This window comes from Pseudomonas sp. LBUM1674, assembly GCF_059695635.1.
In genome coordinates, this window is record NZ_CP166779.1 from 232,844 (window position 1) to 345,815 (window position 112,972).

Here is a 112,972-nt window from a genome sequence, read left to right on the forward strand (position 1 = left end):
TTGGCGAATGCGGTGACGATTTCCGGGTGCTTCTGAGCGAAGTCCTTGCGCACGATCCAGGCATCAAACGTTGGCGCGCCGAACTTGGCCAGTTCGCCCGAGGTGATCAGCACTTTGCCGTTTTCCTTGGCCACACCGAGCGCGGGGTCCCACACGTAGGTGGCGTCGATGTCACCGCGTTTCCAGGCAGCGATGATCGCTGGCGGTGCGAGATTAAGCACGGTGACTTTCGACGGGTCGATGTTCCAGTGCTTCAGCGCGGCGAGCAGGCTGTAGTGGCCGGTGGAAACGAAGGGCACGGCGATTTTCTTGCCGATCAGGTCCTGCGGGGTCTTGATTCCGGAACCGTCGCGGGCGACCAGGGCTTCGGCGGCGCCGATCTGGGTGGCGATGAGGAAGGTTTCCACCGGAACTTTGCGGGTTATTGCCGCCGTCAGGGGGCTGGAGCCGAGGTAGCCGATCTGTACGTCGCCGGAAGCGATAGCGGCGATGATGTCGGCCCCGTTGTCGAATTTGCGCCAATCGATTTTGGCGTTGGTGGCTTTTTCGTAGGCGCCGTCGGCCTGGGCGACTTTGGCCGGGTCAACGGTGGTCTGATAAGCGACAGTGACGTCGGCGGCCTGGGCAAAGAAACTCACCGCAGCCAGCGATGCGGCCGCCAGCAGGCGAAAGGGGAAATTCAGTTTCATTGAGAAGCTCCTTGTCAGGCGACCGAGTGTCGGCGTGAAAGGAGACTAAATGATCTAAGAACTCGAAAATAAATAACTTTTTCGAATGAGCTTATGAGCGGAAAATTCTAAGGAGGTCACCTGATCATTCCCACGCTCCCGCGTGGGAATGCAGCCCGTGACGCTCCGCGTCACTGGACGCGGAGCGTCCCTTGAGGCATTCCCACGCAGAGCGTGGGAACGATCAGTGCCAAGGAGATTAGTTGCTAATGGCCAGAATGCTCGCCTGATACGACCCGACAAACACATCGAAATCGCCGACTTCGTTTTGCTCCAGCTCAATCTGCTCGGCCAGCGACGAACGCGCCCGGTCTTCAAATTTCGCCTGGTCTTCGCTTGAAAGCGGCTCGCTGCGGAAAAACTCCGCATGCGCGCGGCTCTGACGCAGGGAGAACTGGCTGAAGCTCTCTTTGTGCTCAGCCATTGCCGCCAGCACTTGGGCCGATGGCGTCAGAGACGGATCCCTGACCTTGGCCAGTTGCGCATCCAAGGCCTTGCTGTGGGTGTCGCCGCCGTGACTCTGATCCAGAATCGCCGCCAATGGTGCAATTTTCTCCAGCAACTCGCTGGCCCACTCTTTCAGGTCCACCGGTTGACCGTCGCGTTGCAGTTGCAGGCCCGGACGGCGACCTTCCTTGACCACGCTGAGGAAGTTCGAGGTCGCGTTGCCGCACGAGGTATTGGTCAGCAGGGGACTTTCATTCAGCGCGCAATACAGCAGGAACGCGTCGAGGAACCGCGACTCCGGCAGGTCGATGCCCATCGGCAGGAACGGGTTGATGTCCAGGCAGCGCACCTCGACGTACTGAATGCCACGGGCCACCAGCGCCTGGATCGGCCGTTCGCCGGTATAGGTCACGCGTTTGGGGCGGATGTTGGAGTAGTACTCGTTTTCGATCTGCAGGATATTGGTGTTGAGCTGGACCCACTCACCATCCTTGTGCGTGCCGATCTCGACATAGGGTGCATAGGGCGTGGCCACCGCTTTGCGCAGGCTGTCGGTGTAGCTGGCCAGATCGTTGTAGCAGGGGGTCAGACCGGCCTGGGCGTTGCTCTGGTAGCCCAGGTCGCTCATGCGCAAGCTGGTGGCATACGGCAGGTACAGGGTATCCGGGTCCAGTTGTTCCAGCTGGTGCGAACGGCCGCGCAGGAAGCCGGCGTCCAGCGCTGGCGAAGCGCCGAACAGGTACATCAGCAGCCAGCTATAGCGACGGAAGTTTCGAATCAGCGCGATATAGGCCGACGACTGATAGTCGCGGTCGGTGCCGACAAAGCCTTCAGACGCCTTGAGCAGCGGCCAGAGCTTTTCCGGCAGGGAAAAGTTGTAATGGATCCCGGCGATGCACTGCATGGTCTTGCCGTAGCGCAGGGCCAGGCCCTTGCGGTAGACGTACTTGAGCTGACCGATGTTGGAGGTGCCGTAATAGGCAATCGGGATATCTTCCTCGGCCGGCAACGGGCACGGCATCGATGGACTCCACAGGTACTCGTTGCCGAGCTTGCTGTAGGCAAAACGGTGAATGCTGTCCAGGCTCGCCAAGGTGTCTGCCGGATCGGGAAGGGCCGGGGTGATGAACTCCAGCAGCGACTCGGAATAGTCGGTGGTGATTTGTTCGTTGGTCAGCGCGGAACCCAATTCTTCCGGGTGCGGCGTTTGCGCCAGGCGACCTTCGCCGGTCACGCGCAGGCATTCACGTTCGATGCCGTGAAGACACTGCTCGAGCAGAGAGAGGTTAGCGCGCTCGCCGAGCAGAGCCAGGCGGCGGTTGAGAAGTTCGCTCAAGTTGGATTCCTTCACGCGTCAGTCGCCCCAATATGGGGGTGGGCAAGACGGTCTACAAGGGTGAAGTTGAAACTGGCGTTGTCGCCTGGTTTTTGAGCCGCTCGGACCAATGTCAGTCAGCCAAGTCGCCACAATCCCTGTGGGAGCGAGCTTGCTCGCGATGGCGGTGTATCAGACGACATGGAAGTTGACTGACACGCCCTCATCGCGAGCAAGCTCGCTCCCACAGGTTTTCTTAGCGCCGAAATTAACTCAAATGGATGGCTTCTAGCTATAGGACAGCGAAGGTGCCTTGTGCTTTTGCGACGAGTTTGTCGCCTTGCATCACGTCAGCCTCGACCACCAACGTGCGCCGGCCCGGGTGAATCACCCGCGCCGTGCACATCACTTCACCGTCTGCGACGGCGCGAATGTAATTGATCTTGCATTCGATGGTCACGCTCTGCTGGTCAAAGCCGTGGCTGCTGGAACAGGCCAGCCCCATGGCAATGTCCACCAGACTGAACAAGGCCCCGCCATGCAGCTTGCCGCCGCGATTGCGCAGCGCTGGCTCAAGCGCCAGGGCGACTTGCGCCACCCCGGTTTCCAGGCTGTGCAAGCGACACCCCAGCAACTTGAAAAAAGCGCTTTCGGTCAGCCCGGCCGGGATCTCCATCAGCGTTTCTTCAACTGCTTGGCGTTGGCGAACAGCGACGCCATGGCGTTGTTGGCCGGAGCCGCCGCCGTGGTTTCTTTGCGCGGTGCGGTGTTCTGGGACTGGCGTGGAGCCGACCCCGGACGCGCACCACGGGCGCCGTCGATTTTCTCGCCCGGGGTGTCGCTCATGCGCATCGACAGGCCAACGCGTTTACGCGGGATATCGACTTCCATGACCTTCACTTTCACCACGTCGCCAGCCTTCACCGCTTCACGCGGATCCTTGATGAACTTCTCCGAAAGCGCAGAGATGTGTACCAAACCGTCCTGATGCACGCCGATGTCGACGAAAGCACCGAAGTTGGTCACGTTGGTCACCACGCCTTCGAGGATCATCCCCAGCTGCAGGTCCTTGAGGTCTTCGACGCCTTCCTGGAACTCGGCAGTCTTGAATTCGGGACGTGGATCGCGGCCAGGTTTTTCCAGCTCTTGCAGGATGTCCGTGACCGTTGGCAGACCGAAGGTTTCGTCGGTGTACTTTTTCGGATCGAGACGCTTGAGGAAGCTGGCGTCGCCGATCAGCGAGCGGATGTCACGGTCGGTTTCAGCGGCGATGCGTTGCACCAGCGGATAGGCTTCCGGGTGAACCGCAGACGAATCCAGCGGGTTGTCGCCATTCATGACGCGCAGGAAGCCAGCGGCCTGTTCGAAGGTTTTCTCGCCCAGACGAGCGACTTTCTTCAATGCAGCGCGAGTCTTGAACGCGCCGTGCTCGTCGCGGTGGCTGACGATGTTTTGCGCCAGGGTCGCGTTGAGGCCGGAGATGCGGGCCAGCAGCGCCACGGAAGCGGTGTTGACGTCGACGCCCACGGCGTTCACACAGTCTTCGACCACGGCATCCAGGCCGCGCGCCAGTTTCAGCTGCGACACGTCGTGCTGGTACTGGCCGACGCCGATGGATTTCGGGTCGATCTTCACCAGCTCAGCCAGTGGATCCTGCAGGCGGCGAGCGATCGACACCGCACCACGGATCGACACGTCGAGGTCCGGGAATTCCTTCGAAGCCAGTTCCGACGCCGAGTAAACCGATGCGCCGGCCTCGGAGACCATGACTTTGGTCATCTTCATGGCTGGGTATTTTTTGATCAGCTCAGCAGCCAGCTTGTCGGTTTCACGGCTGGCGGTGCCGTTGCCGATGGCGATCAGATCCACTGCATGCTTGGCGCACAGGGCCGCCAGAATCGCGATGGTCTGATCCCACTTGTTGTGCGGCACGTGCGGGTAAACCGTGGCGTGATCCAGCAGTTTGCCAGTGGAATCGACCACGGCCACCTTGCAACCGGTGCGCAGGCCTGGATCGAGGCCCAGCGTGGCACGCGGGCCAGCCGGCGCCGACAGCAGCAAGTCGTGCAGGTTGTGAGCGAACACGTTGATCGCTTCGGTTTCCGCGCCATCGCGCAGTTCGCCCAGCAGGTCGGTTTCGAGGTGGGTGTAGAGCTTGACCTTCCAGGTCCAGCGCACCACTTCGCCCAGCCATTTGTCGGCGGCGCGGTTCTGGTTCTGAATGCCGAATTGCTGACCGATCATGCCTTCGCACGGGTGCATGGCGCCCGGCAGTTCGTCGCCGACTTTCAGCGCCGAGCTCAGAATGCCTTCGTTGCGGCCACGGAAAATCGCCAGCGCGCGGTGCGACGGCATGCTTTTCAGCGGTTCATCGTGTTCGAAGTAGTCGCGGAACTTGGCGCCTTCCTCTTCCTTGCCGGCGATCACGCGGGCGCTGAGGGTGGCTTCCTGCTTGAGGTAGCTGCGCAATTTGTCCAGCAGGCCGGCGTCTTCGGCGAAGCGTTCCATCAGGATGTATTTGGCGCCTTCGAGGGCAGCCTTCACATCGGCGACGCCTTTTTCGGCATCGACGAAGCGCGCGGCTTCAACGTCTGGCGTCAGGGTCGGGTCGTTGAACAGGCCGTCGGCCAGCTCGCCGAGGCCGGCTTCCAGGGCGATCTGGCCCTTGGTGCGGCGCTTCTGCTTGTACGGCAGGTACAAGTCTTCGAGGCGGGTTTTGGTGTCGGCGAGTTTGATGTCGCGTTCAAGTTGCGGGGTCAGCTTGCCTTGTTCCTGGATGCTGGCAAGGATGCTGATACGCCGTTCGTCGAGTTCTCGCAGGTAGCGCAGACGCTCTTCCAGATGACGCAGCTGGATGTCATCGAGGCTGCCGGTCACTTCTTTCCGGTAACGGGCGATGAAGGGCACCGTGGAGCCTTCATCGAGTAGCGCGACGGCCGCTTCGACCTGTTGTGGGCGGACACCGAGTTCCTCGGCGATGCGGCTGTTGATGCTGTCCATAAAACCACCTGACAAATTGTGAAAGCAGGCTCGCAGGCACAGGGTAAAAGGCTCGGCGAGTCTGGTTGAGCGGCCTGGCCTGCGCCGCTACCTGGATCAACAGGCTTCCCGTTGACCCGTGAAATCGAACAATTACTGCCGATGCCATGAAAATAAAAAACGGCCACCTACAGTAATGATCAGACGTTGCCTGACACAAAAGGCCGCGCATTATAACCAGCGTTCGGTCATTCGGGGGCATCAGAGGCTGTCGGCACAATGCCCGGATTCCTGGCGGTGAAGGAAAAATCTGCTAACAATGCACACGGTGCGTATAACGGCAGCTACGCCATAATGCGCGCCGAGATCAAAGGAGCATCTAATGAGCAGCACTGCAAACATTGCTGAAGGCGAAAAAATTCTTATTGTTGACGACGATCCAGGGCTGAGCAGCCTGCTGGAACGTTTTTTCGTCAGCAAGGGCTACCGCGCCCGCGCCGTGCCGAACACTGAACAAATGGATCGCCTGCTAGCGCGTGAAGTGTTCAACCTGGTCGTCCTCGACCTGATGCTGCCCGGCGAAGACGGCTTGACCGCCTGCCGCCGGCTGCGCGGCGCGAACAACCAGATTCCGATCATCATGCTCACCGCCAAGGGCGATGAGCTGAGCCGCATCAAGGGCCTCGAGCTGGGTGCCGACGATTACCTGGCCAAGCCGTTCAACCCGGACGAGCTGATGGCTCGGGTCAAAGCCGTCCTGCGCCGTCAGGCAGCACCGGTGCCGGGCGCGCCGGGCAGCGAAGACGAAAGCGTGACTTTTGGTGACTACGAGCTGTCCCTGGCTACCCGCGAACTCAAACGCGGTGATGAAGTGCACATGCTCACCACCGGTGAGTTCGCAGTGCTCAAGGCGCTGGTGATGAACGCTCGTCAGCCTCTGACCCGCGATAAACTGATGAACCTGGCCCGTGGTCGCGAGTGGGACGCGCTGGAGCGTTCCATCGACGTGCAGATTTCCCGTCTGCGCCGGATGATCGAACCTGATCCATCCAAGCCACGCTACATCCAGACGGTATGGGGCGTGGGTTACGTGTTCGTTCCGGATGGCGCTGCCACCAAGTGATCGGCAATTTGTAGGAGCGGGTCGAGCGGGCAGCGGGTCAGATGACCTTGTCCGCAGACTCGCGAGCTGCAATATGCGAGCATGGCTCGCTTCTGCAAGTATGTAGCGGTTATTCATGAAAACCCCCGTTTGGTTCCCCCAGAGCTTTTTTTCACGCACCCTTTGGCTGGTGCTGATCGTCGTCCTGTTCTCCAAGGCACTGACCCTGGTTTACTTGTTGATGAACGAAGATGTACTGGTGGATCGCCAATACAGCCACGGCGTCGCCCTGACGCTACGCGCCTATTGGGCGGCGGATGAAGAAAACCGTGAAAAGATCGCCGATGCCGCCACCCTGATCAGGGTGGTGGGCGCAGGTGTGCCCGAAGGTGAACAGCACTGGCCTTACAGCGAGATTTATCAGCGGCAGATGCAAGCCGAGCTGGGGGCCGACACCGAAGTGCGATTGCGCATGCACTCGCCACCGGCGCTGTGGGTCCGGGCTCCCAGCCTGGGCGATGGCTGGCTGAAAGTGCCGCTATACCCGCATCCGTTGCGCGGTCAGAAAATCTGGAATGTGCTCGGCTGGTTCCTCGCCATCGGTTTGCTGTCCACCGCTTCCGCATGGATCTTCGTCAGCCAGCTCAATCAACCGTTGAAACGTCTGGTCTATGCTGCGAGGCAGCTCGGTCAGGGCCGCAGTGTGCGTCTGCCGATCAGTGACACGCCCAGTGAAATGACCGAGGTGTACCGTGCCTTCAACCAGATGGCCGAAGACGTCGAACAGGCCGGCCGCGAGCGCGAGCTGATGCTGGCCGGGGTGTCCCACGACCTGCGCACGCCGCTGACCCGGTTACGGTTGTCCCTGGAATTGATGGGCGACCATAGCGACCTGACGGACGACATGGTCCGCGACATCGAAGACATGGACGCGATTCTCGATCAGTTCCTGGCCTTCATCCGCGATGGCCGTGACGAGTCGGTGGAAGAGGTGGACTTGACTGACCTGGTGCGCGAAGTTGCCGCGCCGTACAACCAGAATGAAGAAAAAGTCCAGCTACGCCTGGAGCCGATCCAACCCTTTCCCTTGCGTCGGGTGTCGATGAAGCGGCTGCTGAACAACCTGATCGGCAACGCGCTGCATCACGCTGGCAGCGGGGTCGAAGTGGCGGCTTATGTGTCCGGGGATGTCAGTGCACCGTATGTGGTACTGAGTGTCATGGACCGTGGCGTGGGGATTGATCCGTCGGAGCTGGAAGCGATCTTCAACCCGTTCACTCGCGGTGATCGTGCCAGGGGTGGGAAGGGGACCGGGTTGGGACTGGCTATCGTGAAGCGGATTGCTTCGATGCATGGCGGCAATGTTGAGCTGCGCAATCGGTCCGGTGGCGGGCTGGAAGCGCGGGTGCGGTTGCCGCTTGGGTTGATGTTGCCGCGGGACGCGGTCTAACCCGATCATTCCCACGCTCTGCGTGGGAATGCCTCAACGGACGCTCCGCGTTCGGCTCTAGAGGGGGGCGGAGCGTCCCGGGCTGCATTCCCACGCAGAGCGTGGGAACGATCAGTGTGTTAACCCTTGCCTTTGGTGCGCGTCATATTCGGCCCACCATTCTTCTCAAGGTGCTCGATGATGATCCCCGCCACGTTTTTGCTGGTGGTGGTTTCAATCCCTTCAAGCCCAGGCGACGAGTTTACTTCCATCACCAACGGCCCGTGATTGGAGCGCAGGATATCCACCCCCGCCACCGCCAACCCCATGACCTTCGCCGCGCGCAACGCCGTCATGCGTTCTTCCGGTGTGATCTTGATCAGGCTGGCGCTGCCGCCGCGATGCAGGTTGGAGCGAAACTCTCCAGGCTTCGCCTGGCGTTTCATCGCCGCAATCACCTTGTCGCCGACCACGAAGCAGCGAATATCCGCGCCGCCGGCTTCCTTGATGTACTCCTGAACCATGATGTTCTGCTTGAGGCCCATGAACGCCTCGATCACCGACTCCGCCGCGGTCGCGGTTTCGCACAGCACCACGCCGATGCCCTGGGTGCCTTCCAGCACCTTGATCACCAGCGGCGCGCCGTTGACCATCGCGATCAAATCGGGAATGTCGTCCGGGGAGTGGGCAAAACCGGTGACCGGCAAACCGATCCCGCGGCGCGACAGCAATTGCAGTGAACGCAGTTTGTCCCGCGAGCGGGCGATGGCCACCGATTCATTGAGCGGAAACACGCCCATCATTTCGAACTGGCGCAACACCGCGCAGCCATAAAACGTTACCGACGCACCAATCCGCGGAATCACCGCGTCGAAACCTTCCAGCGGCTTGCCGCGGTAGTGAATCTGCGGCTTGTGGCTGGCAATGTTCATGTAGGCGCGCAGGGTGTCGATCACCACCATTTCATGGCCACGCTCGGTCCCGGCTTCAACCAGACGACGAGTGGAATACAGACGCGGGTTTCGCGACAGCACAGCGATCTTCATGCAACACCTGTGGAGGAGGTAGATACCGGGAACACCGGCTTGTCTTGTATGTATTTAATGCCCGGATTGACCACCAGCTGGCCGTCGATCAGGGCTTTGGAACCGAGTAACAGGCGATACCGCATGGACTTGCGGCAGGCGAGCGTGAACTCGACCCGCCAGACCCGATCACCGAGGGCCAGAGTGGTGCTGACCACGTATCGCATTTGCGCGTGGCCGTTGGAGCTTTTGATGGTTTTCCTCGTCACCAGCGGGGCTTCGCAGCGCCGGTGACGCAGTTGCACCACCGTGCCCAAGTGGGCAGTAAAGCGCACCCACTGTTCCCCGTCGCGCTCGAATGGCTCGATGTCGGTGGCGTGCAGGCTGGAGGTGCTGGCGCCGGTGTCGATTTTTGCCCGCAGGCCTGCGACTCCCAAATCCGGGAGCGCCACCCACTCGCGCAGACCGACAACGGTCAAATGGTCAAATGTCTTCAATAGGAAAAAACCGGCGATTGACGCGTCCAGGCGCCAGGTGAGACCTGGGCCAACGCTTTGAATGCGGGCCTGGCGAACCAGTAACCCTGCATCAGAAATATTCCACAGTCCGCCAGGAAATCCCGTTCTCCAGCGCTTTCAATGCCTTCGGCAATGACTGTAACGTCCAACTCCGCACAGATTGTGACAATCCCTCTCACGATAGCCTGACGAACACGATCGCGGTCGACATCGCGGATCAGTGCCATGTCGAGTTTGATCAGGTCCGGTTGGAAATCAGCAAGCAGATTGAGCCCCGAGTAGCCCGCGCCGAAATCGTCGATGGCGGTCTTGAAGCCGAATTCGCGGTATTCACGCAGAATATTAGTCAAATGGCGATAGTTATCTACGTGCTGGCTTTCCAGGGTTTCGAAAATCAGCCGCTCTATGGGGAAATTGTGGTTTTTTGCCGCCTCCAGGGTGCTGCGAATACACAGCTCTGGACGGTAGACGGCGTTGGGCATGAAGTTGATCGACAAGTGTGTCTGCATATTTAGATTTGCCGCGCCTTCAATGGCTCGGGTCCGGCAAAGCTGGTCGAAGCGGTAGCGGTTGTCGTCTGTGATCTGGTCGAGCACCGACAGCGCACCCTCTCCGGCAACGCCTCGTACCAATGCTTCATGGGCGAAAATGGACTGGTCGCGCAAATCGACGATCGGTTGATAGGCGAAGGCAAAGTCGAAGCCCAGTGGCTCGCTCTGTTGGCAACCCTGGCAACCGACCTTGGGCGAGGTCAATGAAGACGCAAATATAGTCACTCGATCACTCCATGCCGTTGAACCGGCCTTGATCACATTCTATCTGGAGGGCCGAGTTCTTGCGCCCGACAGAAACGGTAGTACAGTTCCGACTATGGGCTGAAAGAGGAATTCAAGTGACACAAAAACAGGAAGAGGACGACAAGGTCCGTCTCGATAAATGGTTGTGGGCCGCGCGTTTTTATAAAACACGTGCCTTGGCCAAGTCGGCGATTGAAAGCGGCAAGGTGCATTGCCGGGGCGAACGCTGCAAACCGGGCAAGGAACCGCGGATCGGTGACGAGTTTCAGATTCGCCAAGGCTTCGAGGAACGCACGGTGGTCGTCCAGGCGTTATCGATTGTGCGCCGTGGCGCGCCGCAGGCTCAGGCGCTCTATGCTGAAACCGAAGCCAGCATCGCCAAGCGCGAAGCGGCGGCGGCCATGCGCAAGGCCGGTTCGCTGGGCGTGAGTACCGATGGCAAGCCCAGCAAGAAACAGCGACGGGATTTGTTCAAGTTTCGCGGCAGTAGTAACGACGAGTAGTCCTGTTGATTCTGTGTCGGCCGGGCGAAATTGCACGAAGCCTGACCGGCGCAGGTTTCACCTTGCTTGGAACAAACCGCGGATTGTTCATAAAATGCCTGTCTTGGCTGAATGTTGCGCACCACATGGGTGCAACAGACGCAATTTCACTGCTTGTAACCCTATCGCCATTACTTCAGATACCCAGACCTATGACCGACCTGACGGATACCGACTACACCCAACGCTTCATCTTCGATGACAGCGACACCCGCGGCGAGCTGGTTACGTTGGAGCGAAGCTATGCCGAAGTCCTTGCCAAACATCCCTATCCGGAGCCGGTCGCACAACTGCTCGGCGAACTGATGGCGGCAGCGTCGCTGCTGGTCGGCACTTTGAAGTTCGACGGTTTGCTGATTCTTCAGGCCCGTTCCGATGGCCCGGTGCCGCTGCTGATGATCGAATGTTCCAGCGAACGTGAGATCCGCGGACTGGCCCGTTATGAGGCCGACAGGATCGCCCCAGACGCGACCCTCGCCGACCTGATGCCCAACGGCGTATTGGCGCTGACCGTCGATCCGGCCCAGGGCCAGCGTTACCAGGGCATCGTCGATCTCGATGGTGAAACCCTGTCGGACTGTTTCACTAATTACTTTGTCATGTCGCAGCAGGTGAATACGCGTTTCTGGCTGTACGCCGATGGCCGTCGTGCCCGCGGCCTGTTGCTGCAGCAATTACCCGCCGACCGTCTGAAAGATGAAGAAGAACGCGCCGCCAGCTGGCAGCACATCACCGCGCTGGCCAGCACCCTGACCGCCGATGAATTGCTTGGTCTAGACAACGAAACCGTACTTCATCGCCTCTACCACGAAGAGCAAGTCCGTCTGTTCGATGTGCAAAAACTGCGCTTCCGTTGCAGCTGCTCGCGCGAACGATCTGCCAATGCCCTGGTCAGTTTGGGACTTGAAGATGCGCAGGCACTGGTTATCGAACACGGTGGCAACATCGAGATCGACTGCCAGTTCTGCAACGAGCGCTACCTGTTTGACGCCGCCGATATCGTTCAATTATTCGCCGGTGCAGGCGTCGAGACGCCGTCAGATACCCGTCACTAAAACGGTTCAGCGCAGGTAAATTCACTGGTTAGTGCCGGATTAACGCCGTAACGACGGGAGGGCCCTACTATTTTTGGGCTTTTCTGGCATAATCCGGCCCACTTTTTTCGCGGTAGTAGTGCACGACTTTCTACTACAAAACGTTTGGAGCACACTCGGCCAATGGCCGACGGGGAACCTCATGACGCAAGCCAATAACGCCGTGTACACCGATCTGAGTGTTGACGATCTGGTTAAAGAAGCCCTCAATCGCGGTGAAGGCGAGCTTGCCGATACCGGCGCGCTGGTTGTTCGCACCGGTCACCGTACCGGCCGCTCGCCAGTCGATCGTTTCATCGTTGAAGAACCGACCACTCAGGACGCTATCGCCTGGGGCCCGATCAACCGCAAGTTCCCGGCCGACAAGTTCGATGCCCTGTGGGCTCGCGTCGAGGCGTTCAACAACGCGCAAGAGCATTTCGTTTCCCATGTGCATGTAGGTGCGTCGGAAGATCACTACCTCGCCGTGAAGATGACCACCCAGACTGCCTGGCAGAACCTGTTCGGTCGTTGCCTGTTCATCAATCCGGCCCAGTACAACCCGGCTGGCCGTGACGAGTGGCAGGTGCTCAACGTTGCCAACTTCGAATGCGTTCCAGAACGTGACGGCACCAACTCCGACGGTTGCGTGATCCTCAACTTCGCACAGAAGAAAGTGCTGATCGCCGGCATGCGTTACGCCGGTGAAATGAAGAAAGCCATGTTCTCGGTGCAGAACTTCCTGCTGCCGGCCGCCGACGTGCTACCGATGCACTGCGCCGCCAACATCGGCGAAGCGGGCGACGTGACTCTGTTCTTCGGTCTGTCCGGCACCGGCAAGACCACCCTGTCCGCCGATGAAAGCCGTTACCTGATCGGTGACGACGAGCACGGCTGGGGTGAAGGCGTTGTCTTCAACATCGAAGGCGGCTGCTACGCCAAGTGCATCGACCTGTCCGAGAAGAACGAGCCGGTCATCTGGAAAGCCATCAAGCACGGCGCAGTCCTGGAAAACGTCGTTATCGATGACGCCAAGCACGCCGATTACGCTGATGTCAGCCTGACTCAGAACAGCCGCGCCGCCTACCCGCTGGAGCATGTTGCCAAGCGTTCCGAGAAAAACCTCGGTGGCGAGCCAAACGCCGTGATCTTCCTGACCTGCGACCTGACCGGCGTCCTGCCGCCAGTGTCGATCCTCAGCGAAGAACAAGCGGCCTACCACTTCCTGTCCGGCTACACCGCGCTGGTGGGCTCGACCGAAATGGGTTCCGGCAGCGGCATCAAATCGACCTTCTCCACCTGCTTTGGCGCACCGTTCTTCCCGCGTCCGGCCGGCGAATACGCAGAGCTGCTGATCAAGCGCATCCGCGGCTTCGGCTCCAAGGTCTACCTGGTCAATACCGGCTGGACCGGCGGCGGCTACGGCGTGGGCAAACGCTTCAACATCCCGACCACTCGCGGCGTGATCGCAGCGATCCAGAGCGGCGCGTTGATCGGTGCTGAAACCGAACACCTCGACACCATCAACCTCGACGTGCCACTGGCTGTACCGGGCGTTGAGACCGGCCTGTTGAACCCACGTAACACCTGGGCCGACAAGGCTGCTTACGATGAATCCGCCAAGGCATTGGCTGGGTTGTTTATTGAGAACTTCAAGAAGTTTGATGTGAGCGACGCGATCAAGGCTGCTGGGCCGAAGTTGTAAGGGTTGGATTGATGTAATGAGAAAGCCGCCTTCAGGGGCGGCTTTTTTGTGGGCGATGGAAGGGCATACACGAGATCAGGGTCATTGATTACCCGTACTAGGCTTAGTGTTTTTCTTGGTTAACAAATTGGATAAAGAGTGAGTGTTCCAAGGGAAATCAGCAGCAATGTCCGATTTGGAGGTGGGACTTTCAAATGCTCCCGTTTCCCTGTCGCGAACAGGTGACGACACCTTCACTGGAGTAACGCTGCGTGCTCGTTGGCGTTTACTGGCTCCGAGGTTTGCTCTTGAGGTTAATTGTGCGTCTTGCAGTTGGCGCCCCAGCTCATCCACCGCGGCGAGCTTGCTCAAGTCTTTTTCCAAGCCCAGCACCTGCATCACTGACACATAAGCTCCCACTGTCACACCTGACCCGCCTGACTCTAGAGAGCGCAGTGTTGTCAGTGCCATGCCAGCTCTTTCGGCAACCTGCTTGGCTGTCAGCTTACGGCGTAGCCGTGCGAGTTTGAGTCGCTCGCCAAACTCAGAGAGCAGCTTGGCTGCTGCTGGCAGAAGCGGCGCTGTTTTCTTAGCCATGTGCCATTATTCCTTCATTTTTAAGCCAGAACAGCCAGAATAATGGCACTTATGTGTTCGATTAGGCGCTTTCCAAGGCCTGCGTATCCCACCATCGCTGACACTCAGCCCTTACGAATTCGCCCATCTGTTGCACGCTTTCCATCAGCTCATCAAAAAACCTGCTCATGGTTGTCTCCGGTGTTCAATGACGGTTTCACCACTTTTGATCGTTCCCACGCAGAGCGTGGGAGCGATCTCCAGCCGAATTAGACTGGGGCTTTCCAGTTCAGCATGCGTTGTTGGGCGACTTTAAGCAGGTCGCAGCCGTCCTGGGTCAGGAGGTAGAGCGCGTGGGTGATGTGAGGGATGTCTTCGACGTCGCCTTGCTCGAAGCATTGGCAGTGAAGGGTTCGGAGCAGTTCGCTGGAGGCTCTGATCCGCTGGAGGGCAGCTTCCAGGATGTCTTGGGGGTTGGCTTGTGTGTCGATGATCAGGGGCGGGGAATCGGTGAGGTTGGTTTGGAGTGGGCGGTAGCGATCTACGAACGGATTTAATGTGGTCACTGAGGGACACCTCTATCTAAGTGGAAAATTGTGCGTCTCTTTTTCGAGTGACCAAGCTCGAGTCGCTGATTTGGCAACGACTGTCCGACTATAGAAGCGAGCTCCCCGGCTGCGATAGAAGACAAGGCATTTTCAGTTGTAGGACCGGGATGAAGCTTTCATAGGGCGTTGCCTACAGGTTTATTCAGCGCGGAATTTCTTGCGATTGATTGGCATCAGGCGCACCGCGTTATCGTTTATCGCGAGCAGGCTCGCTCCCACAGGGACATCGACCGGCGGTGGTTTTGGGCAAGCGTTGGCGGGCAACTTCAAGCAGGTCGTGCCCGTCCTGGGTCAGCAGGTACAGCGCGCTGACGATGTTGGGAATATCACTCGCGTCCGCCTGTTTGAAGCACAGGCAATACAGTGTTTCGAGCAGGTCGCTGGCGGCGCGGATGCGTTGGCGGGCGGCGTCGAGGATTTCGTGAGGGTCGGCTTCGGTGTCGATGACCAGCACGGGGGTGTCGCTGTAGCTTGTTCTGAGTGGGCGGTAACGGTCTGTGAGCGGATCGGGGTTGTTCATCGAGGTCAGTCCTGTGGGAAGTCGGGCAGTCTCGCCGGCAGGCCGACACACTGTTTCCGGCCTCGCCGGAAACTATAGAAGGGGGAAGCTCTATGGGACAAGATGGCTGCGATGGACAGGTTTTGTAGGGGGTTTACCAGCCCTTTGGGATTCGGCCTACAGGTTTGCGCGGTTTTTTACAGCAGCTTCCCTGGAGGTAAAAAATCCTACGGGTTTGTCAGGCCGAGCGCGACACCCCTCGGTACGGCGCGCGCCAGAATGTGTACGACTTTTCTAAAGTGTCTGGTCGTGATGGCTGGCCGGAGGCTGGCGCGAGGCCGCTTCAAGGTCCATCAATCCTCTACCGTACGCTTCACTGTTGGCATAGATGCCAGTCCGGTTCGCCGTTGCCAGCAGGCGTTCGCGGACTTGCTGAGCAGTAAGCTCGGGATAGCGGCTGTGCAATGCCGCCAAGGCACCGCTGACCAGCGCAGCAGCAGGTGAGGTGCCTGCGGTCTGTACGTATGTCCCGTCCTTGCTGGTGGTCAGCAGGCCTTGCCCTGCGCCGGAATCGCCACCCGGTACGGCGATGCACCAGGCTGCCGCCACGCCGCAGTAGTTGGACTTGGCGTTGATGCCGCTGCCATCGCTTTTCAATGCCACCACGGCGATCCAGCCCTTTTCCAACTCGGGCAGGGCGAGTGGCAAGCCGGGTTCGGCCAGGGGTTCACGTTTCAGTTCGTTGCCGGTTGGGAACACAAATACCGCGCCGTTCTGGACCAGTTTTCGCGCGGTCACCAACGACTCTGGCATGACCTGGTTGTAGCGTGCCTCGTTGATCTCGGTCGCCGGGATGGCATTGGCCCACGAGTTGTTGAGAATGCGCGCGCCCTTGTCGAAACCGGCTTGCCAGGATTGTGCAATCTCACTGTCAAAGAAAAATGGCTCGTTGTCGTCGCCGAAACGAAAGGGAATCAGTTGTGCATTGAACGCAACACCGTGCATGCCATGGCCATCCTTGTTGGCCGCAAGAATGCCGGCCATCTGGGTGCCGTGACCGATTCGGTCGAGGGTGCCGACCTTGTTCTCGACATAATCGAAGCCCGGATCACGGATTCTTCCCTGAAACGCCGGCAGGCCGCTGTTCAGGCCTGAGTCGACCAGGGCTACGGCCACCCCTTGGCCGGTGCCGCCACGGGCATAAAGGGTTGAAGCGTGAATGACTGCCAGGCCCTTCTGGGCTCGATACTCCGGTGTTTCGAACCGGGTCGGATCGGTGGCGGGTTGAGCAGGGTTTGCGAGGCAGCCACTTAACAGCAATGGCAGTGCCAGCGCAGGGGCGAGTGAAAAGCCGGATAGTTGAAGCATGGTCGTTCCTTGATGGATATCCGCGCGCATCGGATGTCCTGCCGTGATGAAGTGTCGCGCAGAGTGGTTTATTCGAAGGTGAACCTTACCGGTGGAATTGGGCGCACGGGATGGGGGCAAAGTGCCCCGATTGTTTCGACCTATGGCGAAGGTTGACCCGATGGACGCTGTATCATCCCGTATCGTTTTTGCCCCAGACCTTTTCTCGACTCGCTGCGATCGCCGGCTAGGCTTTTGGCATCGCAGCAGTCAACGGAGTGACAGCTTATGCACAACACCCTGGAACAGGTTTTTGGTTATCCACAGTTTCGGCCCGGCCAGGAAGCGGCGGTCAGCGCGGTGTTGGCCGGGCGCTCGGCGGCGGCGATTTTTCCGACGGGCTCCGGCAAGTCTCTTTGCTACCAATTGCCAGCCTTGTTGCTGCCGCACCTGACGTTGGTGGTCTCGCCGTTGCTGGCGCTGATGCAGGATCAATTGGCCTTCCTGCAACGCCACGGCATCGCGGCGGGCAGTATCGATTCGGCCCAGAGCCGCGAGGATGCCAACGATGTGATGGCCCGGGCGAAGTCCGGCGAGCTGAAGATTTTAATGATTTCCGTGGAACGCCTGAAAAACGAACGTTTCCGTAATTTCCTGCAGCAGGTGCCGATCTCGCTGCTGGTGGTGGACGAGGCCCACTGTATTTCCGAGTGGGGCCACAACTTTCGCCCCGACTATCTCAAGCTTCCCGACTATCAGCGCCAGTTCAACATCCCTCAGGCGCTGCTGCTGACCGCCACTGCAACGCCCAAGGTGATCGCCGATATGGAAGCGAAATTCGCCATCGCCCCGGACGATGTGGTGACCACCGGCTTCTATCGATCCAATCTCAATCTGTTGGTGGAGCCGGTGCGCGGGCAGGACAAGCGCCGGCGTCTTGTCGAGTGGATGAGCCAACGTCCCGGCCAGCCGAGCATTGTCTACGTCACCCTGCAGAAAACGGCCGAGCACATCGCCGAACACCTGGGCCGCAACGGCATTCAGGCCGAGGCCTACCACGCCGGTCTGCCACACGAGCAACGGGAAGCGATACAAAAACGATTCATGGGCGGACAGTCCAATTGCATCGTCGCCACCATCGCCTTCGGCATGGGCATCGACAAGAGCGACATCCGCAACGTGGTGCATTTCGACCTGCCCAAATCCATCGAAAACTACAGCCAGGAAATCGGCCGCGCCGGGCGCGACGGACAGCCGTCCGACTGCCTGGTATTGGCCAACCGCGACAGCCTCAACGTGCTGGAAAATTTCGTCTACGGCGATACGCCGGAACTGGACGGCATCCGCTGCGTGCTGGATGAGTTGCAAGCCGCCACGCCCGAGGGTCAGTGGGAGTTTCTGCTGGGGCCGTTGGCGGATCAGAGCAACATTCGCCAGTTGCCGCTCAAGACCTTGCTGGTGCAGTTGGAGCTGCGCGCAATCATCGCACCGCGTTACGCCTATTACGCCGAATACCGCTTCAAGTATCTGCAGGAGCCCGAGTTCTTGCTGGCTCGTTTCGAGGGCGAGCGCAGGGATTTCGTCGCGGCGATCATCCAGACCTCCACTCGTGCGCGAAGCTGGGCTACGGTGAATTTCGATGCGCTGTACCAGCAGTATCAAGCCGAGCGCAATCGAGTGGTCAAGGCGCTGGATTATTTCCAGGAGAAGGGTTGGGTAGAGCTTGAAAGCAAGCAGATGACCGATGTCTACAGCCTGCTGCAAACGGATTTCGACAGCGAGGCCCTGAGCGCCGAGCTGCACGCTTGTTTCACCCAGCATGAACGCACGGAAATCGCGCGGATTCACGCCATGCTCGAGCTGTTCGCCACCGACCATTGCCTGGGTTATCGCCTGGCGGCGTACTTCGGTGACGAAAATGCGCCGCGGCAATGCGGGCATTGTTCGGTGTGTCACGGGCAGGTGGCTCGACTGCCGGCACCACCAGAGCTACCGGCGCTTGTGGATAAAAACTTCGAGGCGTTGTGCGGCAACTTTATCCACAGGCATGAGCAGTACACCGGCAGCGTGCCATCGGCCGAGCGTGTGACGCGGTTTTTGTGCGGGATCAGCGTACCGCTGTTTACCAAGCTCAAGGCGCGGTCTATTTCGGGTTTTGCGGTGCTGGAGGATTATCCATACGCCGATGTGCGGGAATGGGCCGAGATGCACCTCTGACCTGTTTTCGCCTTAAACTCGCAATCCAACTCCAGGAACCGACACCGATGTCCACCCCGATGCCCCAACGCACCGACTATCTCCACTTCCAACCCATCACCACCCGCTGGCATGACAACGATGCCTATGGCCACATCAACAACGTCACCTACTACAGCTTCTTCGACACGGCGGTGAATACCTATCTGATCGAAGTCGGCGGCCTGGATATCCATGACGGCGAAGTCGTGGGTTTTGTCGTGAGTTCGGCTTGCGATTACTTTGCCTCCATCGCCTTCCCTGACCGGATCGAGATCGGTTTGCGGGTGGGCAAGCTGGGCAACAGTTCGGTTCAGTATGAGCTGGCTGTGTTCAAGGCCGGGGAGGCGGAGGCGTGTGCGGCGGGGCGTTTTGTTCATGTGTTCGTGGATCGGACATCGAATCTTCCGGTGGCGATTCCTGCCGCGTTGCGCGGGTCGCTGGAGCAGTTGGTGGTTTGACGGGCAAAAAAAATCGCAGCCATCGGGCTGCGATTTTTTATCTGCCTGTCTGAAGCCATGCAGGCCTCAGTGACGGCGATACTTCTTGTGATGATGCTTGCGATGGCCGTAGTGATTACCACGATCATGGTGGTCGCCACGGTAGCGACGATCACCACGGCTGCGACGATCATCATCGTCGTCATCGCTCTTGTTGCCCATGTAGTTACCCAGCGCGCCACCGGCGCCGCCACCTGCTGCGGAGCCGATCAGGCTGCCGGTGGTGCCGCCCATGCTACGGCCGACCACGTTACCGCCTGCTGCGCCCAACGCACCGCCGATGGCGGCTTCGCCACGGCTGCGTTTGTCTGCGCCAACTGCGCTACCACCCGCGCCGCCCAGGGCCGCGCCAATGGTGGAACCTGTACTGCCGCCTAACGACTGACCGACGACCGAGCCCAAAACCCCGCCCAATGCGCCGCCCACACCTGCTTCGGTGGTGCCGCCGGCAGAAGCGAAGCCACTGACCAGGCCAAGGGACAACAAGAGAATCGAGGAGAACTTCATAGAGAAACCTCAAGGGGATGACGACGCGATCCTGAGGCTGTGTCATGGTTGTTACAATAGAAATCCGACGAGTAACACGACTTCAACACATTTCTATAAGTTACTGTTTTTTAGGCGGAACTTAACTGTTTTTCGCCGGTCTTTAGTTACTTCGGAATGGCCGTTTTTGTGAAAAAAGGCCTTTTTTGTGGGCGATGAATAAGTATTGGCTGCGAAAGGTTAGTTGAATGATCTACCGCTTTCGCGAGCAAGCTCGCTCCCACAATTAACCTATGTCGTACACGGAATTTGTGTTCGCCAAAATCAAATGTGGGAGCGAGCTTGCTCGCGAATAGGCCGGCTCAGGCGCCGCGTTAAGCTGACCTGGCCATGATGAGCCCAGTCTCACTCGCTGCTTCCAACCGGATCGCCACAAACTTCGACGTCGGCGTATGGCTGCCATCCCCGATGCTTTCCAGCGGTACCAGCGGATTGACCTCCGGATAGTAAGCCGCCGCTTGCCCGGCAGGGATATCAAACGCCAGCAGTGTGAAGCCTTTCACCCGGCGCTCGCGGCCATCATCCCAGATCGAAACAATGTCCGCCTTCTGCCCTGGCTTGAACCCCAGGCGGATGATGTCGGCCTCGTTCACGAACAAGACGTCCCGCTGACCTTTGACCCCGCGATAACGGTCATTGAGGCCATAAATGGTGGTGTTGTACTGATCGTGGGAACGCATTGACTGCATGATCAGGTCCGGCAACACCCCAGTGGCACGCGTGCGTTCGTGCACCAGATCCTTGGGCAGGACATTCGGGCGGAAATTCGCCCGCCCGGATGGCGTATTCCAGCGACGGGCAGCGGCGCTGTTGCCCAGGTAGAAACCGCCTGGAGTGCGGATCTTCTCGTTAAAATCGCGAAAGCCTGGAATGGTGTCGGCGATCAGGTCGCGGATACGGCTGTAATCGGCCACCAGCCAGTGCCAGTCCACCGGTTTGCTGCCCAGGGTCGCGGCAGCGATACCCGCGATGATCGCCGGCTCCGAGCGCATCTGGTTCGACAGCGGCTGCAACTGACCGTTTGAGGAGTGGACCATGCTGAACGAGTCTTCCACGGTCACCGCTTGCGGGCCTTCGGTCTGGATGTCGATGTCGGTGCGGCCCAGGCACGGCAGGATCAGCGCGTCTTTACCGTGAGCCAGATGGCTGCGATTGAGCTTGGTGCTGATCTGTACGGTCAGGTCGCAATTGGCCAGGGCTTGGAAGGTGCGGGTGCTGTCCGGTGTGGCTTGGGCGAAGTTGCCGCCCAGGCCGATAAACACTTTCGCACGGCCATCGGCCATGGCGTGGATCGCCTCGACCACGTTGTGGCCGTTTTCCCGCGGCACCTTGAACTGGAAGCGACGCTCCAGCGAGTCGAGGAACGCCACCGGCGGACATTCGTTGATGCCCATGGTCCGGTCGCCCTGCACGTTACTGTGGCCACGCACCGGGCACAGGCCAGCGCCCGGCCGGCCGATGTTGCCGCGCAGCAGCATCAGGTTGGCAATTTCCTGGATGGTCGCCACCGAATGGCGATGCTGGGTGATGCCCATGGCCCAGCACATGATCACGTTCTTGCCCTTGGCGTACATGCGAGCGGCTTGCTCGATCTCCACCAGCGTCAGGCCGGACTGCTCGACGATTTGCGCCCAGGAGGTGTCGTCGATGACACCGAGGTATTCCAGCACGTTGACGCTGTGCTCATTGAGAAAATCGTGGTCAAACACCGCAGGCTCGCCTGCCTTCTGTGCATCGCGCTCCCATTGCAGCAGGAATTTCGCCATGCCGCGCAGGATCGCCATGTCGCCGCCCAGCGCCGGGCGGAAGTAGGCGGTGTTGGTTGGCTTGTCGCCGTTGGTGAGCATTTCGATCGGGTGCTGCGGGTGCTGAAAACGCTCCAGTCCCCGCTCTTTCAATGGGTTGATGCAGACCACTTGAGCGCCGCGTTTCACTGCTTCGCGCAAAGGTTCGAGCATCCGCGGATGGTTGGTGCCCGGGTTCTGGCCCCATACAAAAATCGCATCGGCGTGTTCGAAGTCGTTGAAGGTCACGGTGCCTTTGCCGACGCCGACACTTTGCGCCAACGCCACACCGCTGGCCTCGTGGCACATGTTCGAGCAGTCGGGGAAATTGTTGGTGCCGTAGGCGCGCACGAACAGCTGATACAAGTACGCCGCTTCGTTGCTGGCTCGGCCCGAGGTGTAGAACTCGGCCTGATCCGGGCTCGACAGCCCTTGCAAGTGTTTACCGATCAGCGCGAACGCCGCTTCCCAGCTGATCGGCTTGTAGCGATCGGTCTCGGCGTCGTAGCTCATCGGCTCGGTCAGACGGCCCTGATATTCCAGCCAATAGTCGCTCTGTTCCAGCAACGAACTGACGCTGTGTTTCGCGAAGAACGCTCCATCGACACGCCGTTTGGTCGCTTCCCAGTTCACCGCTTTGGCGCCGTTCTCGCAGAACATCACCAGGCCCTTTTCCGGAGAATCCCCCCACGCGCAACCGGGGCAATCGAAGCCGCCGTTCTGGTTGGTCTTGAGCATTATGCGAAGGTTTTTCAGCGCGTTGTCGCTGGTCAACCAGGCCTGGGCCACGCTGATCAGTGCGCCCCAGCCACCGGCCGGGCCTTTGTAGGGCTTATAGCGGGGGACGGGTTTCTGGTCGGCTTGACGATGTTGACTCACGCGTGATTCTCCAATGCCGGGCTGTAGACCCGCGGCGCACTTTTTTGCGGCAGGTGGATGAGGTTGAGGTTATGGCGGCGGGCCCATTGCACGGCAAGGCCCGTGGGCGACGACAGGCTGACCAGGGTCTGGATACCTGCGCGCAATACTTTCTGGATCAATTCAAGGCTGCAACGGCTGGTGACAATCGCCAGGCCGCCGGCAGTCGGGATTTTCTGCCGAATCAGCCCGCCGATCAGCTTGTCGAGGGCGTTGTGCCGGCCGATGTCTTCACGGCCCAGCAGCAATTCGCCCTTGGCGTCCATGAACACCGCCGCATGCACCGCGCCGCTGTACTGGCCGAGGGGCTGGAACGCGCCGATGCGCTGGCGCAGACCGTCGAGCCATTCCACAGGCGGCAGTGGTGCGCCGGGCAAGACTCTGAGGTCGGGTAACGCCTGCTCGACCGCTTCCACACCGCAGAGCCCGCAACCGCTGGTGCCCGCCAGTTGCCGACGCTGCTGCTTGAGGTTCCAGAAGGCTCGATTGGCGATAGTTACTTGCGCGTACTGCGCCGAACCCGAGCCGCTGAGTTGCAAGTCGTAGATGTCGCAGACGTCTTCAATGATGCCGCTGCCGAGGCTGAAGCCGACGATGAAGTCCTCGAGATCCGACGGCGTCACCAGCATCACTGCCTGGCTGATGCCGTTATAGGCAATCGCCAGCGCGACTTCCTCGGCCAGCGCGGTGCTGTCCGATTCGACGCTTTGCGTTTCGGATTGGCGAAGGTTGCTGTAACTGTAAGTCTGGCTGGCAGCGGGCGCGGGCGTTTCGAGGGCAGGCGCCGCGCATACAGGGCGCTTGGCGTTCATGGCATCACCGACGGTTTGATCAGCTTTAAGCCTATGCGCGTCAACTTGTCGCGTCTAATCGCTATTACTGATCTACCGATAGATGCCGTCGATCAAGAGCCTATCGGCGATTTTTGAAAGATTGCGAAACAGGCCTCTGCCAATGCCGAGCGAGGCGCGCTGCGACGCATGATCAGCCCCAATTTGCCGAGGGTCTGCGCGTTTTCGATAGGTTGCAGGCGCAGATGATCAGTGAGATTTTCCAGGCCGCCATCCAGCGGCATCACGGCGCAGCACAGGCCCCCGTGCACCGCTTGTATCAGTTGATGCACGGCGTCGGTCTGCAACAAGGGCTGCGGGGTCAGGCCGCGGCTGTGGAAGTTATGGTCGATGGACTGGCGAAAATGCATGCCGCTGGTGAGCATGCCCAGTGGCAATTCGATCAACGATTCCCAGCTCAGCGCGGCCTCGCCGAAATTGTAGAAGCGTTGATCGTAGAGCAGGCCCATGCGGGTTTCGCTGAACGCCAGTGAATCGAAGCGCTCACCGTCCAGGCGTTCCAGGTATGAGACGCCGATGTCCAGGCGATTGTTCGCCAGTTGCTCGAGGATCTGTTCGGAACTCAGGGACGAAAGTTCGAAGCGCAGGTTCGGGTGATCGGCGTGTAGCCGTTGCATCAGCGGCAGCGGATCGAAGCTTGACAGCGGCACGACGCCCAGGCGCAGGGTACCGACCAGGTTGCCGCGACAGGCGGCGGCTTCGGCCTGCAAACCATCGCAGGCGGCCAGTACGGTGCGTGCCCAGGCCAGCACTCGCTCGCCCGGTGCGGTGAAGCCTTCGAAGCGCTGGCCACGATTGACCAAGGGCAACTCGAGTTCTTCTTCGAGGCTGCGCAGGCGCATGGACAGGGTCGGCTGGGTGATGTGGCAGCGGGCGGCGGCCTGGCCGAAATGTCGGGTTTCGTCGAGGGCGATGAGGAATTTCAGCTGCTTGATGTCCATCTTCGCTCCAGGGCGCGGTGAAGCCCCCGATTCTAGCAAGCGGCGTCATTGGTCGGGTGGCAATCGCGGTCTGCCGGCGTGGTCTAATCTTTTGCCTCTGGACCCCACTCCCAAGGAGAGAACACGATGAGCCTTTTCAGCTTTTTGAAAGATGCCGGTGAAAAAATCCTCGATGCGCTGACGCCGGACAAGGCCGAGGCCAACAGCGAGAAACTGACCCAGCATGTGAAGGATGCACTGACGGGAATCGACACGTCTAAAATTCAGGTGAAAGTCGACGGCGATAAAATCATTGCCACCGGCGAAGCCGCCAGTCAGGAAGAGAAGGAAAAAATCCTTCTGGCACTGGGTAATGTGGCCGGTATCAGCGGTGTGGATGACCAGATCACGGTGACTGGACCTGTGGCCACGCCGGCGAAGTTTGTCACGGTCGAGAAAGGCGACACGCTCAGTGCCATTTCCAAGCGTGTGTATGGCGATCCGAACAAATATCAAAAGATCTTCGAGGCCAACAAGCCGATGCTCAAGGATCCGAACAAAATTTATCCAGGGCAGTCGTTGCGGATTCCCGATTAACCTTCAGACCGAGTCGCCTGCATCGCGGGCAAGCCACGCTCCCACAGGATCTGTGTCGTTCGCATCCTTCGTGAACGACACAATACCTGTGGGAGCGTGGCTTGCCCGCGATGCAGGCGACCCGGTCTAAAGCCCTGCAATGAGCTCCCGATAATCCCCAACCGCCGCAAACTCCCCCGTGTCCTTCGGCCCCTTGCGGCTGTCCGGCTCACTCACCGCCAACAGATGCGCCACACCAAAATTGCGCGCACTGCGCAGGATCGGCAAGGTGTCGTCGATAAACAGGCTGCGCGCCGGATCAAAACCGATGTCCGCCTGCAAGGCATCCCAGAACTGCGGGTTTTCCTTGGCGAAGCCGTAATCGTGAGAGCTGATCAACCGCTCGAAATACGGCGCCAGTTCGATTCTTTCCAGCTTCAGTGACAGTGAATCGCGGTGGGCATTAGTGATCAGCACCACGCGTTTGCCGGCCTGTTTGATCGCCGCCAGGAACGTGTCCGCATCCGGGCGCAGGGCGATCAGGTGAGCGGTTTCCAGTTTCAGCTCGCGCACCGACAGCTTCAGCTCGGCGCTCCAGAAGTCCAGGCAGTACCACTGCAACTGGCCGGCATGGCGTTCGAACAGTGGCTGCAATTCCATCTCGGCCATGGCCCTGCTTACCCCGTGCAACTCGGCGTAACGCTGGGGCAGGTGCTCCAGCCAGAAATGGTTGTCGAAGTGCAGGTCCAGCAGCGTACCGTCCATGTCCAGCAGAACGGTGTCGATGTCGTGCCAGGGCAGCAGGGACATAAAAAACTTCTCCAGCGGTAAAAAAGATATCCGGGGTAAACAATCAGGATAGGCCGGGTATAGTAACCCGCTATCACCCAGGAGCCGCTCATGCGCCAGAAACCCACCATCCTCGCCCGCGAGATTGTCGCCACTAGCCGTTTATTCTGCGTCGAAGAGTTGCAGTTGCGCTTTTCCAACGGCGTGGAGCGCACTTATGAACGACTGGTCGGCAAGGGCGCCGGGTATGGCGCGGTGATGATCGTGGCGATGCTGGATGCGGACCACGCGGTACTGGTCGAAGAGTATTGCGGTGGCACCGATGAATACGAATTGTCCCTGCCCAAGGGTTTGATCGAGCCGGGCGAGGACGTGCTGGCGGCGGCCGAGCGTGAGCTCAAGGAAGAGGCCGGGTATGGCGCGCGGCAACTGGAGCATTTGACCGAGTTGTCGTTGTCACCCGGTTACATGAGCCAGAAGATTCAGGTGGTTTTGGCCACCGATCTGTATGAAGAACGTCTTGAAGGCGACGAGCCTGAGCCAATGGGCGTGGACAAGATCAACCTGCGTGAATTGTCGGCGTTGGCGCAGAATCCGCGGTTCACCGAGGGTCGTGCCCTGGCGTCGCTGTATCTGGCCCGTGATCTGCTGACTCAGCGCGGGGTATTCCTGCCATGAACTTCCCTCATCCGTTGATGGCGCCGGTGGTCGAGCTGGCATTGAAGGCGGGTGAATCGATCCTGCCGTTTTGGCGCATAGGTACAGCCGTGACCGCCAAGGCCGACGACTCTCCGGTCACTGCCGCAGACTTGGCCGCCCACCATGTGATTCTGGCCGGGCTGACCGCGCTGGACCCGACGATTCCGGTGTTGTCTGAAGAAGACGCCAACATCCCGCAGAGCGAACGCGCCGGTTGGCAGCGCTGGTGGCTGGTGGACCCGCTGGACGGGACCAAGGAATTCATCGCCGGCAGCGAGGAATTTACCGTCAACATCGCGTTGATCGAGCAGGGGCGAGTGGTATTTGGCGTGGTGTCGATGCCGACCAACGGCCGCTTTTATGTCGGTGGCACGGGGCTGGGTGCCTGGCGTGGCGACAAGGGTAGCGAACCGTCGCCGATTCAGGTGCGTGACGTTCCAGCTATGGGCGAAGCATTCACGGTCGTGGCCAGTCGTCGGCATTCGAGTCCGGAGCAGGAGCGTTTGCTGGCCGGGTTGAGCGATAGTCTGGGTGAGCTGCAATTGGCCAATATCGGCAGTTCGCTGAAGTTTTGTTTGTTGGCGGAAGGCGCCGCGGATTGTTATCCGCGCCTGGCGCCGACTTCGCAGTGGGATACGGCAGCGGCACAAGGGGTACTGGAAGGGGCGGGTGGCGAAGTGCTGGATTTGAGCGGCCGGCCGTTCTGCTATCCGGCGCGGGAGTCTTTGCTGAATGAGTTTTTCCTGGCGCTGCCGGCGAAGGCTGCGTGGCGGGAAAAACTGCTGGCGCTGGCTCGTAGCTAAGATCGTTCCCACGCAGAGCGTGGGAACAATCAATATTTACCGGTGCAGCACGTACTGCCCGGTAAACGTCACCGCTTCCTCCTCACTCCCCGCATTCACAATCCTTGAATGCAACGTCAACCTCGCCCGGCCATAGCGTTCATACATCGCCAGAAACTTCTTCCAGACCGCCGCACTCGGCGCCTGGCAAATCGCCGTGGCATCGCTGGTCACCGGCAGCGGATAACTGATGTGCCCTTCCTGGATCACGATATGCCCGTCTTCGATGCCGGCTTCACGCAGGCGTAAATGCAGCCAGCCCCAACCAGCCAGCACCGCGCCGCAATACAGGCTGCCGCCAAACATGGTGCTCTTGTGGTTGACGTTGGCTTCCAGCGGCAGGTGCAGGCGCAGTTGCTGGTCGTGCCAGTCGAGTACTTTGAGACCCATGTCCCGCGTCAGGGGAATGTCGTGGTGAAGGATCGATTCCAGGTGACGGCTGTCGCGGTTCATTAACGGGCCTCAGGCATGAAGATGATGATTTGACGGTAGCTCAATCGAGTTCGTCGGTAGTGGTATGGGCACCGCTGTCGGCGAAGTTCAACCCGTGCTTGCGCAGTTTGTCGTGCAGGGTTTTGCGTGGAATGCCGAGGGCTTCGGCGAGGCTGCGCACGGAACTGTGAGAGCGCGTCAGTTCGGCGGCAATCAGGCTCTTTTCGAAGTTTTCCACTTGTTCGCTGAGACCGCCACCGACCACGTCTACTGTCCTGCCGGTAGCGCCGTCCGGCACGCTGTTGTCCAGGGCCAGTTCCAGGCCCAAGGCGAAGCGTTCGGCGGCGTTCTGCAGTTCACGCACGTTGCCAGGCCAGGTGTGGCGCAGCAGCAGGGCGCGTTGCCCCGGTTGCAGTTCATGGGGTGGCAAACCATGGCGGGCGCTGGCTTCATCGGCGAAATGCTGGAACAGCATCAGCGCATCTTCACCGCGCTCACGCAGAGGCGGAATTCGCAACGGCGCGACGTTCAGGCGGTAATACAAGTCGGCACGGAAGCGCCCCTGATCGGCGGACTGGCGCAGGTCTTCCTTGGTCGCGGCGATGATGCGGATGTCTAGCGGGATCAGCTGATTGCCACCCAGGCGCTCGACCACGCGCTCCTGCAGCAAGCGCAGCAATTTCACCTGCACGTCCAGGCTCATGCTTTCGATTTCATCGAGGAACAGCGTGCCGCCGTTGGCGAATTCGAACTTGCCGATGCGGCGCTTCTGCGCGCCGGTAAAGGCGCCAGGCTCGTGGCCGAACAGCTCGCTTTCAACCACCGACTCGGCCAGGGCTCCGGCGTTGATTGCCACGAACGGACCGTTACGCCGACTCGACAGGTCATGCAGCGCCCTGGCCACCACTTCTTTACCGGCACCGGTTTCGCCGAGGATGAGCACGTCGGCCTTGGTCGCCGCCAAAGCCCCGATCTGTTCGCGCAGGCGCAGCATCGGCGCCGATTGCCCGACCAGTCGGGTGCTCAGCTCATTACGATCGCTCAGGGCCAGACGCAGGCTACGGTTGTCCAGCACCAATCGGCGCAAGGCCAGCGCGCGACGTACGCTGTCGAGCAGCGCGTCACTGGCGAAGGGTTTTTCCAGAAAATCATAGGCCCCGGCGCGCATGGCTTGCACCGCCAGCGGCACATCGCCATGACCGGTGATCAGCAGCACCGGCAGCTCCGGGTCCTGGACGTGAAGTTCGGTCAGCAGTTCGATACCGTCCATGCCGGGCATACGGATGTCACTGACTACCACGCCAGGCCAGTCGCGCTCCAGTTGCCCGGCCAGCCCCTTGGCTTCGGCGAGCGGCAGGATTTTCAGCCCGGCCAGATCCAGGGTCTGGCTCAGGGCCTGACGCAGGTGGGGATCGTCGTCGATCAACACGACCTGAATGCGGTTATCGATGGTCATGCACTTCGGTCCTCGGACGGTTGCAGGCTCACGCCCGGTGCGCCTGGGCGCAACTTCAGGGTAATCAGGGCGCCGCCTTCCTTGTGGTTGGAGAACGACAGTTCACCACCAAAGGCGCGCATCAGGGTTTCGCAGATCGCCAGTCCCAAGCCAAGCCCCTGGGTGCGAGTCTTGGTGGTATAGAAGGGCTCACTGGCGCGACCCAGTGCCTCCAGGCAGAAGCCGGGGCCATTGTCGCGAATGTACAGCGTGACGCCGTCATCGGTGGATTGGGCACTCAACCAGAGTTTACGCGGCGGGCCTTTTTCCGTCAGGGCATCGAGGGCATTCGCCAATAGATTGCCCAGCACCTGGCGCAGACGGGTTTCCCCGGCCTCGACCCATAGGGTGGCGGCCGGCAGATCGCGGATCAGTTCGACTTCCATGCTGCGTCGACGCTTGGCCAGCAGTGCCAGGGCATCGTCCAGCGCCGGTTGCAGGGCGACACTTTCCGGGGCGTGGCGATCACGGCGGGCGAAGGCGCGCAGGTGAGCAATGATCGAGGCCATGCGCCCGGTCAGTTCGCTGATCAACTTGAGGTTGCCGCGGGCATCGTCGGTGCGCTGGTGGTCCAACAGTACTTCGGCGTTCTCCGCATAACTGCGGATCGCGGCGAGCGGTTGATTGAGTTCGTGGCTGATGCTCGCCGACATCGTGCCCAGCGCCGACAACTTACCGGCCTGCACCAGATCGTCCTGGGCGCGAACCAGTTCCTGTTGGGCCTGTTCGCGCTCGAGCACTTCCTCTTTCAATCGTCGGTTGAGGCCTTCCAGGTCGCTGGTCCGCTCGGCGACCCGACCTTCCAGTTCGCGCCGGGCCTTGGCTTCGAAAGCGATCCGCTCCAGGTAATGGCGCCGGCGCTGCATCATCAGGCCGAGCAACAGCATCAACACCAACAGTGTCGCGCCACCGATGGCGACCACGGTGCGCACCGGGCGATCGATCAGGGTTCGGGGGGCGAGGATGCTGACGTTCCAACCGGTTTCTTCGATCTGTTGGGTCTGGGTCAGCCAGGCGTCGGGGTTGAGATTCAACGGTTTTGGATCGCGGGTCGGGTAGGGTTGAATCGCAATGATGGCCTTGCGCTCTTCTTCACTCAATGGACGGGTCGAGCGGAATCGCCACTCAGGCCGTGAAGTGAGAATGACCACACCGTTATGGTCCGTCAGCAGCAGTTGTTCCGGGGTTTTGCCCCAGAGGCTTTCGGTATGGTCCAGGTCAACCTTGATCACCAGCACGCCGCGAATGTTCTCGCGATCGCGCACTGCCGCGGCGAAGAAATAACCGCGTTTGGCCGACGTGGTGCCCAACCCGAAAAAGCGTCCGAGCCGTCCAGCCATCGCTTCGCTGAAATAGGGCCGGAAGGAAAAATTACGTCCAACAAAACTGTCGTGTTTATCCCAATTGGACGCGGCCAGGGTCTTGCCCGTGGTGTCCATCAGGTACATGACTTCGGCACCGGTCTGGGCGCTGATGTTTTTCAATAAACGGTTGGCGTTGCCCTGGGTGACGCTATCGTCCGGTGCGCCGAGGACGGCTCGCAGGGCCGGCAGCTCACCGAGGATCTGCGGCAGTACTTCATAGCGGTGCAGGGTGCCCAGCAGGTTGGCGACGTAGAGATCGAGGGTCTGACGGTTCTGTCCGGCCAGTTCGCTGCGGTAATAGCGCTCGGCCAGATGCTCCAGCGGCCAAAGCAATGGCGCCAGGCATAACGCGAGCAGCGCCAGGCTGCGCCAGCGGGGTCTGCGAGGAAGGGTCGGAGTCATGAGCATCAAGCGCCTGTGGGTACATGGCGCATTATGCCTAGGCTTGCGGACGCAGTCTGCGTGCCGTGGGGGGGTTGCGTATCGTCCCCGGCAGTGGCGATATAAGCGCCTAATAAAATTTCAGGGGTCGTTGTATGCCGCTCGCCACGTTGATTCATCGCGCCAGTCTGCCCGGTCCGCAAGTGTCTATGGCGCAAGCGCTGCAGCTGCTCGAAGGGCATTATGGGCTGAGCGGCAGGTTGCAGGCCCTCGGCAGCCAGCAGGACCTCAACTATCGCGTTAACAGTGACCAAGGGCAATTCGTCCTGAAAATTTGCCATGGCGATTATTCAGCGCTGGAGCTGCAAGCCCAGCATGCAGGACTCAGGCATTTGGCGGAACATCCCGAGGTGCAGGTGCCACGGGTGATCCCTGCGAAAAATGGTGCAGACCTGCTTACCCTGGAAGTCGGCGGCCAATCGGTGCATGTGCGCCTGCTCGAATACATCGAAGGCCGGTCACTCACGCACCTCGATCACCTGCCCGGTTCAGTGGTGGCCGGGTTCGGTCGACTGTGTGGTGAAATGGATCTGGCACTGGCCGGTTTCGATCATCCGGGTCTCGAACGCACGTTGCAGTGGGATGCCCGCCATGCCAATGCGTTAATCGCCCATTTGCTGCCAATCATCAAGGACGATCAGCAACGCGCGCTGATCGCCGGTGTTGCCGAACGTGCCGAACGCCATTTACAGCCGCTTGTGGATAAGTTGCCGCTGCAGGCCATCCACATGGACATCACCGACGACAACGTGGTCTGGCAGCGCGATCCGCAACGCCAATGGCAATTGCAGGGTGTAATCGATTTCGGCGACCTGGTTCGCACCTGGCGCATCACCGATCTGTCGGTGACGTGCGCGGCGTTGTTGCATCACGCCGGGGGTGATCCTTTCTACATCTTGCCAGCGGTCCAGGCATATCACGTGGTCAATCCGTTGCAGCCTGCAGAACTGCTGGCGCTCTGGCCGCTGATTGTCGCGCGGGCGGCGGTGCTGGTGCTCAGCGGCGAGCAGCAGGTCAGTATCGATCCGGGTAACGAATACAGTCGCGACAACCTGACCCATGAGTGGGAAATTTTCCGCGTTGCCACGTCGGTGCCGTTGGAATTGATGGAGGCGGCGATTCTTGCCGCGGTCGGTCAGAGCCTGCCGGGTATCGACAGCGAAGGTTTTGCCCCGCTGTTGCCGGGGCTGGTGGGACGTGAGTTTGCCTTGATCGATTTGGGCGTGCTCAGCCCGCATTTCGAAGCGGGTAACTGGGAGCAGGCAGGAATCGACCAGCGCCTGTTGGCCGAAGCGGCTGCGACTCACGGTCTGGCGGCCAGCCGTTATGGGCAATACCGGCTGTCTCGTACCCGGCCGGACAGTGCCATTGAACCGGACACTTTCCCGCTGCACGTCGAGTTGCAAGTGCCCCATGGCACGGCTGTGGAATCGCCGTTTGCCGGTGTGGTTCATCAACCGGCGCCCAACGTATTGCAACTGGACGGCCCGCAATCGAGCGTGCGGTTGTGGGGCGTGACGCCGTCGCTGCACATCGGTGCGGCGCTGGTCAAAGGCCAGGTGCTGGGTTCGGTCAGCGGGCCATTGGTGGTGCAGTTGTGCCGAGGCACATCGTTCGATGCTCCGCTGTTTTGCACGCCCTCTCGCGCCGCTGCCTGGCAAGCATTGTGCCCGTCGCCGGCGGCGTTGCTGGGGCTGGCCTGCGATGCACAAGAGGAGCTCGATTCGGCGACATTGCTGGCGCGCCGCGACGCCAGTTTCGCCCGCACGCAAAAACACTATTACGTCGACCCGCCGCGCATCGAACGCGGCTGGCGCAATCACCTGATCGACATGCAGGGCCGGTCTTACCTCGACATGCTCAACAACGTCGCGGTGCTGGGTCATGGTCACCCGCGCATGGCCGCGGTCGCCAGCCGTCAGTGGTCGCTGCTCAACACCAACTCGCGGTTCAACTACGCGGCGATTGCCGAGTTCTCCGAGCGCTTGCTGAAGTTGTCCCCGGACTCCATGGACCGCGTATTCCTGGTCAACAGCGGCAGCGAGGCCAATGACCTGGCGATTCGCCTGGCGTGGGCCTACAGCGGCGGTCGCGATATGCTCAGCGTGCTGGAGGCCTATCACGGCTGGACAGTGGGAGCGGACGCGGTCTCGACCTCGATCGCCGACAACCCCAAGGCGTTGAGCAGCCGCCCGGACTGGGTACATCCGGTGACCGCGCCGAACACCTATCGCGGCGAATTCCGCGGCGCCGGCAGCGCACCGGACTACGTGCGCAGCGTCGAACACAACCTGGCAAAAATTGCCGGGCAGCAACGTCAGCTCGCCGGTTTCATCTGCGAACCGGTGTACGGCAACGCCGGCGGTATCTCGCTGCCGCCGGGCTACTTGAAACAGGTCTACGCGCTGGTTCGCGCCCAGGGCGGCGTGTGCATCGCCGATGAAGTGCAGGTCGGTTACGGGCGCATGGGCAAATTCTTCTGGGGCTTTGAAGAGCAGGGCGTGGTGCCGGACATCATCACCATGGCCAAGGGTATGGGTAACGGCCAGCCGCTGGGCGCAGTCATCACCCGCAGAGAAATCGCCGAAGCACTGGAGGCCGAGGGGTATTTCTTCTCATCGGCCGGGGGCAGTCCGGTCAGTTGCCAGATCGGCATGGCGGTGCTGGATGTGATGGAAGAAGAAAAACTCTGGGAAAACGCGCAGGTCGTGGGCGGGTATTTCAAGGAGCGACTCGAGGCGCTGATCGATATTCATCCGCTGGTGGGTGCCGTACATGGTTCCGGTTTCTATCTGGGCGTCGAGTTGATTCGTAACCGCGAAACCCTGGAACCAGCGACCGAAGAAACCACGGCACTGTGTGATCGTCTCCGGGAGTTGGGTATTTTCATGCAGCCGACGGGTGATTACCTGAACATCCTCAAGATCAAACCGCCGATGGTCACCTCGCGCCGGAGTGTGGATTTCTTTGTCGATATGTTGGCGAAGGTGCTGGCTGAAGGCCTCTAAGCCGCACCACTGATCCCGTGTAGGAGCTGCCGAAGACTGCGATCTTTTGATCTTGCTGTTAAAAGCGAAGATCAAAAAATCGCAGCCTCCGGCAGCTCCTACATTGGTAGGTGTAATTTCGATTATTATCGGTTTATTGTGCGAAAAATAAGACGGATGGAAGGATGGCTGCTTTTAAAGTCGATATTTATCGGCTATAAAGTCATCGCTGCCCACGGCGTGCCTCACCACACCCGGTGCTTCCCATTTCTGTCATCGGTCGATGCCACACTCGACCCTCAAGCACTTGCTCAGGAGCCGATTCATGAGCCGTATCGTTACCGTCGCCGCTACCCAGATGGCTTGTTCCTGGGACCTTGAAGCCAACATCGAGACCGCTGAGAAGCTGGTCCGTGAGGCCGCTGCCAAAGGCGCGCAGATCATTTTGATCCAGGAGCTGTTCGAGGCTCCCTACTTCTGCCAGAAGCCGAACCCGGATTACCTGCAGCTGGCGACGACCGTTGAAGACAACGTCGCGATCAAGCATTTCCAGAAAGTCGCCAAGGAACTGCAGGTGGTGCTGCCGATCAGCTTCTACGAACTGGCCGGCCGCGCGCGGTTCAACAGCATCGCGATCATCGATGCCGACGGCAGCAACCTCGGGATTTATCGTAAAAGCCACATCCCGGACGGCCCTGGCTATCACGAAAAGTATTACTTCAACCCGGGTGATACCGGCTTCAAAGTCTGGAACACCCGTTACGCGAAAATCGGTGTTGGCATCTGCTGGGACCAGTGGTTCCCTGAGTGCGCGCGCAGCATGGCGCTGCAAGGCGCAGAAATCCTGTTCTATCCGACCGCCATCGGCAGCGAGCCACATGACAAGACCATTTCGTCCCGTGACCACTGGCAGCGTGTGCAACAAGGTCATGCCGGCGCCAATTTGATGCCGCTGATCGCCAGCAACCGCATCGGCAACGAAGAGCAGGACGGCTACGACATCACTTTTTACGGCTCGTCGTTCATCGCCAATCAGTTCGGCGAGAAGGTTCAGGAACTCGACAAGACCGAAGAAGGCGTGCTGGTCCAGAGTTTCGACCTTGATGAGCTGGAGCACATCCGCAGCGCGTGGGGTTCGTTCCGTGATCGTCGCCCGAACCTGTATGGCACACTGAAGACCCTCGACGGTTCCCTGGAGTCCTGATCGCTATGACCACTTTGAACAGCACCCCTCGCGCTGACGGTTTTTACATGCCGGCCGAATGGGCGCCACAAACCCAGACCTGGATGATCTGGCCCGAGCGCCCGGACAACTGGCGCCTGGGTGGCAAACCGGCGCAAGCCGCGCACGTGGCGGTTGCAAGAGCCATCGCCCGTTTCGAACCGGTGACCGTGGCGGTATCCGCCGGTCAATACGAAAACGCTCGCACCCGTCTCGACGTGCCGAATATTCGTGTAGTCGAAATGTCCAGTGATGACGCCTGGGTCCGCGACACGGGCCCGACGTTCGTGATCAATAACAGTGGCGAAGTCCGTGGTGTGAATTGGGACTTCAATGCGTGGGGCGGTTTTGACGGTGGTCTGTATTCGCCATGGAATCGTGATTCGCAGGTCGGCGGCAAGATCCTCGAGATCGAACGTAGCCAGCGCTACCGCACCGAAGGCTTCGTGCTCGAAGGCGGCTCGATACACGTCGATGGCGAAGGCACGCTGATCACCACTGAAGAATGCCTGCTTAACCGCAATCGCAATCCGCACCTGAACCGGGCAGAAATAGAAGCGGTGCTCAGCGCGAATCTGGCTGTGGATAAAATCATCTGGCTACCGGACGGATTGTTCAACGACGAAACCGATGGTCATGTGGATAACTTCTGTTGCTACGTGCGTCCGGGTGAAGTGCTGTTGGCCTGGACCGACGACCCGCAAGACCCGAACTACCCGCGCTGCCAGGCCGCAATGAAAGTGCTGCAAGGCAGCACCGACGCCAAGGGTCGCCCCTTCACGGTGCACAAGATGCCGATTCCGGGGCCGCTGTATGCGACCGAAGAAGAGTGCGCAGGTGTCGACCCGGTGGACGGCACTCAGGAACGTAATCCGACGGTTCGTCTGGCCGGTTCCTACGTGAACTTCCTGATCGTCAACGGCGGCATCATCGCGCCAAGCTTCGACGACCCACTGGACGGTCCGGCAAAAGAGATTTTGCAGGCGCTGTTCCCGCAGCACGAAGTGGTGATGGTACCGGGTCGTGAACTGTTACTGGGTGGCGGTAATATCCACTGCCTTACCCAACAACAGCCTGCGCCACACCAGGAGTGAGTGCGGTTGTAACAGGTTGAGTTGCATGCAAAATTGATCAGGCAAAGCCATCTCCCCAGCGCCTTGCAAACAGCCCGCAGCCCATCAGGACTGCGGGCTTTTTTGTCTCCGTCCGTCGACGATTCCGACACCTTGGCACAGCTCTTGTATCTGTCTTGGGTGTGAAAACAGGGAGGGGGGAACTTCGATGTTCTGTCATAAACCTTGGATAAGTTAGCCGCTCACGAACCAGGAGAGAGCGCGGGAATGAACGCCGAAATAAACGTAGTGAGCGAGCAGGCGTCGCATCCCCTGGCAGTAGACAGCGAATCGCTCCAGATCCTGGCGCACTGGTTGAAGTCCAATGGAACGCGTCCGATCAGCGACACTGATCCGCGCCGGACGATGATCGAGCGCTACCCCGCTGGTTTGTTCAGCGAAGCGGAGCTGGAAGCGTTGTGGGATGTAATGGAAGGATAAAAAGAAAAACAACGGATGGATAAAAGCGCTGCCGGGATGGCGGCGCTTTTTTTATGGACGAGAAATTATTCGGGTGTGCCCTTTATCTGTAACCGACGCTGGCCAAATGTGGGAGCGGGCTTACTCGCGAAAGCGGTATGACAGTCATCGAAGATATTGCATGTGCCGCCCCCTTCGCGAGCAAGCCCGCTCCCACACGGGGTCGGCGCGAACACAATATTTGTGGTCCGCACCGGATAGGCGATGTTTTAGAAGCTGTAAGTACCAGTCACGACCAGGCTACGCGGTGCACCCGGTTGAATCTGCGCCGCACTGGTGGCCGACGAGTAATACGTCTTGTCGCTGATGTTGTTCAGCGCCGCGCGCAAATCCCAGTCCTTCTGCCGGAACCCGGCCAGTGCGTCCCAGCGGCCATACCCCGGCAGGACAGTGGTGTTGAGGTTGTCGGCATAACGCTCACCCACCAGAGTCAAACCAGTCTCGGCGTACCAGCCCATTTCCGGTTTCCAGGTCAGGAACAGGCTGCCATTGCGCTTGGCCACGTTGCTGATGCGTTTACCTTCAAAGCCGTTGTTGTCCTTCTCGACCGTCGCATCCTGCAGGCCCACGCCACCGCGCACATACCAGTTGCCGGCAATCCTGCCGGTGCCGGTCAGCTCGATCCCGCGGGAACGTTGCAGGCCGGAGAGCAAGGTAATGGTCGGGTCGTTTGGATCGCTGGTGCGGCGGTTGTAGAGTTCCAGTTCGTAAATCGCCAGCGTAGTGCTCAGGCGATCGTCGAGCCAGTCGCTCTTCACCCCGATTTCTTTCTGCTTGGTCAGCTCGGGACTCAGGTCGTTGCTGTTGCCGGCCGCGCCCGGGGTGATGCCGATCAAACCGCCGCCGACCGGGGAAAAGGTCTTGGTCCAGGAGGCGTAGAAGGAATGATTCTGCAGTGGCGTCCAGACAAGTCCTACACGCGGGCTGGTGCTGTGGCTGTCACGGTCTTCGGAAATACCTCGCAGCTTGTTGGTCGACTCGATGTCGAAGGTGTCATACCGCAGGCCGGCCAAGAGTTGCCATTGATCGTTCAGGCGCAGTTGATCCTGCACGTACACCGCACGGCTTTCGACTTCCGTGTGGTTGTCGCTGGATACCTGCATGCGCCCGGTGTGGCGCAGGTCGCGATTCGGGTTGTTCAGATCCAGCGACGGCACCGGCTGGCTGCCAGGCCCGGTAGTGGCGGCGGTGTACAGCGTCGGGTCACGGCGCTGACTGCCGATCTCGATGCCAGTCAACAGGCGATGTTCCAGGGCGAAGGTATCGAAACCGCCTTCAAGTTCAACGTTGTTGTAGACGTTGCGGGTAGTCAGATCCTGTTGCCAATGCTGTCGCGTGACGCGGTTGGTCGCCGGGGTGTAGCCGGTCAGGTAGGTGTTGTCGAAATCGCTGTCGAGCTTGAACACGCCCAGGGTGTGGCGCAGCTGCCAGTTGTCGCTGAGTTCATAGCTGAGTTTCGAACGCAGGGATTGCGACTTGTCGTCGATGAAATCGTGCTCGTTGCCGTAGGTCGTATCCCGATCTACGTCCGCCGGGCGTCCGTTGACACCGGGGATACCGCGATCCGGCGTCCGGTTGTAGCGGCTGTATTCGTACTGCACCAACCAGTTGAGATCGGGTGTCAGTTGCCAGCTCATCGATGGCGCGAACAGCTGGCGGTTGCCACTGACGCCATCGCGGAAGCTGTTCTGGTCCATGTTGCCCATGTTCAAACGCAGGCTGATGTTCTCGCCGGGATCGGTGCTGAGGTCCGCATATAGACTGCGCAGATCGTCGCTGCCGCCTTGGGCTTCGAGGGTCGAACGGCGGCCGAATTCCGGCAGTTTGCTCACTCGGTTGACGATCCCACCCTGGCTGCCACGGCCATACAGTACGGCGGCCGGGCCTTTGAGGACTTCAATGCGTTCGATGTTATGCAAGTCGCGCACGTACTGGCTGTCGTCACGAATGCCATCGAGGTAGAAGTCGTTGCTGGCGTCGAAGCCGCGGATGCGCAGGCTGTCGAAACGAGTGTCAGCGCCGCTGCTGACGTTGGGAATGCCACTCAATGCGGTGCCGAGATCGTTGGTGCCGTAGTCCACGACGTTCGCGGTTTTAATCGAGTCGATGGCTTGTGGCACGTAACGTACCGGCGTAGTGGTGCGGGTGGCGGTACTGGTTTCTTTCACCCGTGGATCATCGGCTTCCGCTTCGGCGCTGATGGAGGTTGCAGGCAGTGTTGTTGGAGCAGCGTAGGAAAAACCGGCAGACAGCAAAGCAGAGAGCCCAAGACTGAAGGGCGCAAGACGAAAGGGGGCAGGCATTAAGGACGCATCCGTAGGATTTTTTTGGGTTGTAGCGTGCAGAGGTGCGAATGATAATGCTTGCTATTTACTTTCGTTAATTATTCTTGAAAAGTTCCGCTCCTTGATTGTTTCAGTTTGTGTCAGGGTCCCTGCAACGCTTGGTTTCGGTAAATCTCCGGCGTCCTTGAGCGACTGGCAGTTACCGAACCAATATTTCTTAGACGATTTCCGCCTATTCACAGACGATTCATGAAATTGACACACAGTTAGCGGCGCGGCTACGATTCCGCCCAACGCCTGTGGCTAACCGCCATGACTCATAAAAAAATAAAAAGGCCCGCCACGATTTCCTCGTGGGCGGGCCTTTTTGTTTTGGGGTGAAAAAAGAGCGCGATAGCGCCGTTTCAGCCGTTCGACACAGCGCGTATCAACCCGTAATAAGGAAAAGAACAAAATGTTGAACAAGCGAATCAGCCTGATCGCTCTGGGGATGTTGAGCGCTACACAGGCCATGGCTAACGACCAGGCCGAATCCAAGGGTTTTGTTGAAGACAGCAGCCTCAAAGTGCTGCTGCGCAATGCCTACATCAATCGCGACTACAAAGACGGCAACCCGGACAAGGCCGAGTGGGGCCAAGCGGCCATCGGAACCTTCTCGTCCGGTTTCACCCAAGGCACCGTCGGTGTGGGTGTGGATGCTTTTGGTCTGTACGCATTGCGTCTGGATGGCGGCAAAGGTCGCACCGGCGCACAAGGGATCGACTTCTTTAAAAAAGGCGATAGCGGCAGCGCGGCTGACGACCTGTCCAAGGGCGGCGCCGCGGTCAAATTTCGTCTCTCCAGCACGACGCTGACCTACGGCGACCAGATGCCGGTCTTGCCGGTGTTGAGCTACGACAACGGCCGCCTGCTGCCTGAAAGCTTCACCGGCACCCTGATCACCTCCAAGGAGATCAAAGGCCTGGAGCTGAATGCCGGTCGCTTCACCGCCGAATCGCGCAAAAGCGCGGAAGGCCGTGACAGCGGTGGCTTGAAATCGATCAACGTACTGGGCGGTAGCTACCAGTTCACCGAACAGTTCAAGGCTGCGCTGTACGCCTCCGACGTCGAAGACGTGCTGAAGAAGCAATACGTGAACGCCAACTACGTGTTCCCGATCGACAAGGATCAGTCCCTGACCCTGGACTTCAACGGCTACCGCACCAAGCTGGACGATTCCTACGTCCGCGAAAGCGGTGCCACCGGTGATGACAACAAGATCTGGAGCCTGGCAGCTACCTTCGCCACCGGCGCGCACTCCTTCACCCTCGCTCACCAGCGCAGCACCGGTGACAGCAACCTGGGCTACGCCTACGGCGGCTACCAGAAAGATCAAAACCGCGTCGGTGACGGCGGCAACACCATCTACCTGGCGAACTCCTACTGGTCCGACTTCAACGCCGAAGACGAACGCAGCTGGCAGCTGGGCTACGGTCTCGACTTCACCACCTTCGGTGTTCCAGGCCTGACCTACAACTTTGCCTATGTGCGTGGCGACAACATCACCACTTCCACCAGCGAAGGCGGCACCGAGCGCGAAATCTTCAACCAGTTCAAGTATGTCGTGCAGAGCGGCCCGGCCAAAGACTTGAGCGTGAGACTGCGCAGCTCAGTCTTGCGCGTGTCGCAGAAATCCAGCGAATACAACGTCAGCGGCAACGAAGTGCGGGTGTTTGTGGATTACCCGATCAACGTTTTCTGATGATCGGTTGCGGTATCGAGGCCTGATTCAAGGCTGCGAAAAGAAAAGCCCCGACTGGTTCGGGGCTTTTTTGTGGGTGCGATTCAGAGCTCAGCGCTATCAGATATTTCCTGCATTGAATCGGGACGATTCTAGAGCGCGAAAAGGGATCAGGCTGATATTCATCTCGTGCTTGAACGATTGAAATATCGGTCCAGCCGATGGCATCCGTCCCTGGGCATTGAAGCCGACCATCAAACGGAAGTTGACCAGAAAGACTCTGCTAACCCACAATGAAACGAGGTAGCGCCAATGTAGCTACAAATTAACGGTGAGGTTATTACCATGGGTGCATTGCTGAAAACCACAGACGTGCGTTGCCGCATTGATGAGGATTTAAAGGCGCGTGCCACTGAAGTCTTGAGTGCGTGCGGTCTGAGCATCAGTGATGCCATGCGTCTTTTTTTGCGTCAGGTCGTAGCGACTCAGGGCCTTCCTTTTGAGGTGCGCGTCCCTTCGGAGAAAACGGCCCGCGCCATGACGCAAGCACGAGATATTCGCCAGCGGTTCGACTCGATAGACGACATGCTGAGGGACGCTGATGGCGAAACCGGAGAAAAAGCAAAAGCGCGCTGAGCTGCCCGCGCAATGTGCACAAACGTCTGAATTCAAGAAGTCGTGGGAGCGATACAAGCGTGCCGGTCGCCGTGATATGAATGAAGTTCGTCGGGTGATGGTCATGCTGTTTCTGGGAGAGCCGTTGCCGGCCGAGTACCTGGATCATGCGCTGACGGGGGATTGGGCCGGGTTTCGAGAGTGTCATATAGGCGGTGATTTCTTGATGATTTATGAGCACACGCGTTCCGATCTGATCACATTTGTTGATCTCGGAAGCCATTCCGAACTGTTCAAGTAACACCACTGATCATAAGCCCCGACTGGTTCGGGGCTTTTTTGTGGGCGCTGCAAGGCTCTAGCCGGCTGACGGCGACACCGTACTGCTCGACGGCGGCACCACCTGCGCCGCACTGGCCCATCACCTGTGCTCGCACCAGGACGTGCATGTAGTGACCAATAATCTGCTGGCCGTGATGACCCTGGCCAATGCGCCGGGTATTCGCCTGACCTTGATCGGTGGTGATTTGCGCGGTTCGAGCATGAGTACGTTGGGACCGTTGGCGGAGCTGACATTGAGTCGGTTGAGCGTCGACAAAGCCTTTCTCGGGGCGGACGGCGTGGTTGCGGAATTCGGCTTATGCGAAGCGAGTGCGCAGCAGGCGTATCTCAAGGAATGCATCATCAAACGGGCGGCGCAAATCGTCGTCCTTGCCGACACCGATAAACTCGGCCGCGCGCGGCAACAGCATTGGACGCCGATTGAGCGGGAGTGGCGGTTGATTACCGGTGCCACTGCCGATGAGGCCGCTCTCGCGCCGTTCCATGCCCTGCAACAAGTCACCGTAGAAACCGTGATCGTGTAGGAGCCAGGCTTGCCGGCGATGGCGTCATCAATAACGCCATCGCCAGCAAGCCGGACTCCTACGAAAAGCGATCCGCGCTCATGTCGTCTAAATTCCATTTCGATAACACGTGTCGCCAACATGTCGTCCGCGGCGACATGTTCCCAAGACGTGTCGAAAAAAGTGAAAAATTGCGACACGTTATGGCTTCATCCACCACACAGGGTTCGAGTCGTAACGCTAAAAGCCCCGATTGATTCGGGGCATTTTCACGCGTGCGATTTACATCACGATACGACGTTACTGGCTCGGTTGTTACACGGTGCGTCCAACACCTTCACCACATCATCAATGATCGCCTTACTCATGTCCTGCAAGTAATGCGACGCCCAGGCATGCCGATCGGTGTCGCGAACCATGGCTGCATCGGATGCAAGAAGCTTGGCGACGTGGAGCAAATCGGATGCGTGGGAGAGGGCCTGGATGACCGGGACACCAGCGTTGATGCGGAAGAGCGGTTCGTTGGCGTGGTAGGAGAAAGGGGTGAGGCCGATGGTTTTCAGGTCTTGGGGGTTGATCATTTCGCACCTCCATTTTTTGGGTAGTGGAGGGTGGTGACCGGTGTAGCAGAGGTGGGAATTTCGGACGGAACTATGGCGGGCATTAGCAAAAACTCCTGAATCAAAGTTAGAGCTACCACGTTCGTTCTCAGGCGAATGGGTGGCAGCTATGCGCGGGCTGAGAAACCGGAGATACAGGAACCCGGCAGACCCGAAGGTCTCCCACGCACAGCCGCCATTACACGGAAATGCAGGCACAAAAAAACGCCGACAATCGTGACTTGGGGCGCTTGTGCGCCTGTATCTTACTTGGGTTCTCAGGCCCGGTCGCTGAATTGGCAGCGACAGTTTTAAGGTAGCTTGAGGGCGGCGGATGCGCAATCGTGGCCAGGTGCTGGCGTGGGTTGAAGGTTTTTGTAATTTTTATGGCTCGGCAATAATTATTGGCCGGCCATGATTTTCATAATTTGAAAGCCTGCCGGTGGCCTATTTGACTTGCTGAAGGAGGCATTTAGAAATGGACATTGAATTGGATCAGTTTCAAAAGGACTTGCTGGAATCTGTACGCGAAATGAATGAGAGCCAAGCCCATCCTATCGCTGAGGTTAGGCCATTAATGCAGGAGCGATTTGACCCAAACATGTCGTCTTCAGCGACACGTTCTCATAACGTGTCGCAGAAATTGAAAAAATGCGACACGTAACAAAACGGACTACATCAGAAGGGGCTAAGCCCTACCGCAAATTCGCACAAAATTTAGCAGGCAGAAGCATGTGAAATAACGATCTGAGGCATAGTTCCGGCATCGCTGGACGCTAAGGTAAAAGTGGTGCGAAAGCCGAGTTTATCGAGCATGGCCATCATTGCATCAATCGTAAATTTCTCGATCTTGCCAGTGCTGAGCTCTGAAACGCGTGATTGAGTCACGTTCAACCTTGCTGCGGCCTCACTTTGTTTGAGACCCAGAGTCCTGATGCAGTCAGTGATGAATATCGATAGCTCCATCTTCAGCGCGATTTTGCTAGCGACCTCTTTTTCATGGGTGACATGGAATGGGCTGTCGAAAAATTGAGCTGCCATAAATATCTAATCCCACTTTTAAGTTATCTAAAATTTAAGATAATCGCAGGCTAACCGATTGATCGTTTTTCAAGCAACCGGATTGTTCTGCGAGACTGAACTCATTACACCAAGTAACTAATGATGTTCCCGCCCCCACCTTTATCCGCCGCAGCCAACCTCATACATTGAGCTCCAACACCTACCCATCATCCCGATGAGCAGGTCACTGGAGATCTTCCTCATGCCTTTCGTAAGCGTACGCATTACCCGCGATGGCGTTACCTCTGAGCAGAAAGCTCAGGTGATCGCCGAAATCACTGAAACACTGGAACGTGTCCTCAAGAAGGACCCGCACCTGACCCACATCGTGATCGAAGAAGTCGACACCGATAACTGGGGCTACGCCGGCATCACCACCACCCAGTACCGCAAGCAACTGGCTGAAGAGGAGGAGAAGTCGTGACGCCGTCCGTCTCCATCGATTTCATCTCCGACGTGGTGTGCCCGTGGTGCGCCCTGGGTGCAACCGCACTGGAACAAGCGATCGGGAATGTGGCAGGTGAAGTCTCGGTCGAGCTGACCTACAAGCCCTTCGAGCTGAACCCGAACATGCCGGCGGAAGGCGAGAAGGCAGTAGAACACTTGATGCGCAAGTACGGACGCACCGCCGAAGACGTCGCCGCCGGCAAAGCGATGCAAATCGCTCGCGGTGACGCCATTGGCTTCAAGTTCGACCTGGAGAAGCGCAGCCACTTCTACAACACCTTCGATGCTCACCGTCTGCTGTTGTGGGCATTGCAGGAAGGGCGGCAGATCGAACTGAAGAAGATCCTGCTGCGCGCCTACTTCGCTGACGGCCAGAACCCGAGCGATCACGAGACGCTGGTGAATCTGGCGGTGGAGGCAGGACTGGATGCAGAGGGCGCGCGTGAAGTGCTGGCATCCGGAGCGTTTAGCAACGAAGTGCGTGAGCTTGAAGCGTTTTACCGGCAACACGGCATTAATTCTGTACCGGCCATGGTCCTCAACGGTCGTCACCTGGTGTCCGGTTCGCAGTCGGTCGAGTACTACGAACAGATGTTGAGACAAATGGCGAAGGCCCCCGCCGAAGCCTGATTACTTACTTTTTAAAACCATCATTTATTAGTAGAGGTTCATCATGAGCAGTTCGAAAAAAGTCATCGTTATTACTGGCGCCTCTCAAGGTCTCGGCGCGGGCATGGTCAAGGCGTTCCGTGATCTGGATTACAAGGTTGTCGCCACTTCGCGTTCGATCAAACCGTCCACTGACCCGGACATCCTCACCGTGGCGGGCGACATCGGCGACCCGGAGGTCGCTCAGAAAGTCATCAGTGAAACGATCGAACGTTTCGGCCGAATCGACACCCTGGTCAACAACGCCGGGATCTTCGTCGCCAAACCGTTCACCGAATACACCGCTGAAGACTATGCCAATGTGCTGTCGGTGAACCTCAATGGCTTCTTCTACATTACTCAACTCGCCATCACCGAAATGGAAAAACAGGGCAAAGGTCACGTCGTCAACATCACCACCAGCCTGGTGGACCATGCCATCGATGGTGTGCCGTCGGTACTGGCTTCGCTGACCAAAGGTGGCCTGAACGCGGCGACCAAATCTTTGGCCATCGAGTACGCCAAGCGCGGGATACGGGTGAATGCGGTTTCCCCTGGCATCATCAAGACCCCGATGCATGGCGAGGAAACGCACGAAGCGCTGGGGAATTTGCACCCGGTTGGGCATATGGGGGAGATCAGCGACATTTCTCAGGCGGTTGTGTATCTGGACAGCGCCAATTTTGTCACTGGTGAAATCTTACATGTCGATGGTGGGCAGAGCGCGGGTCACTAATCTGACTTTTTCCAAACGGCATAAACAACAAAGCCCTCGTATTTTTATGAGGGCTTCGTTTTGTATGGTACCGAATTACTACGCCCCTTGTATCGTCTCTGAGCCCACCCGCCAAGTTTGATAACTCCAGGTACTTAGTGGTACGCCAAAAAAATCTAAATCCATCTTGTTGTTTCTACGATGTTTAAGAATTCATTGCTGAAGTCGTCCTGCTGCTTGCTCTGGTATGGCCACCAGCGAACTAAACTGGTTGTATCTCTGGAGCAGATGTCTCTATAGAGGCAGGAGGTGTCAAATGGCCATTCAAGATACCTATAGGGAAATTGAACAGACCCTGGGTCAGGTACCAGAGTGGATTAAGCAAATGCCGGAAGGCGGAGCGAGCGGATTCTGGGGCGTGGCCCGGGACTTCTGGCTGGCGGATACCAAGATTCCTAATAAGTACAAGGAGTTGATAGGTCTGGCGGTGTCCGGGGCGACCCGTTGTAAGTATTGCGCCCTGTTCCATACCGAAGCCGCGCGCTTGTTTGGCGCGAGCGACGAGGAAATTTCCGAAGCCGGCTTTATGGGGGCGTTGACCATGATGGGCAGCACCTTTATTAACGCCCAGCAGATCGACTACGAGCAGTTCCGGCAGGAAACGCTGAGTATCATCCGGTATGTCAAAGATCACTCGCAATCCAAAGCCGCTTAAGCCGTTGCGGGAACCAGCCCTTCGCCAGCTGACGAAGGATAAGTTGATTGCAATCACCAGCGATGGTCCGAGGACCACCGCTCGGTGGCAAGCGGCTGTGCTGCGAGCCATCGGCGAACTAATGCAATACAGCGATACCGCCCGCGAAGAAAACCAAGACCTGCGTATTCCGTTCGCCAAAGCACTCCATGACCTCTATGCGGGACAGAAGTCCGACGCCGAGTTGACGGAAATGGTGTTGTTGATGCTGGAAGTGGAAACCGCTCCCTTTCTCGGCGAAGGGCCACAGGCAGGAGCGGTATCTGAGAGCGGGAGTAGAAAAGGGGACTGATTTATTTTTTTAATACAGAGGCAAGCTTTGATCTTCATAAAAGCAAAGGCGCCTGTAGGCAGCTTCAATCGACATGGAGTTGACTTTGCATCACCTCATCTGCGCCGCAGGATCATGGGGCGAAGATCTGAAAATCAAAAGATCGCAGCCTTCGGCAGCTCCTACAGGGGTATGTGCAACCGTAGGGTTTCTGGATTCCAGAAACAACAAAGGCCCGCATTTCTGCGAGCCTTCGTTTTGTATGGTGCCGGCACCAGGAGTCGAACCCGGGACCTACTGATTACAAGTCAGTTGCTCTACCAACTGAGCTATACCGGCGTGTTGGGCGACGATTATAGCGATTGGGTTGGTTCTGTAAACCCCTGAATTCAGACTATTTTTGCGCAGGCGTCAGGCCAGGCCCGCAAGTGCTTCCGCGGGACTGGCCAATGGAGTTGCTTTAACGCCTCAGACGCCGTTTTTGACGGCGTTGATCAGGTCCTGGCTCAGCACCTGCGCGGGCGCCACTTGCACGCTTTGGGTATAGAACGGCGGCAGGTTCTGGGCCAGTGTCGACAATGCCTGTGGGGTGGTGGCAGCCGGTAGCAGCACGTATTGCAGGTTGGACGGATAGCTCTGTGGCACGGGGCCTTCCATGGTCGAGCCGTAGGCGCCGAAGGTCATCACGGCTTGTGGCGTGGTAGGGTCGGGGGCGTAGAGGAAGACGAAGGTGCCGTACTTGGGATGCGTCAGGTATTGCTCGGCCTGGGCGCGAACGGCCGGGTCAGGGTCGTTCATCAGGGTCCAGCGCATGACCGCATAGCTGCGGGTGGTTTCCATGAAGGCTGTACGAATCGGGGATTGGTTCTCGACGCCTGCCAGGCACACCAGCAGGTTGCCGAACGGGTCGATGAGGGCTACCGAGTTGAATACCGTGCCTTGCTGCGCGGTTTTCAGTAGCGGTGGCGCGAGTTCTGCGCCGGGGTCGCGGGGGTTGGCCGATTGGACGGTCAGGGCGAACGGGCTGAGTGCGGTCAGTGCCTTGCGCACTTTGCTGCTGGCCGGAAGGTTTGCCGGGTTTTGCAGTTGGTCCGGCGGCAGGCCACTGTTGTTGCTGGCCTCGCGCACGGTGTTGACGCTGGCGGAAAAGATCGAACTGGTAAGGAAGTAGGCCGCTGAATCGATAGTCTCGCCACCGAACACCGGACGGTTCGAGCCCTGATAGGCGCGGCTGACCGGCGCCGCAATCGCGTAATAGCCCCAGGTGTCTTGCGCCTGTTGGCGGATCTGCGGCGGTAGAGACGGGAAGTTGAATTGGCTGTTGTAGTTGATGCCGGCGTAGTCATCGATCGCGCTGACGGCGACGTTGAAGCCTGCGGTCAGCAGCGAACCGGCGCACATCGCGCACGGGTCCAGCGTAGTGACGACGGTCAATTGGCTGGGTGGCGGCAGGTTCAGTGGCGCGACGTTTTCGTAGTACCAGTCCACCAACTGTCGTTCACCGTGGGCGGTCGGGTCATGGGGCAGGAAGTAGGGGGTGCCACTGCCGGGAAAGGGCATAAGCACATTGTTATGCAGCGCGGCGATGACTTCGCCGGTGGCATTGTTGATGATGGCGCCGCCTACGGCGAAGGTTTGCTGCAGCGCCGCCTCGATGGCTTGGTTGGCAACGGTGTCGACCGCTTCCTGTGCACTGTTCAATGTGCTCATGTTGTTCCCAGCTCCTTGCTGATTGAGCGTCAGACAATTCTGGCGCTTGGCAAAGATAGTTGAGGATTTGTGGGGTGGTTATGTTCATTTGACGTAGCGCTTATGCACAACGGGATCTTTCTCACACCTGCTTAGAGGCAAAATTTCGGATCCGTTCTCATTTGCTCGCAAATACCTGTTTTTCCGGTTTTTTTACAGGTGTACGGAATTTGAACAGTTGTGTTTCAGGCCCGAAACACCTGTATAGATTGGATCCGGAATAATTTCATCAACAGAGTTATCCACAGGCTGAGGCGTTTTAGCGACGCTCGGCGAGGAGCAGGAAATTACGCGGCGTGAGCGGGGTTTCACAGAAGGTACCCAGGTGAACGGTGTATTCCTGCTCCGAGAGGAAAAGCGCCCGATCGAGTACCAGCCACAGCTCCAATGGGCGTCGGAAAAGTCCGCGCAGCAGCTCCAGGTTGCGCACTTCGGCCAGCCGCTGCCATCCGGCCGCTTCCAGGGCTGACCAGTCCTGCGGTCCGATTGTGGATAAGTCTTTAAGCGCGGCCAAATGATGGCAGTAATCGGCGAAGGATTTATCCAGCCAGGCACTGGGCAGGGAAGGGGTGGGCAGGTATTCGTCAATGCCGCGCAGTTGCCGTTGCAGCAGGTCGAAGGCCAGGCGCCGGGCCATTGAAGTGTCGCGCTGGCGTCGGACGCGAGCGCCGGCGGTCACGGTTTCGCTCATCGGCAGGGAAAGATCATCGAGTGACAGCTGCAGGTCGGAGCCCTTGGCCGCGAGTGAAAGCGCCTGATATTCGCTGACACTGATCCGGTTGTAGCAGCAGGGCGCGATGGCCATCTGTTTGCAGCCTGCCGTGCTGGCGAGTTGCATCAGCCGTACATGCAGATCACCGCAGGCGTGCAGCGCTACGGGCGTGTGGTCAGCATTCAATAAGGCGGCGACACCCGGCGCAAGTACGTCTTGCTCGGCATGCAGCGCATGCAATTGATGACGCTGGCTGAGAGCCTGGCCGCTAGCGACCAGGCATGGATCATATTCCAGGCAAGTAAGCTGCTGACCGGTTCGCAGCAAGCGTCGCCCCAAATGACCTTTGCCCGAACACCAATCCAGCCAATGGTTCGGCACAGAGGTAAACGCCAGCCGACTGGCGAACGCCTCAATCTGCTGCCACTTGCGCCCTGGCACATCGACATTCAAGCGATGCCCGGGCGCTTCAAGCGCGTGCGCCGGCAATTCACCCACCGCGCTTAACTCAAGGGACAACGCCGCCAGTGAAGCATAGGGCTGCGGCGCATCCAGCAAGCAAGGTTGGTTATGGCTTTTTTCCGCCTCTTCCAGCGACCGTGCCCGTAGCCAAAGCGCCAATTCCGGATAGGACGTTTCCCAGGGAAGTTGCAGATGAGTGAACGGTCGCGGCTTCCACAGCGCCTGATGCTCGAACAGAAAAGCATCCAGCGCGGCGAAACGGGCGAACAAGTCTTCGCCCGTCAGCACGCAGGCATCAGCGCCCCTGGCAGGCATCGACGCGCAGCCAGCGCTCCAGCAGCTTGAAGCCGCGGACCAGCACGTACGCCATCAGCAGGTAGAACATGCCAGCAGCGAAGAAGATCTCCACCGGCAAATAAGTCCGGGCAATGATGGTGCGGGCCATGCCGGTGAGTTCCAGCAGGGTCACGGTGCTCGCCAGGGCGCTGGCCTTGAGCATCAGGATCACTTCGTTGCTGTAGGCCGGCAGGCCGATGCGCGCGGCACGGGGCAGGATGATATAGAACAGCGCCTTGGCCCGGGACATGCCCAGCGCCCGCGCCGCTTCGATCTCGCCCGGTGGAATCGCCTGGATTGCACCGCGCAGGATCTCGGCGATGTAGGCCGCGGTGTGCAGGGTCATGGTCGCGGTGGCGCACCAGAACGGATCGCGCAGGTAGGGCCACATCGAGCTGTTACGAATCGCGTCGAATTGAGCCAGGCCGTAGTAGACCAGGAACAGCTGAACCAGCAACGGGGTGCCACGGAAAAAGAAGATGTAGCCGTAGGGAAATGCCCGCACGTACCAGCGTCGCGAGGAACGGGCGATGCCCAGCGGAATCGCCAGCAACAGCCCGGCGATCACGGCGATGGCTACCAACTCCAGGGTCAGGGTCGCACCCTGGGCCAGTTTCGGCAGCCATTTGATGATGACTTCCCAGTTCATTGGGTGCTCCTCGCGAAGCCGCGAGCGGCGCGTTTTTCCATGAAGTGCATACCGGTCATGGCCAGAATGGTCAGGCCCAGGTACATGAAGGCGGCCACCATATAGAAGGTGAACGGTTGCTTGGACACGGTCACGCCGATTTGTGCGTGACGCATGATTTCTTCCAGGCCGATCACCGACACCAGCGCGGTGTCCTTCATCAGGATCATGAACAGGTTGCCCAGGCCCGGCAGGGCGATGCGCCACATCTGCGGCATGATCAACCGGGTGAAGATGCGAAACTTCGACAGGCCCAACGCCACACCGGCTTCACGGTGTCCTTTGGGGATCGCCAGGATCGCGCCACGAAACACTTCCGTGGCGTAGGCGCCGAAGCACAGCCCCAGCGCAATCACGCCAGCGGCGAAGGCATTGAGTTCGAGGTCGGGGTTGCCGAAGAACTCACCCAGGGCACGCATGAGGTTGACGGTGCCGAAGTAGATCAACAGCACCCAGAGCAATTCCGGGATGCCGCGCACCAGGGTCGAATAAGTGCCGCCAAGCCATTGGAGCGGCTTGTAGGGGGAAGTCTTGGCCAAAGCGCCGAGCAGACCGAGTACCAGCCCCACGCACAAGGCCGAGAGTGCCAGTTTCACTGTCATCAGCGCGCCAGCGGCGAGCGCCGGGCCGAATCCGTAGAGATCGATAGTCATGGATGTCTTTTCAGTTTGCAGCAGGCAATGCCAAGGACTGGCGCCGTTAGAGAACGGCGCCGGCCAGGCAAGTCAGAATCAATAGATGCTGAACGGGAAGTACTTGTCGTTGATCTTCTTGTAAGTGCCGTCCTCGACGATTTCTTTCAAGGCAAGGTTCAGCTTCGCGCGCAGGGTGTCGCCTTTACGTACAGCGATACCGATCTTGTCGCTTTCTTCCACCGGGTCGCCCTTGAATTCATACGAACGACCGGCGTCGCTTTTCAGCCACTCGTAGTTGACGTACTTGTCCGCCAGGATGCCGTCCAGACGACCGGAAGTCAGGTCGAGGTAAGCGTTTTCCTGGGTGTCGTAGAGTTTGACTTCAACACCGGGCATGTTGTCTTCCATCCAGGTGCCGGCGAGGGTCGCACGTTGTGCGCCGATCACTTTGCCCTGCAGGGAATCCTTGTCGGTTTTGAACTCTTTGTCTTTCGGCGCGATGAACTGCAGTTTGTTCGAGTAGTACGGGTCGGTGAAGTCCACCGCTTGCTTGCGCTCGTCGGTGATCGACATCGAGGAGATCAGGAAGTCGAACTTCTTGGCATTCAGGGCCGGGATGATGCCGTCCCAGTCGGACGTGACCACGGTGCACTCGACTTTCATCTTGGCGCACAGGGCGTCGCCGATTTCCTTGTCGAAGCCGACGACATTGCCACTGGCATCTTTGTTGTTGAACGGCGGGTAGGCCGCTTCGATGCCCATCTTCAAGGTCTCGGCGGCGGCACCGGCGCTGAACGCCAGGGTGACGGCAGCAGCCAGGAAGATCTTTTTGTAGTTCTGCATGCGGGTAGCTCCGTTAGCGGTTGCTGGACATGAATTGTTTGCAGCGCGCCGAAAGCGGGCTTTCGAACACCTGCTGTGGCGATCCTTGCTCTTCTACCAGGCCTTGGTGGAGGAACACCACTTCGCTGGAAACCTGACGGGCGAACCCCATTTCATGGGTGACCAGCAACATGGTGCGGCCTTCTTCGGCCAATGCACGGATGACATTAAGTACTTCCTGGACCATTTCCGGGTCAAGGGCAGAGGTGGGTTCGTCGAACAAAATTACCTTGGGTTGCATCGCCAGGGTGCGGGCGATAGCCGCGCGTTGCTGTTGGCCGCCGGAGAGTTGCGCCGGGTAGGCGTGACGCTTGTCGGCGATGCCGACCTTGGCCAGCAGGGCTTCGGCAACTTCGATGGCCTCGGCCTTGCTCTGGCCGAGCACGCGGCGCGGGGCTTCGATGATGTTGTCGAGCACGCTCATGTGCGGCCACAGATTAAAGTTTTGAAACACAAAACCGATCTCGCTGCGCAGGCGGTTGATCTGCTTGCCGTCGGCAGCGACCAGTTCACCGTTCTTCGCGGCTTTGAGCTTGAGTTCTTCCCCGGCCACCAGGATCTGCCCTTGGTTCGGGTTTTCCAGCAGGTTGATGCAACGCAGGAACGTGGACTTGCCGGAACCGGAGGAACCCAGGATCGAGATCACATCGCCGTCGCGGGCGGTCAGCGAGATGCCTTTGAGCACCTCAAGCGAACCGTAGCGTTTGTGCAAGTTACGGATTTCAAGCGCGGGCGTGGCCTCAGCCATGTGCGTACCTCATAGTGTTTCGCTCCTGCTGTTGGTTGGCCTTCCTGGCGAGGCGGCCAAGCTAGCATAGCGTCTGAATGGCAGCCAACAGCGCTACGGGCGGTAAACGGGTGGCGTGTGGCAGGTTGTCGCATCGGTACAGCAGACTGTCGCGCTGCTATCAACCGAACAACCGTTTGAACCCTGCTTTTACTTGAAAAGCGTAGTGGGTCTCACAAAAAGGGGCGCGATGTTGCCAGCTTTGGCGGGGAGGTGGAAGCGCTAACCGCCCAAACGTTGTGGATCTGCACTTTTATTGTGCGTCGCGTATTTTTCGGGTGTGTTTCCGGTGCGCTGTTTCGTTCTTGAAATGGGTCGCAGGGTAACGATCTGGCAAAGTGCCATGCATTTCAATGACTTGCGATGACTATCCACTCTCGCTACAGGCCCCGGCTTTGGTGGCTTTGTAACATTTTGGCGCAATTATTGCGTGCAGAATAAGGAACGCTCCGTTGGTTTCTTTTTACAAGAAAGAACGCCCGGCGGGATGTACGCATTCGCTTTTCCTTACAAAGGTAGTTTCAATGAGCAGTACCCCAAGCTCCAATGGCCTCGACCAGGGGCTCAAACCGCGTCATGTGACCATGCTGTCGATCGCCGGGGTTATCGGTGCCGGCCTGTTCGTCGGCTCCGGCCACGCTATCGCAGCAGCGGGCCCGGCTGTGCTATTGGCCTATGCCGCCGCCGGTACCCTGGTGGTGCTGGTGATGCGCATGCTCGGCGAAATGGCTGTCGCCTCGCCGGACACCGGCTCCTTCTCGACCTACGCCGATCGCGCGATCGGTCACTGGGCCGGTTTCACCATCGGTTGGCTCTACTGGTGGTTCTGGGTGCTGGTCATCCCGCTGGAGGCCAACGCCGCCGCAACCATCCTGCATGCCTGGTTCCCCGACGTGGCGATCTGGGCGTTCACCCTGGTCATTACCTTGCTGCTGACGGTGACCAACCTGTTCAGCGTGAAGAACTATGGTGAATTCGAATTCTGGTTCGCCCTGGTCAAGGTTCTGGCAATCATCGGTTTCATTGTCCTCGGCGTTCTGGCGATTTTCGGCTTCCTGCCGACCAGTCAGGTCAGCGGCGTCTCGCACCTGTTCGATACCCAGGGCTTCCTGCCAAATGGTATGGGTGCCGTGTTGGCAGCGATGCTGACGACCATGTTCTCCTTCATGGGTACCGAAATCGTGACCATCGCGGCCGCGGAATCGAAGAACCCGGGCCAGCAAATCTCCAAAGCCACCAATTCGGTGATCTGGCGGATTGGCTTGTTCTACCTTGTATCGATCTTCATCGTCGTGGCGCTGGTGCCCTGGAATGATCCGGTGCTGGCAGCGGTCGGTTCCTACCAGACCGTGCTTGAGCGCATGGGCATCCCGAATGCCAAGCTGATCGTCGACATCGTTGTATTGGTTGCCGTGACCAGCTGCCTGAACTCGGCGCTCTACACCGCGTCGCGGATGCTGTTCTCCCTGGGCAAGCGCGGCGATGCACCGGCCGTGTCCACGCGCACCAATGGCAGCGGCACGCCATATTGGGCCGTGATCCTGTCCACCGCCGCTGCCTTCCTCGCGGTATTCGCCAACTACGTGGCGCCGGCCGCCGTGTTCGAGTTCCTGCTGGCCAGCTCCGGCGCCATCGCGTTGCTGGTGTACCTGGTGATTGCAGTTTCCCAGCTGCGCATGCGTCAGAAGCGCGTGATTGCCGGTGAGAAGATTGCCTTCCGGATGTGGCTGTTCCCTGGCCTGACCTATGCGGTGATCGTGTTCATCGTCGGCATCCTGACAATCATGCTGTTCCAGGAAGCCCACCGCGTGGAGATCCTCGCGACCGGCCTGCTGAGCGTGTTGGTGGTGGCTACCGGATTGCTTGTGGCTCGCCGTCGCAAGCTGCAGAAGCTGGGCGCGGCGGTGCTGAACTGATTCGTACCCTGTGACACAAAAACGGCCGCTGTCTGTGATGACAAGCGGCCGTTTTTGTTTCTGAAGGGGAGAGTGGTTACTCGCCTTTTTCTTCCTGCGCATCCAGCGACTGGCGATAGGTGTCCAGTGCCTTGCCGAAGTCGGCGATGAACTGCGGATCGGTCAGCCAGGCCTGAGCTGCATCGCGATCCATGCCGTCGGCCCACATGCGGTAGTCGATCAGCATGTCGGCAGCCAGGTGGGTGGCGGCCATGGCTTCGTTGTCGGCGTTTTCCATGTCCAGCAGGTCTGGATGGTCGCTGATGATGTCGGCGAGGTTCGACAGCAAGGTCTGCAGCATGTCGTCGCGGCTGGTGGCTTCCGCGTCTCGCATTTTGCTGAACATCGCCAGGGTGTATTCCGGGATCGGCTCGCCGATGTCGCCCAGGTCATCGTCCAGCGCGGCGGGTTTTCTGCCATGGATGTTGATTTGCCTGGCTTTGATCTTGGCGCGTTTGGCGCGTTTCTGTTGCTTGTTCAGGGAGGCCATGGGAACTCAGTTTGGTTTCTGTTGGTTTTGGGCTGCGATGATTTCGGACGCGGCCACGTAATCTGCCTGGAAGGCCGGGGATTCGATCCACGCCAAGGCGCCGGCTTCATCGACTTCGGTGGACCATTGGCGGTACTCGATCAGCGCGCCAATGATGAAGTCTGTTGCGGTTTCTTCGCCTTCCTGCTCGAGTACCAGCGCGAGCAGCGGGTGTTCAAGAAAGGCCGCGCACATGGCTTGCTGGCTGATCTTTTGCGCTTCGATCATTTCTTTGAACAGGTCGGTCAGGTCCACCGATTCGAAGTCGATGCGATCGTCGTTCGGGTCCAGCTCGACCGGCGCGGCAGCCCGTTGGGTGCGGTTCTGCTTGGCCTTGGCCTTAGCGCGGGTGGCACGTTTTTGCTGCTTGTTGGCGGAAGCCATGGGCGTCGTTCCGTATTTCGTTGAGTGGGCAGGTCGATCAGCTGCGCGGCACTCGCCGCCCGGGGGTATCGGGGGCCAGTTCGCCGCTTTGCAGCCAGGACAATGCAATGGGCCATAGTGTGGCTTGGTATGGGCTGCGAAAAAAGGCGAAATGTCCGACTTCTTCTTCGTCGATGTCTTCGGGAGTGATTCGCAGGTGGGTGTTCGTGCTGTTGCTGAAGTAGCCGAGCAGGCGTTCTATGGCCGGGATTGTGCCGTAAGGATCGTCGCTGATGCTGATGGCCAGGGTTTTGGCGGTCACTGAGGCGAAGGGCAGCCCGCCGGTGTCAGCGATGATCACGCGACCGCTGGGGCGCGTTTCGTATTGCGCAGTGGGCATGCACCAGTCGCGAACCACGCCGGCGGGCGTGTCTTCCAGCCAGCCGAGGCGTTTTCCGGGGAAGTAGCCATAGAGCATTGTTAGCAGCGGCATCACCACATGCCACTTGCCGAACATCCGCCAGCGATGAGCGGGCGCGTAGTCGCGCCAGTAAGCGAATTGCGCACCCACGGTCACCAGATGCCGGATCAGATGCCCAGAGGCTCCCAGGCCCGCTGCACAGCCTCCAAAGCTGTGGCCGACGACATCGATGGGCTGGCCGGGGAACTCGCGCTGAGCGCGCTTGAGCATCGCCTCGAAATCCAGTGCGCCCCAGTCTGACCATGAAGCTTCCAGGCCTTTCAGTGACGCGGGTCGAGACTCACCGATGCCGCGATAGTCATAGGTGATGACGTCGAAGCCGTTGGCGAACATGTAATCGGCAAACCGTGAGTAATGCCGGCAGCGAACCGAGGTGGCGGCGTTGATGATGACGATCGGGCGCGCGAAGTCTTGAGTGGCGTGCCGCCAAGTGAAACCGCCGAGGATGAACCCGTCTGCGGCGGGCTCCCTGAACGCTTCGCCAGCAGTGGCGGTGTACGGCGGCAACTCGATTTGAGAGGGCGCCAGCGGTGGCATGTCCTGCAAATTCATCGGCTTCGGACCTTTGCGGGTAGCTGCCAACGATAGTCCTCGCGCAGCCTATGGACAATCCATCGGTATGGATCCGGGTATCTGAACGAGCAGTCGCTCTTCAATTGCTGCCCGTTCCCTATCCAGTTCCGCACGCAGTTCTTCTTCGGTCTCTGATGAAATCGCGCGGGTGTGCGTTCATTTTCTGGATGTTGGTGGCGGCTTCGTGCTCGACGACAGGACGGTCGCGGCTTGTCAGCAGACGCTCGTAGTAGAGGGTGTTGATCTGGCGTTCCAGGGCGCGACTTGACCAGTTTTGGATAGCTGATTCATTCATGTACCAATGGCGAGCGTGTTCGCTATCGACGCGCAGCAATCGGCGATAGTGGGTCCAGCTCAATTCGAGACGCAGTGCGTCTCGAATTGGAAACGCTTGATAAAACAGTCGCATTTTTCGCAAATTGGTTTCGTCGAAGCCCTTCCCGAACTCTGCCGTAAGCCCTTTCGCCAGCGTTGCCAGCAACTGCTTCCCATACTCCGCCCTCCGAGCCCCCTCCTGCTCGAACTCCACGATGTGCCTGCCGATCTGCCAGCAGGTTTGCACCTGAACCGTATCGACCGCTCGTAGCACCTTCTGGCGTGCATCGCGAATCAGTTCGCCAAGATTGCCAAGCAGCGAGGCGAGTTGGGAGTCTTGAGTGTTATCGGATCTGAGTGCGCTCATGAAGTCTTCCGCAAATGGATGAACAGGCAGAAGAGGATTGCAGGGGCGGTGGGTGGGCGATGCCGGGCGCGGCTGGAAAAGGGGAAGGAAAACCCGATAGGTTTTGCGGGATCGCTCCGACGGCAGTCCCTGCTTGAGCAGTACAGCCTGTAGTCCATTTCGCAGTGTGTTCAAGGCCGAATCATTCTAAAACCGGCCGGGCGCAGGGAAATCAAAGATAGGGTAGCGATTGGGTTCTGCGGAATCCTGGAGTGCCCATCATGAAACATGTCCATGCGTTCATTTTGTCGCTCGCTGCCGTGGGGTTGTTGATGTTTCCCGTCATGTTGCAGGCGGCCAGCCTGGAGCCGATCGACAGTTCAGGCGTGCAAGTTCAACGGCAGGAGCAAAACGGGATTACCTACCTCTCCGGCGGAATTGGCGAGGATGAGGCGAAGGCCATCCAGCAGACCACTGGCTACAACCTGCACATGACGTTCGCTATCGGACCAGAAAACAAATACACCCCCGATGTGGATGTGGTCATTCACAAAGCCCAGGGGCAAACCATGCTGACCCTGAGTCAGGCCGGCCCGCTGGTTTACGTTCAGCTGCCGCCCGGTCAATACACCGTCGTTGCGACTCGCAATGGTGAGGAGCGGCGTGACATAGCGGATGTTGGCAGTGGTGGCGCGCGCAATCTGGTTTTTCACTGGAGTGGTGGTGAATAGTCGCGTCGTTGAATCAAAGGGATTTGGTTAGCTATCAAATCCGCAAACAGCTGGCTGTTTGCGGAGTGCCACGCGCTAGGGTTAGCGGTTTGCCAAAGCGCGATGGATGGTTTGCTGAAGAATCACCTTGGGGAGGATGAGTCAGCGGATGCTGCGAATGTTGCCTTTGTTGCCTTTTACGGTGACGGAAACCTTTTTGAAGATGAAGTAGTTTTCTTCGTTCACTTCATAGCGAGGGGCGACGATCAGGTCAGCGCCGGAAGATTTGACCGCTTTGTAGGCCGCTGCTGATTTGACTGCGCTGACGGGATCCAGGCCAAGGCTGCCCAAACCACCGCTCTGGCCACCGTAGCTGACGCCATCGGCGAACTGGGAGTCGCCGCCAAACTTGAGGAAGCCGAACAGGACGTTGACCGAAGACTGACCGGAGATGGCGTCACCGACAGCGATATCCGCTTTCAGATCTGCCTTGACGGTACTGTCGATCGGCGAAGATGGCTGGCTGTTGTTGTAACTGACGCAGCCGCTAGCTGTGGCAATGATGGTCGACAGAGCGAGGAACTTCAAAAGCGTATTCAAGAACTGTTTCCTTACTTTGAAACGTTGAATGCAGGCCAATTTGCTGCTGCATTAGTTTCACTTTGTAAGGGCGCACACTCCATGAGACACATCCTAAAGCGATGTATGAAGGCTTGGTACAGCTGGAAGGAAAAGGGCGTGGCGGATGTAGGAATTTTCAGCGGCGCTAAGGCTTGCTAAATCCCGGGCATAAAAAAACCCTGAATCTTGCGATTCAGGGTTTTCGGTATTTGGTGCCCAGAGACGGAATCGAACCGCCGACACGGGGATTTTCAATCCCCTGCTCTACCGACTGAGCTATCTGGGCAACGGGGCGCATTAAACGGGTTTTTCAGGGGGTCGTCAAGCAAGTTTTCAAAAAATATTTAATTATTACCGTCGCTTACGATCCGACCCCCGAGAAAGCGGGGTTATTCAGCCGGCGGAACGTAGCCGTCAGCCTTGGCGTAATCCTCGCCGGAAAAGAACTTGTCCATCTCGCCCTGAAGATATTTGCGGTCTTCGGCGTTCATCATGTTCAGGCGTTTTTCGTTGATCAGCAGGGTCTGGTGTTTTTGCCAGTCGGCCCAGGCCTTGGCCGAGACGTGGTCAAAAATGTCCTGGCCTTTGGTGCCCGGGAATGGAGCGCGCTCCAGGGCGGGCAATTGTTCTTTGTACTTGCGGCACATGATGGTGCGGGTCATGACGACTCTCCTGCGTTCAATACGGCGGCCGCGCGTTCGAGCAAGGTTTTGACCGGGGCGGCAAGGCCCAGGCGCGGCGGGGTGGCGAGGTTATACCAGAGCCAGTCGGCCTCGGCCACGTGATGGCCGGCCTCCTGGACCTGAACCAGCCAGGGTTCGATAGCCAGCTGGAAATGGCTGAAGGTGTGGATCAGGCTCGGCAATGCCTGTTGGCTGCCCAGTTCCAGCGAGTGCTGCGATGCCAGATGTTGCAGGTCGTCGAGGTCATCGAGTTCCGGCAGGCTCCATAGACCGCCCCACAGGCCCGTGGAAGGGCGCCGGTAAAGCAGGATCGCGCCTTCGCCATTGGCGAGCATCGGCATCAGCGTGCGCTTCTGTGGAATGGCCTTGCGCGGCTTGGGGATCGGGTAGCGGGTCTCGAGGCCGAGCATATGCGCTTCGCAACCCTTTTCCAGCGGGCAGAGCAGGCAGCTCGGCTTGCTGCGGGTGCAGAGCGTGGCGCCCAGATCCATCATCGCCTGGGTGTAGGCATTGACCCGATCATGCGGCGTAAAGCGCTCGGCATTGGCCCACAGCTGTTTGGCGACCTTGGGCTCGCCCGGATAACCCTCTTGTGCGGTAAAGCGCGCCAGGACCCGTTTGACGTTGCCGTCGAGGATCGGCGCCCGCAAGCCCATGCTCAGGCTGGCGATGGCGCCCGCCGTGGACAGGCCGATACCCGGCAGGTCCGTCAGCTTTTCCACATCCCGCGGAAACTCCCCGCCATAGTCGGCAACGACGATCTTCGCGGTCTTCTGCAGGTTGCGCGCGCGGGTGTAATAACCGAGGCCGGTCCACAGGTGCAGTACTTCGTCTTCCGGCGCGGCGGCCAGGGCTTCGACCGTCGGCAATGACGCCATGAAGCGGTCGAAGTAATTCAGCACAGTGCTGACCTGGGTTTGCTGCAACATGATTTCCGAGACCCACACACGGTACGGGGTAATGCCCTGTTGCCAGGGCAAATCGTGGCGGCCGTGGCGGTCATACCAGTCCAGTACCGCCGAAGAGAACTGTTCGGCTCTCATCGCTTGAACAGCCCCTTCAGCGCGTCTTTCAGTTCAGGACTGACCTTGTCGCCAAGCTTCTCATCGATTTTTTCGCTGATTTTGTCGCCGGCCATTTTGCCCGCGACCTGGCCCATGCGTTCGTTATCGAGGCGGCAAGCCTTGGCACCCAATTCCAGCGGGCCACGGCAACGCAGGGGCCATTCGATGCCGACAAACTTCTCGCCGACCTGGCAGGCCGGGTCCGGCATGTCGCTCTTGTCGCCTTCGACGATGATGCCCACGCGGTAATCCATGCCCAGCACTCGCAGGTCGACATCGCCGTCACCGTTGACGGTCATGCCCGGGATACGCACTTTCAGGTCCGGGTTACTGGCCACGCCATTACGGAAGGTCAGGTTGCCCTTCAGCTCCTGGAACGGCGTGTCCTTGCCCCTCGGCTCGCCGCTGAGGGTTTTGCGGTTCAGGGTGGCGATGCCTTTGCACAGTTGCTGTTCGAGATTGGCATTGAGCAACACGCCATCGTTGATGACGAAGCTGGCGTTGCCGTTGAGGCTGTCGACCAGCGCGCTCTGGCTGTTGCCGCTGCCGGTCAGGTTGCTGTTGAGCGTGACCAGACCCTTGACCGGCGGATTTTTACCCTGGCTTTCGAGGATTTTTTCCACCGGTACCTGGCTGATACGCGTCTGCATGTTCACCGCGGGCACCGGCTGGCGCACGTCCAGGGTGCCATTGGCTTCGAAGTTGCCGTCGTACAGGTTGCCGCGCAGGTTCTCCAGCGTCAGCAGGCCGCCCAGGCCGGTGGCCTTGAGTGCAGCGTTCTGGATCGGCAGCTTGTCGAGGGTCAGTTGGCCGAAGGTCAGGTCGGCGTCCACATCGAGTTTGCTCAGGCGTTCCACCGGCAGTAGCCGCGCAGTGCTCCACGGGCCTTTGGTCGGTGATTGCGGCAATGGGGTGCTGCCCGCACTGGCCATGGCATTGGCCTCGGTGCTGGCGACTTCGGCCTCACGCACCTGTTTCGCGCTGTTGGCTTCGGCGGATTTTGGCGGCAAGTAACGATCAACGTTGAAGGTGTCTGCCTTGAGGCTCGCCCGCAGCGATTGTTTGGCGAAGTCCTCGACGGCGATACGACCGCTGAAGGTGCTGTCATCGACCTTCAGGTTGATGTCGTCGAACGACACGCTGGTCGGTGTACCTGAAAGACGGCTGGCCAGTTCGACTTTGCTCAGGCTGCCTTCAGCCATGGCCGGGAGTTTCTGGCCGATGCTGTCGACGAATTTCGCCAGGTCGAACTGGGCAATCGACAGGCCGCCGCTGATTTGCGGGGTCTTGTCGAGGTCGTTGGCTTTCAGCTCACCCAAGGCGCGCAGTTGGTTGACGGATAGCTTGATGCCGGTCCATTCGGCGACGTTAGCCGCTTTATCCAGCAACAACTGGCCCTGGGCGGCGAAGGTGATGGTTTTGCCTTGCAATGGATCGCCGGCGACTTCACCGGAAAGCTTCATGTCTTCGAATTTGTAGCGTTGCAGCGCACGCTCGAAGCGCAGTTCGCCATTGAGCTCGGTACGTACTCGCAGAACCGGTTGGTTGGTGCCGAGAAACGCGGTGAGTTTGATCGGAATATTGGTCGAGTCGTGGACCGGCCCGGTGCTGAGCTGGATGCTTTCGGCGCTGAACAGCTTGCCGGTTTTTTCGTCGCTGTATTCAACGCGGGCGTTGTTGACGGTCAGGCTGTCGATGTCCAGGCGGATCGGCTGGGCCGGTTTTTCCGCTTGGGCGGTGGTCTCCGGTGCTGCAGCTTCGGTGGTGGCGGGCGGTGTGGCCGACGCCGGGACCTTGCCGATGTCTTCCCAGTTGCCGTGGCCGTCCTTGTCGCGATTCAGGCGCAGGTTCAGCCCTTCGACACGCACGTCACTCATCTGCACTTCACGGCGCAGCAGCGGCAGCACGCGAACCGAGAGGCCCAGCATCTGCAAGTCAGCGAACGGCTCGGTGGGCTTGGCCAGGGTCGCGACACTGGCTTCGTGCAATTCCAGGCCCAGCCAGGGAAACAGGCTCCAGCCGATATCGCCATTGAGCGTCAGCTCGATGTGGGCCTTGTCGCGGGCAATCTGGCGAATCTCGTCTTTATAGTCGTTGGGATCGAAGAGGTGGGTCAGGGCAAAGCCCAGCGCCACAATGATCAGCAACAGCCCGAGAAGTACCAGGCCCAGGATTTTGCCGAACGCTTTCATGGGCGAGTCCTTGTAGTTAGTCGAATTAGAAATTTAGCCGGGGAGTATAGCGCTCCGAAGCGGATGATCGGTCAGCGATCATGTCGGCAGTACATCCAGCGGCTGGTTCCTTGGGTGGTCCAAGAACAGACGACATACGAAAAGTGCGCAATCCATCGTAGGCGCTGGCTTGTCGGATCGCCGCACCGCAGCGAAGGTGGCATGCCTGACCCACCGCGCCGCCTGGTTCGCCAGCAAGCCGGCTCCTACATGTCATTACAGGTATAGCTCCGGGGCTGATGAATTCACTCCGTCAGTCATATCACCTCCCGTGTTTCTGTTTCCGGCCCGCGCCCCTATAATGGTTGCCTTTTTCGCCCAATGATTTTTGCGGAGCTGGTGATGGCCGAACGTAAGGCGTCAGTCGAGCGCGACACTCTGGAAACCCAGATCAAAGCCTCGATCAACCTGGATGGCACCGGAAAGGCCCGATTTGATATCGGTGTTCCTTTTCTTGAGCACATGCTGGACCAGATCGCCCGTCACGGGCTGATCGACCTGGATATTGTCAGCAAGGGCGACCTGCATATCGACGACCACCACACGGTGGAAGACGTCGGTATCACCTTGGGTCAGGCCTTCACCAAAGCCATCGGCGACAAGAAAGGCATCCGTCGCTACGGTCACGCCTACGTGCCGCTCGATGAAGCGCTGTCGCGCGTGGTGATCGACTTCTCCGGCCGTCCTGGTCTGCAGATGCACGTTCCCTACACCCGCGCCACCGTCGGCGGCTTCGATGTTGACCTGTTCCAGGAATTCTTCCAGGGCTTCGTCAACCACGCCAACGTCAGCCTGCACATCGACAATCTGCGTGGGCACAACACCCACCACCAGATCGAAACCGTGTTCAAGGCTTTCGGTCGCGCACTGCGCATGGCGGTAGAGCTCGATGACCGCATGGCCGGTCAGATGCCGTCGACCAAAGGCGTTCTGTAATGCAGACGGTCGCGGTTATCGATTACGGCATGGGCAACCTGCACTCGGTGGCCAAGGCCCTCGAGCACGTCGGTGCCGGCAAGGTCTTGATCACCAGCGATGCCGATGTGATTCGCGAAGCCGACCGGGTGGTATTCCCCGGCGTCGGCGCGATTCGCGATTGCATGGCGGAGATCCGTCGTCTGGGTTTCGATTCGCTGGTACGTGAAGTCAGCCAGGACCGTCCGTTCCTCGGCATCTGCGTCGGCATGCAAGCCTTGCTCGACCGCAGCGAAGAGAACGACGGCGTCGACTGCATCGGCCTGTTCCCGGGCCAGGTGAAGTTCTTCGGCAAGGATTTGCACGAAGACGGCGAACACTTGAAAGTGCCGCACATGGGCTGGAATGAAGTGAAGCAGACGGTCACGCACCCGCTGTGGCACAACATTCCTGACCTGGCGCGATTCTACTTCGTACACAGCTACTACATCGCCGCCGGTAACCCTCGGCAAGTGGTGGGTGGCGGTCACTACGGCGTCGATTTTGCCGCCGCGCTGGCCGACGGCTCGCGTTTCGCCGTGCAGTTCCACCCGGAAAAGAGCCATACCCATGGCCTGCAATTGCTGCAGAACTTCGCCGCGTGGGATGGTCGCTGGTAAATGGCCGTCAAGAAAGTGAAGCCGCCGATCCTGACCCTCACTCCTGAGCAGGAGAACGAGGCCAATCACAAGATCAAACGCTTCATGGAGGATCGCTTCGAGCTGGACCTGGGTTCGTTCGAAGCGGCCGAAATCCTTGAGCTGTTTACCCGTGAAATTGCGCCGCACTATTACAACAGGGCGATTTTCGATGTGCAGACGCACCTCAAAGAGAGGTTCGAAAGCATCGAAAGCGACCTGTGGGCGCTCGAGAAAAACTGATTTTCGAGCGAAGCTGAACAATCGAATTTGAAGGTTTGCCAGATGCTGATTATTCCCGCTATCGATCTCAAAGACGGTGCCTGTGTTCGTCTGCGCCAGGGCCGCATGGAAGATTCCACAGTGTTCTCCGATGACCCGGTGAGCATGGCTGCAAAGTGGGTGGAGGGCGGTTGCCGCCGTCTGCATCTGGTCGACCTGAACGGTGCCTTCGAAGGCCAGCCGGTCAATGGCGAAGTGGTCACCGCCATCGCCAGGCGCTACCCGAACCTGCCGATCCAGATCGGCGGCGGTATCCGCTCCCTGGAAACCATCGAGCACTACGTGAAAGCGGGCGTGAGCTACGTGATCATCGGCACCAAGGCCGTGAAAGACCCGGCCTTCGTTGCCGAAGCCTGCCGCGCGTTCCCGGGCAAGGTGATTGTCGGTCTGGATGCCAAAGACGGTTTCGTCGCCACTGACGGCTGGGCTGAAATCAGCACTATTCAGGTGATCGACCTGGCCAAGCAATTCGAAGCCGACGGTGTGTCTGCGATCGTTTATACCGACATCGCCAAGGACGGCATGATGCAAGGCTGCAACGTACCGTTCACCGCTGCGCTGGCTGCCGCGACGAAAATCCCGGTGATTGCTTCCGGCGGTATCCACAATCTGGGTGACATCAAGTCGCTGCTCGACGCCAGGGCGCCAGGCATCATCGGCGCCATCACCGGCCGCGCAATCTACGAAGGCACCCTCGACGTTGCTGAAGCGCAAGCTTTCTGCGATTCGTATAAAGGCTGAGGACTGACCATGGCGCTGGCCAAACGCATCATCCCTTGCCTGGACGTGGATAACGGCCGGGTGGTCAAGGGCGTCAAGTTCGAGAACATCCGCGATGCCGGTGACCCGGTGGAAATCGCCCGTCGCTATGACGAGCAGGGCGCCGACGAGATTACTTTTCTCGACATCACCGCCAGCGTCGATGGTCGCGACACCACGCTGCATACCGTCGAGCGCATGGCCAGCCAGGTATTCATCCCGCTGACCGTGGGTGGCGGCGTGCGCACCGTCCAGGACATTCGTAATCTGCTGAATGCCGGTGCGGACAAGGTCTCGATCAATACCGCTGCTGTATTCAATCCGGAATTCGTTGGCGAAGCGGCGCAGCATTTCGGTTCGCAGTGCATTGTCGTCGCCATCGACGCCAAGAAGGTCTCCGGCCCGGGCGAAACCCCGCGCTGGGAAATTTTCACCCACGGCGGCCGTAAACCTACCGGTCTCGACGCGGTGGAGTGGGCGAAAAAAATGGAAACCCTGGGCGCCGGTGAAATCCTGCTGACCAGCATGGACCAGGACGGTATGAAAAACGGCTTCGACCTGGGCGTCACCCGTGCCATCAGCGATGCGCTGGGCATTCCGGTCATCGCCTCCGGCGGTGTCGGCAACCTGCAGCACCTGGCCGACGGCATTCTCGAAGGCCACGCCAGTGCGGTGTTGGCGGCGAGTATTTTCCACTTTGGCGAATACACGGTGCAGGAAGCCAAGGCCTACATGGCTCATCGCGGAATCGTAATGCGCTAAAACAAATCGATGCAGGCCAGTGGACAGCATGGCGGGCTCAAGGCACTCTTGAGCACGCCATGGATTTCGGTAGCCAGACATGCTTAGACGCCTTCTTCTTGCTCTCGCCAGCGCTTCTCTGTTGCTCGTCAACGGGGCTCATGCGGTAGAAAGTCTCGACACCGACCTGGTGCTGCTGACGGAAAATTTCCCGCCATACAACATGGCAAAGAACGGCAAGAATTTCGCTCAGGACGAGAACATCAATGGCATCGCCGTGGACATCGTCCGCGAGATGTTCAAGCGCGCCGACATCACCTACAGCCTGACGCTGCGTTTTCCTTGGGAGCGGATCTACAAACTCACTCTGGAAAAGCCCGGTTATGGTGTGTTTGTGATGGCGCGATTGCCGGATCGCGAGAAGCTGTTCAAATGGGTCGGCCCGATTGGCCCGGACGACTGGATCATGCTGGCCAAGGCGGACAGCAAGATCACCCTCGAAACACTGAATGACGCGCGCAAGTACAAAATCGGCGCGTACAAGGGCGATGCGATTGCCGAGACGCTGGCTAAACAAGGCTTGAAACCGGTAGTGGTGCTGCGCGATCAGGATAATGCCAGGAAACTGGTCAATGGCCAGATCGACCTCTGGGCCACCGGTGACCCGGCCGGGCGCTATCTGGCGCGCCAGGACGGGGTGACCGGTCTCAAGACCGTTCTGCGTTTCAACAGCGCAGAGCTGTACCTGGCACTGAACAAGAACGTTCCGGACGATGCCGTCGCCAAGTTGCAGGCTGCGCTGGATCAGATGCGCAAGGACGGTGTGGTCGACGAGATCATGGCGCGGTATTTGTAGCTGTTGACACGTCTGCAACTGGCAGAGTGGCGGTGGTTTCACTGTCTACCTCAGGCGGATATTCGGCCAGGTAGAAACTGTCGCTATCGGCGTAAGCGATGTTGACCGCAACCTGTGTGCCGTCTGTGCGCAGAAGTTCGTAGTGGCTATGCAGCTGATAAACCGCCAGGATCTTGTTTTTCGGAGTGATGGCGACGACTTGTACGGATTTTGAAGTCATCCATCCGCCGGATGATATTTCGGTGCGAGTGAAACTCTTGCTCAATCTTGCCGAGAATTTTATTGGCAAGACCGCGTCCGGCATCCCGATTGGCCACTCGGTTTCGAACTTTATAGATGTGCTGTCGGTGAATATCCGCAGTAGGACGCGGTTCAAAACCCGGGGCGCTGTCCATTTGAAAAACCTGCCCTTGGCTCCTGTGTTATGGCCGTACCCGACCAGCACGTATTGGTCTTTTCTTTCCAACTGGTAGAGCGGTGATTTGCTTAATCTTTCGATAGGTTCCAAGGCATTGTCTTCCACTGCGAACCAAGGAATGGTGGCAATTTGAGTGGCCTCGGATGTTTCAAGTGGTGAAGAAGCACTGAATCCCATGAGTACGGGAACCTCGGGTGCGGGATTTATCTGGAGGGGGATTTGCATCCGCAATGAATAAGCAGCGACGTGTGTCGCAGGTTTGGAATAGCTGTCGGCACCGACGAAGGTGCCCGATGCAAAGTAGATTTCTCCCGCCGCTGCGGCCGGAGGATCGGTGCTCCAGGCGCTGAAGTTCTGTTTGGCGCCACTGCCTCTGTCGTTCCAGATCACGTCGCCGACGCTTGACGCGATCACCAGGTCTACCCGGACACAACGTACTGCGTTGAGCGAAGGCTTTTCATGGTCACTGGAGCACACCAGACCCAACGCCACATAGCCGTCAGGAGGGATCGGACGCCATATCGAACCGTCCGTCCTGGATCCTGAACCCGAATCTTTCCAGACTTGTTCATAGTCATCGGGCCGGCTGAGTGCTTTTCCGTTGGTGGCATCCCCGCTCTGCGGATCACCCTCACAGACAACCGCCATCACTCTTTTTCCGTTGATGTTGTCGTGTTCGGAGACGGCAAGGTCACCCAGCGGGAAAAAACCTGGTAGTACATCAGGGGCCGGGGTTGGGCGCCAAAAGGCTCCGGGTTTTGCCTTCGAGCCCCTGGTATCCCAGATCCGGTGAAACTCCGTCGTGAAGTTGATCAGCAGGTTTTCTACTTTTAATGATTCCATTTGCCTCGCGGGCAATGCGACATCGTCCTTGGTGTTCATGATCAATCCTGATAATTGAAAGGCGACTCGGGGGGAGTCGCGACCTGTTGCAGGTCTCACTATTCAGAGATTGACGAGGCATTTGGCGGTAACTATGTATAGGTCGTGACCGGGTATTACCGATAAATGCCATCTTTGCCGTGAGCGACCATGGCGCGATTGCCGCACAGAGATTCGCAGGAACGGCGTAGTTGATGAGATCATGGCCCGGTATATTTAGCTGCTGGCGAATTTGCCGCTGGCAGGCGGTGACTTCAAGGTCTTGCCAAAAACACAGCCCTCGTAAACACGTTATTCAATGTTGCCCTTGTCAGGCTCTGTTGTGCGGAGCCGACGCCGATGATGCAAAGTGCATGCGCACCGATTGCCGGTCCGATTTCGTTATTGATGTAGGCGTCAGCAGTGTTGATGGCGGCGCTGTAATGGTAGGGAGCCTTGCAGTCCCTGGCATCACGGACCGTTTTGTAGCGATAGAAGGGCGCCTCGAGCGAGAACCGGAAATTCCAGGCAGGCAGCACAACCTGTCCATCCGCATTTTCTGTTCGATGAACGTATGACTTTAGATTCCATGGCTGTGTAACGGTCAGCTCGACCGGCTCCAAAGAACAGTCCGGTCCATTACTCGTGAATATACCGTTAATAAAACAGGCACTCAGGAAGTTGGCAGGGTAGCTGTAGTTGTAACGGGCAGCCATGCAGGATGTCGAATCCTCGCAACCTGGCGTATTACCCGAGATCGCGATTTTGCTGACAATGCCGGTGATCTCATTGGTGCGGCGGTTCAGCATCGGGCTGCCGGAGCTGCCAGCATGCAGGTCGCAACGGTTTCTCATGGCTAAAGGGAATACCCCGGGATGATCGATGAACGTTCCGGCGGTTTGCTCAGCGCAAGCGCTCAATCGAAGCCCGTTTTCGCTGAAGCCTCCAGGCGCGCCAACGTTAAGGACGTCTTGACTCTCATCGGTTTGATGAGACGCCAGATTAAGCGGATTGATGCCGGCCTGGATCAACGACGCTAAAGTGGCGTCTACCTCCAGTACTGCGAGATCAGTCCCGACCAGACTGTTCCATCGTGCGATCCGGACTGCGTATGGACGTTGACGCTCGGGAGTGTCATGAAAGTATTTGAAGGTGACGACTGCCTCCATCGGCAGATTTGTTCGCGCCGAGCCGTATTCAAAAAGTACGCAATGGCCACTGGTGAGTAGATAGCCAGGGCCTGTGGCCTGACCTTGCCTGTTTCGCGTGTTCAGGAGAACGGCGCTACAGGTTTCTCCGGATTGCAGGGTTAGTCGCCCGATGCCGCTCCATATTTCGTAAAGGCGTTCGCTATTTTGCAGCGCTCTCGACATCGAGCCGTTGACTGCGCCCTCCCCGAGGTCGCGCGCCAACACCGCTGAAGCCGGCAAGAGGCTGATCAGGGCAGTGAGGTAAAAGCAGTTGAGATATTTCATGGCAATCCTTGGTGATGAAACTCAGGTGTGCACGATCGTGGCACGGCGCTGAACACCAAGAGACATACATAGTTATTGCGAGATAAAGGTGTGACTGAATCAGCTATGGAGCGGGAAGGGGGCGGTACACGCCATCCTTGCCATGTGCAGCTGTAGCGCGATTTCCGCGCACGCTGATCATCTGCTTGATATCAATCCACTCGATACCCTGGGCCTTGAGCTTGGGCAATTCACGCTCCAGCACCGCCAACGTCTGTGGATACGGATGCCCGATCATCACTGCCGAACCCTGCTTGCGCGCCAGGCTGATGGCTGTCTGCAGCTGCGTGAAGATCGCCGCTTCCGTGGGCTCGTCATCCAGAAACACATCCCGCGAAACGCTCGCCAATGCAATCTTCTGCGCTTGGGCCGCCGCGACGGTCTGGGCGCTGGTGCGGCTGTCGACGAAAAACTTGTGCCGACGCTGCAAGTCAGCCATCAACCAGGCCATGGCAGCCGGTTGAGCGGTCATGCGGCTGCCCATGTGGTTGTTGATGCCAGCGGTATAGGGCACGACCTTGAACGCCGCAGTCAGGCGCTTCTCGAGTTCTTCGATCGGTAGCTCGGGATGCCAGGCGAACGGTCCGGTGGCCGGGGCCATGGGCATGTGCAGAATGACGATCTTGCCGGCGCGATGGGCTTCGCGAGCGAACTCGGTGGCGTGGGGTGTATCGGGCATGATCGCTGCGGTGACCGGGCCGGGCAGGGCCAGCACGCGGCGATCCTGGGGCAGGTTTTGCCCCAGGTCATCGATGATCAGGCTTAAATAGGCTTTTTGAGGCGTCGTCGCGACGGGCGTTGCGTGAGCAACACCCGCCAGACAGCACAACAGCCCGAGGAAGAACCGCAGGCGCACCTCAGCGGCCAGAGGTGATGCTCAGCCCTTTGAGCAGGCTCAAGGCCTGGGCCAGCTGATAGTCGTCATCCTGCGGCATCGCCTTGGCTTTGCCGCCGGAGCCGGTAGGCTTGTCGGCGCCGCCGTTGCCATTGCCCAGGTGGCCTTGCAGGTCGGCTTCCTTGAAGTACTCGCCGTCCTGCTCGCTGGTGATCTTGGCTTTGCGCACTTCAATGTCCGGCACGATGCCCTGCGCCTGGATCGAGCGGCCATTCGGCGTGTAGTACAGCGCCGTGGTGATTTTCAGTGCGCGCTCGTTATTGAGCGGCAGCACGGTCTGGACCGAGCCTTTGCCGAAACTGGTGGTGCCCATCACCACCGCACGCTTCTGATCCTGCAAGGCGCCGGCGACGATTTCCGAAGCCGAGGCACTGCCGCCGTTGATCAGCGTGACCATCGGCACGGCTTCGCTTTCGTCCTTGCCGGTGGCGGAGAAGCGCAGTTCGGAATTGGCGATACGGCCTTTGGTGTAAACGATCAAGCCCTTGGTGATGAAGTGGTCGACCACTTCCACCGCCGCTTGCAGCACGCCGCCCGGGTTGTTACGCAGGTCGAGGATGATGCCGTTGAGCTTCTTGCCGTTGTCCTTGCGCAGCTTGGCCAAGGCCTTGGAAACCTCTTCGCCGGTCTTGACCTGGAACTGGGTGATGCGGATGTAGCCGTAGCCGGACTCCAGCAGCTGGCTCTTCACGCTCTTCACTTGAATGATGGCGCGGGCCAGGGTCACGTCGAATGGCGTGCCACCGTCGCGCACCAGGGTCAGGGTAATCTTCTGGCCGATCTTGCCACGCATTTTGTCCACGGCTTCGGTCATGCTCTGGCCGCGGGTCGGTTGGCCGTTGATCTTGACGATGAAGTCGCCGGCCTGAATACCAGCCTTGGACGCCGGGGTGTCATCGATCGGCGAGACCACTTTGATGAAACCGTCTTCGGCGCCGACTTCGATGCCCAGGCCGCCAAATTCGCCGCTGGTGCTTTCCTGCAATTCAGCGAAGTCTTCCGGGCCCAGGTAGGCGGAGTGCGGGTCGAGGTTGCTGAGCATGCCTTTGATGGCGTTTTCCAGCAGGGTCTTGTCGTCTACCGGTTCGACATAGGCGGCCTTGATCCGGTCCATGACCTCGGCAAAGGTGCGCAACTCTTCCAGCGGCAATGGCGCCTTGGTGGTCGCAGCAGTGCCCGCCGGTGCGACCGCCGGAGCAGGTTGAGCGGCGAACGCCAGAGGCGCGCCGATCACCAGGGCGATCGTCAGGGCCAGCGAGGTAAGGCGGGACAAATGCAGCATGTCGAACAAACTCCTAATGTAGGTGACTCAGCGCCTATCCTTGCGCGCGGCACCATTGCGCCGGATCACTCGGGTGACCCTGCTGACGAATAGCGAAATACAGCGCTGGTGTGTCCTGTCCGCCACTGTTGCCGACAGTGGAGATGGACTCACCGGCTTTTACCACGTCACCTGCAGACTTGAGCAGCGTCTGGTTGTGACCGTAAAGACTCAAGAAACCGTTGCCGTGGTCGAGGATCACCAGCAGCCCGGCGCCACGCAACCAGTCGGCGAACACCACGCGACCACCATGCACCGCGTGTACCTGACTGCCGGCGGAGGCGCTGATCATCACGCCGTCCCACTTGGTGCGGGCGTCGTCGCCACGGCTTTCGCCAAAGCGTGCCAGCAGTCGACCATCAACGGGCCAGGGAAGTTTTCCCCGGCTTGAAGCAAAAGGGCCACCAAAGATTTCGCCTGAACTGGAAACCAGTGCGCCGGGGGTCGGTCTGACAGGTTTGCGTGGGGCGTCAGTGGCATCTGCTTGCGCCTGAGCCTCACGTAAACGCTTTTTTTCGGCTTCCTGCTGGGCGATCAGCGCTTTTTGCCGCGCTTCCTCTGCCTCACGAGCCTGGCGGGCCAGGGTTTCCTCGATGGTTTTAAGGACTTTAGACAGGTCCGCCTGCTCTTGTTCGCGGACGGCCAGTTTCTGATCGCGCGCCTTTACGTCGGTGTTGAGCTTGGCCAGTACTTGCTGGCGCTCCTGGCGGACTTTGTCGAGTTCGTCACGCTGGCTGTCGAGGCTGCTTTTCTGCACGAGCAGTTGCGCCTGCTGCATGGCGATGTCTTTTTCGACATTGGCCAGTTGGCGCAAGGTTTCGTTGAAGTTCTTCAGCTGCTCCAGGCGAGCCTGGCTCAGGTAGTCGTAATAGGTGAGGGTGCGGGCGAATTTTTCCGGGTTCTGCTGGTTCAGCAGCAGCTTCAGGTACTCCTGGCGGCCGTTCTGATAGGCCGCACGGGCCTGAATGGCGATCAGTCGTTGCTGTTCAATGCGCGCGCTCTGGAGTTTTTTTTTCTCTGCATCGAGTCGCTGCAGCTCGGATTCGCTTTTCTGCAGCTCTTTTTGCAGGGCATCGACCTGCTTCTCGAGCTTGCCCATCTCGGTCTCGGTGCCCTTGAGATCTTTCTGTACCCCGGACTTTTCTTCCTGCAACTTGCCCAGCAGTTTCTTCAGCTCGGCAATGTCCTGACGCGTGGCGTCCAACTGTTGTTGGGTTTGCGCGCGCTCGTCAGCGAAGGCCGGTTGGAGCAGGCAAGTCAGGGCGAGGGCTATCAGGACGCGAAGCATAGAGGCGGGTGATACCAGGGAAAGGGACGTCCTAGTATGCCCGCCAAGCGCTGCAAAAAAAACGCCCAATTGGGGCTGTGTGATGACTGGAGCGGGGTGCGGGGGTAATTAGCCTTCGAAACCACCACAAACCACTGTGGGAGCGAGCTTGCTCGCGATGGCGTCCTGACATTCAACATGGATGTTGGCTGTCAGATTGCTATCGCGAGCAATCGAGCGTCGACCGGCTGCTCCCACAGGGTTTGGCTGTGTTTGTGCGACCGGGTTACACCAGAATCGAAGTCCCGGTCATTTCGGCTGGCTTTTCGAGGCCCAGCAACATCAGCATGGTCGGCGCGACATCCGCCAGCACGCCGCCTTCGCGAACCTTCAGGTCCCGCTTGCCGACATAGATGAACGGCACCGGCTCGGTAGTGTGGGCGGTGTGCGCCTGGCCAGTGGACTCGTCGGACATTTGCTCGACGTTACCGTGGTCGGCGGTGATCAGCGCTTCGCCGCCGACCTTTTCCAGTGCATCGACGATGCGACCCACACACAGGTCCAGGCATTCGACAGCTTTGACGGCTGCGTCGAACACGCCGCTGTGGCCCACCATGTCGCCGTTGGCGTAGTTGACCACGATCACGTCATAACGTTGGTTGTCGATAGCGTCGACGATGCGGTCGGTGACTTCCGGTGCGCTCATCTCAGGCTGCAAGTCATAAGTGGCGACTTTTGGCGACGGGATCAGGATGCGTTCTTCGCCCGGGAATGGTTCTTCACGGCCGCCGGAGAAGAAGAAGGTCACGTGGGCGTATTTCTCTGTTTCGGCGATACGCAGCTGGGTCTTGCCGTTTTTCGCCAGGTAGTCGCCCAGCACGTTGTCCAGGCTGCCGGCGGCGAAGGCCGATGGCGCAGGGATGCTGGCGGCGTATTGGGTCAGCATGACGAAACCGGCCAGTTTTGGCTGGCGCGCACGCTCGAACTCATTGAAATCGTCTTCGACGAACACGCGGGTCAGTTCGCGGGCGCGATCGGCACGGAAGTTCATGAACACCACGGCGTCGCCGTCTTCGACCTTGACCGGCTCACCGATGGACGTGGCTTTGACGAATTCGTCGCTCTCGCCACGTTCGTAGGCGGCTTGCAGGCCTTCCTGGGCAGTGGCGGCGTTGAACTCGCCGTTGCCATCGACGATCAGGTTATAGGCCTGGGACACGCGGTCCCAACGGTTGTCGCGGTCCATGGCGAAGTAACGACCGATAATGCTGGCGATCCGACCTTTGCCGAGGGCCTGGAAGCTTGCATCAAGCAGTTCGATGGACGACTGAGCGCTTTTCGGCGGAGTGTCGCGGCCGTCGAGGAAGGCGTGCAGGTAGATTTTTTCAGCACCGCGCTTGTACGCCAGTTCAGCCATGGCAACCAGATGATCCTGGTGGCTGTGAACGCCGCCATCGGACAGCAGCCCCATGAAGTGCACGGCTTTGCCGGCCGCAACGGCTTTATCCACCGCGGCGCAGATGGTCGGGTTCTCGAAGAACTCGCCGTCGCGGATCGATTTGGTCACGCGGGTGAAGTCCTGATACACCACGCGGCCGGCGCCGAGGTTCATATGGCCGACTTCGGAGTTGCCCATCTGGCCGTCCGGCAGACCGACGTCCATGCCGCTGCCCGAAATCAGGCCGTTCGGCACGGTGGCCCACAGGCGGTCCAGCACGGGCTTCTTCGCCGCAAAAATGGCGTTGGATTCAGGGCTCTCACTGTGACCGAAGCCGTCGAGAATAATCAGGACCAAAGGTTTAGGCGTGGTAGTCATGGATTCCACTCGTGGCTGAGTTAAAAAGAGGGCGATAAAAAAGGGAGTGGCAGTTTAAAGCGAAGTTCCGGCCACGTCACCGCCGGACGGGGTTTGGCCCACCATAGTGGCTGTGTATACTGGCCGACATTTTAACGCCCTGGAACCTCCTTCGATGGTTGCTCACCTGATTGAATTTGCCACTAACCACTATCTGCTCGTCGGTATCTTCGTCGTACTGCTGGCGTTGCTGATTGCCTATCAGATGCAAGGCGGCGGCCGCAGCCTGAGCACCGGTGAACTGACCGGGCTGGTCAACAAGGACGCAGGCGTCGTCATCGACATCCGCTCGAACAAAGATTTTGCCGCCGGTCACATTGTGGGTGCGTTGAACATTCCTCACGACAAACTGGCCGCTCGTGTCGGTGAACTGGAAAAGCACAAGGCCAAGACCATCATCCTGGTTGACGCTTTGGGCCAGACGGCCGGCACGCATGCCCGCGAACTGGTGAAATCCGGCTTCACCGCCGCCAAGCTGTCCGGCGGTATTTCCAGCTGGAAAGGCGACAACTTGCCACTGGTGAAGTGATATGAGCAACGTCGTCGTCTACTCCAGCGATTACTGCGGTTATTGCTCGCGAGCCAAGTACCTGCTCGAGAACAAAGGCGTGGCCTTCGAAGAGATCAAGGTCGATGGCAAGCCGCAGGTGCGCGCCGCCATGGCCCAGAAAGCGGGGCGTACGTCCGTGCCGCAGATCTGGATCGGTGAGCGCCACATTGGCGGCTGTGATGATTTGTTTGCCCTTGAGCGCACCGGTAAGCTCGACGAACTGCTCAAGGCCTGAACGCCTTCCCTATAAGACCCCAAGATCAGAAAGGATCTGAGATGACTGACCAACAGAACACTGCAGCTAGCGAAGAAGAAACCGCACCGCAATTCTCCTTGCAGCGCATCTACGTACGTGACTTGTCCTTTGAAGCCCCGAAAAGCCCGGCGATTTTCCGCCAGCAGTGGGAACCGAGCGTCGGTCTGGATCTGAATACCCGTCAAAAGGCACTGGAAGGTGACTTCCATGAAGTCGTGCTGACCCTGTCCGTGACCGTGAAAAACGGTGAAGAAGTGGCGTTCATCGCGGAAGTGCAACAGGCCGGGATCTTCCTGATCAAGAACCTGGACGATGCTTCGATGAGTCACACCCTGGGCGCGTTCTGCCCGAACATCCTGTTCCCGTACGCGCGTGAAACCCTGGACAGCCTGGTAACCCGCGGTTCGTTCCCGGCGTTGATGCTGGCTCCGGTGAACTTCGATGCGCTGTACGCACAAGAGCTGCAACGCATGCAGGCTGCGGGCGAAACCCCGACTGTTCAGTAAGCGTTCGATGCCGTAACGAAAAAAGCGCCGTAACAGGCGCTTTTTTCATGGGTGATCGTTCCCACGCTCTGCGTGGGAATGCCTCAAGGGACGCTCCGCGTCCAGTGACGCGGAGCGCCACGGGCTGCATTCCCACGCGGAGCGTAGGAACGATCAGTCGCGGGGTTATTTAAAACCAAGTTGGCGCCAGCCTTCATACACGGCAACCGCCACGGTGTTCGACAGGTTCAGGCTGCGACAGCCTTCACGCATCGGCAGGCGCAGGCGCTGTTCGCCGGGCAGGGCATCGAGTACTTCCGCCGGCAAGCCACGGCTTTCCGGGCCGAACAGGAACGCATCGCCCTCGGCGAAGCTGGCATCGTGGAACGGCCGCGAGCCCTTGGTGGTAAAGGCGAAGAGTCGGGGATGGCCGAGGCTCTCCAGGCAGCTGGCGAGGTCTGCGTGGCGTTGCAGGGTGGCATACTCGTGGTAATCGAGGCCGGCCCGGCGCAGGCGCTTGTCGTCCATCTCGAAGCCTAGCGGCTCGATCAAATGCAGGTGGCAGCCGCTGTTGGCGCACAGCCTGATAACGTTGCCGGTATTCGGCGGAATTTCTGGTTGGAAAAGGATGACGTGAAACATGCACGGCTCCGAAGGTAAAGATGACCGGCATTCTACGCCGCCAGTGGACAAGCGATCGAAACTATTCCCGCGGGTGATGGCTTCGCTGGCAATTGTCGGGGTGATGGTGGGGCTGATGATCGGCCGACTGACCACCCCTGACCCCAGTGAACTGCAGCAGGTCGAGGTGACGGGCGACGGGCTGGTGGTGTGGTTCAACAATGAGCCCAAAAGCCACGGCGAGTTCGTCGACGGCAGCCTCGCGCTGTTGTTCGAGGCTGAAGGCAAGGCGCAGAAAGGTCAGCTCAAGCTCAACGACAAAAGCGTGAACTGGCGAGTGCGTTTGAGTGATGGGGGATTGTTGCTGACGGTGGTGGCGGCCCGGCCGCTCCAGGGCGAGTGGGCCGGTAGTCAGGTTGATGACCGCTGGCGGCTGGAGATCCATCTCCGAGAGCAATAAAAGAGGGAATCCCCGGCCTGCCTGTACCAAGGTTCCCAAAACGGGAGGGCTCATCGCTAGTGCGGAGTGAGCCCGGTGTAAAGAAGGAACCCCTGACCTGCCTGTATCAAGGGCCCCAAAACTGCTGGGCTCGTCGCATGTGCGGTGTGAGCCCGATGTAAAGAGGGGAATCCCCGGCCTGCCTGTACCAAGGTCCCCGAAACCGGGTAGTGAACTGAATCACTGAATGGACTATTGCAGGGGGCGTGCCAGGTTTTAACAAGTTGAAACAGAACGTCGCTGGGAGGCGTTGAAAGCCCCGTATTTCGGGGCTTTCGTGTTTTTTCGATCAAGGTTCGATTGCGAAGGCAGGCGGGGTTGCGGATCAGTTGTCGTGCGCGATTGCGGTTCACGGTGCGTTGCGGCGGTGCACGGAGGGTGATGATCGTTCCCACGCTCCCGCGTGGGAATGCCTCAATGGACGCTCTGCGTCCGCTTCGGCAGGGACGCGGAGCGTCCCGGGCTGCATTCCCACGCAGAGCGTGGGAATGATCGGGTTAAAAGTTAACCCTCTTCCCCTTCATCATCATCCCCACCATCAACCTTCATCCCCAATTCCTTGATCTTGCGTGTCAGGGTGTTACGCCCCCAGCCCAGCAACACCGCGGCATCGCGGCGGCGGCCGGCGGTGTGTTTGAGGGCGGTCTCGATCATGATCCGCTCGAAAGCCGGCACGGCACTGTCCAGCAAACTCGATTGACCGCGAGCCAATGCCTGGTCAGCCCACTGACGCAGCGCTTGCTCCCAGTTGGTCACCGGCGCCGAATCCTGCGGCAGGTTCAGCAGCTCCGGCGGCAAGTCACTGATGTGCACTTCGCGACCCGAAGCCATCACCGTGATCCAGCGGCAGGTGTTCTCCAGCTGACGCACGTTGCCGCCCCACGGCAGGTTCTTCAGGTATTCCTCGGTTTCGCTTTTCAACAGCTTGGGCTCGACCGCCAGTTCCTGTGCGGCGCGGCTGAGGAAGTGCTTGGCCAGGGTCGGGATGTCTTCGCGACGGTCCGACAGCCGTGGGATATGAATGCGGATCACGTTGAGGCGATGAAACAAGTCCTCACGGAATTTCCCTGCGTGCACCAGGGTTTCCAGATTCTGGTGAGTCGCGGCGATGATTCGCACATCGACCTTCACTGGAACATGACCGCCGACGCGATAAAACTCACCGTCCGCCAGTACCCGCAGCAAGCGAGTCTGAGTGTCCGCCGGCATGTCGCCGATTTCATCGAGGAACAGCGTGCCACCGTCCGCTTGTTCAAAACGTCCGCGACGCAGGTTGGCCGCACCGGTGAACGCACCTTTCTCATGGCCGAACAGCTCGGACTCCATCAGGTCCTTCGGGATCGCTGCCATGTTCAGCGCGATGAACGGCGAAGACGCCCGAGGGCTGTGACGGTGCAGGGCATGGGCTACCAGTTCTTTACCGGTGCCGGATTCGCCGTTGATCAACACGGTGATGTTGGAATGGCTCAAGCGCCCGATGGCGCGAAACACTTCCTGCATCGCCGGCGCTTCACCGATGATTTCCGGGGTGCGGGTCAGGGCGACCGGGACTTCCAGGCCTTGCTGTTCCTGGGCGTGCTGGTTGGCGCGCTTGACCAGGGAAACCGCTTCGTCGACATCAAACGGCTTTGGCAGGTATTCAAACGCGCCGCCCTGATAGGACGCGACAGCGCTGTCCAGGTCGGAGTGCGCAGTCATGATGATCACTGGCAGCCGTGGGTGTTGTTCGCGAATCCGCGCCAGAAGGTCCAGGCCGCTGGCGCCGGGCATGCGGATGTCGGAGATGATCACATCCGGCTGCTGGCGCGCCAGGCGGCTCATCACGCCATCGGCGCTGTCGAAGCTTTGCGTGGTCATGCCTTCCTGCTGCAAGGCTTTTTCCAGGACCCAACGGATAGAACGGTCGTCATCGACGATCCACACGGTTTCACTACGGCTCATGTCGATGTGGCTCCTTGTTCCAGTGGCAGAAAGATCGAGAACGTGGTGTGGCCTGGATGGCTGTCACATTCGATCAGGCCCTGGTGCTGGCTGATGATGTTCTGGGTAATGGCCAGGCCCAGCCCGGTACCGTCCGGGCGCCCGCTGACCATGGGGAAGAAGATTGTTTCCTGCAGCTCGGCGGGAATGCCCGGACCGTTGTCGATGATTTCGATCTTGGTCACCAGGCGATGGCGCACGTGGCCAATGGTGAACTGGCGCATGGCGCGGGTGCGCAAACTGATGCGGCCCAGGCGCAGCTCGTTCTGGCTGCTAATGGCCTGCATCGCGTTGCGCACGATGTTCAGCACCGCCTGGATCATTTGTTCGCGGTCGATCAACACGTCGGGAATGCTTGGATCGTAGTCGCGCACCAAAGTGATGCAGCCCTGGCTTTCGGCCTCGACCAGTTGGCCGACGCGCTCGAGCACTTCATGAATATTGCACATGGCCAGGGACGGCAGTTTGTTGGAGCCGAGCATGCGATCGACCAGGTTACGCAGGCGGTCGGCTTCTTCAATGATGACGTTGGTGTAGTCACGCAAGCTTTCTTCCGGCAATTCCCGGGCGAGCAATTGCGCCGCGCCGCGAATCCCGCCCAGCGGATTCTTGATTTCGTGAGCGAGGCCGCGCACCAGCATCTTGCTGGTTTCCTGCTTCGACAGCTGGGCCTCTTCCTTGGTGATCCGCAACAGACGGTCACGGGGATGGACTTCCAATAGCAGCAGGGTGACGCCGCTGGCCAGGATCGGCGTTACCGCGTAGTCGACGGTCAGCGTCTGGCCGGTGAGGGCAGTGAGCATCGCTTCGCGCTTGGTGAACGGGTGCGCCTGCTCGACCGCCTGGCGCAGGGAGTTCAGCGCTTCGGTGGATTCGGTGAACAACTCGCTGATGAACTGCCCATGGCTGCGTTGGCCGCTGATGGCCAGGAGCATCTCCGCCGCCGGGTTCATGTACTCGAGACGCAGTTCGGCGTCGAGCAGGATGGTAGCGGTGGTCAGGTTGTCGAGTAACAAACGGTGCAGTGCGTCGCTTATGGTCATCAGGACCTCTTTTGGAGCGGAGCGTGCGCAAGAAACAAGCGTTGGTACAAGCAAAATGCAAAAACCAAACCAAGGCTCCGAAAAGAAGCGTTTGGGGCTTGAAACATGCGTTTGACGCTCGTTTGCGTGGCGTTCTGCCAGCTTTGACGGGTACTTTCGAACCAAAATGGGCTGGTATGTGGGTACGGTGCAACCTATCGCACCAATATAGTGCGCAAACATGAATGAGCTTAGAAGAAGCGCAGTAGGGGATTTTTTTCTTCTGGGGGTTTGTCTTTGATCGGGCATTCCGGTCGTTGGCCAAAATCAGCGAGGGTGCAGGGTTTGACCTGACGTTTTTGCGCGAGGGAGATGCGCAACATGTGGAAAGGTTGATTGGCCGTGCGTTCTACGGTTCGTCCCTGTTCGTCGAGGATTTCCACGGAGAGGTTATGGCTGCCACGGTCGATGTTGCTCAAGGCAAATACCGGACTCGGGCCGGGTTCGGCAGTAGGTTTGCCGTCGAGCAACAGACGGTAACGATGCCCGCGTTGCAGCCCGGGTTCGCTGGTGACGCTGACGATCAGTTCTCCCGCACTGCTGCGTATGGTTGCATCAGGTTCTGGTATGAGCACTCTCAGCATGGCGTAGTGGAAGAGTGGTTTGGCTTCGGTTTTTTTTGTCGCCGTCATCGGGGCTGCGCCGGTCGGGTTGGCGGTCATGCGATTGCTCGTCGCCATCGGCACGCGCTTGGCGTTGCCGGCGCCTGGCTGATCGGTGAAGACCCGGTTGCCTTGGGCGTCGACGTAGGTAAAGACCTCGGCCGACACCGGCAGGGCGATCAGGCACGCGATCAGCAGCCATAACCTCACGGTTTGTGCACCCGTTGCACGGTGAAAGTTACGGTCGGACTTTGCTGCACGACGTCTTCTCCGTCGATCACCTGCACCGCGAGGCTGTGTGTGCCGCGATCAATGTTGACCAGTTGCAGAATCGGCACGTTGCTCGGCTGGCCGTAAGGCTGATCGTCCAGCAGCAGCCTGAACAGATGAGGCCCTTGCAGACGCGGTTTGATCAGCACGTTGACGGTGAAGGTGCCGTTGTTGGCACGCAGCGCTTCGGTAGTGGGTAAGTTGGTCAGCTCCAGCACCTCGTAAGCGCTGCGCGGCTGTTCGCGGCTGGTGGCTTCGACAGGTGGCACAGAAGGGACTTGGGGCTCAACCCTGTTAAGCGGTGGCAACTCGACAGGTTGAGCCTTCACGCCATCGGGCGGTTGATTGCTGTAGGCGGTGTTGCCGTCGGCGTCGGTGTATTTATAGATCTGCGCGGCGGCGGGCAGGGCGATCAACAGCAACATCAGTAAAAAACCACGAGCCATAAAATCGACCAGAAACGAAAGCGTTGAGTTGCAGCATAGGTTACGGGCGTGGGTTGGCATAGATTGGTTACAGGCACGGCCCGATAACCTTGCGCAACCCGCTGTCATCTTCTGGCAATACAAATTCTGCAATCAGTGGGGTATCACTCTTGCGGGAAGGCAGTGTCAAAGTTACACGTTGACCATGGGCAGTCTCAGTGAGCCAGTAATGCAACTCGCGTTTATTGATGCTCATTCCAAACTCAAACACCCAACCATCTTCTTGCAGGCTCCTTGTTGAGCCCCAACCGCTAACCAGGTAGCTAATGGGCGCGCGCTTGCCGGTTGTCAGGCGCAATGGTCCGTTTGCCGGCGCGCCCGGGCCTTCATAATCATCGGCATTGAAGCCAAGCCGGTGTGTCGGAATTGTCAGGGACATACCCATCGGGTTATCAGGATGACAACTTATCGCCAGAAGGGCTTCGCCGGTTTTACCGTCATAGCGTGTATTTCCGCTGAGAAGGGCAGTTTGAAACCGGCTGTCGTCGGAAGGATATTCCACCAGCCAGTGTTTGCTCTGGTCAGGGGGATGGGAGCTGTCATTCGCGGCCCAGGCAGGTGTGAGCCCCCCAAGAAACAAAGCTAGCGAATAAAGAGAGGCTGATGCTGATTTCATCTGCTGTTCCTTCCGAAAAGACCTGGGACAGTAAATGAAAACCCCTTGAAAGTTTCACCGAACTATTTTCAAAAAAATGCAAAAGCGTTTTGCCTGAAAATTCCCGCCCACAAAAAAGGCCTCCCGAAGGAGGCCTCTTTTTTGTCACGCCGCGTGCCGCAGCGCTACCGGATCAGCAGCTGTAGTACAGCTCGTATTCCAGTGGGTGTACGAAGGTACGTACCTTGATTTCTTCTTCGCTTTTCAGGGCGATGTAAGCGTCGATGAAGTCGTCGCTGAAAACGCCGCCTTTGGTCAGGAACGCACGACCTTTGTCCAGCTCTTCCAGGGCTTCTTTCAGGCTGCCGCAAACTTGTGGGATCTCTTTCGCCTCTTCAGGCGGCAGGTCGTACAGGTTTTTGTCAGCGGCGTCGCCAGGGTGGATCTTGTTCTGGATGCCGTCCAGGCCAGCCATCAACAGTGCAGCGAAGCCCAGGTAAGGGTTAGCTGCCGGATCCGGGAAGCGGGCTTCGATACGGCGAGCACGAGGGCTGGACACGTAAGGAATACGGATCGAAGCCGAACGGTTGCGAGCCGAGTAGGCCAGCATCACTGGCGCTTCGAAACCTGGGACCAGACGCTTGTAGGAGTTGGTCGACGGGTTGGTGAAGCCGTTCAGCGCCTTACCGTGCTTGATGATGCCGCCGATGAAGAACAGGGCGGTGTCGGACAGGCCGGCATAGCCTTCGCCAGCGAAGGTGTTCTTGCCATCTTTGGCGATGGACAGGTGAACGTGCATACCCGAACCGTTGTCGCCGTACAGAGGCTTAGGCATGAAGGTTGCGGTGCGGCCATAAGCGACAGCCACGTTGTGTACGCAGTACTTCAGGGTCTGAACTTCGTCAGCCTTGGCTACCAGGGTGTTGAACTTCACGCCGATTTCGTTCTGACCGGCAGTCGCCACTTCGTGGTGGTGAACTTCGATGACCAGGCCCATTTCTTCCATGGCGTTGCACATGGAGGTACGGATTTCGTGGTCGTGGTCAAACGGTGGAACCGGGAAGTAACCGCCTTTGATACCTGGACGGTGGCCATGGTTGCCGCCTTCGATGTCCTGGTCGGACATCCACGAACCTTGTTCGGAGAAGATTTTGAACATCGAGCCGGAGATGTCGGACTTGAACTTCACCTGATCGAAGATGAAGAACTCAGGTTCCGGGCCAACGAAAACGGTATCGCCGATACCGGTCGACTTCAGGTATTCCTCGGCACGCTTGGCGATCGCACGTGGGTCGCGATCGTAGCCTTGCATGGTCGACGGCTCGATTACATCGCAAACGATGATCAGCGTTGGGTCTTCGGTGAACGGGTCGAGAACGGCAGTGCTGTCGTCCGGCAGCAGGATCATGTCGGAGGCTTCGATGCCTTTCCAGCCAGCAATGGAGGAACCGTCGAACATTTTGCCTTCTTCGAAGAAAGCGTCATCCAGCGCGTCGCGAGCCGGCATGGTCACGTGGTGCTGAGTGCCTTTGGTGTCCGTGAAGCGCAGATCAATCCACTTGACGTCATGATCTTTGATGAGTTGAACCGACTTCGACATAGTGTCCTCCGGGTGGATTCGGGCTTGGGTAGTGGATGGCCCTTGGAATGTGGGTGATGCCGGCGCGAATACTCTGCCAAGGCAACCTGCCTCACAAGGGAGCAAATTGCATGCCAGTGCCCCATCATGGTTTTTTTGCCCCAATATCACGCTTATAAAGGTGCAATCCGTCATAAAGAACAAATTATCGCCCTGTTATGTGGCGTACAAATCAACAAACGACCTGTTTTGGTGCGCGCCAAACCTTCTGCACATTAACTGGTTAAACCTTGAGCAATTTCCGCTATAATCCGCGCCCCCCTTTTTCGGCTGGCCCAGCGCGCGCTGTTTTCATGAAACTAATCGTAAAAGTCTTTCCCGAGATCACCATCAAGAGCCGCCCGGTACGGATGCGTTTCATCCGCCAGTTGGCCAAAAACATCCGTACCGTGCTCCGCGACCTGGACCCGGCTGTGGTGGTGAACGGTGTGTGGGACAATCTCGAGCTGGAAACCCGCGTCAGCGAGCCCAAAGCCCTGAAGGAGATGACCGAACGCCTGAGCTGCATGCCGGGTATCGCGCATTTCCTGCAGGTCGACGAATACCCATTGGGCGACTTCGACGACATCGTCGCCAAGTGCAAGCAGCACTTCGGTGATGCGTTGGCCGGGAAGATCTTTTCGGTGCGCTGCAAGCGTGCCGGCAAGCATGAATTCAGCTCGATGGACGTCGAGAAATATGTCGGCAGCCAACTGCGCCGTCAGTGCGGCGCCGCCGGAATTTCGCTGAAAGAGCCGGAAATCGAAGTCCGCATCGAAATTCGCGACAAACGGTTGTTCGTGATCCACAACCAGCACAACAGCATCGGCGGTTATCCGCTGGGTGCCCTGGAACAGACGCTTGTGCTGATGTCGGGCGGCTTCGATTCCACTGTTGCCGCTTACCAGATCATGCGCCGCGGCCTGATGAGCCATTTCTGCTTCTTCAATCTGGGCGGACGTGCCCATGAACTGGGCGTCATGGAGGTCGCGCATTTCATCTGGAAGAAGTACGGCAGCTCCCAACGCGTGTTATTTGTCAGTGTGCCGTTCGAGGAAGTACTGGGAGAAATTCTCGGGAAAGTCGATAACAGTCATATGGGTGTAGTTTTGAAGCGTATGATGTTGCGCGCTGCTTCCCGTATTGCCGATCGGCTGGAGATCGAAGCGCTGGTGACCGGCGAAGCGATTTCCCAGGTGTCGAGCCAGACACTGCCGAACCTGTCCGTGATCGACTGCGTGACCGACAAGCTGGTCTTGCGTCCGCTGATCGCCAGTCACAAGCAGGACATCATCGACCTGGCCAACGAAATCGGTACCGCCGACTTCGCCAAGCACATGCCGGAGTATTGCGGGGTCATCTCGGTGAACCCCAAGACCCACGCCAAGCGTCCGCGCGTGGAGCATGAAGAGAAAGAATTCGACATGGCGGTCCTTGAGCGTGCGCTCGAGAACGCCAAGCTGGTGCCGATCGATCGCGTGATCGACGAATTGGGCCAGGACTTGCAGATCGAAGAAGTCAGCGAAGCACTGGCGGGCCAGATCATCATCGACATCCGTCACCCGGATGCCGCTGAAGACGAGCCGCTGGAACTGGCTGGCATTGAGGTACAGACGATGCCGTTTTATGCATTGAACGCTCGTTTCAAGGAACTGGACCCTACTCGCCAGTACCTGCTGTATTGCGACAAAGGCGTGATGAGTCGCCTGCATGCCCACCATTTGCTCAGTGAGGGGCATGCCAATGTGCGCGTTTATCGACCGAGCTAAGAGCCCGGGGCTGTTTGCCTGTGGCCTGCGTCACCGGCCCCCCGACGCCGCCGTCAAGCTGTAACGGCAAGGCCTGACTCTACTGTTAATCGCTGCCAAGACTTGTCAGCACACCGAATCCTCTGATCGAGATACACAAGTGATCGAAAATCTACGCAACATCGCCATCATTGCTCACGTTGACCATGGTAAGACCACCCTGGTAGACAAACTCTTGCGTCAATCCGGCACCCTGGAGCGCAACGAGCTCAACGACGAGCGCGTGATGGACTCCAACGACCAGGAGAAAGAGCGCGGTATTACCATTCTGGCGAAAAACACCGCCATCAACTGGAACGGCTACCACATCAACATCGTGGACACCCCGGGCCACGCCGACTTCGGCGGCGAAGTTGAACGCGTAATGTCGATGGTTGACTCCGTTCTGCTGCTGGTTGACGCTCAAGACGGCCCTATGCCGCAAACCCGTTTCGTGACCAAGAAGGCTTTCGAAGCCGGCCTGCGTCCGATCGTGGTGATCAACAAGGTTGACCGTCCAGGCGCTCGTCCGGATTGGGTTCTGGATCAGATCTTCGACCTGTTCGACAACCTGGGTGCTACCGAAGAACAGCTGGACTTCAAAGTCGTCTACGCCTCGGCCCTGAACGGCATTGCCGGTCTGGAACACACCGACATGGCTGAAGACATGACCCCGCTGTACCAGTCGATCGTCGACAACGTACCGGCGCCGAAAGTCGACCGTGACGGTCCATTCCAGATGCAGATCTCGGCACTGGACTACAACAGCTTCCTGGGCATCATCGGCGTAGGCCGTATCGCTCGTGGTCGCGTCAAGCCGAACACCCAGGTTGTTGCGATCGATGCCGACGGCAAACGCCGTAACGGCCGTATCCTGAAGCTGATGGGTCACCACGGTCTGCACCGCGTTGACGTTGAAGAAGCAGCTGCCGGCGACATCGTCTGCATCAGCGGCTTCGAGTCGCTGTTCATCTCCGACACCCTGTGTGACCCACAGAACGTTGAAGCGATGAAGCCGCTGACCGTTGACGAACCAACCGTTTCGATGACCTTCCAGGTTAACGACTCGCCGTTCTGCGGCCGTGAAGGCAAGTTCGTCACCAGCCGTAACATCAAAGAACGTCTGGACAAAGAACTGCTCTACAACGTTGCCCTGCGCGTTGAAGAAGGCGACACCGCCGACAAGTTCAAAGTCTCCGGCCGTGGTGAGCTGCACCTCTCGGTACTGATCGAAACCATGCGTCGCGAAGGCTTCGAAATGGGTGTTGGTCGTCCGGAAGTGATCATCCGCATGGTTGACGGCGTCAAGCACGAACCGTACGAAAACGTGACCATCGACCTGCCGGAAGAATCGCAAGGTTCGATCATGGAACAGATCGGTATCCGTAAGGGCGACCTGACCAACATGGTTCCGGATGGCAAGGGCCGTGTGCGCCTTGAGTACAACATCCCGGCTCGTGGCTTGATCGGTTTCCGTAACGAGTTCCTGACCCTGACCTCCGGTGCAGGCATCCTGACCTCGATCTTCGACCGTTACGACGTGATGAAGTCCGGCGACATGTCCGGCCGTCAGAACGGCGTGCTGGTTTCGGTTGCTACCGGTAAGGCACTGACTTACTCGCTGGAAACCCTGCAAGCTCGCGGCAAACTGTTCCTGGGTCACGGCGAAGACGTGTACGAAGGTCAAATCGTCGGCATCAACAGCCGCGACAACGACCTGGGCGTCAACCCAACCAAAGGCAAGAAGCTCGACAACATGCGTGCTTCGGGTAAAGACGAAACCATCGCCTTGGTTCCGCCTATCCGTTTCACCCTGGAACAAGCTCTTGAGTTCGTGCAAGAAGACGAACTGTGCGAAGTGACGCCTAAGTCCATCCGTCTTCGTAAGAAGATCCTGGGCGAAAGCGAGCGTACCCGCGCTGCGAAGAAAAGCGGCAACTGAGTTTCGACTTAGTTAGCGCTTAAAAAAACGCCCCCGACCGCAAGGTCGGGGGCGTTTTTGTTTGTCTGGGGTTTGGTGATCGTTCCCACGCTCTGCGTGGGAATGCCTCAACGGACGCTCCGCGTTCGGCTGTTATGGGACGCGGAGCGTCCTGGGCTGCATTCCCACGCGGAGCGTGGGAACGATCAACTCAGAGACGATCAGAACTTCTCGAGCGTCCGACGGCTCTCGCTGGTCTCGCGCGCCACTTCTTTGGGCTTATACGCGCAATACCCCGGCCGCGGCCCGATTTTCGGGTGGTTGCGGCACGTATCCGGGCGCTTTTCATAAATAGTGCACAGACGGCTCTTACGATCCAGGTACAGGCAATCGTTGTTGCTCATGCGCTGGAGGGTGAAGATCTCGGACTTCTGGTTGTAGCGCTCGACGATCCCTTCCTTCTGCAAGCGCTTGGCGATGTTCTTCGCTGGCTCGCCGCGCTCGAATTCGTCGACAATGCCGATCCGGATCAGGTCCTTGATCTTGACCTCGACCGGCAGCGTGCAGCAGCTGGACACGCAGGAACCGCACATCGGCGCAGAGTACTTGGCCCAGGTATCGAGGCGATCGATCTCCGCGGCGGCGATCAGGTTGGACTTCATCATCGATTGTTACCAGCGTGTGCATCAGGGCGCGCGATCATACCGGGACTGGTGGATTTTTGAACAACCTTTTGCCAGATTTTTTCGTGAACTGCCCAATGACCCCTGTATTCCGGCACGAGCCCTGCATTCTTTCCGGTGCACGACAGGGCAATGTCGATCTATCTCGCACTAACGGGAAAAACTGCCGAACCAGAGTTCCAACGGCCTGTCTGACCGTCTAGGCTCAACTATTCCACGCTCGCTCGAGGTCCTATCGATGACTCAAGAACCACTTGTTCGCGAAGCCGAGGTGGCCGCATTTCGCGACGCCGTCTTGACCAAGCTCACGTATGCGGTGGGCAAAGACCCGGATCACGCCTTCGACCACGACTGGTTCGAAGCCATAGCCCTGGCGGCGCGCGATCACATGGTCGAGCACTGGATGGATCACACCCGGCAGATCTATCGCAAAGGTCAGAAACGGGTTTACTACCTCTCCCTGGAATTTCTCATCGGCCGGCTGCTCTACGACAGCCTGAGCAACCTCGGCCTGCTGGATGTGGCCCGCGAGGCGCTGACCGAACTCGGCGTCGACCTTGAGCGCATCCGCCTGCTGGAGCCCGATGCGGCCCTTGGCAACGGTGGCCTCGGCCGTCTGGCCGCGTGTTTCATGGAAAGCATGTCGACCCTCGGCATCGCCGGGCACGGCTATGGCATTCGTTACGAGCACGGCTTGTTCCGTCAGGCCATCGTCGATGGCTGGCAGCAGGAACAGACTGAACACTGGCTGGATTTCGGCAACCCGTGGGAGTTCGAACGGCCGGAGGTGGTTTATCCGATCGGTTTTGGCGGTAGCGTCGAAACCGTCACCGACGAAACAGGTAAATTCAAGCAAGTCTGGACCCCGGCGGAAACCGTTCGCGCGATTGCCTACGACACCCCGGTGGTCGGTTGGCGCGGGGCGAGCGTCAACACGCTGCGCCTGTGGCGTGCCCGTGCCATGGAAGATTTGCACCTGGAGCGCTTCAACGCCGGCGACCACTTGGGCGCCGTGGCGGAAGTCGCCCGGGCCGAAAGTATTTCCCGCGTACTCTACCCGGCCGACAGCACCGAAGCCGGCCAGGAACTGCGCCTGCGCCAGGAATACTTCTTCGTCGCCGCGTCCTTGCAGGACTTGCTGCGGCGCCATCGCAACATGCACACCTCGGTCCTGACCCTGGGCGACCACGCGGCGATCCAGCTCAACGATACTCATCCCTCGATCGCCGTGGCCGAGCTGATGCGTCAGCTGGTTGACGTGTACGACGTGGCGTGGGACGCCGCCTGGCAGGTCACGGTCGATACGCTGTCCTATACCAACCACACGCTGTTGCCGGAAGCGCTGGAAACCTGGCCGGTCGGGTTGATGGAGCGCATGCTGCCGCGGCACATGCAGATCATTTATCTGATCAATGCCCAGCACATCGACTCGCTGAGGGCCAAGGGCGTCCATGACTTCGAAGTGCTTCGGGCGGTGTCGCTGATCGAGGAAGACAACGGCCGTCGTGTGCGCATGGGTAACCTGGCGTTCCTTGGTTCCCACAGTGTCAACGGCGTGTCCGCGCTGCACACGCAGCTGATGCGCAAAACGGTGTTCTCCGAGCTGCACAAGCTCTATCCGGAGCGGATCAACAACAAGACCAACGGCATTACCTTCCGCCGCTGGCTCTACCAGGCCAACCCCGAACTGACCTCGATGATGGTCGATGCCCTCGGCCCGGATCTGCTCAATAACGCTGAAGAACGCTTGCGCGACCTGGAACCCTTTGCCGAGAAAGCTGCGTTCCGCAAGGCGTTTGCCGAGCAGCGCCTGCACAGCAAGAAAGCCTTGGCGTATATCATCCACGAGCGGCTGGGGGTGGCGGTCAACCCGGCGGCGATGTTCGACGTACAGGTCAAACGGATCCACGAATACAAACGTCAGTTGCTGAACCTGCTGCACACCGTCGCGCTGTATCAGGCGATTCGTGCCGAGCCGGAAATCGACTGGGTGCCCCGGGTGAAGATTTTCGCCGGCAAGGCCGCAGCCAGTTATCACCAGGCCAAGCTCATCATCAAGTTGACCAACGACATTGCCCGGGTAGTGAACAACGACCCGACCGTGCGCGGCTTGCTCAAAGTGGTGTTCCTGCCCAACTACAACGTCAGCCTGGCGGAAAGCATCATTCCGGCGGCGGATTTGTCGGAGCAGATTTCTACCGCTGGCTTCGAGGCGTCGGGCACCAGCAACATGAAGTTCGGTCTCAACGGCGCGCTGACCATCGGCACGCTGGACGGGGCCAACGTGGAAATGTGCGAGTTCATCGGTGTCGAACACATGTTCATCTTCGGCCTGAGCGCCCAGCAGGTCGAGGCGCGCAAGCAGAACCACGAGTTCAATGCGACACCGGATATTGCCGCGTCCCACCGCCTTAATGACGTGCTGCAGGCCATTCGCGGCGGAGTGTTCTCGCCGGATGATCCGTCTCGTTATACCGGCCTGATCGACTCGCTGATCGACTACGACCGTTTCCTGGTCTGCGCCGATTTCGATTCCTACTGGGAAGCGCAGATGCGCGTTGAAGCCCATTGGCACGATTCCCAGGCATGGTGGCGTTCGGCGGTATTGAGCACCTCCCGGATGGGGTGGTTCTCTTCCGACCGGACCATTCGCGAGTACGCCACGGATATCTGGAAAGCGCTGGAGTAAGCCTTCGTTCGGGCCGATATAATGGCGGCCCGGAAAAGATCGCAGCCTTCGGCAGCTCCTACAGTCAGCGTTCACCTAACATTGGGTGAATGCGGTCGGTGTAGGAGCGCCATCCCTCGCGACCCCGATTTGATCGAACGCGCTATCAGCGTCGCCCGCGCCTGGCTGTTCGGCGGCAACACCGTCCTGCGAGTCGGCGTGGTGCTGTTGTTCCTCGGCCTGGCATTTCTACTGCGCTATGCCACCGAAGGCATGGTGGTGCCGATTGAGTTGCGTTACGCCGGTGTCGCGGCGGCGGCATTGGTCCTTCTGGGGTTGGGTTGGTGCCTGGGGCCTGCGCTCCTATGCGCCGGACCTGTTGTGGAGCACCGAGCCGTTCCTGATTCTGTTCTTCCTGATGTACCTGGCCTACAAATGTACGCATTCCAATGTGGGAGCGAGCCTGCTCGCCAAGGGGATTTATCAGTCGGTAAAGACGCCGGTTTCGGACTACGCTCATCCGGGCGCATGAACTCTATTGGGTGTAACACGTCTGATAGGAGGAAATGCGCCCCGACTCGCGCTAAACTGCGCGGGTTTTCAGCCCCCCCATTCCACCGGAGCCTTCCATGTCCCGCGTTACCCTGAGTCGCTATTTGATTGAGCAGACCCGTAGCAACAACACCCCTGCCGATCTGCGTTTCCTGATCGAAGTGGTGGCGCGTGCTTGCAAAGAGATCAGCCACGCCGTGTCCAAAGGGGCCCTCGGTGGTGTTCTGGGCAGCATGGGCACCGAAAACGTCCAAGGCGAAGTGCAGAAGAAACTCGACGTGATCTCCAACGAGATCCTGCTCGAAGCCAATGAATGGGGCGGTCACCTGGCCGGCATGGCGTCCGAAGAAATGGACAACGCCTACCAGATCCCGGGCAAATACCCGAAAGGCGCGTACCTGCTGGTATTTGACCCGCTGGACGGTTCGTCGAACATCGATATCAATGCGCCGGTCGGCACTATCTTCTCGGTATTGCGTTGCCCGAACGAACACCTGAGCCAGAACGAATCCCTGAGCGAAAAAGCTTTCCTGCAGCCAGGCACCCAGCAAGTTGCCGCCGGTTACGCGATCTACGGTCCACAGACCATGCTGATCCTGACCCTGGGCGACGGCGTGAAAGGCTTCACCCTGGACCGTGAAATGGGCAGCTTCGTGCTGACCCATGAAGACATCAAGATCCCGGAGTCCACTCAGGAGTTCGCGATCAACGCGTCCAATCAGCGGCATTGGGAAGCTCCGGTACAACGCTACGTCAGCGAGTTGCTGGCTGGCGAAGAAGGCCCGCTGAAAAAGAACTACAACATGCGCTGGGTCGCCGCGATGGTGGCGGACGTGCACCGCATCCTGACCCGTGGTGGCTTGTTCATGTACCCACGCGACAGCCGCGAGCCGTCCAAGCCGGGCAAGCTGCGTCTGATGTACGAAGCCAACCCGATGTCGTTCCTGGTTGAACAGGCTGGCGGCGCTTCCACCGATGGCCATCAGCGCATCCTCGATATTCAGCCTGAAGGCCTGCACCAGCGCGTAGCGGTGTTCCTCGGTTCGAAAGAAGAAGTCGCACGCGTCACGGCTTACCACAAGGAATAAACCATGACCGCGCCCTGGCAGCCGTTGCTCGAGTGGTGGTTCGGTACGTTCGAATCCCCCGGCGAAATAGCGGCTGACAAGGGCAGGTTATGGTTTGGCAAACGCGACAGCCAGGACCTCGAAGCGCGAACGCGTTTCGGGGACTGGGTCGAGCAGGCACTGGCCGGCGGATTGACCGAGTGGGCGCAACGTCCCGATGGTTGGCTGGCCCTGGTGTTGTTGCTCGATCAACTCCCGCGGATGATCTTTCGCGACTCTCCCAAATCCTTTGCCGGCGATCTCAGGGCCCAGGCGCTGGTGGCGCAAGGCATTGCTGCGGATTTTGATCGGCAATTGCGGCCTATCGAGCGGGTATTTATCTACCTGGTGTTCGAGCACTGCGAGAATCTGGCGGTGCAGAATGAAGCCGTCTCCAGGTACATCGATCTGGTTGCGCAACAGCCGGAGGCCGATCGGACACTGTTTACCGATTATCTGAGCTATGCCGAGAAGCACCAGCAGGTGATTGCGCGGTTTGGGCGGTTTCCGCATCGCAACGCGGTGTTGGGGCGCGAGTCTATGGCTGAGGAGTTGGCGTTTCTTTCGGGGCCTGGGTCTCGGTTCTAGCGTTTCGGTGTTGCTGATGCCGCCATCGCGGGCAAGTCGGATCGCCGCACCGCCGCTCCCACAGTGATTTCTGTCGTACACAAAATTTGTGTCCGCCGAAGATCATTGTGGGAGCGGGCTTGCCCGCGATGAGGCCAGTGAGAGCGACTTAGATCCTGAAACTGCCCACCAACTGTTTAAGCCGCGCCGCCTGCTGCTCAAGATCCGCACACGCGCGCAAGGTCGACTGCAAATTCTCCACCCCTTCCTGATTCAGCATATTGATCTCGGTAATGTCGACATTGATCGACTCCACCACCGCCGTCTGCTCTTCCGTCGCCGTCGCCACCGACTGGTTCATCCCGTCGATCTCGCCGATGCGCTGAGTGACGCTGCCCAGGCGCTCACCCGCCTGATTGGCGATGCCGACGCTGCTTTCGCTCTGGCGCTGGCTGTCGGTCATGATGCTGACCGCTTCCCGGGCGCCCACTTGCAGTTCCTCGATCATCTTCTGCACTTGCTGCGCCGAATCCTGAGTGCGGTGGGCGAGGTTGCGCACTTCGTCGGCGACCACGGCAAACCCACGTCCGGCTTCGCCCGCACGCGCCGCTTCAATGGCTGCGTTCAACGCCAACAGGTTGGTCTGCTGCGAGATGCTGGTGATCACTTCCAGAATCTGCCCGATGTTGACCGTGTTGCTGTTGAGCGTCTCGATATTGCCGCACGAATCGCTGATCTTCGCCGAGAGCTGTTGCATCGCCGCGATGGTTCTATCCACCACTTGCTGACCGTCCTCGGCCAAGCTGCGGGCATCGCTCGAGTGCTGGGAGGCGAGGGCGGCGTTCTGGGCGATTTCCTGGGCGGCAGCGCCCAGTTCGTTGATGGCCGCGGCGACGCTGCTGGTGCGCGAGGCTTGCTGGTCGGAATTGAACATCGACGAGTTCGATGCGGCCACCACACGCAAGGCGACTTCGTTGACCTGGCCAGTGGCCGAGGCCACTTCCCGAATCGAGCTGTGGATACGTTCCACAAAGCGGTTGAACGAGGTGCCCAGCGCGCCGAATTCGTCATGGCCGTGGATGGTCAGGCGTTTGGTCAGGTCACCTTCGCCTTCGGCGATGTCATGCATCGCGCGACCCATGGTCAACAGCGGCTGCATCAGGAAGCTGATCAACATACCCAGCAGCGCGATGATGATCACCACCGCGATCACCATGGCAATGATCGCCGAGGTGCGGAATTCGCTGAGCATCGAGAAGGCGGTTTCCTGGTCCAGTACCAGCGCGACATACCAGTCCGCTGACGGTACGCCGTTGACGTGGGTGAAGGAGATGAACTGGCGCTTGCCGTCGATCTCGACTTCTTTCATGCCAGGGCTGACTGTTGGCGCGCCGTTCGGGTAGGCGTCGACCAAACCCTTGAGCACCCGTTTGCTGTCCGGGTGGATCAGGATCTTGCCGTCGGCGCTGACGATGAAAGCATGGCCGTGACCGCCGAAATTCAGCGAGTTGATGATGGCGCTGACACTGGACAGATCGATGTCTGCGCCAGCGACGCCAATCATCTGGTTCTGATGCTTCACCGGGGTGGCGACGGTGATCACCAATTTACCTGACGAGGCCGCGATGTAGGGTTCGGTAACGATAGTCTGCTGCGCACTATTGGCCGCCTTGTACCAGCCACGGCCGCGGGGATCATAGTCTGCGGCGCGATTGCCGGCCGGAATCGAGAACATCACGCCATCTGTGCCACCGAAGTAACTCAGTTGAAAGTTGCTGGTGTAGGCCGGCAGGTCGATGGCGCGCTTGAGGCTGGACTGGGCGCTGCCATCGACGGCGAGTTGCTGGGACAGCGATTGCAGCAGCTGGATGCGACTTTCCAGCCAGGTCTGGATATTGCTGGTGGTCAGGCTGCCGAGTTCCTGCATCGAGGCTTCAGTACTGCTGCGCAAGGTCTGGCGCTGGCGGTAGTCGTTGAACAGGATGAAACAAGCGAATGCAACGGCCACCACGAGGGCAGCAGCCAACAAAATCTTGTGGCTGAATTTCATGTTTCTGGTCATTAAATGATCTACCGCGGAGGGCTGGTCAACAAAAGGGGCGGCAATTGGCCAGAGGAACTGGCTTTGCGTTGCTTCTATGTCGACTGGCCGGCGCCAAAGATTAGGCGTCTTTTGTCAAAACCGACGAAATATCCAACAGCAAAAGAAAGGGGCTGATTTTGCGGAAATAAGGCAGACCAATGGCCAAACAAATAGCCGAACGGTCGGGGAACCACATGAGGCTTTTCTCTTCTAAGCTTCTGCTTGGCAGACATGCCATTCCCCTTCGCCCCAGGAGCTACACCATGTCGCTGCGTTCTATCGCCCTGCTTTCGTTCTGCGTGTTGTTGGCTGCGTGCAGCAAGGTCAATCAGGAAAACTATTCGAAGCTGTCGTCGGGCATGCCCAAGGCCGAGGTGGAAACCTTGCTGGGCAAACCCACCGACTGCTCGGGCGCGCTTGGCATGTCCAGTTGTACCTGGGGCGACAAAAACAGCTTTATCAGCGTGCAGTACGCCGGTGACAAAGTACTGATGTTTTCCGGCCAAGGTCTGAAGTAATCCGGGGCGATACGCCCGCGGGAGAAAAACAATGAAGCGGTTACTGATGTTACTTTTTGCCGGCCTGATACTAGCCGGCTGCGCCACTACTTCTGGCGATGACCCGTTGGCGCCCAAGACCGTCGACAGTGTCAACCTCAAGCGTTACCAGGGGACTTGGTACGAGCTGGCTCGTCTGCCGATGTACTTCCAGCGCAACTGCGCGCAATCCGAAGCCCATTACACCCTTGAGCCGGATGGCAACGTGTTGGTATTGAACCGCTGCCTGACGTCGGACTGGCAATGGGAAGAGGCCAAGGGCACGGCGTATCCGCAGATGCCGGGCAAGACCGACAAGCTGTGGGTCGAATTCGATACCTGGTTCTCGCGTTTGCTGCCAGGCGTGGCAAAGGGGGAATACTGGGTGTTGTACGTCAGCGACGACTACAAGACCGCCATCGTCGGCGACCCGAGCCGCAAGTATCTGTGGCTGCTGTCACGCACCCCGACGGTCAACGGGGTCGTGCGTGAAGAACTGCTGAGCAAGGCGCGTCAGCAGGGCTACGACACCACACGCCTGATCTGGCGCGTGTCGGATACGAAGATGGCCAAGACCTCGAACTGATCACGCATAGCCCCCTGTAGGAGCTGGCTTGTGTAGGCGCTGGCTTGCCAGCGAAGGCGGTCTACCAGTCAACATCATCGTTGAATCTGATGGCCTCTTCGCTGGCAAGCCAGCTCCTACAGGGTTTTGCGTCAGCCAAGGCAGTCGCGTACAGGGGGGGTGCGTCAGCCAAGGCGGTCGCGCACAGGGTTTTGCATCAGCCAAGGAGATCGCGCAGGACCTGGGTGAACGCGATGTTGCTTTCTTCTTCGTCGGCATGACGCCCATCACGCACAACCCACTGGCCATTGACCAGCACATCCCGCACCTGGCGATCACCACCGGCAAACAACCACCGGTTCAAAATCCCGTCACCACTGGCCGTCGCCAGGTACGGATCATTGCCATCCAGCACCAGCCAATCCGCACGTTTGCCAACTTCCAGTGCGCCGATCGGCTGCCCCAGCGCCTGAGCCCCGCCATCCAGCGCAGCGTCGTACAACGTGCGGCCAACCATTGGCTGATCCGCGCCATACAACCGGTTACGCCGCTGATCACGCAGACGCTGGCCGTATTCCAGCCAACGCAATTCTTCCACCACGCTGAGCGACACATGGCTGTCGGAACCGATGCCCATGCGCCCACCTTGGGCAAGGAAATCCACCGCCGGGAAAATCCCGTCGCCGAGGTTGGCTTCGGTGGTCAGGCACAGGCCGGCAATGGCGCGACTCCTGGCCATCAGCGTGACTTCTTCCGGGTTGGCGTGGGTGGCGTGGACCAGGCACCAGCGCTGATCGACTTCGGTATTTTCGTACAGCCATTGCAGCGGACGACGGCCACTCCAGCCCAGGCAGTCATCGACTTCCTTCTGCTGTTCGGCGATGTGAATGTGTACCGGGCACTGCTGGTCGCTGGCTGCCAGCACTTCACTGATCTGCTGCGGTGTGACTGCGCGCAACGAGTGGAAACACAGCCCCAGTGACTGTGCTGGCTGTTTCGCCAGGATCGGCTGCAAGCGCGACTGCAGCTTGAGATAGTTTTCGGTGCTGTTGATAAAGCGCCGCTGGCCGTCGTTCGGGGCCTGGCCGCCGAAACCGGAATGGCTGTACAGCACGGGCAACAGCGTCAGGCCGATGCCGGCGGAACTGGCCGCCTGGCTGACGCGCAGGGCCAGTTCGGCCGGGTCTGCGTAAGCCTGGCCATTGCTGTCGTGATGCACGTAATGAAATTCCGCGACCGAGGTGTAACCGGCCTTGAGCATTTCGATGTACAGCTGACGGGCGATGACGCCGAGTTGATCCGGGCTGATTTTTCCGACGAGGCGATACATCAAATCGCGCCAGGTCCAGAAACTGTCGTTCGGATTACCCGCCACTTCCGCCAGCCCGGCCATGGCCCGCTGGAAGGCGTGGGAGTGCAGATTGGGCATTCCCGGCAGCAGCGGACCGCTTAGCCGTTCGGCGCCATCTGCGTGAGAATCGGCCTGGATATGGGTCAGGATACCCTCGGCACTGACCTCAAGACGTACATTGTTGGCCCATCCACTAGGCAGCAGCGCGCGATCGGCAAAGAAGGCGGACATGGTTCAGCACCCCATCGTGTGTTATTTGTATATACATATACAGACGTTTGCCTGCCCGGTAAACTCCGGCAAGCTAGTAATCTCTATCAGATGAACAAGGATTAACCGTGCCGACTCCGCCAGCCACATTGCCGCCAAATGCCAATCTGAGCGCCAATCTGGGCGAAAGTCCGGCGCCCTTGTATGCCCGCGTCAAACAAATGATCACCCAGCAAATCGACAGTGGAAACTGGCCGCCGCACTACCGCGTTCCGTCGGAAAGCGAGCTGGTCAGTCAGCTGGGTTTCAGCCGCATGACCATCAATCGCGCCCTGCGCGAAATGACTGCTGACGGTCTGCTGGTGCGCATGCAAGGCGTCGGGACCTTCGTCGCCGAGCCCAAAAGCCAGTCCGCGCTGTTCGAAGTGCACAACATCGCCGACGAGATCGCCGCCCGTGGCCATCGCCACGCCTGCAAGGTGATCATCCTTGAAGAAGAGGCCGCCGGTTCCGAGCGAGCCCTGGCGCTGGACATGCGTGAAGGCCAGAAGGTTTTCCACTCGCTGATCGTGCATTTCGAAAACGATATCCCGGTGCAAATCGAAGACCGTTTCGTCAACGCACTGGTGGCGCCGGACTACCTCAAGCAGGATTTCACCCTGCAAACGCCTTACGCTTATCTGAATCAGGTCGCGCCGCTGACCGAAGGCGAACACGTGGTCGAGGCGATTCTGGCCGAGCCGACCGAATGCAAATTGCTGCAGATTGAAAAAGGCGAGCCGTGCCTGCTGATCCGTCGCCGGACCTGGTCCGGCCGTCAGCCGGTGACCGCCGCCCGTTTGATCCACCCAGGTTCGCGCCATCGTCTGGAAGGGCGCTTTCATAAGTAAGGGGCATAGATGAGTCAGTTGAAGATCTTGCGCGCGGCCGATTACCCGCGCATGCCGTGGAAAAACGGCGGCGGCAGCACTGAAGAAATTACCCGTGATGCAGGCGCCGGTCTTGATGGTTTTGGTTGGCGTCTTTCGATTGCCGATATCGGCGAATCGGGCGGCTTCTCGACGTTCGCCGGTTATGAGCGGGTGATCACCGTGCTGCAGGGCGAGGGCATGACCTTGCGCGTTGACGGCCAGGACACTCGGCCATTGTTACCGCTGGACCCGTTCGCCTTCAGCGGCGAGAGCCAGGTGTCATGCGCACTGCTCGGCGGGCCGATTCGCGATTTCAACCTGATTTATGCGCCGCAGCGCTACAGCGCGCGGTTGCAGTGGCTGGAGGGTGAGCAGCGGTTTTTCAGTTCGGCCGGGACGGTGTTGGTGTTCAGTGTTACCGAAGCGCTGGCAGTGAAGGTCGGTAACAGCACCTCACAACTGGGGCGGCATGACTGCCTGCAGCTCGACGGTAACCTCGGCCTGCTGGAAGTCTCCAGCAATGGCCAGTGCTGCGTGATTGAACTGACTGCACGCTGATTCAAGATTTTTAAAAGATCGCAGCCTCGTTTCACTCGACAGCTCCTACAGAGAATGGTGTTCATCCTGTAGGAGCTGTCGAGTGAAACGAGGCTGCGATCTTTTGCTTTCCAGCGTTCCCCATTGCGCACCAACTTGTTACCGAACGCCCCAGCGTGGCGCAAAACCACGCTCAAGTAACAGCGTCACCTCTTCCGCCACATCCCCTCCGAAAAATTTCATCTTCGTCAGAGCCCTTGATCCAGGCGCTTTCCAGCCCTTTCAGGATTTTTCTTGAGTGCTAATCCAATAAGTTGGCCGCTTGATTGCATATGCTTGTATGTACAAGTAAAGACGTATGCGTATGAGTCACAAAGACTCGACCGGCGTCCACTGATTCGCTGGTGTGCCTTTCTGCTCACCGGCTTGCTCGCCCACTGGGTTGGTTTGGATTGATTGCTGAGGAGTTCTTTTCGTGACTGAGAATAAACCTACTAAGTTTCGTGACGTTGAAATCCGCGCTGCCCGCGGTAACACGCTGACCGCCAAGAGCTGGCTGACCGAAGCGCCGCTGCGGATGCTGATGAACAACCTCGACCCGGAAGTCGCCGAGAACCCTAAAGAACTGGTGGTTTACGGTGGTATCGGTCGTGCGGCACGTAACTGGGAATGCTACGACAAGATCGTCGAAAGCCTGACCAATCTGAACGACGACGAGACCCTGCTGGTGCAATCCGGCAAGCCGGTCGGCGTGTTCAAGACCCACAGCAACGCCCCGCGCGTACTGATCGCCAACTCCAACCTGGTGCCACACTGGGCGAGCTGGGAACACTTCAACGAACTGGACGCCAAAGGCTTGGCCATGTACGGCCAGATGACCGCCGGCAGCTGGATCTACATCGGCAGCCAGGGCATCGTTCAAGGCACCTACGAAACCTTCGTCGAAGCCGGTCGCCAGCACTACAACGATGACCTCAAAGGTCGTTGGGTCCTGACCGCAGGCCTCGGCGGCATGGGCGGCGCTCAACCACTGGCCGCCACCTTGGCCGGTGCGTGCTCGCTGAACATCGAATGCCAGCAGGTCAGCATCGATTTCCGCCTGAACAGCCGTTATGTCGATGAACAAGCCACCGACCTCGACGACGCGCTGGCCCGCATCGCCAAATACACCAAGGAAGGCAAGGCGATTTCCATCGCCCTGCTCGGCAACGCGGCGGAAATCCTGCCGGAACTGGTCAAGCGCGGCGTGCGCCCGGACATGGTCACCGACCAGACCAGCGCCCACGACCCGCTCAACGGTTACCTGCCGGCCGGCTGGACCTGGGAGGAATACCGCGCCCGTGCCAAGACCGAGCCTGCTGCCGTGGTCAAAGCCGCCAAGCAGTCCATGGCCGTGCACGTTAAAGCGATGCTCGACTTCCAGAAAATGGGTATTCCGACCTTCGACTACGGCAACAACATCCGTCAGATGGCCCAGGAAGAAGGCGTGGAAAACGCATTCGACTTCCCAGGCTTCGTACCGGCTTACATCCGTCCGCTGTTCTGCCGCGGCATCGGCCCATTCCGTTGGGCTGCGCTGTCGGGCGATCCGCAAGACATCTACAAGACCGACGCTAAAGTAAAAGAACTGATCCCGGACGACGCCCACCTGCACAACTGGCTGGACATGGCCCGCGAGCGCATCAGCTTCCAGGGTCTGCCGGCACGTATTTGCTGGGTTGGCCTGGGCCTGCGCGCCAAGCTCGGTCTGGCGTTCAACGAAATGGTGCGCAGCGGTGAGCTGTCGGCACCGATCGTGATCGGTCGTGACCACCTGGACTCCGGCTCGGTATCGAGCCCGAACCGCGAAACAGAGTCGATGCAGGACGGTTCCGACGCCGTGTCCGACTGGCCACTGCTCAACGCTCTGCTCAACACCGCGAGCGGCGCGACCTGGGTTTCCCTGCACCACGGCGGCGGCGTCGGCATGGGCTTCTCCCAGCACTCGGGCATGGTGATTGTCTGCGACGGTACTGACGAAGCGGCCGAGCGTATCGCTCGCGTCCTGCACAACGACCCGGCGACCGGTGTCATGCGTCACGCCGATGCGGGTTACCAGATCGCGATCGACTGCGCCAAGGAACAGGGGCTGAACCTGCCGATGATTACCGGCAAATAACGCAGTACCTGTGGGACCGCGTACCTGTGGGAGCGAGCTTGCTCGCGATAGCGATGTGTCAGTCAGTACAGATGTTGAATGTGCCGGCCCCATCGCGAGCAAGCTCGCTCCCACAGGGATCTCACCAGACGGTAATTCCCAGAACAATCCACAGAGGTTGAATCATGGCTGTTAACAGCGATCGTGCAGGCAGTAAACCGTTGATCGAGAAGCGTTCGATCGACTACATCCCGGAAGCGGAGAGACACGGTCGTCTGTTGAGCCAGTTCACCCTGTGGATGGGCGCCAACCTGCAAATCACCGCGATTGTCACCGGGGCCCTGGCCGTGGTGCTGGGCGGTGACGTGTTCTGGTCGTTGATCGGTCTGTTGATCGGGCAACTGCTCGGCGGTGGCGTAATGGCGCTGCATGCGGCGCAAGGACCCAAGCTTGGCCTGCCGCAGATGATCTCCAGCCGGGTACAGTTCGGCGTGTATGGCGCGGCCATCCCGATCGTGCTGGTCTGTCTGATGTACCTCGGTTTCACCGCAACGGGCACCGTGCTTTCCGGCCAGGCGCTGGGCCAGTTGTTTGGCGTCAGCGACAGCGTCGGTATCCTCATCTTCGCCAGTGTCATCGTGCTGGTCACGGTGCTTGGTTATCGGGTGATCCATTTCATCGGCCGTGTCGCCAGCGTCATTGGTGTGATTGCCTTCGTTTACCTGTTCAGTCGCCTGATGAGCCAGACTGACATTGGCGCACTCCTGCAAATCCGCCACTTCAGCTGGACCAGCTTTCTGCTCGCGGTGTCGCTCGCGGCCTCCTGGCAGATCGCCTTCGGCCCCTACGTGGCTGACTATTCACGCTACCTGCCGAGCAAGACTTCTTCGGTGAAGACCTTTTTCGCCGCAGGCGCAGGTTCGGTCATTGGCGCACAAGTGGCGATGATCCTCGGCGTGTTTGCCGCCGCCATGGCCAACGGACAATTCGCCGGCCACGAAGTGGCCTACATCGTTGGTTTGAGCGGCAGCGGTGCCACCGCTGCGCTGCTGTACTTCAGCATCGCGTTCGGCAAGGTCACCATCTCCACGCTGAACTCCTACGGCAGCTTCATGTGCATTGCGACCGTCATCAGCGGTTTCCGTGGTGACCTGCGGGTAACGCGCTTGCAGCGTCTGGTCTTCGTGCTGGTCATCGTCGGCACTGCGACCCTGATCGCGCTGCTCGGTCAGCACTCGTTCCTCGGTGCGTTCAAGTCCTTCATCCTGTTCTTGCTGGCTTTCTTTACGCCATGGAGCGCGATCAACCTGGTGGACTACTACTGCATCACTCGCGAGCGCTATGACGTGCCGGCGCTGGCCGATCCGAACGGTCGCTACGGCCGTTGGAACCCCCTCGGTATCAGCGTCTATGTCTTCGGTGTGCTGGTGCAACTGCCGTTCATCTCTACCAAGTTCTATACCGGTCCGCTGGTGGGCGCTCTGGGTGGTGTGGATATTTCCTGGATCATCGGGCTGGTGCTTCCTGCCGCGCTGTATTACGTGTGCGCGAAAAAATGGCACAGCGCAGTACCCGATCAACTGATCCTGCCGGTCGAGCAGGACAGCGTTGTACAACCCAAAACAAGCGGGGCCGGTCGCGCTGCTGCGCAGGCCTGATTGGACGTGGACAGGGCTGGATGCCTCTTGACTGCCGTAAGCCAATTCATGATTAGGAGCGTCACACAATGAAACCGAACAAGACCCTGCTGACCACATTGCTTTCCATGGGCCTGCTCGCCAGTGCCGGCGCCACTCAGGCTGCCGGTTGGTGCGAGTCGGGCAAACCGGTGAAATTCGCCGGCCTGAACTGGGAAAGCGGCATGCTGCTGACCGACGTGATGCAAATCGTGTTGGAGAAGGGCTACGACTGCAAGACGGACAGCCTGCCAGGCAACTCCATCACCATGGAAAACGCCCTGAGCAGCAACGACATTCAAGTGTTTGCCGAAGAATGGGTCGGCCGCAGCGAAGTCTGGAACAAGGCCGAGAAGGCCGGCAAGGTGGTCGGTGTCGGCGCTCCGGTCGTTGGCGCGATCGAAGGCTGGTATGTGCCGCGTTACGTGATCGAAGGCGACGCCAAGCGCAAGCTGGAACCAAAAGCCCCGGACCTTAAGGCGATCGCCGATCTGGGCAAATACGCCACCGTGTTCAAGGACCAGGAAGAGCCATCCAAGGGCCGTTTCTATAACTGCCCGGCCGGCTGGACCTGTGAGCTGGACAACAGCGAAATGCTCAAAAGCTACGGCCTGGAAAGCACCTACACCAACTTCCGCCCAGGCACCGGCCCGGCGCTGGATGCAGCGGTGCTGTCGAGCTACAAGCGTGGCGAGCCGATCCTGTTCTACTACTGGTCGCCAACCCCGCTGATGGGCCAGGTCGATCTGGTCAAGCTTGAAGAAAAACCGGGCGTGGACAAGAGCGTGACCATCAAGGTCGGCCTGTCCAAGACCTTCCACGAGCAAGCCCCGGAACTGGTGGCCGTGCTGGAAAAGATCAACCTGCCGATCGACCTGCTGAACCAGAACCTCGGGCGCATGGCCAAAGAGCGGATCGAGTCACCAAAACTGGCGAAAATCTTCCTCAAGGAACATCCTGAAGTCTGGCACGCATGGGTGAGCGAAGACGCAGCCAAGAAAATCGACGCGGCCTTGTAGGTTGAGCTTCACCGACTGCCGTCAGCGGCAGTCGGATGCTTGATCGCAACCCTTGATTGAGAGTCTCTTATGTTTCCCGAAAACTTTACCTTTTCCATTGCCGACTGGGTCAACAGTTGGGTCGATTCGCTGGTCACCAACTACGGCGATGTGTTCCGTAGCATCTCCGACACCCTGTTGTGGGCCATCGTCAATCTTGAAGGGCTGCTGCGTGCGGCGCCCTGGTGGCTGATGCTGGCGATCGTGGCGGGCGTTGCCTGGCACGCGACCCGCAAAGTCGTGACCACTTCCGTCATCGTTGGCCTGTTGTTCCTGGTGGGGGCGGTCGGCCTCTGGGACAAGCTGATGCAGACCCTGGCCCTGATGATGGTGGCGACGGTCATTTCGGTGCTGATCGGCATTCCGCTGGGCATTCTCTCGGCACGCAGCAATCGCCTGCGTTCGGTGCTGATGCCACTGCTGGACATCATGCAGACCATGCCGAGTTTCGTGTACCTGATCCCGGTGCTGATGCTGTTCGGCCTGGGCAAGGTCCCGGCGATTTTCGCGACCGTTATCTACGCTGCGCCGCCGCTGATCCGCCTGACCGATCTGGGCATTCGCCAGGTCGACGGTGAAGTGATGGAAGCGATCAACGCCTTCGGTGCCAACCGCTGGCAGCAACTGTTCGGCGTGCAACTGCCGCTGGCCCTGCCGAGCATCATGGCCGGGATCAACCAGACCACCATGATGGCCCTGTCGATGGTAGTGATTGCCTCGATGATCGGTGCCCGTGGCCTGGGTGAAGACGTGTTGGTAGGGATTCAGACCCTCAACGTCGGACGAGGCCTTGAAGCCGGTCTGGCGATCGTGATTCTGGCAGTGGTCATCGACCGCATTACTCAGGCGTATGGTCGGCCACGGCATGAGGTGAGCAAATGAGCAACGAAGCCATCAGCAAGATTGAAGTCAAGAATGTCTTCAAGATTTTCGGCAACCGTTCCAAGGATGCGCTGGCGATGGTCGGCCAGGGCAAGACCAAGGACCAGGTATTGTCCGAAACCGGCTGCGTGGTCGGCGTCAACGACCTGTCGCTGAGCATCGGCACCGGTGAGATCTTCGTGATCATGGGCCTGTCGGGTTCCGGCAAGTCGACGCTGGTGCGCCACTTCAATCGCCTGATCGACCCGACCAGCGGCGCGATCCTGGTGGACGGCGTGGACATCCTGCAATACGACATGGAAGCCCTGCGCGAATTTCGCCGACACAAGATCAGCATGGTGTTCCAGAGTTTCGGCCTGCTGCCGCACAAGACCGTGCTGGATAACGTCGCCTACGGCCTGAAAGTGCGTGGCGAAAGCAAGCAGATGTGCGCCGAGCGCGCGCTGCACTGGATCAACACCGTGGGCCTCAAAGGCTACGAAAACAAATACCCGCATCAGCTGTCGGGCGGCATGCGCCAGCGGGTGGGCCTGGCCCGCGCACTGGCGGCGGACACCGACATCATCTTGATGGACGAAGCGTTCAGTGCGCTCGATCCGCTGATCCGCGCGGAGATGCAGGATCAGTTGCTGGAGCTGCAAAAGACCCTGCACAAGACCATCGTCTTCATCACCCACGACCTTGATGAGGCCGTGCGCATCGGTAACCGCATCGCGATCCTCAAGGACGGCCGCCTGATTCAGGTCGGTACGCCAAGAGAGATCCTGCATTCGCCGGCGGATGAATATGTCGACCGGTTCGTACAGCGGCGGGCGGCGGTGGTTTAAAGGTTTTGCAGTGACATTACTGGCCCCATCGTCGGAGCGCCGCCCGGAGCAAGCTCGCTCCCACAGGGATTTTGTGAACACTGGAGATCCACTGTGGGAGCGAGCTTGCTCCGGGCGGCGCTCCGACGATGAGGCCGGTGAAGCTGCATTAAATATTCAGGTTGTACGCACGAGGTTAAAGATGTCCCAGGCTGAAAAAATCGTTATCGCCGACGCCCCGTTGCGTTGGCAGGATGTGGTTGCCGTAGCCCGCCATGGCGCACACCTGGAGCTGTCGGCCCAGACCTGGGCGCGGATCGAGAATGCGCAGGCCATCGTCCAGCGCATCGTCGCCAGCGGCGAACGCGCCTATGGCGTCAACACCGGTCTGGGGGCGTTGTGTAACGTCTCGCTCAAAGACGAGCAACTGAGCCAGTTGTCGCGTAATACCTTGCTCAGTCACGCCTGTGGCGTTGGCGCTCCGTTGGCCGACGAACAGACTCGCGCGATCATGTGCGCCGCGATCCGCAATTACTCTCATGGCAAATCCGGTATTCACCGTCGTGTGGTCGAGGCTCTGCTGGCGCTGCTTAACCGCGGCATCACCCCGCAAGTGCCGTCCCAGGGTTCAGTCGGTTACCTGACCCACATGGCTCACATCAGCATCGCGCTGCTGGGTGTCGGCAATGTCAGCTATCGCGGGCAGATCATTTGCGCGCAACAAGCCTTGAGCGAAGAAGGCCTGCAACCGGTTCAGCTCGGTGCCAAAGACGGTTTGTGCCTGGTCAACGGCACGCCGTGCATGAGCGGCCTCAGCTGCCTGGCGATTGCCGATGCGACGCGTCTGGTACAGTGGGCTGACGTGATCGGGGCGATGAGCTTCGAAGCCCAGCGTGGTCAGATCGCAGCGTTCGATGCCGAAATCATCGCGCTTAAACCGCATCCGGGCATGCAACAGGTCGGGATCAACCTGCGCGCCTTGCTTGATGGCAGTGAAGTGATCGCCAGCAGCAAAGGCATTCGCACTCAGGATGCGTTGAGCATCCGTTCGATCCCGCAAGTCCACGGCGCTGCACGGGATCAACTGGCGCACGCGATCCAACAGATCGAAACCGAACTCAACTCTGTCACTGACAACCCTATGTTGCTGGGCACGCCGGACAATTTCCGTATCGTGTCCCAGGCCAACCCGCACGGTCAGTCCGTGGCAATGGCTGCCGATCTGCTGGCCATCGCCATGGCAGAAATCGGCTCCATCGCCGAGCGGCGCCTGGACCGTTTGATCAACCCGCACGTCAGCGGACTGCCAGCGTTTCTGGTGGCCAACCCGGGGGTGAACTCCGGGATGATGATCGTCCAGTACGTCGCCGCTTCCCTGTGCGCGGAAAACCGTCAATTGGCGCAACCGGCGGTGCTCGACAACTACGTAACCTCGGGCCTGCAGGAAGACCACCTGAGCATGGGCACCAACGCGGCGCTGAAGCTGCATCGCGCGCTGGAAAACTGCACGCAGATCCTCGCCATCGAATTCCTTCTGGCGGCCCAGGCGTTTGAATTCCTCAAGGAACAGCGCTTCGGCGCAGGCACCGATACCGCGTGGCGCCTGCTGCGAGAGCGGGTTCCGGCCTACGATCAGGACCGCTGGCTGGCGCCCGATATCGCCGCTGCTGCCGGGGTTTTGAAAGACTCGAACTTGCTGCAAAAAGCCTTACCGAATTTGAACTGATTTCCATACAAAACCAGCGTGCCAAGGCGCCAGCCCCCCAAAAGGCGGGAAGCGACGGACAACGGATATCTCCGGAGCGTCTGGTAGTTAATAACACTCTCAAAAGGAGCAAAAAATGACTGCGCTTAATTTGATTCCCGGCCAACTTAGCCTTGCCCAACTGCGTGATATCTATCAGCAGCCGGTCAAAATCACCCTCGACGACAGCGCCTCGGCCCAGATCGAAGCCAGCGTCGCGTGCGTGGAGCAGATCCTGGCCGAAAACCGTACCGCCTACGGGATCAACACCGGTTTCGGCCTGCTGGCCTCGACCCGCATCGCCAGCGAAGACCTGGAAAACCTCCAGCGCTCGCTGGTGCTGTCCCACGCCGCCGGTGTCGGCGAGCCGATCAGCGACGCGTTGGTGCGCCTGGTCATGGTGCTCAAGGTCAACAGCCTGAGCCGTGGTTTCTCCGGCATTCGCCGCAAGGTCATCGACGCACTGATCGCCCTGATCAATGCCGAGGTTTACCCGCATATTCCATTGAAAGGTTCGGTCGGTGCCTCCGGTGACCTGGCGCCTTTGGCCCATATGTCGCTGGTGCTGCTCGGCGAAGGCAAGGCGCGCTACAAGGGTGAATGGCTGGAAGCGACCGAAGCATTGCACGTCGCCGGTCTCAAGCCGCTGACGCTGGCTGCCAAAGAAGGTCTGGCGCTGCTCAACGGTACTCAGGTGTCCACCGCTTACGCGTTGCGTGGTCTGTTCGAAGGTGAAGACCTGTTCGCCGGTGCCGTCGCGCTGGGTGCCCTGACCGTCGAAGCGGTATTGGGCTCGCGTTCGCCGTTCGATGCGCGTATCCACGCTGCGCGTGGCCAGAAGGGCCAGATCGACGCCGCTGCCGCTTATCGCGATCTGCTGGGTGAACGCAGTGAAGTCTCCGACTCGCACCAGAATTGCGACAAGGTTCAGGACCCTTACTCACTGCGCTGCCAGCCGCAAGTCATGGGCGCGTGCCTGACCCAGTTCCGTCAGGCCGCCGAAGTGCTCGCGGTCGAGGCCAATGCCGTTTCCGACAACCCGCTGGTGTTCGCCTCGGAAGGCGACGTGATCTCCGGCGGTAACTTCCACGCCGAACCGGTGGCCATGGCCGCCGACAACATGGCCCTGGCGATCGCTGAAATCGGCTCGCTGAGCGAGCGCCGTATCTCGCTGATGATGGACAAGCACATGTCGCAACTGCCGCCGTTCCTGGTGGCCAACGGCGGGGTGAACTCCGGCTTCATGATCGCCCAGGTGACGGCGGCGGCACTGGCCAGCGAGAACAAGGCGCTGTCCCATCCGCATTCGGTGGACAGCCTGCCGACTTCCGCAAACCAGGAAGACCACGTGTCCATGGCCCCGGCTGCCGGCAAGCGTCTGTGGGAAATGGCGGAAAACACTCGTGGGGTGCTCGCCGTGGAATGGTTGGCGGCGTGCCAGGGTCTGGATCTGCGTGAAGGTTTGAAAACTTCGCCGAAGCTGGAAAAGGCTCGGGCGATTCTGCGTGCTGAGGTGCCGTTTTATGAGAAAGACCGGTTCTTTGCGCCGGACATCAATGCGGCGACCGAGTTGTTGGCGACGCGTTGCCTGAACGAACTGGTTTCGGCGAAGTTGCTGCCGAGCCTGTAAGGGCCCCATCGCGAGCAAGCTCGCTCCCACAGTGGATCGGTGTTGAATACTGAATCTGGATTCACCAATAACCCCTGTGGGAGCGAGCTTGCTCGCGATTCGATTTTGAATTTGATGGAGATTCGGGATGAAAACTCTCTGGCAACACTGCCACGTCGCAACCATGGCGCAAGGCGTCTACTCGATCATCGAGGATGCGGCCATCGTGACGTCCGGTGCGCACATTGAGTGGATCGGCCCACGCGCTGAACTGCCGTCCGGTGAATACCCGGCTGTCAACGATTTGAACGGGGCCTGGGTGACGCCGGGCCTGATCGACTGCCACACCCACACGGTGTTTGGCGGAAATCGCAGTGGTGAATTCGAACAGCGGCTGCAAGGCGTCAGCTACTCGGAAATTGCGGCGGCCGGCGGCGGCATCGCCAGCACCGTGCGTGCCACTCGCGCGGCGACCGAGGACGAACTGTTCGCCAGTGCCGCCAAACGTCTGAAAAGTCTGATCCGCGACGGCGTGACCACCGTCGAGATGAAATCCGGCTACGGTCTGGATCTGGCCAGCGAGCGCAAGATTCTGCGGGTGATCCGACGCCTCGGCGCCGAACTGCCGGTCAGCGTGCGTAGTACCTGCCTGGCCGCCCACGCCTTGCCACCGGAATACGCGGATCGCGCCGACGACTACATCGATCACATCTGCGCTGAAATGCTTCCGGCCCTGGCCGCCGAAGGGCTGGTGGATGCGGTGGATGCGTTCTGCGAGTACCTGGCGTTCTCGCCGGCGCAGGTCGAGCGCGTGTTCATCACCGCACAGGCACTGGGCCTGCCGGTGAAGCTGCATGCCGAGCAACTGTCGTCCCTGCACGGTTCGAGCCTGGCAGCGCGTTACCATGCACTGTCAGCCGATCACCTGGAATTCATGACCGAAGACGACGCCATCGCCATGGCAGAGTCCGGCACCGTCGCGGTGTTGCTGCCAGGGGCGTTCTACTTCTTGCGGGAAACCCAATTGCCGCCGATGGACGCCCTGCGCAAACACGGCGTGAAAATCGCCATCGCCAGCGACCTCAACCCCGGCACTTCGCCGGCGCTGTCGTTGCGCTTGATGCTGAACATGGCGTGCACCTGTTTCCGCATGACCTCGGAAGAAGCCCTGGCGGGCGCAACGATCCATGCCGCCACCGCGTTGGGCATGGCTCAAACACACGGTTCGCTGGAAGCCGGCAAGGTCGCGGACTTCGTCGCCTGGCAAATCGATCGTCCCGCCGACCTGGCGTACTGGCTGGGCGGCGACCTGGAAAAACGCGTCGTACGTCACGGCGTCGAAACACGCATTCAGGAGAACAGTCGTGGATAAGGTTCTGAATTTCAAACAAGGTCGCGTGCCGCTGCTTATCAGCATGCCCCACGCCGGTCTGCGCCTGACCCCGGCGGTCGAAGCCGGGTTGATCCCCGACGCGAAATGCCTGCCGGACACCGACTGGCACATCCCAAGGCTTTACGAATTTGCTGCAGAACTGGGTGCCAGCACATTGGCCGCCGAGTACTCGCGGTTTGTCATCGACTTGAATCGACCCTCCGACGACAAGCCTTTGTATGTCGGCGCGACCACCGGTCTGTATCCGGCGACGCTGTTCGATGGCATTCCATTGTTCCGGGAAGGCATGGAGCCGTCAGCGGCCGAACGTGCGACGTATCTGGAACAAGTCTGGACGCCGTACCACAGCACCTTGCAGAACGAGTTGGCGCGATTGAAAGCCGAATTCGGCTACGCGCTGCTGTTCGATGCGCACTCGATCCGCTCGATCATCCCGCATCTGTTCGACGGTAAACTGCCGGACTTCAACCTTGGCACCTTCAACGGCGCCAGTTGCGATCCGCAGTTGGCCACTCAGCTCGAAGCGATCTGCGCGCGTCATGCCGATTACAGCCATGTACTGAACGGTCGCTTCAAGGGCGGCCACATCACCCGGCACTACGGCAATCCGGCCGAGAACATTCATGCGGTGCAACTGGAGCTGGGCCAGTGCACCTACATGGAAGAGTTCGAGCCGTTCCGCTATCGCCCGGACTTGGCAGGGCCGACGCAGGTAGTGCTCAAGGAATTGTTGCAAGGGTTGTTGGCGTGGGGCGAAAAGCGTTACAGCGCATAATCCGCGGCTGGCCCGAATCCTGTAGGCGCTGCCGAAGGCTGCGATCTCTTGATTGTGCTTTTCAAGATCAAAAGATCGCAGCCTTCGGCAGCTCCTACAAGGGCCGCGCCTTGCATGGAGACGGGTGACATACCTCCATGGGAACAACCTCCCATTGCCGGGGCATGCTCATTAACGTAATTCGGGTTTATGATGCCGGACGGCAGAATAATAGAAGTCCCCCCAGGGATGACCTCGACCCCTTACGGAGCGCGCAATGCAGACTTTGTACCCGCAGATCAAACCCCACGCCCGGCACGATCTGGCTGTCGATGCAACTCACACGCTGTATGTCGACGAAAGCGGTTCACCGGAAGGTTTGCCGGTAGTGTTCATCCACGGCGGCCCAGGCGCCGGGTGTGATGCCCAGAGCCGCCGGTATTTCGATCCGAACCTGTATCGCATTGTGACCTTCGACCAGCGCGGTTGCGGTCGCTCCACCCCCCACGCCAACCTGGAAAACAACACCACCTGGGATCTGGTCGCCGACCTCGAGCGCATCCGCAAGCACTTGGGAATCGACAAATGGGTATTGTTCGGTGGCTCCTGGGGTTCCACCCTGGCGCTGGCCTATGCGCAAACCCACCCGGAGCGCGTACACGGCCTGATTCTGCGCGGGATTTTTCTCTGCCGTCCGCAGGAAATCGAGTGGTTCTACCAGGCGGGTGCCAGCCGACTGTTTCCCGACTATTGGCAAGACTACATCGCGCCGATCCCGCAGGATGAGCGCGACGATTTGCTCTCGGCTTTCCACAAGCGCCTGGTCGGCAACGACCAGATCGCCCAGATGCACGCGGCCAAGGCCTGGTCCATGTGGGAAGGACGGACGGCGACCCTGCGTCCGAACCCGCTGGTGGTCGACCGTTTTTCCGAGCCACAGCGCGCATTGTCCATCGCCCGTATCGAATGTCATTACTTCACCAACAATGCGTTCCTTGAGCCGAATCAGCTGATCCGCGACATGGGCAAGATCGCCCATTTGCCAGGGGTCATCGTCCACGGTCGCTACGACGTGATCTGCCCGCTG

At 59.2% G+C, this 112,972-nt stretch carries 106 protein-coding genes, 2 tRNA genes and 4 pseudogenes (2 of these 112 cut by a window edge); 57 read left to right on the forward strand and 55 right to left on the reverse strand.

Going from position 1 to position 112,972, the window contains the following annotated elements; translation table 11 throughout:
• The 4 genes from tauA to ACA067_RS01100 all read right to left on the reverse strand — a co-directional run.
• A protein-coding gene (tauA, locus tag ACA067_RS01085; protein WP_497460256.1) for a taurine ABC transporter substrate-binding protein crosses the window boundary here: on the reverse strand, window positions 1–689 show its 5' portion. The gene continues 289 nt to the left of window position 1, outside the view; 689 of the gene's 978 nt are visible here — the first part of the coding sequence; the start codon lies at window positions 687–689; its stop codon lies beyond the left edge, outside the window.
• 238 nt (window positions 690–927) lie between these two features.
• On the reverse strand, window positions 928–2,511 hold the full coding sequence (gene gshA / locus ACA067_RS01090) for a glutamate--cysteine ligase (protein ID WP_497460257.1): 1,584 nt from the start codon (window positions 2,509–2,511) through the stop codon (window positions 928–930).
• A gap of 271 nt (window positions 2,512–2,782) precedes the next feature.
• Complete coding sequence (locus ACA067_RS01095; RefSeq protein WP_497460258.1) at window positions 2,783–3,166, reverse strand: PaaI family thioesterase; 384 nt, start codon at window positions 3,164–3,166, stop codon at window positions 2,783–2,785.
• Window positions 3,166–5,490, reverse strand: a complete 2,325-nt coding sequence (locus ACA067_RS01100; protein WP_497460259.1) for a Tex family protein — start codon at window positions 5,488–5,490, stop codon at window positions 3,166–3,168. The genes ACA067_RS01095 and ACA067_RS01100 overlap by 1 nt, the downstream gene beginning before the upstream one ends.
• A 361-nt stretch (window positions 5,491–5,851) precedes the next feature.
• Between ACA067_RS01100 and ompR the strand changes: the two genes are divergently transcribed.
• Together ompR and ACA067_RS01110 are read left to right on the forward strand one after the other, a co-directional pair.
• The gene (ompR, locus tag ACA067_RS01105; RefSeq protein WP_064675389.1) at window positions 5,852–6,592 is read left to right on the forward strand and encodes an osmolarity response regulator transcription factor OmpR; all 741 of its coding nucleotides are present in this window, start codon (window positions 5,852–5,854) and stop codon (window positions 6,590–6,592) included.
• Window positions 6,593–6,707: 115 nt separating this feature from the next.
• Window positions 6,708–8,021, forward strand: coding sequence for an ATP-binding protein (locus ACA067_RS01110; RefSeq protein WP_497460260.1), 1,314 nt, complete (start codon window positions 6,708–6,710; stop codon window positions 8,019–8,021).
• Window positions 8,022–8,140: 119 nt separating this feature from the next.
• Here the strand turns inward: ACA067_RS01110 and rimK are convergent, their stop codons facing one another.
• Genes rimK through rimA form a run of 3 tightly spaced genes read right to left on the reverse strand, consistent with a single transcriptional unit; the run spans window position 8,141 to window position 10,319 of the window.
• Window positions 8,141–9,046 carry a 30S ribosomal protein S6--L-glutamate ligase gene (gene rimK, locus ACA067_RS01115; protein WP_128873839.1) on the reverse strand — a complete coding sequence of 302 codons (906 nt, stop codon included), beginning with the start codon at window positions 9,044–9,046 and terminating at the stop codon, window positions 8,141–8,143.
• The gene (rimB, locus tag ACA067_RS01120) at window positions 9,043–9,522 is read right to left on the reverse strand and encodes a retropepsin-like aspartic endopeptidase RimB (RefSeq protein WP_497460261.1); all 480 of its coding nucleotides are present in this window, start codon (window positions 9,520–9,522) and stop codon (window positions 9,043–9,045) included. Before rimB ends, rimK begins: the two co-directional genes overlap by 4 nt.
• The gene (gene rimA, locus ACA067_RS01125; RefSeq protein ID WP_497462708.1) at window positions 9,519–10,319 is read right to left on the reverse strand and encodes a S6 modification regulatory phosphodiesterase RimA; all 801 of its coding nucleotides are present in this window, start codon (window positions 10,317–10,319) and stop codon (window positions 9,519–9,521) included. Before rimA ends, rimB begins: the two co-directional genes overlap by 4 nt.
• Window positions 10,320–10,435: 116 nt before the next feature.
• On the opposite strand from rimA, the gene ACA067_RS01130 reads away from it, so the two are divergent.
• From ACA067_RS01130 to ACA067_RS01140, 3 genes are all read left to right on the forward strand, one after another.
• Window positions 10,436–10,843 carry an RNA-binding S4 domain-containing protein gene (locus ACA067_RS01130; RefSeq protein WP_497460262.1) on the forward strand — a complete coding sequence of 136 codons (408 nt, stop codon included), beginning with the start codon at window positions 10,436–10,438 and terminating at the stop codon, window positions 10,841–10,843.
• A gap of 191 nt (window positions 10,844–11,034) precedes the next feature.
• Window positions 11,035–11,937, forward strand: a complete 903-nt coding sequence (gene hslO / locus ACA067_RS01135) for an Hsp33 family molecular chaperone HslO (RefSeq protein WP_150786656.1) — start codon at window positions 11,035–11,037, stop codon at window positions 11,935–11,937.
• 181 nt (window positions 11,938–12,118) lie between these two features.
• Window positions 12,119–13,660 carry a phosphoenolpyruvate carboxykinase gene (locus ACA067_RS01140; protein ID WP_497460263.1) on the forward strand — a complete coding sequence of 514 codons (1,542 nt, stop codon included), beginning with the start codon at window positions 12,119–12,121 and terminating at the stop codon, window positions 13,658–13,660.
• An 81-nt stretch (window positions 13,661–13,741) separates the two neighbouring features.
• On the opposite strand, the gene ACA067_RS01145 is transcribed toward ACA067_RS01140, so the two are convergent.
• The 4 genes from ACA067_RS01145 to ACA067_RS01160 all read right to left on the reverse strand — a co-directional run bounded on the left by ACA067_RS01145 (window position 13,742) and on the right by ACA067_RS01160 (window position 16,690).
• Window positions 13,742–14,236 carry a helix-turn-helix domain-containing protein gene (locus ACA067_RS01145; RefSeq protein WP_497460264.1) on the reverse strand — a complete coding sequence of 165 codons (495 nt, stop codon included), beginning with the start codon at window positions 14,234–14,236 and terminating at the stop codon, window positions 13,742–13,744.
• Window positions 14,237–14,484: 248 nt separating this feature from the next.
• Window positions 14,485–14,781 (reverse strand): hypothetical protein, encoded by a 297-nt coding sequence (locus tag ACA067_RS01150; protein WP_497460265.1) that lies wholly within the window; start codon window positions 14,779–14,781, stop codon window positions 14,485–14,487.
• A gap of 229 nt (window positions 14,782–15,010) precedes the next feature.
• Window positions 15,011–15,343, reverse strand: a complete 333-nt coding sequence (locus ACA067_RS01155) for a hypothetical protein (RefSeq protein ID WP_497460266.1) — start codon at window positions 15,341–15,343, stop codon at window positions 15,011–15,013.
• A 273-nt stretch (window positions 15,344–15,616) separates the two neighbouring features.
• Window positions 15,617–16,690, reverse strand: coding sequence for a S8 family peptidase (locus ACA067_RS01160; protein WP_497460267.1), 1,074 nt, complete (start codon window positions 16,688–16,690; stop codon window positions 15,617–15,619).
• 267 nt (window positions 16,691–16,957) lie between these two features.
• Between ACA067_RS01160 and ACA067_RS01165 the strand changes: the two genes are divergently transcribed.
• Together ACA067_RS01165 and ACA067_RS01170 are read left to right on the forward strand one after the other, a co-directional pair.
• Window positions 16,958–18,886: a RecQ family ATP-dependent DNA helicase gene (locus ACA067_RS01165; protein WP_497460268.1), complete on the forward strand. Its 1,929-nt coding sequence runs from the start codon at window positions 16,958–16,960 to the stop codon at window positions 18,884–18,886.
• Between the two features lie 47 nt (window positions 18,887–18,933).
• Window positions 18,934–19,365 carry an acyl-CoA thioesterase gene (locus ACA067_RS01170; protein ID WP_064675402.1) on the forward strand — a complete coding sequence of 144 codons (432 nt, stop codon included), beginning with the start codon at window positions 18,934–18,936 and terminating at the stop codon, window positions 19,363–19,365.
• A gap of 66 nt (window positions 19,366–19,431) precedes the next feature.
• On the opposite strand, the gene ACA067_RS01175 is transcribed toward ACA067_RS01170, so the two are convergent.
• The 4 genes from ACA067_RS01175 to ACA067_RS01190 form a co-directional block, all read right to left on the reverse strand.
• The gene (locus ACA067_RS01175) at window positions 19,432–19,911 is read right to left on the reverse strand and encodes a glycine zipper domain-containing protein (RefSeq protein ID WP_497439526.1); all 480 of its coding nucleotides are present in this window, start codon (window positions 19,909–19,911) and stop codon (window positions 19,432–19,434) included.
• Between the two features lie 353 nt (window positions 19,912–20,264).
• Window positions 20,265–22,613, reverse strand: a complete 2,349-nt coding sequence (locus ACA067_RS01180) for an FdhF/YdeP family oxidoreductase (protein ID WP_497460269.1) — start codon at window positions 22,611–22,613, stop codon at window positions 20,265–20,267.
• Entirely contained in the window at window positions 22,610–23,464 is an 855-nt protein-coding gene (gene fdhD / locus ACA067_RS01185; protein WP_497460270.1) for a formate dehydrogenase accessory sulfurtransferase FdhD, read from the reverse strand. The genes ACA067_RS01180 and fdhD overlap by 4 nt, the downstream gene beginning before the upstream one ends.
• Window positions 23,465–23,556: 92 nt before the next feature.
• The gene (locus ACA067_RS01190; protein WP_497460271.1) at window positions 23,557–24,444 is read right to left on the reverse strand and encodes a LysR family transcriptional regulator; all 888 of its coding nucleotides are present in this window, start codon (window positions 24,442–24,444) and stop codon (window positions 23,557–23,559) included.
• Between the two features lie 126 nt (window positions 24,445–24,570).
• On the opposite strand from ACA067_RS01190, the gene lysM reads away from it, so the two are divergent.
• Complete coding sequence (gene lysM, locus ACA067_RS01195) at window positions 24,571–25,020, forward strand: peptidoglycan-binding protein LysM (protein ID WP_497460272.1); 450 nt, start codon at window positions 24,571–24,573, stop codon at window positions 25,018–25,020.
• Between the two features lie 126 nt (window positions 25,021–25,146).
• Here lysM and yrfG read toward each other — a convergent pair whose 3' ends face one another.
• Complete coding sequence (gene yrfG, locus ACA067_RS01200) at window positions 25,147–25,809, reverse strand: GMP/IMP nucleotidase (RefSeq protein ID WP_497460273.1); 663 nt, start codon at window positions 25,807–25,809, stop codon at window positions 25,147–25,149.
• A 90-nt stretch (window positions 25,810–25,899) separates the two neighbouring features.
• Here yrfG and nudE point away from each other — a divergent pair, with 90 nt between their 5' ends.
• Together nudE and cysQ are read left to right on the forward strand one after the other, a co-directional pair.
• Window positions 25,900–26,466, forward strand: a complete 567-nt coding sequence (nudE, locus tag ACA067_RS01205; RefSeq protein WP_497460274.1) for an ADP compounds hydrolase NudE — start codon at window positions 25,900–25,902, stop codon at window positions 26,464–26,466.
• Window positions 26,463–27,290 (forward strand): 3'(2'),5'-bisphosphate nucleotidase CysQ, encoded by an 828-nt coding sequence (cysQ, locus tag ACA067_RS01210; RefSeq protein ID WP_497460275.1) that lies wholly within the window; start codon window positions 26,463–26,465, stop codon window positions 27,288–27,290. Before nudE ends, cysQ begins: the two co-directional genes overlap by 4 nt.
• A gap of 36 nt (window positions 27,291–27,326) precedes the next feature.
• On the opposite strand, the gene ACA067_RS01215 is transcribed toward cysQ, so the two are convergent.
• From ACA067_RS01215 to ACA067_RS01225, 3 genes are read right to left on the reverse strand one after another with little or no spacing between them, the layout of a single operon-like run.
• Window positions 27,327–27,782: a thioesterase domain-containing protein gene (locus tag ACA067_RS01215; protein WP_497460276.1), complete on the reverse strand. Its 456-nt coding sequence runs from the start codon at window positions 27,780–27,782 to the stop codon at window positions 27,327–27,329.
• Between the two features lie 40 nt (window positions 27,783–27,822).
• A complete protein-coding gene (locus ACA067_RS01220) occupies window positions 27,823–29,217 on the reverse strand; it encodes a sigma-54-dependent transcriptional regulator (protein ID WP_497460277.1) in 1,395 nt (464 codons plus the stop codon).
• Window positions 29,214–31,022, reverse strand: a complete 1,809-nt coding sequence (locus ACA067_RS01225) for a sensor histidine kinase (RefSeq protein WP_497460278.1) — start codon at window positions 31,020–31,022, stop codon at window positions 29,214–29,216. The genes ACA067_RS01220 and ACA067_RS01225 overlap by 4 nt, the downstream gene beginning before the upstream one ends.
• A gap of 134 nt (window positions 31,023–31,156) precedes the next feature.
• Here ACA067_RS01225 and ACA067_RS01230 point away from each other — a divergent pair, with 134 nt between their 5' ends.
• From ACA067_RS01230 to ACA067_RS01245, 4 genes are all read left to right on the forward strand, one after another.
• Window positions 31,157–34,069: an aminotransferase gene (locus ACA067_RS01230; protein ID WP_497460279.1), complete on the forward strand. Its 2,913-nt coding sequence runs from the start codon at window positions 31,157–31,159 to the stop codon at window positions 34,067–34,069.
• 304 nt (window positions 34,070–34,373) lie between these two features.
• On the forward strand, window positions 34,374–35,252 hold the full coding sequence (gene aguB / locus ACA067_RS01235; protein ID WP_497460280.1) for an N-carbamoylputrescine amidase: 879 nt from the start codon (window positions 34,374–34,376) through the stop codon (window positions 35,250–35,252).
• Window positions 35,253–35,257: 5 nt separating this feature from the next.
• Window positions 35,258–36,364 carry an agmatine deiminase gene (gene aguA / locus ACA067_RS01240; protein WP_497460281.1) on the forward strand — a complete coding sequence of 369 codons (1,107 nt, stop codon included), beginning with the start codon at window positions 35,258–35,260 and terminating at the stop codon, window positions 36,362–36,364.
• Between the two features lie 246 nt (window positions 36,365–36,610).
• Window positions 36,611–36,823 carry an HAD family hydrolase gene (locus tag ACA067_RS01245; RefSeq protein ID WP_497460282.1) on the forward strand — a complete coding sequence of 71 codons (213 nt, stop codon included), beginning with the start codon at window positions 36,611–36,613 and terminating at the stop codon, window positions 36,821–36,823.
• 248 nt (window positions 36,824–37,071) lie between these two features.
• Here the strand turns inward: ACA067_RS01245 and ACA067_RS01250 are convergent, their stop codons facing one another.
• Window positions 37,072–39,165: a TonB-dependent receptor gene (locus tag ACA067_RS01250; RefSeq protein WP_497460283.1), complete on the reverse strand. Its 2,094-nt coding sequence runs from the start codon at window positions 39,163–39,165 to the stop codon at window positions 37,072–37,074.
• Between the two features lie 436 nt (window positions 39,166–39,601).
• Between ACA067_RS01250 and ACA067_RS01255 the strand changes: the two genes are divergently transcribed.
• The 4 genes and pseudogenes from ACA067_RS01255 to ACA067_RS01270 all read left to right on the forward strand — a co-directional run.
• On the forward strand, window positions 39,602–40,888 hold the full coding sequence (locus ACA067_RS01255) for an OprD family porin (protein WP_497460284.1): 1,287 nt from the start codon (window positions 39,602–39,604) through the stop codon (window positions 40,886–40,888).
• A gap of 324 nt (window positions 40,889–41,212) precedes the next feature.
• Complete coding sequence (locus ACA067_RS01260; protein WP_497460285.1) at window positions 41,213–41,503, forward strand: type II toxin-antitoxin system RelB/DinJ family antitoxin; 291 nt, start codon at window positions 41,213–41,215, stop codon at window positions 41,501–41,503.
• Entirely contained in the window at window positions 41,469–41,783 is a 315-nt protein-coding gene (locus ACA067_RS01265) for a type II toxin-antitoxin system YafQ family toxin (protein WP_497460286.1), read from the forward strand. The genes ACA067_RS01260 and ACA067_RS01265 overlap by 35 nt, the downstream gene beginning before the upstream one ends.
• Before the next feature lie 79 nt (window positions 41,784–41,862).
• Window positions 41,863–42,348, forward strand: a pseudogene (locus ACA067_RS01270) (DeoR/GlpR family DNA-binding transcription regulator); the annotation flags it as partial.
• A gap of 266 nt (window positions 42,349–42,614) precedes the next feature.
• Here ACA067_RS01270 and ACA067_RS01275 read toward each other — a convergent pair.
• Window positions 42,615–42,908 carry a DUF3077 domain-containing protein gene (locus ACA067_RS01275; protein ID WP_497460287.1) on the reverse strand — a complete coding sequence of 98 codons (294 nt, stop codon included), beginning with the start codon at window positions 42,906–42,908 and terminating at the stop codon, window positions 42,615–42,617.
• Between the two features lie 496 nt (window positions 42,909–43,404).
• On the opposite strand from ACA067_RS01275, the gene ACA067_RS01280 reads away from it, so the two are divergent.
• Window positions 43,405–43,590 (forward strand): hypothetical protein, encoded by a 186-nt coding sequence (locus tag ACA067_RS01280; protein WP_497460288.1) that lies wholly within the window; start codon window positions 43,405–43,407, stop codon window positions 43,588–43,590.
• Between the two features lie 53 nt (window positions 43,591–43,643).
• Here the strand turns inward: ACA067_RS01280 and ACA067_RS01285 are convergent, their stop codons facing one another.
• Window positions 43,644–43,967, reverse strand: coding sequence for a helix-turn-helix domain-containing protein (locus ACA067_RS01285; RefSeq protein ID WP_497460289.1), 324 nt, complete (start codon window positions 43,965–43,967; stop codon window positions 43,644–43,646).
• Between the two features lie 223 nt (window positions 43,968–44,190).
• On the opposite strand from ACA067_RS01285, the gene ACA067_RS01290 reads away from it, so the two are divergent.
• The 5 genes from ACA067_RS01290 to ACA067_RS01310 all read left to right on the forward strand — a co-directional run bounded on the left by ACA067_RS01290 (window position 44,191) and on the right by ACA067_RS01310 (window position 46,844).
• The gene (locus ACA067_RS01290) at window positions 44,191–44,412 is read left to right on the forward strand and encodes a tautomerase family protein (protein WP_497460290.1); all 222 of its coding nucleotides are present in this window, start codon (window positions 44,191–44,193) and stop codon (window positions 44,410–44,412) included.
• Window positions 44,409–45,065, forward strand: coding sequence for a DsbA family oxidoreductase (locus ACA067_RS01295; RefSeq protein WP_497460291.1), 657 nt, complete (start codon window positions 44,409–44,411; stop codon window positions 45,063–45,065). Before ACA067_RS01290 ends, ACA067_RS01295 begins: the two co-directional genes overlap by 4 nt.
• Window positions 45,066–45,108: 43 nt before the next feature.
• Entirely contained in the window at window positions 45,109–45,819 is a 711-nt protein-coding gene (locus tag ACA067_RS01300; protein WP_497460292.1) for an SDR family NAD(P)-dependent oxidoreductase, read from the forward strand.
• A gap of 295 nt (window positions 45,820–46,114) precedes the next feature.
• A complete protein-coding gene (locus ACA067_RS01305; protein ID WP_497439548.1) occupies window positions 46,115–46,513 on the forward strand; it encodes a carboxymuconolactone decarboxylase family protein in 399 nt (132 codons plus the stop codon).
• On the forward strand, window positions 46,479–46,844 hold the full coding sequence (locus ACA067_RS01310) for a hypothetical protein (protein WP_497460293.1): 366 nt from the start codon (window positions 46,479–46,481) through the stop codon (window positions 46,842–46,844). The genes ACA067_RS01305 and ACA067_RS01310 overlap by 35 nt, the downstream gene beginning before the upstream one ends.
• Window positions 46,845–47,086: 242 nt before the next feature.
• On the opposite strand, the gene ACA067_RS01315 is transcribed toward ACA067_RS01310, so the two are convergent.
• The 7 genes from ACA067_RS01315 to ACA067_RS01345 all read right to left on the reverse strand — a co-directional run bounded on the left by ACA067_RS01315 (window position 47,087) and on the right by ACA067_RS01345 (window position 53,035).
• Window positions 47,087–47,162, reverse strand: a tRNA-Thr gene (locus ACA067_RS01315).
• A gap of 129 nt (window positions 47,163–47,291) precedes the next feature.
• Window positions 47,292–48,533: a nucleoside deaminase gene (locus tag ACA067_RS01320; RefSeq protein ID WP_497460294.1), complete on the reverse strand. Its 1,242-nt coding sequence runs from the start codon at window positions 48,531–48,533 to the stop codon at window positions 47,292–47,294.
• Between the two features lie 298 nt (window positions 48,534–48,831).
• Window positions 48,832–50,061: a methyltransferase gene (locus ACA067_RS01325; protein WP_497460295.1), complete on the reverse strand. Its 1,230-nt coding sequence runs from the start codon at window positions 50,059–50,061 to the stop codon at window positions 48,832–48,834.
• Complete coding sequence (locus ACA067_RS01330) at window positions 50,042–50,731, reverse strand: ABC transporter permease (RefSeq protein ID WP_497460296.1); 690 nt, start codon at window positions 50,729–50,731, stop codon at window positions 50,042–50,044. The genes ACA067_RS01325 and ACA067_RS01330 overlap by 20 nt, the downstream gene beginning before the upstream one ends.
• A complete protein-coding gene (locus ACA067_RS01335; protein WP_497345382.1) occupies window positions 50,728–51,423 on the reverse strand; it encodes an ABC transporter permease in 696 nt (231 codons plus the stop codon). Before ACA067_RS01335 ends, ACA067_RS01330 begins: the two co-directional genes overlap by 4 nt.
• 78 nt (window positions 51,424–51,501) lie before the next feature.
• The gene (locus ACA067_RS01340; protein ID WP_497460297.1) at window positions 51,502–52,248 is read right to left on the reverse strand and encodes an ABC transporter substrate-binding protein; all 747 of its coding nucleotides are present in this window, start codon (window positions 52,246–52,248) and stop codon (window positions 51,502–51,504) included.
• Between the two features lie 13 nt (window positions 52,249–52,261).
• Window positions 52,262–53,035, reverse strand: a complete 774-nt coding sequence (locus ACA067_RS01345) for an ABC transporter ATP-binding protein (protein WP_497460298.1) — start codon at window positions 53,033–53,035, stop codon at window positions 52,262–52,264.
• 563 nt (window positions 53,036–53,598) lie between these two features.
• On the opposite strand from ACA067_RS01345, the gene gabP reads away from it, so the two are divergent.
• Window positions 53,599–54,990 (forward strand): GABA permease, encoded by a 1,392-nt coding sequence (gene gabP, locus ACA067_RS01350; RefSeq protein WP_497460299.1) that lies wholly within the window; start codon window positions 53,599–53,601, stop codon window positions 54,988–54,990.
• 76 nt (window positions 54,991–55,066) lie between these two features.
• Here the strand turns inward: gabP and ACA067_RS01355 are convergent, their stop codons facing one another.
• From ACA067_RS01355 to ACA067_RS01370, 4 genes and pseudogenes are all read right to left on the reverse strand, one after another.
• Complete coding sequence (locus tag ACA067_RS01355) at window positions 55,067–55,519, reverse strand: hypothetical protein (protein WP_497460300.1); 453 nt, start codon at window positions 55,517–55,519, stop codon at window positions 55,067–55,069.
• A gap of 6 nt (window positions 55,520–55,525) precedes the next feature.
• Complete coding sequence (locus ACA067_RS01360) at window positions 55,526–55,942, reverse strand: hypothetical protein (RefSeq protein ID WP_150763326.1); 417 nt, start codon at window positions 55,940–55,942, stop codon at window positions 55,526–55,528.
• A 37-nt stretch (window positions 55,943–55,979) separates the two neighbouring features.
• A complete protein-coding gene (locus tag ACA067_RS01365; protein ID WP_497460301.1) occupies window positions 55,980–56,954 on the reverse strand; it encodes an alpha/beta hydrolase family protein in 975 nt (324 codons plus the stop codon).
• A 148-nt stretch (window positions 56,955–57,102) separates the two neighbouring features.
• A pseudogene (locus ACA067_RS01370) lies at window positions 57,103–57,657 on the reverse strand (DUF1016 N-terminal domain-containing protein); the annotation flags it as partial.
• Between the two features lie 260 nt (window positions 57,658–57,917).
• On the opposite strand from ACA067_RS01370, the gene ACA067_RS01375 reads away from it, so the two are divergent.
• Entirely contained in the window at window positions 57,918–58,367 is a 450-nt protein-coding gene (locus ACA067_RS01375) for a carboxypeptidase regulatory-like domain-containing protein (protein WP_497462709.1), read from the forward strand.
• A gap of 141 nt (window positions 58,368–58,508) precedes the next feature.
• Here the strand turns inward: ACA067_RS01375 and ACA067_RS01380 are convergent, their stop codons facing one another.
• From ACA067_RS01380 to ACA067_RS01400, 5 genes are all read right to left on the reverse strand, one after another.
• The gene (locus tag ACA067_RS01380) at window positions 58,509–58,946 is read right to left on the reverse strand and encodes a hypothetical protein (RefSeq protein WP_150744881.1); all 438 of its coding nucleotides are present in this window, start codon (window positions 58,944–58,946) and stop codon (window positions 58,509–58,511) included.
• A 231-nt stretch (window positions 58,947–59,177) separates the two neighbouring features.
• Window positions 59,178–59,253: transfer RNA gene (locus ACA067_RS01385), tRNA-Phe, on the reverse strand.
• Between the two features lie 103 nt (window positions 59,254–59,356).
• Window positions 59,357–59,629 (reverse strand): oxidative damage protection protein, encoded by a 273-nt coding sequence (locus ACA067_RS01390; protein ID WP_497460302.1) that lies wholly within the window; start codon window positions 59,627–59,629, stop codon window positions 59,357–59,359.
• Complete coding sequence (gene mutY, locus ACA067_RS01395) at window positions 59,626–60,693, reverse strand: A/G-specific adenine glycosylase (protein ID WP_497460303.1); 1,068 nt, start codon at window positions 60,691–60,693, stop codon at window positions 59,626–59,628. Before mutY ends, ACA067_RS01390 begins: the two co-directional genes overlap by 4 nt.
• The gene (locus ACA067_RS01400) at window positions 60,690–62,906 is read right to left on the reverse strand and encodes an AsmA family protein (RefSeq protein ID WP_497460304.1); all 2,217 of its coding nucleotides are present in this window, start codon (window positions 62,904–62,906) and stop codon (window positions 60,690–60,692) included. Before ACA067_RS01400 ends, mutY begins: the two co-directional genes overlap by 4 nt.
• 381 nt (window positions 62,907–63,287) lie before the next feature.
• Here ACA067_RS01400 and hisB point away from each other — a divergent pair, with 381 nt between their 5' ends.
• The 6 genes from hisB to ACA067_RS01430 all read left to right on the forward strand — a co-directional run bounded on the left by hisB (window position 63,288) and on the right by ACA067_RS01430 (window position 67,175).
• On the forward strand, window positions 63,288–63,881 hold the full coding sequence (gene hisB / locus ACA067_RS01405; protein ID WP_129439274.1) for an imidazoleglycerol-phosphate dehydratase HisB: 594 nt from the start codon (window positions 63,288–63,290) through the stop codon (window positions 63,879–63,881).
• Window positions 63,881–64,519 carry an imidazole glycerol phosphate synthase subunit HisH gene (hisH, locus tag ACA067_RS01410; protein ID WP_497460305.1) on the forward strand — a complete coding sequence of 213 codons (639 nt, stop codon included), beginning with the start codon at window positions 63,881–63,883 and terminating at the stop codon, window positions 64,517–64,519. Before hisB ends, hisH begins: the two co-directional genes overlap by 1 nt.
• Complete coding sequence (locus ACA067_RS01415; protein WP_497460306.1) at window positions 64,520–64,780, forward strand: DUF2164 domain-containing protein; 261 nt, start codon at window positions 64,520–64,522, stop codon at window positions 64,778–64,780. It abuts the gene before it with no gap.
• 42 nt (window positions 64,781–64,822) lie between these two features.
• A complete protein-coding gene (gene hisA / locus ACA067_RS01420) occupies window positions 64,823–65,560 on the forward strand; it encodes a 1-(5-phosphoribosyl)-5-[(5-phosphoribosylamino)methylideneamino]imidazole-4-carboxamide isomerase (RefSeq protein WP_150744884.1) in 738 nt (245 codons plus the stop codon).
• Window positions 65,561–65,569: 9 nt separating this feature from the next.
• Complete coding sequence (gene hisF, locus ACA067_RS01425; protein ID WP_497460307.1) at window positions 65,570–66,340, forward strand: imidazole glycerol phosphate synthase subunit HisF; 771 nt, start codon at window positions 65,570–65,572, stop codon at window positions 66,338–66,340.
• 79 nt (window positions 66,341–66,419) lie between these two features.
• Entirely contained in the window at window positions 66,420–67,175 is a 756-nt protein-coding gene (locus tag ACA067_RS01430; RefSeq protein ID WP_497460308.1) for a substrate-binding periplasmic protein, read from the forward strand.
• Here the strand turns inward: ACA067_RS01430 and ACA067_RS01435 are convergent.
• The 6 genes from ACA067_RS01435 to gpmI all read right to left on the reverse strand — a co-directional run bounded on the left by ACA067_RS01435 (window position 67,156) and on the right by gpmI (window position 75,267).
• Window positions 67,156–68,475, reverse strand: a complete 1,320-nt coding sequence (locus tag ACA067_RS01435) for a Vps62-related protein (protein WP_497460309.1) — start codon at window positions 68,473–68,475, stop codon at window positions 67,156–67,158. The two genes, ACA067_RS01430 and ACA067_RS01435, sit on opposite strands and share 20 nt — an antisense overlap.
• Window positions 68,476–68,729: 254 nt before the next feature.
• Window positions 68,730–69,929 carry a trypsin-like serine peptidase gene (locus ACA067_RS01440; RefSeq protein WP_497460310.1) on the reverse strand — a complete coding sequence of 400 codons (1,200 nt, stop codon included), beginning with the start codon at window positions 69,927–69,929 and terminating at the stop codon, window positions 68,730–68,732.
• Window positions 69,930–70,032: 103 nt separating this feature from the next.
• A complete protein-coding gene (locus ACA067_RS01445) occupies window positions 70,033–70,824 on the reverse strand; it encodes a divergent polysaccharide deacetylase family protein (RefSeq protein WP_497460311.1) in 792 nt (263 codons plus the stop codon).
• Between the two features lies 1 nt (window position 70,825).
• On the reverse strand, window positions 70,826–72,145 hold the full coding sequence (locus tag ACA067_RS01450; protein WP_497439567.1) for a S41 family peptidase: 1,320 nt from the start codon (window positions 72,143–72,145) through the stop codon (window positions 70,826–70,828).
• Window positions 72,146–72,179: 34 nt separating this feature from the next.
• Entirely contained in the window at window positions 72,180–73,472 is a 1,293-nt protein-coding gene (locus tag ACA067_RS01455) for a murein hydrolase activator EnvC family protein (RefSeq protein WP_497460312.1), read from the reverse strand.
• Window positions 73,473–73,737: 265 nt separating this feature from the next.
• Complete coding sequence (gene gpmI / locus ACA067_RS01460; RefSeq protein WP_497460313.1) at window positions 73,738–75,267, reverse strand: 2,3-bisphosphoglycerate-independent phosphoglycerate mutase; 1,530 nt, start codon at window positions 75,265–75,267, stop codon at window positions 73,738–73,740.
• Between the two features lie 154 nt (window positions 75,268–75,421).
• Between gpmI and ACA067_RS01465 the strand changes: the two genes are divergently transcribed.
• From ACA067_RS01465 to secB, 3 genes are read left to right on the forward strand one after another with little or no spacing between them, the layout of a single operon-like run.
• Window positions 75,422–75,835, forward strand: a complete 414-nt coding sequence (locus tag ACA067_RS01465; protein WP_497460314.1) for a rhodanese-like domain-containing protein — start codon at window positions 75,422–75,424, stop codon at window positions 75,833–75,835.
• A gap of 1 nt (window position 75,836) precedes the next feature.
• Window positions 75,837–76,091, forward strand: a complete 255-nt coding sequence (gene grxC / locus ACA067_RS01470) for a glutaredoxin 3 (RefSeq protein ID WP_497454920.1) — start codon at window positions 75,837–75,839, stop codon at window positions 76,089–76,091.
• Window positions 76,092–76,132: 41 nt separating this feature from the next.
• Window positions 76,133–76,618, forward strand: a complete 486-nt coding sequence (gene secB, locus ACA067_RS01475; protein ID WP_007897410.1) for a protein-export chaperone SecB — start codon at window positions 76,133–76,135, stop codon at window positions 76,616–76,618.
• 165 nt (window positions 76,619–76,783) lie between these two features.
• Here secB and ACA067_RS01480 read toward each other — a convergent pair whose 3' ends face one another.
• Complete coding sequence (locus ACA067_RS01480; RefSeq protein WP_007949025.1) at window positions 76,784–77,239, reverse strand: tRNA (cytidine(34)-2'-O)-methyltransferase; 456 nt, start codon at window positions 77,237–77,239, stop codon at window positions 76,784–76,786.
• Here ACA067_RS01480 and ACA067_RS01485 point away from each other — a divergent pair.
• The gene (locus ACA067_RS01485; protein WP_497460315.1) at window positions 77,238–77,678 is read left to right on the forward strand and encodes a hypothetical protein; all 441 of its coding nucleotides are present in this window, start codon (window positions 77,238–77,240) and stop codon (window positions 77,676–77,678) included. The two genes, ACA067_RS01480 and ACA067_RS01485, sit on opposite strands and share 2 nt — an antisense overlap.
• A gap of 543 nt (window positions 77,679–78,221) precedes the next feature.
• Here ACA067_RS01485 and ntrC read toward each other — a convergent pair.
• The 6 genes from ntrC to glnA form a co-directional block, all read right to left on the reverse strand.
• Window positions 78,222–79,658: a nitrogen regulation protein NR(I) gene (gene ntrC, locus ACA067_RS01490; protein ID WP_259498421.1), complete on the reverse strand. Its 1,437-nt coding sequence runs from the start codon at window positions 79,656–79,658 to the stop codon at window positions 78,222–78,224.
• Window positions 79,655–80,740 (reverse strand): nitrogen regulation protein NR(II), encoded by a 1,086-nt coding sequence (glnL, locus tag ACA067_RS01495; protein WP_497460316.1) that lies wholly within the window; start codon window positions 80,738–80,740, stop codon window positions 79,655–79,657. Before glnL ends, ntrC begins: the two co-directional genes overlap by 4 nt.
• A gap of 230 nt (window positions 80,741–80,970) precedes the next feature.
• Window positions 80,971–81,591 (reverse strand): DUF4124 domain-containing protein, encoded by a 621-nt coding sequence (locus tag ACA067_RS01500; RefSeq protein WP_497460317.1) that lies wholly within the window; start codon window positions 81,589–81,591, stop codon window positions 80,971–80,973.
• Complete coding sequence (locus ACA067_RS01505) at window positions 81,588–82,097, reverse strand: DUF4124 domain-containing protein (protein WP_497460318.1); 510 nt, start codon at window positions 82,095–82,097, stop codon at window positions 81,588–81,590. The genes ACA067_RS01500 and ACA067_RS01505 overlap by 4 nt, the downstream gene beginning before the upstream one ends.
• Before the next feature lie 67 nt (window positions 82,098–82,164).
• On the reverse strand, window positions 82,165–82,752 hold the full coding sequence (locus ACA067_RS01510; protein WP_497460319.1) for a hypothetical protein: 588 nt from the start codon (window positions 82,750–82,752) through the stop codon (window positions 82,165–82,167).
• A gap of 172 nt (window positions 82,753–82,924) precedes the next feature.
• Window positions 82,925–84,331, reverse strand: a complete 1,407-nt coding sequence (gene glnA / locus ACA067_RS01515; RefSeq protein WP_497460320.1) for a glutamate--ammonia ligase — start codon at window positions 84,329–84,331, stop codon at window positions 82,925–82,927.
• A 332-nt stretch (window positions 84,332–84,663) separates the two neighbouring features.
• On the opposite strand from glnA, the gene thiI reads away from it, so the two are divergent.
• The gene (thiI, locus tag ACA067_RS01520) at window positions 84,664–86,118 is read left to right on the forward strand and encodes a tRNA uracil 4-sulfurtransferase ThiI (RefSeq protein WP_460143731.1); all 1,455 of its coding nucleotides are present in this window, start codon (window positions 84,664–84,666) and stop codon (window positions 86,116–86,118) included.
• A 139-nt stretch (window positions 86,119–86,257) separates the two neighbouring features.
• Window positions 86,258–88,078, forward strand: a complete 1,821-nt coding sequence (typA, locus tag ACA067_RS01525; RefSeq protein ID WP_169357454.1) for a translational GTPase TypA — start codon at window positions 86,258–86,260, stop codon at window positions 88,076–88,078.
• 200 nt (window positions 88,079–88,278) lie between these two features.
• On the opposite strand, the gene ACA067_RS01530 is transcribed toward typA, so the two are convergent.
• Window positions 88,279–88,719 (reverse strand): YkgJ family cysteine cluster protein, encoded by a 441-nt coding sequence (locus ACA067_RS01530; protein ID WP_102136469.1) that lies wholly within the window; start codon window positions 88,717–88,719, stop codon window positions 88,279–88,281.
• Window positions 88,720–88,978: 259 nt separating this feature from the next.
• On the opposite strand from ACA067_RS01530, the gene ACA067_RS01535 reads away from it, so the two are divergent.
• From ACA067_RS01535 to ACA067_RS01555, 5 genes and pseudogenes are all read left to right on the forward strand, one after another.
• Entirely contained in the window at window positions 88,979–91,429 is a 2,451-nt protein-coding gene (locus ACA067_RS01535; protein WP_497460321.1) for a glycogen/starch/alpha-glucan phosphorylase, read from the forward strand.
• A 108-nt stretch (window positions 91,430–91,537) separates the two neighbouring features.
• Window positions 91,538–91,759, forward strand: a pseudogene (locus ACA067_RS01540) (DUF2339 domain-containing protein); the annotation flags it as partial.
• Window positions 91,695–91,940: a hypothetical protein gene (locus ACA067_RS01545; RefSeq protein WP_497462895.1), complete on the forward strand. Its 246-nt coding sequence runs from the start codon at window positions 91,695–91,697 to the stop codon at window positions 91,938–91,940. The pseudogene ACA067_RS01540 and the gene ACA067_RS01545, both read left to right, overlap by 65 nt.
• Before the next feature lie 97 nt (window positions 91,941–92,037).
• Window positions 92,038–93,048, forward strand: coding sequence for a class 1 fructose-bisphosphatase (locus ACA067_RS01550; RefSeq protein ID WP_497460322.1), 1,011 nt, complete (start codon window positions 92,038–92,040; stop codon window positions 93,046–93,048).
• Between the two features lie 3 nt (window positions 93,049–93,051).
• A complete protein-coding gene (locus tag ACA067_RS01555) occupies window positions 93,052–93,654 on the forward strand; it encodes a DUF924 family protein (RefSeq protein WP_497460323.1) in 603 nt (200 codons plus the stop codon).
• 148 nt (window positions 93,655–93,802) lie between these two features.
• On the opposite strand, the gene ACA067_RS01560 is transcribed toward ACA067_RS01555, so the two are convergent.
• Window positions 93,803–94,567, reverse strand: coding sequence for a methyl-accepting chemotaxis protein (locus ACA067_RS01560; RefSeq protein ID WP_497462710.1), 765 nt, complete (start codon window positions 94,565–94,567; stop codon window positions 93,803–93,805).
• A gap of 93 nt (window positions 94,568–94,660) precedes the next feature.
• A pseudogene (locus ACA067_RS01565) lies at window positions 94,661–95,695 on the reverse strand (HAMP domain-containing protein); the annotation flags it as partial.
• A gap of 284 nt (window positions 95,696–95,979) precedes the next feature.
• Here ACA067_RS01565 and ACA067_RS01570 point away from each other — a divergent pair.
• Both ACA067_RS01570 and ACA067_RS01575 read left to right on the forward strand, forming a co-directional pair.
• Entirely contained in the window at window positions 95,980–96,234 is a 255-nt protein-coding gene (locus ACA067_RS01570; RefSeq protein WP_045061982.1) for a lipoprotein, read from the forward strand.
• Window positions 96,235–96,265: 31 nt separating this feature from the next.
• On the forward strand, window positions 96,266–96,838 hold the full coding sequence (locus ACA067_RS01575) for a lipocalin family protein (RefSeq protein ID WP_497460324.1): 573 nt from the start codon (window positions 96,266–96,268) through the stop codon (window positions 96,836–96,838).
• A 196-nt stretch (window positions 96,839–97,034) separates the two neighbouring features.
• Here the strand turns inward: ACA067_RS01575 and ACA067_RS01580 are convergent, their stop codons facing one another.
• Window positions 97,035–98,399, reverse strand: coding sequence for a formimidoylglutamate deiminase (locus ACA067_RS01580; protein WP_497460325.1), 1,365 nt, complete (start codon window positions 98,397–98,399; stop codon window positions 97,035–97,037).
• A 200-nt stretch (window positions 98,400–98,599) separates the two neighbouring features.
• Here ACA067_RS01580 and hutC point away from each other — a divergent pair, with 200 nt between their 5' ends.
• The 12 genes from hutC to pip form a co-directional block, all read left to right on the forward strand.
• Entirely contained in the window at window positions 98,600–99,268 is a 669-nt protein-coding gene (hutC, locus tag ACA067_RS01585) for a histidine utilization transcriptional repressor HutC (RefSeq protein ID WP_497462711.1), read from the forward strand.
• Between the two features lie 9 nt (window positions 99,269–99,277).
• On the forward strand, window positions 99,278–99,847 hold the full coding sequence (locus ACA067_RS01590; protein ID WP_497460326.1) for a HutD/Ves family protein: 570 nt from the start codon (window positions 99,278–99,280) through the stop codon (window positions 99,845–99,847).
• A 454-nt stretch (window positions 99,848–100,301) separates the two neighbouring features.
• Entirely contained in the window at window positions 100,302–101,984 is a 1,683-nt protein-coding gene (gene hutU, locus ACA067_RS01595; protein ID WP_497460327.1) for a urocanate hydratase, read from the forward strand.
• Window positions 101,985–102,148: 164 nt separating this feature from the next.
• Window positions 102,149–103,621, forward strand: a complete 1,473-nt coding sequence (locus tag ACA067_RS01600; protein WP_497460328.1) for a purine-cytosine permease family protein — start codon at window positions 102,149–102,151, stop codon at window positions 103,619–103,621.
• 68 nt (window positions 103,622–103,689) lie between these two features.
• On the forward strand, window positions 103,690–104,658 hold the full coding sequence (locus ACA067_RS01605) for an ABC transporter substrate-binding protein (protein ID WP_497460329.1): 969 nt from the start codon (window positions 103,690–103,692) through the stop codon (window positions 104,656–104,658).
• A 69-nt stretch (window positions 104,659–104,727) separates the two neighbouring features.
• The gene (locus ACA067_RS01610; RefSeq protein WP_128872228.1) at window positions 104,728–105,579 is read left to right on the forward strand and encodes an ABC transporter permease; all 852 of its coding nucleotides are present in this window, start codon (window positions 104,728–104,730) and stop codon (window positions 105,577–105,579) included.
• Entirely contained in the window at window positions 105,576–106,406 is an 831-nt protein-coding gene (locus ACA067_RS01615; RefSeq protein WP_497460330.1) for a quaternary amine ABC transporter ATP-binding protein, read from the forward strand. The genes ACA067_RS01610 and ACA067_RS01615 overlap by 4 nt, the downstream gene beginning before the upstream one ends.
• Window positions 106,407–106,587: 181 nt before the next feature.
• Window positions 106,588–108,111, forward strand: coding sequence for a histidine ammonia-lyase (hutH, locus tag ACA067_RS01620; protein WP_497460331.1), 1,524 nt, complete (start codon window positions 106,588–106,590; stop codon window positions 108,109–108,111).
• Between the two features lie 115 nt (window positions 108,112–108,226).
• Window positions 108,227–109,759, forward strand: coding sequence for a histidine ammonia-lyase (gene hutH, locus ACA067_RS01625; protein ID WP_497460332.1), 1,533 nt, complete (start codon window positions 108,227–108,229; stop codon window positions 109,757–109,759).
• Between the two features lie 127 nt (window positions 109,760–109,886).
• Window positions 109,887–111,110 carry an imidazolonepropionase gene (gene hutI / locus ACA067_RS01630; RefSeq protein WP_497460333.1) on the forward strand — a complete coding sequence of 408 codons (1,224 nt, stop codon included), beginning with the start codon at window positions 109,887–109,889 and terminating at the stop codon, window positions 111,108–111,110.
• A complete protein-coding gene (hutG, locus tag ACA067_RS01635; RefSeq protein ID WP_497460334.1) occupies window positions 111,103–111,906 on the forward strand; it encodes an N-formylglutamate deformylase in 804 nt (267 codons plus the stop codon). Before hutI ends, hutG begins: the two co-directional genes overlap by 8 nt.
• A 256-nt stretch (window positions 111,907–112,162) precedes the next feature.
• Window positions 112,163–112,972: the 5' portion of a prolyl aminopeptidase gene (pip, locus tag ACA067_RS01640; protein ID WP_497460335.1), read on the forward strand. The gene runs 162 nt beyond the window's last position; only the first 810 of its 972 coding nucleotides appear in the window; it begins with the start codon at window positions 112,163–112,165; its stop codon lies off the right edge, out of view.

Bases quoted from the DNA above. Each gene is read 5' to 3' on its own strand.
- ACA067_RS01110 (WP_497460260.1), top strand. From the start codon at position 6,708: ATGAAAACCCCCGTTTGGTTCCCCCAGAGCTTTTTTTCACGCACCCTT.
- ACA067_RS01450 (WP_497439567.1), bottom strand. From the start codon at position 72,145: ATGCTGCATTTGTCCCGCCTTACCTCGCTGGCCCTGACGATCGCCCTG.
- nudE (WP_497460274.1), top strand. From the start codon at position 25,900: ATGCGCCAGAAACCCACCATCCTCGCCCGCGAGATTGTCGCCACTAGC.
- ACA067_RS01165 (WP_497460268.1), top strand. From the start codon at position 16,958: ATGCACAACACCCTGGAACAGGTTTTTGGTTATCCACAGTTTCGGCCC.
- ACA067_RS01190 (WP_497460271.1), bottom strand. From the start codon at position 24,444: ATGGACATCAAGCAGCTGAAATTCCTCATCGCCCTCGACGAAACCCGA.
- ACA067_RS01355 (WP_497460300.1), bottom strand. From the start codon at position 55,519: ATGGCCTCCCTGAACAAGCAACAGAAACGCGCCAAACGCGCCAAGATC.
- ACA067_RS01610 (WP_128872228.1), top strand. From the start codon at position 104,728: ATGTTTCCCGAAAACTTTACCTTTTCCATTGCCGACTGGGTCAACAGT.
- ACA067_RS01345 (WP_497460298.1), bottom strand. From the start codon at position 53,035: ATGGCTGAGGCCACGCCCGCGCTTGAAATCCGTAACTTGCACAAACGC.
- ACA067_RS01590 (WP_497460326.1), top strand. From the start codon at position 99,278: ATGAGTCAGTTGAAGATCTTGCGCGCGGCCGATTACCCGCGCATGCCG.
- ACA067_RS01340 (WP_497460297.1), bottom strand. From the start codon at position 52,248: ATGCAGAACTACAAAAAGATCTTCCTGGCTGCTGCCGTCACCCTGGCG.
- ACA067_RS01225 (WP_497460278.1), bottom strand. From the start codon at position 31,022: ATGACTCCGACCCTTCCTCGCAGACCCCGCTGGCGCAGCCTGGCGCTG.
- ACA067_RS01140 (WP_497460263.1), top strand. From the start codon at position 12,119: ATGACGCAAGCCAATAACGCCGTGTACACCGATCTGAGTGTTGACGAT.
- ACA067_RS01455 (WP_497460312.1), bottom strand. From the start codon at position 73,472: ATGCTTCGCGTCCTGATAGCCCTCGCCCTGACTTGCCTGCTCCAACCG.
- ACA067_RS01570 (WP_045061982.1), top strand. From the start codon at position 95,980: ATGTCGCTGCGTTCTATCGCCCTGCTTTCGTTCTGCGTGTTGTTGGCT.
- ACA067_RS01265 (WP_497460286.1), top strand. From the start codon at position 41,469: ATGGCGAAACCGGAGAAAAAGCAAAAGCGCGCTGAGCTGCCCGCGCAA.
- ACA067_RS01440 (WP_497460310.1), bottom strand. From the start codon at position 69,929: ATGAAATATCTCAACTGCTTTTACCTCACTGCCCTGATCAGCCTCTTG.
- ACA067_RS01415 (WP_497460306.1), top strand. From the start codon at position 64,520: ATGGCCGTCAAGAAAGTGAAGCCGCCGATCCTGACCCTCACTCCTGAG.
- hisF (WP_497460307.1), top strand. From the start codon at position 65,570: ATGGCGCTGGCCAAACGCATCATCCCTTGCCTGGACGTGGATAACGGC.
- ACA067_RS01560 (WP_497462710.1), bottom strand. From the start codon at position 94,567: ATGTTCAATTCCGACCAGCAAGCCTCGCGCACCAGCAGCGTCGCCGCG.
- ACA067_RS01255 (WP_497460284.1), top strand. From the start codon at position 39,602: ATGTTGAACAAGCGAATCAGCCTGATCGCTCTGGGGATGTTGAGCGCT.
- ACA067_RS01480 (WP_007949025.1), bottom strand. From the start codon at position 77,239: ATGTTTCACGTCATCCTTTTCCAACCAGAAATTCCGCCGAATACCGGC.
- ACA067_RS01215 (WP_497460276.1), bottom strand. From the start codon at position 27,782: ATGAACCGCGACAGCCGTCACCTGGAATCGATCCTTCACCACGACATT.
- rimK (WP_128873839.1), bottom strand. From the start codon at position 9,046: ATGAAGATCGCTGTGCTGTCGCGAAACCCGCGTCTGTATTCCACTCGT.
- ACA067_RS01220 (WP_497460277.1), bottom strand. From the start codon at position 29,217: ATGACCATCGATAACCGCATTCAGGTCGTGTTGATCGACGACGATCCC.
- hutH (WP_497460331.1), top strand. From the start codon at position 106,588: ATGTCCCAGGCTGAAAAAATCGTTATCGCCGACGCCCCGTTGCGTTGG.
- ACA067_RS01155 (WP_497460266.1), bottom strand. From the start codon at position 15,343: ATGAACAACCCCGATCCGCTCACAGACCGTTACCGCCCACTCAGAACA.
- lysM (WP_497460272.1), top strand. From the start codon at position 24,571: ATGAGCCTTTTCAGCTTTTTGAAAGATGCCGGTGAAAAAATCCTCGAT.
- ACA067_RS01230 (WP_497460279.1), top strand. From the start codon at position 31,157: ATGCCGCTCGCCACGTTGATTCATCGCGCCAGTCTGCCCGGTCCGCAA.
- ACA067_RS01375 (WP_497462709.1), top strand. From the start codon at position 57,918: ATGAAACATGTCCATGCGTTCATTTTGTCGCTCGCTGCCGTGGGGTTG.
- ompR (WP_064675389.1), top strand. From the start codon at position 5,852: ATGAGCAGCACTGCAAACATTGCTGAAGGCGAAAAAATTCTTATTGTT.
- ACA067_RS01325 (WP_497460295.1), bottom strand. From the start codon at position 50,061: ATGCCTGCCAGGGGCGCTGATGCCTGCGTGCTGACGGGCGAAGACTTG.
- hutI (WP_497460333.1), top strand. From the start codon at position 109,887: ATGAAAACTCTCTGGCAACACTGCCACGTCGCAACCATGGCGCAAGGC.
- ACA067_RS01280 (WP_497460288.1), top strand. From the start codon at position 43,405: ATGGACATTGAATTGGATCAGTTTCAAAAGGACTTGCTGGAATCTGTA.
- ACA067_RS01430 (WP_497460308.1), top strand. From the start codon at position 66,420: ATGCTTAGACGCCTTCTTCTTGCTCTCGCCAGCGCTTCTCTGTTGCTC.
- yrfG (WP_497460273.1), bottom strand. From the start codon at position 25,809: ATGTCCCTGCTGCCCTGGCACGACATCGACACCGTTCTGCTGGACATG.
- ACA067_RS01580 (WP_497460325.1), bottom strand. From the start codon at position 98,399: ATGTCCGCCTTCTTTGCCGATCGCGCGCTGCTGCCTAGTGGATGGGCC.
- ACA067_RS01605 (WP_497460329.1), top strand. From the start codon at position 103,690: ATGAAACCGAACAAGACCCTGCTGACCACATTGCTTTCCATGGGCCTG.
- ACA067_RS01535 (WP_497460321.1), top strand. From the start codon at position 88,979: ATGACTCAAGAACCACTTGTTCGCGAAGCCGAGGTGGCCGCATTTCGC.
- ACA067_RS01390 (WP_497460302.1), bottom strand. From the start codon at position 59,629: ATGACCCGCACCATCATGTGCCGCAAGTACAAAGAACAATTGCCCGCC.
- ACA067_RS01575 (WP_497460324.1), top strand. From the start codon at position 96,266: ATGAAGCGGTTACTGATGTTACTTTTTGCCGGCCTGATACTAGCCGGC.
- ACA067_RS01275 (WP_497460287.1), bottom strand. From the start codon at position 42,908: ATGATCAACCCCCAAGACCTGAAAACCATCGGCCTCACCCCTTTCTCC.
- gpmI (WP_497460313.1), bottom strand. From the start codon at position 75,267: ATGACTACCACGCCTAAACCTTTGGTCCTGATTATTCTCGACGGCTTC.
- ACA067_RS01145 (WP_497460264.1), bottom strand. From the start codon at position 14,236: ATGGCTAAGAAAACAGCGCCGCTTCTGCCAGCAGCAGCCAAGCTGCTC.
- secB (WP_007897410.1), top strand. From the start codon at position 76,133: ATGACTGACCAACAGAACACTGCAGCTAGCGAAGAAGAAACCGCACCG.
- ACA067_RS01285 (WP_497460289.1), bottom strand. From the start codon at position 43,967: ATGGCAGCTCAATTTTTCGACAGCCCATTCCATGTCACCCATGAAAAA.
- ACA067_RS01330 (WP_497460296.1), bottom strand. From the start codon at position 50,731: ATGAACTGGGAAGTCATCATCAAATGGCTGCCGAAACTGGCCCAGGGT.
- thiI (WP_460143731.1), top strand. From the start codon at position 84,664: ATGAAACTAATCGTAAAAGTCTTTCCCGAGATCACCATCAAGAGCCGC.
- ACA067_RS01465 (WP_497460314.1), top strand. From the start codon at position 75,422: ATGGTTGCTCACCTGATTGAATTTGCCACTAACCACTATCTGCTCGTC.
- hisH (WP_497460305.1), top strand. From the start codon at position 63,881: ATGCAGACGGTCGCGGTTATCGATTACGGCATGGGCAACCTGCACTCG.
- ACA067_RS01100 (WP_497460259.1), bottom strand. From the start codon at position 5,490: ATGGACAGCATCAACAGCCGCATCGCCGAGGAACTCGGTGTCCGCCCA.
- ACA067_RS01260 (WP_497460285.1), top strand. From the start codon at position 41,213: ATGGGTGCATTGCTGAAAACCACAGACGTGCGTTGCCGCATTGATGAG.
- ACA067_RS01555 (WP_497460323.1), top strand. From the start codon at position 93,052: ATGACCGCGCCCTGGCAGCCGTTGCTCGAGTGGTGGTTCGGTACGTTC.
- hutH (WP_497460332.1), top strand. From the start codon at position 108,227: ATGACTGCGCTTAATTTGATTCCCGGCCAACTTAGCCTTGCCCAACTG.
- grxC (WP_497454920.1), top strand. From the start codon at position 75,837: ATGAGCAACGTCGTCGTCTACTCCAGCGATTACTGCGGTTATTGCTCG.
- ntrC (WP_259498421.1), bottom strand. From the start codon at position 79,658: ATGAGCCGTAGTGAAACCGTGTGGATCGTCGATGACGACCGTTCTATC.
- ACA067_RS01160 (WP_497460267.1), bottom strand. From the start codon at position 16,690: ATGCTTCAACTATCCGGCTTTTCACTCGCCCCTGCGCTGGCACTGCCA.
- ACA067_RS01365 (WP_497460301.1), bottom strand. From the start codon at position 56,954: ATGAATTTGCAGGACATGCCACCGCTGGCGCCCTCTCAAATCGAGTTG.
- ACA067_RS01310 (WP_497460293.1), top strand. From the start codon at position 46,479: ATGTCAAAGATCACTCGCAATCCAAAGCCGCTTAAGCCGTTGCGGGAA.
- hisA (WP_150744884.1), top strand. From the start codon at position 64,823: ATGCTGATTATTCCCGCTATCGATCTCAAAGACGGTGCCTGTGTTCGT.
- ACA067_RS01250 (WP_497460283.1), bottom strand. From the start codon at position 39,165: ATGCCTGCCCCCTTTCGTCTTGCGCCCTTCAGTCTTGGGCTCTCTGCT.
- ACA067_RS01600 (WP_497460328.1), top strand. From the start codon at position 102,149: ATGGCTGTTAACAGCGATCGTGCAGGCAGTAAACCGTTGATCGAGAAG.
- ACA067_RS01505 (WP_497460318.1), bottom strand. From the start codon at position 82,097: ATGGCTCGTGGTTTTTTACTGATGTTGCTGTTGATCGCCCTGCCCGCC.
- ACA067_RS01245 (WP_497460282.1), top strand. From the start codon at position 36,611: ATGAACGCCGAAATAAACGTAGTGAGCGAGCAGGCGTCGCATCCCCTG.
- ACA067_RS01290 (WP_497460290.1), top strand. From the start codon at position 44,191: ATGCCTTTCGTAAGCGTACGCATTACCCGCGATGGCGTTACCTCTGAG.
- ACA067_RS01510 (WP_497460319.1), bottom strand. From the start codon at position 82,752: ATGAAATCAGCATCAGCCTCTCTTTATTCGCTAGCTTTGTTTCTTGGG.
- ACA067_RS01170 (WP_064675402.1), top strand. From the start codon at position 18,934: ATGTCCACCCCGATGCCCCAACGCACCGACTATCTCCACTTCCAACCC.
- cysQ (WP_497460275.1), top strand. From the start codon at position 26,463: ATGAACTTCCCTCATCCGTTGATGGCGCCGGTGGTCGAGCTGGCATTG.
- ACA067_RS01335 (WP_497345382.1), bottom strand. From the start codon at position 51,423: ATGACTATCGATCTCTACGGATTCGGCCCGGCGCTCGCCGCTGGCGCG.
- ACA067_RS01400 (WP_497460304.1), bottom strand. From the start codon at position 62,906: ATGAAAGCGTTCGGCAAAATCCTGGGCCTGGTACTTCTCGGGCTGTTG.
- ACA067_RS01360 (WP_150763326.1), bottom strand. From the start codon at position 55,942: ATGGCTTCCGCCAACAAGCAGCAAAAACGTGCCACCCGCGCTAAGGCC.
- ACA067_RS01615 (WP_497460330.1), top strand. From the start codon at position 105,576: ATGAGCAACGAAGCCATCAGCAAGATTGAAGTCAAGAATGTCTTCAAG.
- hutC (WP_497462711.1), top strand. From the start codon at position 98,600: ATGATCACCCAGCAAATCGACAGTGGAAACTGGCCGCCGCACTACCGC.
- ACA067_RS01300 (WP_497460292.1), top strand. From the start codon at position 45,109: ATGAGCAGTTCGAAAAAAGTCATCGTTATTACTGGCGCCTCTCAAGGT.
- ACA067_RS01305 (WP_497439548.1), top strand. From the start codon at position 46,115: ATGGCCATTCAAGATACCTATAGGGAAATTGAACAGACCCTGGGTCAG.
- hslO (WP_150786656.1), top strand. From the start codon at position 11,035: ATGACCGACCTGACGGATACCGACTACACCCAACGCTTCATCTTCGAT.
- ACA067_RS01550 (WP_497460322.1), top strand. From the start codon at position 92,038: ATGTCCCGCGTTACCCTGAGTCGCTATTTGATTGAGCAGACCCGTAGC.
- hisB (WP_129439274.1), top strand. From the start codon at position 63,288: ATGGCCGAACGTAAGGCGTCAGTCGAGCGCGACACTCTGGAAACCCAG.
- aguB (WP_497460280.1), top strand. From the start codon at position 34,374: ATGAGCCGTATCGTTACCGTCGCCGCTACCCAGATGGCTTGTTCCTGG.
- ACA067_RS01435 (WP_497460309.1), bottom strand. From the start codon at position 68,475: ATGAACACCAAGGACGATGTCGCATTGCCCGCGAGGCAAATGGAATCA.
- fdhD (WP_497460270.1), bottom strand. From the start codon at position 23,464: ATGAACGCCAAGCGCCCTGTATGCGCGGCGCCTGCCCTCGAAACGCCC.
- glnA (WP_497460320.1), bottom strand. From the start codon at position 84,331: ATGTCGAAGTCGGTTCAACTCATCAAAGATCATGACGTCAAGTGGATT.
- ACA067_RS01175 (WP_497439526.1), bottom strand. From the start codon at position 19,911: ATGAAGTTCTCCTCGATTCTCTTGTTGTCCCTTGGCCTGGTCAGTGGC.
- ACA067_RS01320 (WP_497460294.1), bottom strand. From the start codon at position 48,533: ATGAGCACATTGAACAGTGCACAGGAAGCGGTCGACACCGTTGCCAAC.
- aguA (WP_497460281.1), top strand. From the start codon at position 35,258: ATGACCACTTTGAACAGCACCCCTCGCGCTGACGGTTTTTACATGCCG.
- ACA067_RS01485 (WP_497460315.1), top strand. From the start codon at position 77,238: ATGCACGGCTCCGAAGGTAAAGATGACCGGCATTCTACGCCGCCAGTG.
- mutY (WP_497460303.1), bottom strand. From the start codon at position 60,693: ATGAGAGCCGAACAGTTCTCTTCGGCGGTACTGGACTGGTATGACCGC.
- gabP (WP_497460299.1), top strand. From the start codon at position 53,599: ATGAGCAGTACCCCAAGCTCCAATGGCCTCGACCAGGGGCTCAAACCG.
- ACA067_RS01530 (WP_102136469.1), bottom strand. From the start codon at position 88,719: ATGAAGTCCAACCTGATCGCCGCCGCGGAGATCGATCGCCTCGATACC.
- glnL (WP_497460316.1), bottom strand. From the start codon at position 80,740: ATGACCATAAGCGACGCACTGCACCGTTTGTTACTCGACAACCTGACC.
- ACA067_RS01095 (WP_497460258.1), bottom strand. From the start codon at position 3,166: ATGGAGATCCCGGCCGGGCTGACCGAAAGCGCTTTTTTCAAGTTGCTG.